Here is a 114,894-nt window from a genome sequence, read left to right as displayed (position 1 = left end):
TGCCAACCACGTGCCCAAGGGCGTGGAAGTGTGGCTGCAATCCGAAAACGGCCTGTTGGGCATCGGCCCGTTTCCCACCGATGACGAAGTCGACGCCGACCTGATCAACGCCGGCAAGCAGACGGTAACGACGTTGCCGGGCTCGTCGATCTTTTCGTCGGCCGATTCGTTCGCGATGATCCGCGGCGGCAAGATCAACCTGGCCATCCTGGGCGCGATGCAGGTGTCCGAAAAGGGCGACCTGGCCAACTGGATGATTCCGGGCAAGATGGTCAAGGGCATGGGCGGCGCGATGGACCTGGTGGCCGGCGTAGGCCGCGTCGTGGTCCTGATGGAGCACGTGGCCAAGAAGAAAGACGGCACCGAAGACATCAAGCTGCTGCCCGAATGCAATTTGCCGCTGACGGGCGTGGGCGTGGTTGATCTGATCATTACCGACCTGGGCGTGATGGAAGTCACCGAAAACGGCCTGAAGCTGCTGGAAACGGCGCCCGGCGTGACGGTGGACGAAATCCAGTCCAAGACGCTGGCCAAGCTGGACGTGTCGTCGGTCAAGTAAACGACCCTTGTAGGCGCCCTTTGTTGGCGCCCCTTGTAGGCGACCCTTGTAGGCGACCCTTGATGCACCAATGAAAACGCCCCGCAAAGGGGCGTTTTCATTTCTGCGGTACGGGGCGCGTGGCGCGAGGCGCTACGCCGCCGCGTCCAGGCGCATCCCCACATGCGGGATGCCGTCTTCAATGTATTCCTCGGTGACCTGCACAAAGCCGTGCCCGCCGTAGTAGTTGCGCAGCCGCGCCTGCGCGCCCAGATACATGGCGCGGCCCGGCCAGCGTTGGCGCACTTCGGCCATGGCGTGGCGGATCAGCTCGTGGCCCAGGCCCTGGCCGCGCGTCCAGGGCGCGGTGATCACCCGGCCGACTTCAATCTGGCCGTCTTTCAGCGACGGGTCCAGGATGCGGCAATACGCGGCCAGCTGCCCGTCCTGCCATGCCATCAGGTGCGACGTCTGGCCCATCAGGTCCTTGCCGTCGATGTCCTGGAAAACGCAGTTTTGCTCAACGACGAACACTTCCGTGCGCAGCCGAAGAATCGCGTAGATCTCGGGCACGGTAAGTTCCTGGTGGGGTTTGCAGATCCAATCGGGCATTGCGGCAGTCCAAGTCAGCGGGTCGATAAGGGGGAAAAGCAGAGCGCCGATAGCGTACCTCAAAGCGGCCCCGTTTCTTTTTGGGTCTTTCCCGCTTCATTCCTGTTTCATTCGCACGGGCCGTCCCACGACAATCCGCCGTTGTTACATAATTTCACGGGTATACCCTTAGTATGAAAAGGAATTTTCTTATTTAAAATTTGCGTGTAAACAGATTTACACAATCGCCAGATAAGCCGAACCCCCCGCACACGATGAACAAGGCCGTACTTACGATCGCTGATCGGATCGCCCGGGCCCAGCCCGCGCTGAGCCGGACGCAGCACAAGATGGCCGAATACGTGTTGGCGCACCAGTTTCGCGTTGCCACCATGACCATCGACGAATTCGCGGCGGCAGTGGGCGTATCCGTGGCCACGGCCAATCGCTTTGCGCGTGCGCTGGACCTGCCGGGTTATCCGCAGTTTCGCGCCGAACTGGCGCGTGGCTTCGAAGCCGCGCTGGAACCCGTGGAAAAGCTGCGCACCGAACTGGCGCATTCCGCCAGCGCCGTGCAGATCTTTGCCGCCACGCTGGAAGAAGACATCCGCAACGCGCAGCGCAACTTGCAGTCGCTGGATTCCGCTGCCTGTGAGCAGGCGGTGCAGGCCATCCTGGCGGCCGAACGCGTCTTCATCATCGGCTTTGGCGCCAGCGGTTTCCTGGCCGGCCTGTTGCAGCGCGGCCTGTGCATGCACCTGCATTCCGTTGAATCGCTGGCGGGCCCCGGCGGCGTGTCGCACGCGGCGCGGCAGATGTCGCGCATGACGTCCAACGACCTGGTGATTGCAATCGGCTTTCCCCGCTATCTGGCCGACACGGTGACGCTGGCGGCCGCCGCCAAGCAGGCCGGCGTGCCGGTGCTGGTGCTGACCGACAAGCCCACGTCGCCGCTGGCGCCGACGGCCTCCGTTGTGCTGTACGCGTTTTCCGCGCGCCAGCTGATCCCCAATTCCGAAACCGCTGCGCTGGGCCTCATCGAAGCCTTGTCCGCAGCCGTGGCCTATCGGGCCAAGAATTCCGTTGCGGCAGCCGCTGGGGTGACCCAGTCCGTGATGCCGTGGCTTATCCATGGAGTAGGTAAACGATGATTCAACCCGTGATTGCCATTCACGGTGGCGCCGGCGCGATGTCCCGCGCGGCCATGTCGCCCGAGAAAGAACAGGAATACCTGGCCGCCCTGGAGTCCATCCTGACGGCCGGCCAAGCCGTGCTGGCACGTGGCGGCAGCGCCCTGGACGCCGTTACCGAAGCCGTGCGCCTGCTGGAAGATTGCCCGCTGTTCAACGCGGGCCACGGCGCCGTGTTCACCAGCGCCGCCACGCACGAGCTGGATGCCGCCATCATGGACGGCGCCACGCTGCGTTCCGGCGCGATTGCCAACGTCAATTGTGTGCGCAACCCCATTTTTGCCGCGCGCAAGGTCATGGAAAACAGCAAGCACGTGCTGTTCGTGGGCGAGGGCGCTGAAGCTTTCGCGAAGGCCGAAGGCCTGGAGATCGTGGACCCGTCCTATTTCTCTACCGACGCCCGCCGCGAACAACTGCTGCGCGTGCAGCGCGAGACGCCCGACGCCGCCGTGCTTGACCACGACGGCCAGGCCATGGTGGCGCGCGGCCAGCCCGCGCCGGCCGACCCGCTGGACGCCGACAAGAAGTTCGGCACCGTGGGCGCAGTGGCGGTCGACGCGCAAGGCAACGTGGCCGCGGCCACGTCGACCGGCGGCATCACCAACAAGCAGGTCGGCCGCGTGGGCGATGCGCCCTTGATCGGCGCCGGCACCTACGCCAGCAACAAGACCTGCGCGGTATCCACCACGGGCACCGGCGAGATGTTCATCCGCATGGTCGCCGCTTACGACGTGGCGGCACAGATGGAATACAGCGGCGCGTCGCTGCAAGAGGCGGCCGACCGCGTCGTGATGGAAAAACTGCCCACCATCGGCGGCAAGGGCGGCCTGGTGGCCGTTGACGCCCAGGGCAATGTGGCCTTGCCGTTCAACACGGAAGGCATGTATCGCGGTTACGCCCGCGTTGGCGAAAAGCCGGTCACCGCCATCTACCGATGAGCGTGACGGGTTCTGTTTTGATTTTGGGGATTAATAAAGATGGTTGATCGCGCAAACAGCCTGGCGCTGCCGGAAAACCGCGTGGTCCAGGTCGACGACCTGACGGTGCGCTTCGTGGGTTCCGAGCGCACGGTCGAAGCCGTGCGCAACCTGTCGTTCCATGTGGACCGGGGTGAAACCCTGGCCATCGTGGGCGAATCGGGTTCGGGCAAATCGGTGACGTCCCTGGCGCTCATGCGTCTGGTGGAACATGGCGGTGGGCGCATCGCCCAGGGCCGCATGGCGCTGCGCCGCCGCAACGGTGCCGTGATCGACCTGGCCAATTCCAGCCAGCGCGTCATGCGTAATGTGCGCGGCGCCGACATGGCCATGATTTTCCAGGAGCCGATGACGTCGCTGAACCCGGTGTTCACCGCCGGGGACCAGATCGCCGAATCGATCCGCCAGCACCAGGGCAAGGACGCCGCCGCCGCGCGCGCCGAAGCGCTGCGCATGCTGGAACAGGTGCGCATCCCGGAAGCCAAGTCCGTGCTGGACCGCTACCCGCATCAACTGTCGGGCGGCATGCGCCAACGCGTGATGATCGCCATGGCGCTGGCCTGCAAGCCCGCGCTGCTGATCGCCGATGAACCGACCACGGCGCTGGATGTCACCATCCAGGCGCAGATCCTGCAACTGATCCGTCAGCTTCAGGAAGAAATGCACATGGGCGTGGTGTTCATCACCCACGACATGGGCGTGGTGGCTGAAGTGGCCGACCGCGTGTTGGTCATGTACCGCGGCGACAAGGTTGAAGAAGGCCCGTCTGAACAAGTGTTCTCGGCGCCGCAGCACACCTACACCAAGGCGCTGCTGTCGGCCGTGCCCAAGCTGGGCGCCATGGAAGGCACCGATCTGCCCGCGCGCTTCCCGCTGCTGCAAGTGGAAGGCCAGGCCCAGCCCGTGGCCGAGCCCGGCATCAGCAGCACGCAGGAAGTGCCGGCCGCCAAGCGCGAACCGATTCTGTCGGTGCGCAACCTGGTGACCCGCTTTGACCTGCGCGGCGGCATTCTCAGCCGCGTGCAGCGCCGCGTGCATGCGGTGGAACAGGTCAGCTTCGACCTGTACCCTGGCGAAACGCTGTCGCTGGTGGGCGAGTCCGGTTGCGGCAAGTCCACGACCGGCCGTTCGCTGCTGCGCCTGGTCGATAGCCAGGCCGGCGAAATCAAGTTCGGCGGGCGTGACATCGTCAGCCTGAAGAACAACGAATTGCAGTCCCTGCGCCGCGACATCCAGTTTGTGTTCCAGGACCCGTTCGCCTCGCTGGACCCGCGCGTTACCGTGGGCTTCTCGATCATGGAGCCGCTGCTGGTGCACGGCGTGGCCAAGGGCAAGGAAGCCGAACGCCGCGTGTCGGAATTGCTGGAACGCGTGGGCCTGCCGCCTGAAATGGCGCAGCGCTATCCGCACGAATTCTCGGGCGGCCAACGCCAGCGCATCTGCATCGCGCGCGCGCTGGCCCTGAACCCCAAGGTCGTGATCGCGGACGAATCCGTGTCGGCGCTGGACGTCTCCATCCAGGCGCAAATCGTGAACCTGCTGATCGACCTGCAACGCGACATGGGCATTTCGTTCCTGTTCATCTCGCACGATATGGCCGTGGTGGAACGCGTCAGCCACCGCGTGGCGGTGATGTACCTGGGCCAGATCGTTGAGATCGGCCCGCGTCGCGCCATTTTTGAAAATCCGCAGCACCCGTACACCAAGAAGCTGATGTCGGCCGTGCCGATCGCCGATCCGGCGCGTCGCCACCTGAAGCGCACCTTGTTGTCCGATGAAATTCCCAGCCCGATCCGCAAGCTCGGCGACGAGCCGGTGGTGCAGCCGCTGGTGCAGGTTGGAACCGATCACTTTGTTGCCCGCCATCCGGTCGGCGGCGCGTATTGATTCCGTTGTCGTACCTATTTTTCTTCCACCAAACCCCCTAATTCCATTTTGGAACCAGGAGTTGCAATGATGAAAGTTCTGCGCCCCACCAAGTTGATGGCCGCCGCCGCGGTGGCCTTCGGCGTGCTCACTTCGCCGTTGGCGCATGCAGCCAAGGACGTGACGTTTGCCGTCTCCATCGCACTGGAAACGCTTGATCCGTACAACACCAACAGCACGCTGAACCAGGCTGCCGGCAAGGCCTACTACGAAGGCCTGTTCGAATTCGACAAGGACCTGAAGGTTCAGAAGGTGCTGGCCACCGACTACACCGTCAGCGAAGACGGCCTGGTCTACACGTTCAAGCTGCGTCCCGGCGTGAAGTTCCACGACGGCACCGACTTCAATGCCGAAGCGGTCAAGATCAACTTCGATCGTCCGGCCAACCCGGAAAACCGCCTGTCGCGCTACATCCAGTTCAGCGTCATCGACAAGACCGAAGTGGTTGACCCGATGACCATCAAGATCACGTTGAAGAAGCCGTTCTCGGCCTTCATCAACGCGCTGGCCCACCCGGCCGCCATGATGATCTCGCCGGCCGCGCTGGCCAAGTACGGCAAGGAAATCGGCTTCCACCCGGTGGGCACCGGCCCGTTCGAATTCGTCGAATGGAAGCCGGCCGAATACCTGAAGGTCAAGAAGTTCGACGGCTACTGGAAGAAGGGCTACCCCAAGGTCGACACGCTGACCTTCCGTACCGTGACCGACAACAACACCCGCGCCGCCGTGGTGCAGACGGGTGAAGCGCAGTTCGCCTTCCCGGTGCCGTTCGAACAAGCCGCCGTGCTCAAGAAGAACGACAAGCTGGACGTGGTCGATCACCAGAACTCGATCATGGCCCGCTACCTGTCGATGAACACGCAGCAAAAGCCGTTCGACAACGTCAAGGTGCGCGAAGCCATCAACTACGCCATCAACAAGGAAGCGCTGGCCAAGGTCGCCTTCTCGGGTTACGCCACCGTCGTGGACGGCGTGGTGCCCAAGGGCGTGGATTTTGCGCACAAGTCGGGCCCGTGGCCGTACGACATCAAGAAGGCCAAGGCCCTGCTGGCCGAAGCCGGCTACCCCAATGGCTTCGAAAGCCAGCTGTGGTCCGCCTATAACGACGGCACCTCGGTGAAGGTGGTTCAGTTCCTGCAACAGCAGCTGGCGCAAGTCGGCATCAAGGTGCAGGTTGAAGTGCTGGAATCGGGTCAGCGCGTGCAGCGCGTGCAACAGGTGCAGAAGCCGGAAGATGCCAAGGTCCGCATGTACTACGCCGGCTGGTCGTCCTCGACCGGTGAAGCCGACTGGGGTCTGCGTCCGCTGCTGACCACCGCTGCTTTCCCGCCGGTGCTGAACAACGTGTCGTACTACTCGAACAAGTCGGTGGACGACGGCGTTCAGGAAGCCTTGGCCACGACCGACCGCGCCAAGAAGACTGAAATCTACAAGGGCGTTCAGGAAACCATCTGGAAGGACGCCCCGTGGGCCTTCCTGGTGACCCAGAACAACCTGTACGTGAAGTCCAAGAACCTCTCGGGCGTGTACGTGGAACCGGACACCTCGTTCTGGTTCGGCGACATCGACCTGAAGCAGTAAACCTAGCAGTCACTCTTGGGGCCTTCGGGCCCTTGTAAGGCCACATACGGCGGGGGCGCGGTGTCCCCGCCGATGTTGCAGGAATTTCAATGCTGACCTACATCGTCAAACGTCTTCTGGGCATGATCCCCACGCTGCTGCTGGTAGCCGTGGTCGTGTTCCTGTTTGTGCACATGCTTCCGGGCGACCCGGCGCGACTGGCCGCGGGCCAGGAGGCCGACCAGCAAACCGTTGAGCTCGTGCGCAAGGAACTTGGGCTGGATCTGCCCCTGCCGCAGCAGTTCGTGCGCTACTTCAGCCACATGCTGCAAGGCGACCTGGGTACCTCGCTGCGTACCAAGCGCCCCGTCTCGACCGAGATTTCCGACCGTTTCATGCCCACGTTGTGGCTGACGCTTGCCAGCATGGTGTGGTCAGTGACCTTCGGCATGATCATCGGGATCGTGTCCGCGGTCTGGCGCAATCGCTGGCCCGACCGGCTTGGCATGACGCTGGCGGTGTCGGGCATTTCGTTCCCCGCGTTCGCGCTGGGCATGATGCTGATGCAGGTGTTCTCTGTGAACCTGGGTTGGCTGCCGACCGTGGGCGCCTCGACCTGGCAACACTACATCCTGCCGTCCATCACGCTGGGCGCCGCGGTAGCCGCCGTGATGGCGCGCTTTACCCGCGCATCGTTCGTGGAAGTGATCCAGGAAGACTTCGTGCGCACGGCCCGCGCCAAGGGCCTGACCGAGCGCCGCGTCGTCATCAAGCACGCGCTGCGCAACGCGCTGATTCCCGTGGTCACCATGATGGGCTTGCAGTTCGGCTTCTTGCTGGGCGGCTCGATCGTGGTGGAAACCGTCTTCAACTGGCCCGGCCTTGGCCGCCTGCTGGTTGATGCCGTGACCCAGCGCGACTATCCGGTGATTCAGGGCCTGGTGCTGCTGTTCTCGCTGGAATTCATTTTGATCAACCTGATTGTCGACGTGCTCTATGGCGTCATCAATCCCAGCATCCGTTACAAGTGAGGCGGCCATGAGCAATCCGACACCCGCCACGATGGTCGCCGCCGTTCCGAAGAACGACGTGCGCACGCCCGCCACCGAATTCTGGCGCAAATTCAAGAAGCAGAAGCTGGCCGTGGGCGCCGGCATGTTCGTGCTGTTGCTGGTTGTGGTCGCGGCGTTCGCGCCGTGGATCGTGCCCTTCGACCCCGAGAATTTCTTCGACTACGACGCGCTTAACGCCGGCCCGTCGCTGACCCACTGGCTGGGCGTGGATTCGCTGGGTCGCGACATCTTCAGCCGCATTGTCATGGGCGCCCGGATCTCGCTGGCCGCGGGCTTCCTGTCGGTGGCCATGGGCGCCATCGTCGGCACCTTCATGGGCTTGATGGCCGGTTACTACGAAGGCTGGTGGGAACGCATCACGATGCGTATCTCGGACGTGCTGCTGGCGTTTCCGGGCATGCTGCTGGCAATCGGCGTGGTGGCCATCCTGGGTTCCAGCATGGTCAACGTGATCGTGGCCGTGGCCGTGTTCAGCGTGCCGGCGTTTGCCCGCCTGGTGCGCGGCAACACGCTGTCGATCAAGCAGATGACGTATGTTGAAGCCGTCAAGAGCGTGGGCGCGTCCGACTGGACGATCATCATGCGCCACATCCTGCCCGGCACGATCTCGCCGATCGTGGTGTACGGCACGATGCGCATCGGCACGTCGATCATCACCGCCGCCAGCCTGTCGTTCCTGGGCATGGGTGCGTCGCCTCCCACGCCCGAGTGGGGCGCCATGCTGAACGAGGCGCGCGCCGACATGGTCATCGCCCCGCACGTGGCCATCTTCCCGGCGCTGGCGATCTTCCTGACGGTGTTGGCGTTCAACCTGCTGGGCGACGGCCTGCGCGACGCGCTCGATCCGAAGATCGACCGCAAGTGATACCTGCAAGTAAATAGGAAAGGCCCTGTCGCCGGGCCGCCCCAAGGCGGGGCAGCCCGCCCCAAAGGCGCGCGGCTTGGGGGCACTATCTGCGCCGTCGCCCCTTCCCGAAGGGCGGCGGCGTTTTGCATTAAGGAGCGTGGCAACACGCGGCAATCATGAACAAACAAGCGCTGGATCTGCCCCGCATCGGCGTGCTGCCGTCAGGGCCCCTGGATTCGATTTGCGACGTCGGCGACGTCACCGTCGGCCATTGCACGCTGGCCGACGGCGCGCAGCAGACGGGCGTCACCGTCGTGCGCCCGCACGCCGGCGACCCATTTCTGGACAAGGTTCCTGCCTCTGCCACCGTGCTGAACGGCTTTGGCAAAAGCACGGGCCTGGTCCAGGTGCAAGAGCTGGGCGTGCTGGAAACGCCTGTCGCGCTGACCAACACCTTTGGCGTGGGCACCGTCGCCAACGCGCAGATTCGCCAGGCCATCGCGGCCAACCCCGAGATCGGGCGCGGCATGGCCACCGTGAACCCGCTGGTGTTCGAATGCAATGACGGCTACTTGAACGACATCCAGGCGCTGGCCGTGCAGGAATCGCATTACGCCGAGGCCTACGCCCGCGCGGCCAAGGCGTTCGACCAGGGGGCGGTCGGGGCCGGGCGCGGCATGTCGTGCTTTTCGTTCAAGGGCGGTATTGGCTCGGCGTCCCGCGTGGCGTCCATCCAGCCCGGCCTGCGCTACACCGTTGGCGCGCTGGTGCTGGCCAACTTCGGCCGCTTGCCCAACCTGACCGTGGCGGGCCGCCCGTTTGGCCGCCGTCTGGCCGACCAGCTGGACCGGGGCTTGGCGCAGCAAGGCGAGAACGCCGCGATTGCGCCGGAGAAGGGCTCCATCATCTTGTTGCTGGCCACCGACGCGCCGCTGGACTCGCGCCAATTGCGCCGCCTGTCGCTGCGCGCGGGCGCGGGCCTGGCGCGCACGGGGTCCGTGTTCGGCCACGGCAGCGGTGACATCGCGCTGGCCTTTTCCACCGCGTACACCGTGCCGCAACTGGCCGAGCAGCCGATGCCCGCCGTGGCGATGCTGCACGAAACCCGTATCGACCCCTTGTTCGAAGCCGCTGCCGAAGCCTGCGAACAAGCCATCATCGCCGCGCTGTGGCACGCCGACGCCGTGACCGGGCGCAGCGGCCATCACCGCGCGGCCATCCGCGAGGCCGCGCCGCAGTGGCGCCGATGGCTGTCCGACACCGCATTCTGAATTCCTTGAAGGCTGACCCCATGAAGATCCTGATTTCCACCGATATCGAAGGCGTCGCCGGCGTCTTCCACGCCGAGCAAGTCCGCGCCGGCAACGGCGAATACGAGCGCGCCCGCGCCTGGATGACCGCCGAGGCCAACGCGGCCGTGCAAGGCGCCATTGCAGGCGGCGCCGAAGAAATCCTGGTCAACGATTCGCACGGCGGGTTTCGCAACCTGCTGCCCGACGGCCTGGACGAACGCGCGCGCCTGGTGCTGGGCAAGCCGCGCTACCTGGGCATGATGGGCGGCTTGGAAGAGGGCTGCGACGCCGTCTTCATGATCGGCTATCACTCGCGTTCGCAAGGGCGCGGCATTCTGGCGCACACGATCAACAGCTTTGCCTTCGCGCGTGTGCTGATCAACGGCATGGAGCTGGGCGAAGCGGGCCTGTATGGCGCGCTGGCCGGCGAAATGGGCGTGCCCGTGATCTTGGGTACGGGCGACGACGTGTTCATCGCCGAAACGCGCGACACGTTCCCCGGCGCTGAATGGGTGCAGACCAAAGTGGCCCATGGCCAGGGCAGCGGCGTGACCTTGTCGCCCGCCGCCGCGCGCCGCGCCATCGCCGCCGCCGCCGAGACCGCGGTGCGCAAGCTCAAGGGCAAGGCCACGTCCGCCGCCGATCCGAAACCCGTTCCTTTCCGCATTCCCGCCCCTATAGAATGCCGGTTGCAGACACAGAGCGCGGCGCTGGCCGACCTGTTCTGCATGTGGCCCACGCTGGAACGCGTGGACGGCGTGACCTTGCGATTCACCGTGGATAGCATGCAGTCGGCCGTCCGCACGTTGAACAGCCTGGCCGCCATGTCTTTCATGTTGCGCTAAGGATCCCATCCCCCATGTCTAGCACCGACGCCCGTATCGCCCAATTGCGGCAGGCCATGAGCCGCCGCGGCCTGTCCGCCTATATCGTCCCGTCTTCGGACCCGCACCTGTCCGAGTACCTGCCGGCGCGCTGGCAGGGGCGGCGCTGGCTGTCGGGCTTCACGGGGTCGGTCGGCACGCTGGTCGTCACGGCTGACTTTGCCGGGCTGTGGGTGGACAGCCGCTATTGGGTGCAGGCCGAGGCGCAACTGGCCGGTACCGGTGTGCAGTTGATGAAGATCGCGCTGGCGTCCACGCCGGGCCATGTCGACTGGCTGGCCGCCAACACCGGCGCGGGCGACGTTATCGGCGTTGACGGCCAGGTGCTGGGCCTGGGCGCATTCCGCGCCTTGTCGGCAGCGGCCGCCAAGTCTGGCGCCACGCTGGAAATCCGGGAAGACTTGCTGGACGACATCTGGACCGACCGCGCGGGCCTGCCCGACGCCGGGATCTATGAACACGTTGCGCCCGAAGCCTGCGTGACCCGCGCCGACAAGCTGGCGCAGGTGCGCGGCGCCATGCGCGCACATGGCGCCGATGTGCATTTCATCTGCACCGTGGACGACATCGCGTGGCTGCTGAACCTGCGCGGGGCCGACGTGGAGTACAACCCGGTGTTCGTCGGCCATGCGCTGATCGGCCTGGACCACGCCACGCTATTCGTGGCCGACGGCAAGATCGACGACACGCTGCGCGCCACGCTGGCTGCCGATGGCGTCGAAGTGGCAGGCTATGCGCAGGCCGCGGACGCCTTGGCCTCGCTGGAACGGGACCAGACGCTGCTGATCGACCCGGCGCGCGTGACCTGCGGCGTGTTCCACGCCATGGACCCCGCCGTGCCGCGCATTGAAGCGATCAACCCGTCCACCTTGTTCAAGTCGCGCAAGACGGATGCCGAACTGGCCCATGTGCGCCAGGCGATGGCCCAGGACGGCGCCGCGCTGTGTGAGTTCTTTTCCTGGTTCGAAGGCGCGCTGGGCAAGGAAACCATTACCGAACTGACCATCGATGAGCAGATCACCGCCGCCCGCGCCCGCCGCCCGGCCTACGTCTGCCCCAGCTTTGCCACCATCGCCGGATTCAACGCCAACGGCGCCATGCCGCATTACCGCGCCACGCCGGAATCGCACGCCACCATCGAAGGCGATGGCCTGTTGCTGATCGATTCGGGCGGCCAGTACCTGGGCGGCACTACCGACATCACCCGCGTGGTTGCGGTGGGCACGCCCAGCGCCGATCAGAAAGTGGACTTCACGCTGGTGCTCAAGGGCATGATCGCGTTGTCGCGCGCGTCGTTCCCGCGCGGCACGCCGTCGCCCATGCTGGACGCCATTGCGCGCGCGCCCATCTGGGAAGGCGGGGCGGAATACGGCCATGGCACCGGCCACGGCGTGGGCTATTTCCTGAACGTGCACGAAGGCCCGCAGGTGATTTCGTACCGCGCCATGCCGGGCCCGCACACCGCGATGGAGCCGGGCATGATCACGTCGAACGAACCCGGTATCTATCGCCCGGGCCGTTGGGGCGTGCGCATCGAAAACCTGGTCGCCAACCGCAGCTGGCTGACGTCGGAATTGGGCGAATTCCTGTGCTTTGAGACGCTGACGCTATGCCCGATCGACACGCGTTGCATCGAGGTGTCGCTGATGCGCGCGGACGAAATCGCGTGGCTGAACGACTATCACAAGACGGTGTTCGAGCGACTGTCTCCGCTGGTGCAAGGCGAGGCCCTGGCTTGGCTTGAACGCAGCACCGCGCCGATCAGCGCGTAGGACGGTCGCCAGGCGGGGCCGGCGACAACGCTCAGGCCGACTTCGCCGCCTGCCTGGCGCCCCAGTACAGCGCCAGGGCGCCGGCCATGCACCCCATCACCAGCAGCGCGGCGTAGATCGCCAGCACGGCAGCGCTTGCCGAATAAGACTGCGCGGCGCGCATCATCTGGCTCCATGTCATGGCCTTGACGGCCAGATAGGCCAGGCCGATGCCGGCCGCCTGGGCCAGCCAGAAGGCCAGGCTGCCATGGGCGACGGCACGCCCCAGGCGGGCGCGGCCGATGTGGCGCGGCAGTGCCTTCAGGCAGGTGACGACGCACAGCGCGAACAGCAACGCGGGCAGCGCGATATAGCCCAACACAAAGGCCGTCCAACCGGCATCCAGAACCATCATTTGCAAATAGCCGCCCGCGGCGATTGATACGGTCAACTGCCAGGCCAGCACGGTCAGCCCGGCGATCCAGGCCGCGTGCCGCCGACCGTAGGCGGGTGCGCCTGGCGCGCCCTTGCGTTGCACCGTCCAGGCGGCAATGCGCACGACCAGGCACATGCCGACGATTTCCAGCACGATGTTCACCACGCGGAAAAGCATGGCCATGGTCAGGAACTGGCCGGTCAGTTCAAGGCCGAACTGCTCGGTCAGCGCACCGCGGTTCTGCATGACGAAGCGCATGCCCACGTTGTGCAGGTAGGCGCTGGCCGCCGACACCATCAAGGTGTAGATCAGCTGCAAGGCGATAAAGGTGCCGAACAGCTTGCGCGGCTCGTCCACCGCCGTGGTGTTGTGGCGGCGCAGCCAGCCATGCATCGTGCCCCACACCGTCAAACCGACCATGACGGCGGATGCCAGGATGTTGGTCAGCAGCGGCATCAGGTATTGCGGCTGGCTGTACATTTCGCGCATTTGGTCGAATTGGGGCAGGGCCAGCATGGTGTAGCCCTGCACCAATGCGCCGTAAGCCAGGCGCACGATAACGGCGGTCAACGCCAGGCGCCAGGCGAGCGAGGCGGCGGCGGCCGAAGGAGCGGATGCCGGGGAAGGCGACGCTGATGCTGGAAACGTGGAAGGGGTCATCGACGGTGGCGGAAAGTTGAGAAAAAGCGGGGTCGAAAATTAGGGATCGAACATATCACGGCGTCTGGGGCCCGCGTGAATGCGGCGCGCCCAGGCCGGCATTTGAGTGCTGCCAAATGTTACGCGTCAGCGCTAGGGGAAAACCCAAATAACTTCCGCCTCCCGGCTATAATCCAAATTTCCCGCACGCGCCCGCTCGTCCCGGGTGCTCATTACGATGACCAAATACGTATTTGTCACCGGCGGAGTGGTGTCTTCCCTGGGCAAGGGCATCGCCGCTGCGTCGCTCGCCGCCATTCTCGAGTCGCGTGGTTTGCAGGTCACCATGCTGAAGCTCGATCCGTACATCAACGTCGATCCGGGCACGATGAGCCCCTTCCAGCACGGTGAAGTGTTCGTCACGGAAGACGGCGCCGAAACCGATCTGGACTTGGGCCACTACGAGCGTTTCATTTCCGCTCGCATGCACAAGGTGAACAACTTCACCACCGGCCAGATTTACGAATCGGTGCTGCGCAAGGAACGGCGTGGCGACTACCTGGGCAAAACCGTCCAGGTGATTCCGCACATCACCAACGAAATCCAGGACTTCATCGCCCGTGGCGCCGAAGCGGGCTGGAACGGCAACACGGATGTCGCCATCGTCGAAATCGGCGGCACCGTGGGCGACATCGAGTCCCTGCCTTTCCTGGAAGCCGCGCGCCAGATGAGCCTGCGCATGGGCCGCAACAACGCGGCCTTCGTGCACCTGACCCTGGTGCCGTTCATCGCTTCCGCCGGCGAACTCAAGACCAAGCCTACGCAGCATTCGGTCCAGAAGCTGCGCGAAATCGGTATCTATCCGAACGCGCTGCTGTGCCGCGCCGACCGTCCCATCCCGGACGACGAGCGCGCCAAGATCTCGATGTTCTCGAACGTGCCGCTGGACGCCGTCATCTCGGTCTGGGATGCCGATTCCATCTACAAGATTCCCGCCATGCTGCACAAGCAAGGCGTGGACAATATCGTCTGCGAAGCGTTGGGCCTGACCCCGCCGCCGGCCGATCTGTCCATGTGGGACAACCTGGTCGAAGCGCTGGAGCACCCGCAGCACCAGCTGACGATCGGCATGGTCGGCAAGTACGTCGACCTGACCGAATCGTACAAGTCGCTGACGGAAGCCCTGGTTCACGCCGGCATCCACACGCGCTCGAAGATCAACATCGAATACATCGATTCGGAAGACATCGAAACCCGCGGTACCGACCAACTGAAGCATCTTGACGCCATTCTGGTTCCGGGCGGCTTCGGCAAGCGCGGCACCGAAGGCAAGATCGCCGCGATCCGCTACGCCCGTGAAAACGGCGTGCCGTATCTGGGCATCTGCCTGGGCATGCAACTGGCCGTCATCGAGTTCGCGCGCCACGTCGCCGGCCTGGGCGGCGCCAACAGCACGGAATTCGACCCGTCGGCGCCCCATCCGGTGGTGGCACTGATCACCGAATGGATGGACCGCGAAGGCAAGGTCGAAAAGCGCGACAATTCGTCCGACCTGGGCGGCACCATGCGCAAGGGCGCGCAGCGCGTGCCGATCAAGCCGGGCACCCGCGCGCAGACCATCTACGGCGACGAAGTGAATGAGCGTCACCGTCACCGCTACGAGGTCAACAACGTCTACGTGCCGCGACTGGAAGAGTCCGGCATGGTGATCAGCGCCCGCACGCCGACCGAAAACCTGCCGGAAATGATGGAATTGCCCGACCACCCGTGGTTCGTGGGCGTGCAGTTCCACCCGGAGTTCACGTCGACCCCGCGTGATGGCCATCCGTTGTTCTCCAGCTATATCCGCGCCGCCATCGAGCAGAAGTCTCGCCGCGGTCAGGAGGCGTAATGCCGGTTCGCGGTCTCGAGTTCCGTAAGCGGATCCTCGGGGCCGCGGCCCATTTCTCCAGCGCCGCACTAGGCGGCGGCGCTTCTTTCGGATACAACCAATTAGCATCGGACAGGTGTCGCCAGGCCGCTTTGCGCGACACTGGCGGCTTTGCCGTATCCGGCGCCCACCCCCTTTCAACGCCACTGCTCTGAAGGAACCCCATGAGTGCTTACATCATCGCCGAAGTCACGGTGACCAAGCCCGCGCAATACGAAGACTACAAGCGTCTGTCCACGCTCGCCATGCGCGCGTACGATGCCAAGGTCCTGGTGCGGGGCGGTGAGACCAAGCACCTTGAGGGCCGTAAGCCCGGCCGCACCGTCGTCATGGAATTTCCGTCGATGACCGCCGCCCAGGCCTTCTACGACTCCTGGCAGTACCGCCGTGCCCGCAACGCCCGCGAGGGCGCGGCCGTCATGAATATGTTTATCGTTCAGGGAATGTAAAGTCATGAGTGCAATCGTCGACATCATCGGCCGCGAAATTCTGGATTCGCGCGGCAACCCCACCGTGGAATGCGATGTGCTGCTGGAATCCGGCGCCATGGGCCGCGCGGCCGTGCCGTCCGGCGCATCCACCGGCGCCCGCGAAGCCATCGAGCTGCGCGACGGGGACAAGAGCCGTTATCTGGGCAAGGGCGTTCTGCGCGCCGTTGAGAACCTGAATACGGAAATCTCCGAAGCATTGATGGGCCTGGATGCCCAGGAACAGACCTTCGTCGATCGCACCTTGATCGAGCTGGATGGCACCGAGTCCAAGGAACGCCTGGGCGCCAATGCGATCCTGGCGGCCAGTATGGCCGTGGCCCGCGCCGCCGCCGACGAATCCGGCCTGTCGCTGTACCGCTATTTCGGCGGCAGCGGCCCCATGAGCATGCCCGTGCCGATGATGAACGTCATCAACGGCGGCGCGCACGCCAACAACACGCTGGACCTGCAAGAACTGATGATTTTGCCGGTGGGCGCGGGCAGCTTCCGCGAGGCCCTGCGCTGGGGCGCTGAAGTCTTCCACATGCTGAAAAAGCTGATCCACGGCCAGGGCATGTCCACGGCCGTGGGCGATGAAGGCGGCTTTGCCCCCAACGTCCCCAGCCATGAAGCCGCCATCCAGCTGATCCTGAAGGCCATCACCGAAGCCGGTTACGAGCCGGGCACGCAGATCGCCCTGGGCCTGGATTGCGCCAGCTCGGAGTTCTACCGCGACGGCAAGTACACGCTGGCCGGCGAAGGCGGCATCTCGCTGTCCTCGCAGGAATTCACCAACCTGCTGGCCACCTGGTGCGACAAGTACCCCATCATCTCGATCGAAGACGGCATGGCCGAAAACGATTGGGACGGCTGGAAGCTGTTGACCGACCAGTTGGGCAAGAAGGTGCAATTGGTGGGCGACGACCTGTTCGTCACCAACACCAAGATCCTGCGTGAAGGCATCCAGAAGGGCGTCGCCAACTCGATCCTGATCAAGATCAACCAGATCGGCACGCTGACCGAAACCTTCGCCGCCATCGAAATGGCCAAGCGCGCCGGCTACACCGCCGTCGTGTCGCACCGTTCGGGCGAAACCGAAGATTCCACCATCGCCGACATCGCCGTGGCGACCAACGCCATGCAGATCAAGACGGGTTCGCTGTCCCGTTCGGATCGCATGTCCAAGTACAACCAGCTGCTGCGTATCGAAGAAGAGCTGGCTGAAGTGGCGTCGTATCCTGGCCTGGAAGCTTTCTACAACCTGCGTTGATGGGAAGCGCGATGGCGACGCCCCGCGCCGCCATCGCATCCGCGCCACGACTGCTCTGAGGGTTCTCGCGTATGCGCCTGTTGTTCCTGGTGCTGTTCGTGCTGGTAGGCTTGATCCAATACCCGCTTTGGTTGGGTAAAGGCGGCTGGTTCAAGGTCTGGGATTTGCAACGCCAAGTGGCCGAGCAGCGCGAGACCAATGAAGGCCTGCGCGCGCGTAATGCCGCGCTGGAAGCCGAAGTGCGAGACCTTGAAGGCGGCTCTGGCGCCATTGAAGAGCGCGCCCGCGGCGAGTTGGGCATGATGCGCGACGGTGAAGTGTTCGTTCACATCCTGCCGCAGAATGCGCAACCGCCCGCCGGCGGCGCGACCCTGGCGACCGATGCGGCCACCAAGCCCGCCACGCCGGCTCGCACCAGCGCCCCGGCAGCCAAGCCGCCCGCCGCTCGTGCTACACCCGCCGCCGCACCCAAGCCGGCCAACAGCACGCGTCAGTAAGCTTGCGGCGGCCGGCTTGCTTGCTGGTCGCTGACAGCTGATAGCCGATAACTCATAGCCGGTAACTCATAGCCGGTAACTCATAGCCGGTAACTCATAGCCGATGCCCGGCGTCAATCGCAGAGGGCATCGCGGCATGCCCCCACCACGATTTCCGCCGGCCCTGGCCGCGCGCCCGTCCAATCGACCGGGTGCGTGTGCATCTCCATTTCCAGTTCAACCTGAATCGGCAGCAACCCATGCCTGCGAGCCACGCCCGCGTAGCTGGCGTCGTTGCGCCCCAGCGCGGTGAGCGCCGCTCGTACGGGGAACAGCCAAGGCTTGTGCAGATAAGTCAGCCGCAGCTTCAGGGTGTTGGCGTCGAAGATGGTGGCAGCGCCGGGGCGCGGCGGTCGCCTGGCGTGCTGCAAGTCCTGGTAGTCGTTGTCGATGGCGCGTCGGCCCGGCGCGGCCAGGACGGCCAGGTCCTTGCGGCCATGGTCGCGGAACATCCTGGCATCGGGCTGCAAGACTTCGATTCGCCACGCGCCAAGGCCCGTGCCCGCCGAGGCGTCGGCATGTGCGCGCGCCAGCCTGCGCCTCGCACCGGCTTCGCCGTCGGCGCCGGCATGCAGGGGCAGCAAGCCTTGAATGAATGCATCGCGCATGGGAGCCGGTTGCACATGGGCCGTGGCGCCGGCGCGCGCGGCTTCCATCAGCGCCACGTGCGCCATTTGGCGCACGGCTTGCCAGCGTGCTGCTTCGATGCCCAGCAGGCCCATCAGCAACACCATGGCGCCCGCCACGGCGAATTCAATGGCGGCGGCGCCCCGCTGGCGCGAGGCGGCAAAGAAAAAGGCGGTCATGGCTGCGCAGTGTGGCGCGGGCATGACCGCCTGTCGATACGGACAATCCGAGGTGATGGAAATGTCCCGCAGGGCGGGACGCGGCGCGATCAGTGCACCGTGGGCGGCGCGTCGTCGGCGGCAGGCTGGTTTGGCGAGAACAACGTGGCGCAATCCACGGCGTCGAACTTATAGGGCTTGCCGCAGAAGTCGCATGACACATCCACTTGGCCGCGCTCGGCCAGGACGCTGTTGACCTCTTCTTCGCCCAGCGAACGCAGCATGCTGGCGACGCGCTCGCGCGTGCAAGGGCAATGCCAGCGCACGGGCGCCGGGTCGAACGCCAGCAAGGTGTCTTCCCAGAACAGGCGATGGATCAAGGTGTCGATATCGGCTTCCAGCACTTCGTCGCGCTTGAGTGTGCTGGCCAGGGCGACCACACGGTCCCAGGTTTCGGCGGCGGCTTGCTCAGTCAACAGCGGGGCGTCGGTGCCACCATGGAACGGCAGGCGTTGCACCAGCATGCCCGCGGCGTTGTCGGCATCGGCGGCCAGCCACAAGCGCGTGTCCAGCTGTTCGGACGCCTTCATGTAGTGTTGCAGCGCTTCGGCCACCGTGTCGCCTTCCAGCGGCACGATGCCCTGGTAGGTCTGCTGGCCCGGCAGCTTGCGTTGCGGGTCCAGCACGACGATGAAGCGCCCGTTGCCCCCGGGGTTCAGCAGGCTTTGCATGGTGCCATCGGACGGCACTTCATGACCTTCGCGCACTTTGACGGTGGCGCGCAGGCTAAGGTCCGAACGGCATTCCACCACCAGCAGGGCGATGGGGCCGTCGCCCTGGATCTGAAGCACCAGCGAGCCATCGAATTTGATGTTGGCGGCAAGCAGGGTAGAGGCCGCTACCAATTCGCCCAGCAGGTGGGTGATGGCGGGCGGGTAGTCGTGGTTGGCCTGAACGGCCTTCCAGGTCGCGTCCAGGCGGACGGCCTGGATGCGGACGCTGCGGTCTTCGGTAAGGTATTTTTTGAGCTGATCGGTCATGGGGGAATGTTAGCCGATCAGGCCACCCAATTCCCCCTGCTGCCAGCAGGGCTACGGCAACTGCCCCGGGCGCTCAGGCCAGGCGCTTGAGGGCCGTCTTGTAGTGTTGGCCGCGCGCCACGTAATGGGCGGTGTTCTTGTGCAGATTGGCGATTTCTTCTTCGGACAGTTCGCGCACGATCTTGCCGATGCCGATCACCAATGAGTTGTCGGGAATGACGCGGTCTTCCGGAATGATGGCGCCGGCGCCGATCAGGCAATTGCGCCCGATCACCGCGTTGTTCAGCACGATGGCCTGCATGCCCACCAGCGCGCCTTCGTGGATCGTACAGCCGTGCAACATGGCTTGATGGCCCACGGTGACATTCGGGCCGATGGTCATGGGACAGCCGCTGTCCACGTGCAGGACGCTGGATTCCTGAATATTGGTGCCATGGCGGATCAGGATGGCGTCGTTGTCACCCCGGATCGATACGTGCGACCAAATGCTGACGCCGGCTTCCAGCGTGACATTGCCGATGATGTCGGCGCTGTCGGCGACATAGGCTGCGGGGTCGATGCGTGGGATCAGGTCGTCAAGCTGGTAGATGGGCATTGCCTAGGTTTCCGATCATTTTTCAGGGCCCTCAGGGGCAGGCGCGACGTTCTCGGCCGGTGCGGCGGCGTCGGCGAGGCCGGGCGTGGCGGCGGGCGAGGGTGACGTCGATTTCGGCACGGCGGCGGACGTGGCGGGCGCGGACACCTTGGGTGTATCGGCGGGTGCGGACGGCTTGGGCGCTGGCGGCGCGGCGGTGGGCGCTGGCGGCGTGGACGCCTTCGGTGCCACGGTTGCCGCTTGCGTCGCGACCGTCGCAGGTGCCCCGGTTGCCACAGGCGCCGCCGCGGGTGCCGTCGCCACGATGTGCGCGCGCTCTTGCTCACGTTGGCGCAGGATGCGGCGTTGGATTTTCCCGGTCGTGGTCATCGGAAGTTCGTCGACGAACTCGATCTCTTTCGGGTATTCGTACGGCGCCAGGCGCTCACGAACATGTTCCTGCAGGTTCTCGATGATCTCGCCGCGGTCGCGGTGGGCGAATTCGGGCGTCAGCACGACATACGCCTTGACCAAAGCGCCCCGTTCGGCGTCCGGCTTGGGCACCACGGCGGCGTTGGCCACGGCGGGGTGGCCGACCAGGCAGCTTTCGATTTCGCCGGGGCCGATGCGGTAACCGGCCGACTTGAACACGTCATCGGCACGCCCGGCGTACCAAAGGTAGCCGTCCGCGTCGACGGTGGCCAAGTCACCCGTCAGGCACCAATCGCCCTTGAATTTGGCCTGAGTGGCGGCTTCGTTGCGCCAATAGCCCAGGAACATTACGGGGTCGGGAAAGCCGTGGATGTCCAGCCGGTTGACGGCAATTTCGCCGGTCTCACCGGGCGCCACCGGCCGCCCTTCGTCGTTCAAAACCGCCACCTGGTGGCCGGGATACGGGCGGCCCATGCTGCCCGCGCGGGCGGGCCAGCGCTTCTGGCTATTGCCCACCACGTAGTTCATTTCGGTTTGGCCGAACATCTCGTTGGGCGTCACGCGCAGCGCCGACTGGCACCATTCAAAGACCGTTTCCCCCACACTTTCGCCCGCGCTCATGATGGAACGCAGCGCCAGCTGGTAATGGTTGCGAGGCTCGGGCACGGCCTTCATCATCATTTTCAGGGCCGTGGGAAACAGGAAGGTATTGGTGACCTGGTAGCGCTCCATGAGCTCGAACGCGCGCTCGGGCGAAAAGCGGCCGCGCGTGCCCACGATGGGATGGCCGAAATACAGGGTTGGCAACAGCGCGTCCATCATGCCGCCCGTCCAGGCCCAGTCGGCCGGCGACCAGAACACATCGCCCGGCTTGGGGAACCAGTCTTGCGAGGCCACGAAGCCCGGCAGGTTGCCGATCAATACACTGTGGGGCAGCAGCGCGCCCTTGGGCGCGCCGGTGGTGCCTGACGTGTAAAGCAGAATGGCCGGGTCCGATGAACGCGTCGGCACGGCCTTGAATTCGTTGGGCTGTCGGGCAAGCAGGCTGCGCCATGGCAGCACGCGTTCGTCAGCGAAGCCGATGCCGATGATCTGTTGCAGGTTGGGGCAGTTGTCGCTGACGGCCAGCAGGTTGGCGCTGGAAGCGTGGTCCACGATGGCGACCCGCGTTTCGGAGTCGCGCAGACGGGCTTCCAGTGCCTCGGGGCCGAACAGCGCCGACAGGGGCAAGACGACGCCGCCGACGGTGTAGATGGCCATATGGGCCACGACCGTTTCAGGCCGTTGCCCCAGCACCACACCGACCCGGTCGCCCCGGCCCACGCCCATCTTCACCAGGCCGTTGGCCAGCTGATTGACGGCTTCGGCCAGGCGCGCATAGGTCCAGACTTCGCGGTTGCCCGACTCGTCTTCGTAGTAGATGGCGATGCGCCGCGCATCCGGACTACTGGATGCCCAGCGGTGGCAGCACGCTTCCGCGATGTTGAACTGGGTGGGAACCAGCCAGCGGAATGTTTGGTAGAGCGCCTGATATTGGTCGTTCATGGCCCTATGTTGTAAGCATGTTGCAGCTGCGTGAACGGGCCGGCTCGCCCGTTGCCTCAGATGCAAGCATGACCTAGAGGGCCGTGAACTGCAATATCCCCGTTGCGTAATGGGGACGCATACGGGTTATCACGGGTGTTTGCTTTGGCGTCGAAGCGCTGACGGCAGGGCGGGCAGCGACAGCGATCGCGGGGGGCGGGCGGTGGGCTCGGCCTGCCGCTCGGACTGGATGGCGGCCCAGTCCAGCAGCTGCAACTGGCCGTCGTGGGTTTCTGCCAGGGCCGACAGGCTTTCCACCCAGTCGCCGTCATTGCAGTAGAGGATGCCACCAACGTCGCGCAATTCCGCCTTGTGAATGTGGCCGCACACTACGCCGTCCAGGCCCCGCCGGCGCGCTTCGCCCGCCAGCGCCTCTTCGAAATCGGTAATGAACGACACCGCGTTCTTGACCTTGTGCTTCAGATATTGCGACAGCGACCAGTAGTGCAGCCCCAGGCGATGCCGCAGCCGGTTGAAGTGGTGGTTGATCCACAAGGCCAATTGATAGAGCCCGTCGCCCAGATGGGCCAGCCAACGGCTGTGCTGGATGACGCCGTCGAATTGATCGCCGTGCAGCACCAGCAGCCGCAAGCCTTTGGCGGTGACATGCACGTCTTCATCCAGGATCTCAATGTCGCCGAATGCGTAGCCCGCGAATTCCCGCGCGAATTCGTCGTGGTTGCCGGGGATGAACACCACCCGCGTGCCGTTGCGTGCCTTGCGCAGAATGCGTTGAATGACGTCGTTGTGCGCGCGCGGCCAGTGCCAGTGCTTGCGCAGTTGCCAGCCGTCGACAATGTCGCCCACCAGATACAAGGTGTCCGAGTCGTTGTGGTCCAGGAAATCAAGCAGGAAATCCGCCTTGCACCCGGCTGTGCCCAGGTGAATATCGGAAATCCAAAGGGCACGCCAGTGCGCGGGGCGGATTTCGTTCACGGTCGCTTCCATGTGGGCTGTCGTCATGCCTTGGAATCAAATCATCCGGCGATGACGGGCGTGTGAAGCTATCGTGACGCTGTTGTGACCGGCGCGGCCCCGGCGCGGGGTGTTAGCGGGATTTCTGACGTTGCGGCGCGTTGCGCAGGCGCGTGCCAAGCAGGCGGTCGTGCAGGAACTGGCCGTCCGGGTCGAACCAGGACCAAATAAAGATCGTGAACGGCGCGGCCACGATGAACATATCCATCGACGCCCAGCCCGTCAGGCTGGCGGCGCCCCAGACTACGGCCGCGCCGGCCAGCACCAGCGGCCAGACAAGCACATAGCGCAAGATCAGGCGGCCCGTTGCCGGCGTGTTGCCGTCACGGTCCACCAGCCGGATATTCCAGGTTTTCATGGGCAGGGTCTGGCCGCGCCGGCGCCAGCACAGCACGAAATACGCGCCAATTGCCACAAACAGCCAGGCCTGGCGCGCCGCGCGCAGTTCCAGCGCGTTCTTGCTCTGGGTTAGCGTGTCCAGCAGATAGCCGGCCAGGAAGACGACGCCGAACAGCAATACGGCCTCGTACATCATGCAGGCAAAGCGGCGCAGCCGATTGGGGGTCTGGTCTAGGAAGGCGTCGGTCGTCATGGGTCGGCATTATCCGACAAAAAAAAACCCGCCGGTAAGGGCGGGTCTATAAAAGGGGCTATGCAGCCCCCAAGGGGAAAATCGTTCGGGCCGCGACGTCAGGCCCGGTCAGGCTTCAGGCGGCGGAGTGCGCGTTCTTGGCGCTCGTCTTGCCAACCAGGGCCTTCACGCCGTGAGCCAGCTTACGCAGGCCTGCGGCCAACGCCCGCATCGGGTGCGGACGGAATTGTTCTTCAATTGCCTGGAGCATCAGTTGGCGCTCGAGTTCGTCGGTCAGGCGGATGGTGTTGTTCGGGTTGATCACAATAGCCTCCACGGGCTTGCTCAGTTGTTTAGCTACTAGGGATAACCCGAATTATAGGGGTTTACCCTCAAACTGTGCAAGAGGCAGATGCAAGCTGGTGCAACATGGCAACACCTTGGTGCTGATGATGCCCCAAAACCGGGCGGCGGGGCACCATAAGCAAAGATACGGCCGGCATGTTGCGGCGCTTTTACAACGTGGCGGGAACGCGGGGAATGGGGGGCGGCCCGGGCGAGAACCGCCCGGGCAAGGCGGCGATCAGGCGTCGCGGTAGCCGGCGGCAACCAGTTCGAAACCGAACAGGCGGCAGTCCAGCGCGCCGTTGTGCAACGGCACGCGGCGCTTGGGCTTCAGGCGCATCTGGTTGGGCAGCGTCATGTCGCTGGTGATGACGTGCAACTGCCAACCGGCAAAATTGCGCTTCAGGCAGGTGGCCCAGTCACGCCACAGGTCGGCGTCCTGTTCGGTCAGCATGCGCTCGCCGTAGGGCGGGTTGGTGACGATCCAGCCGTGGTCGGCGGGTGCCGTTATTTCGCGCGCGTCGCCGATTTCGAAGCGGATCGAGTCGGCGGTGAGCCAGGCGCGTTCCGCATTGTTCTGAGCGAATTCAATGGCTTGCGGGTCCAGGTCGTAACCGACCAAGGGCGCGTCCAGCTGAGGGAGGATGCGCGAGCGCGCGTCGTCCTTCAGGTCGCGCCAGCGGTAGGCGTCGTGGTCGCGCAGGCGTTCAAAGCCAAAGGGGCGCGAAATGCCCGGGGGCACGCCCAGGGCGATCCAGGCCGCTTCGATCAGGATGGTGCCCGAGCCGCAGAAGGGGTCCAGCAGCGGGGCAGCGGGGTCCCACCCGGCCAGGGCCAGCATGCCGGCGGCCAGGTTTTCGCGCAGCGGGGCCTCGCCCTTGTCCAGGCGCCAGCCACGCTTGAACAGCGATTCGCCGGACGTATCCAGGTACAGCGTGGCTGTGTGGCCCGTCAAGAACAGGTGGACGCGGGCGTCCGGGCGCACGGTGTCGATGCTGGGGCGTTCGCCTTCCAGTTCGCGCAGGCGGTCGCAGATGCCGTCCTTGGCGCGCAGATTGCAGTACTGCAAGCTTTGCACCGGGCTCTTGATGGCCGAGGTGTCCACGCGCAGCGTTTGTTCGGCGCCGAACCAGCGTTCCCAGGGGGTGTCGCGGGCCAGGTCCAGGATGTCGTCTTCGTGCGAGATTTCGGCATGGGCGACTTGCACCAGGATGCGGGTCGCCAGGCGCGAATACAGGTTGGCGCGCTGCACGCCCGACCAGTCGGCGGTGAACGAGCAGCCCGCGCGGCCGGCCTGGGCGTCTTCATAGCCCAGCGCCTGCATTTCGGCCGTCAGGGCCTCTTCCAGGCCTTGAGGGCAGGGCGCGAACACGGTGAACACTTCCGCCTGGCGGGTCTCGCGCGGGCGGCGGCTGCGGGTTTCGACGCGGGGCGCGCGATCCTGGTGGTCGGCGTGCGCGTCGTCCTGGTAATCGTCGTGCACGTCGGGGTAATCCGGTTGCGATGCCTCTACGGGCGGTTCGGCCTGGAAGTCGGGCGCGGGGCCGTCATCTTCAAACGGATCGTAGAAGCGGCCTGCCGGGGTGGCCGGGGCGATGTACTGGTCATCGCGCAGGCGCGGAGCGCGTTGCGGCGGGCGGCCGGAACGGGCGCTGGGTGCGGCGTCGCGACGCGTATCGTCGGAGCGGTCGCGGGAAGGCTGGTTGCGATCGTATCTGCCGCGCTCGGACGTGCCGCGCTCAGACGCGCCACGGCCTGCCGGGCCGCGCCCTTCACCCCGGCTGGGCTGGCCGCGATCGTATTGACCGCGTTCCGCGCCGCCACGGGGCGACTGGCCACGCGTACCGGCACCGGGCTTGCGGCGCGCCTCTTCTTCCTGGCGGCGTTGATAGCCTTCAGGGTCTTTCTGGCGTTCGACGTTTTCCTTGGTGCGCGAGATCTGCGCGACCAGCTTGGCGCGAGCGCCCGTGCGGGTGCGCTTGGGCGCCTCGACGGCGTGGGCGTCACGCGCCGTTTTTTTGATCGTCAGCGTCTTGCGCGGGCGGTCCTGTTCATCAGAGGACATACGAATCCTGGCGAATGTGCAAAGGTAGGGGGAATCAGAAGGGTTTGACGACGACCAGCGCCACCACCACCAAGAGCAGCAAGACGGGAACTTCGTTGAACCAGCGATAGAACTTATGCGAACGGGTGTTTTTGCCCTGTTCGAATTTACGCAGCATCAAGCCACAGGCGTGATGGTAGCCGATGACGAGCAGGACGAAAAAGAGTTTGGCGTGCATCCAGCCATTGCCCGGGCCCACGCCGATGCGGTAACCCAGGTACAGCCACATGCCGAAAACAATGGCCACCACGGCCAGAATGGTGGTGAAACGGTACAGCCGGCGCGCCATGCCCAGCAGCGTCACCTGGACGGACGCGTCCGACTGCTGCGCCAGGTTCACGAAAATGCGCGGCAGGTAGAACAACCCGGCAAACCAGGAAGCGATGAAGACGATGTGAAAGGTCTTGACCCAAAGCATGGCCATGGCGGCATCCAATCTAGGAAAGCCGCATTGTAAGGCCGCCGGATGGTCCCGCCGCCCTGCTGCTAGATCACATACAGGTCCACGTATTCGTGCACCGGCATGGCCTCCAGCGCCTGCTGGTCCAGCGACACGTCCAGAATGCGGCGCTGCTGCCTGGCCGGGAACATGCGCGCCAGATTGGTGCGGAACTTGGCCTCCAGCAAGGGGATGCCGTCGGCGCGGCGGCGCTTGTGGCCGATGGGGTATTCGCAGACGATTTCGTCCAGCTTGGATCCGTCCACGAATTCCACCGTCAGCGCGTTGGCGATCGAGCGCTTGTCCGGGTCGTGGTAATCGCGGGTGAAGGCGGGGTCTTCCACGCACACTATCTTGTCGCGCAAGGCGTCGATGCGCGGGTCGCTCGCCACATCGTCCTCGTAGTCGGCCGCCGTCAAGCGGCCAAACAGCACGGGCACCGCCACCATGTACTGGATGCAATGGTCGCGGTCGGCCGGGTTGTTAAGCGGACCCTTCTTGTCGATGATGCGAATGCACGCCTCGTGCGTGCGGATGGTGATGGCCTTGATGTCTTCCGCGCGCTTGCCCAGCGCACCGAGCTTCACATGTAGCTCCATGGCGCATTCCACGGCGGTCTGCGAATGGAACTCGGCCGGGTACGAAATCTTGAACAGCACGTTTTCCATCACGTAGCTGCCATACGGCCGCTGGAACTTGAACGGCTGGCCCTTGAAGAGCACGTCGTAAAAGCCCCAGGTCTTGGCGGTGAGCACGGACGGGTAGCCCATCTCGCCGGTTTTCGCGATCAGCGCCAGGCGCACGGCGCGGCTGGTGGCGTCACCCGCCGCCCAGCTTTTCCGGCTGCCGGTGTTGGGGGCGTGTCGATACGTGCGCAGGCTTTGGCCGTCGACCCAGGCCAACGACACGGCGTTGATGACCTCATCGCGGTCCAGCCCCAGCATCTGCGCCACCACGGCGGTGGACGCCACCTTGACCAACACCACGTGGTCCAGCCCGACCTTGTTGAACGAATTTTCCAGCGCGATGCAGCCCTGGATCTCGTGCGCCTTGATCATGCCGGTCAGCACGTCGCGCATCGTCAAGGGCGCTTTGCCGGCGGCGACCGCGGTGCGGGACAACCAATCCGCCGTGGCCAGGATGCCGCCAAGATTGTCCGAGGGGTGGCCCCATTCGGCGGCCAGCCACGTGTCGTTGAAATCCAGCCAACGGATGAGGGTGCCGATGTTGAACGCGGCCTGCACCGGGTCAAGTTGAAACGACGTGCCGGGCACCTTGGCGCCATGGGGCACCACCGTGCCCGGCACAATCGGCCCCAGCAGTTTCTTGCAGGCCGGGTATTCCAGCGCTTCCAGGCCGCAGCCCAGCGTGTCGATCAGGCAGTTGCGGGCGGTCTCATACGCCAGGCTGCTCTTGATCTCGTAGTTAAGAACGTAGTCCGCGATATCGACCAGGACTTGATCGGGATCGGGACGTACGTTTGAGATTGGGGCGGACATTGCGAACCCTCCTTAGCAAAGAAGTGAATACAGGTGGCCATGCCGCGCCTTGTTCTCGTTATGGTTGCGGCCGCCTTACTTGCGCTTGTCCAGCGGCACGAACTTCTGGTCTTCCGGGCCCACGTAGTTGGCGGTGGGGCGGATGATCTTGTTGTCGATGCGCTGTTCGATGATGTGGGCCGACCAGCCCGCCGTGCGCGCAATGACGAACAGCGGGGTGAACATGGACGTGGGCACGCCCATCATGTGGTAGCTGACTGCCGAGAACCAGTCCAGGTTGGGGAACATCTTCTTGATGTCCCACATGACCGTTTCCAGCCGCTCGGCGATGTCGAACATCTTGGTGCTGCCGGCCTTTTTGGACAGCTTCTTGGCCACGTCCTTGATGACCTTGTTGCGCGGGTCGGACACGGTATAGACGGGGTGGCCAAAGCCGATGATGACTTCCTTGGCCTCGACGCGGCGGCGGATGTCGGCTTCGGCTTCGTCGGGCGAGTCATAGCGCTTTTGCACATCGAACGCCACTTCGTTGGCGCCGCCGTGCTTGGGGCCGCGCAGCGCGCCGATGGCGCCGGCAATCGACGAGAACATGTCCGAGCCCGTGCCGGCGATAACGCGCGCGGTAAAGGTCGATGCGTTGAACTCGTGCTCGGCGTACAGGTTCAAGGAGATGTGCATCGCCTTGACCCATTCGTCGCTGGGCTTTTCGCCGTGCAGCAAATGCAGGAAGTGGCCGCCGATGCTGTCGTCGTCGGTTTGCACGTCGATCATGTGGCCGTTGTGGCTGTAGTGATACCAGTACAACAGGGCGGAACCCAGGTTGGCCATCAGGCGGTCGGCGATGTCGCGCGCGCCCGGGGTGTTGTGGTCGTCTTTTTCAGGCAGCACGCAGCCCAGCACCGACACGGCGGTGCGCATCACGTCCATGGGGTGGCTGGATGCCGGCAGCGCTTCCAGCGCTACTTGCAACTGGGCGGGCAGGCCGCGCAGGCTCTTCAGCTTTTGCTTGTAGGCGGCCAGTTCCGCCTTGTTCGGCAGCTTGCCGTGAACCAGCAGGTGGGCGATTTCCTCGAACTCGCTGGTGTGGGCGATGTCCAGGATGTCGTAGCCGCGGTAGTGCAAGTCGTTGCCGCTGCGGCCGACGGTGCACAGCGCGGTGTTACCCGCCACCACGCCCGACAGGGCGACGGACTTCTTGGGTTTAAAACCGGCTTTTTCTTCCGGCTTGGCGTCCGGCTTGGCTTCTTGCTTTTTGGGAGCCGTGCTCATGTCTCTACTCCTTCACTTTCGCTGTGGTCGATGCAATGGGGGACTGGCGTGGCGGGATTACGCTTTGCCCTTTTGAAACAGAGCGTCCAGCCGGGATTCAAATTCGTGATAGCCGATGCGGTCGTATAGCTCTTCGCGCGTCTGCATCAGGTCCACCACGTTTTTCTGGTGGCCGTCGCGACGAATAGCGGTGTAGACGGCTTCGGCGGCCTTGTTCATGGCGCGGAAGGCGGACAGCGGATACAACACCATGCCCACGCCCACGCTCTTCAGTTCTTCAACGGTGAACAGCGGCGTCTTGCCGAATTCAGTGATGTTGGCCAGCACCGGCACCTTGACGGCCTTGACGAAGCGGTCGTAGGTGGGCAGGTCATAGGCGGCTTCGGCGAAGATTGCGTCGGCGCCGGCTTCCACGCACGCCAGCGCGCGCTCGATCGCGGCGTCCACGCCGTGCGAGGCGATGGCGTCGGTGCGGGCGATCAGGTAGAAGTCGCTGTCGGTGCGCGCGTCGGCAGCCGCCTTGACACGATCGGCCATTTCTTCGGTGGTGACGATTTCCTTGCCCGGGCGATGGCCGCAGCGCTTGGCGCCGACCTGGTCTTCGATGTGGCAGGCGGCCGCGCCGAACTTGATCAGGCTCTTGACGGTGCGGGCGATGTTGAACGCCGACGGGCCGAAGCCGGTATCGATGTCCACCACCAGCGGCACGTCGCACACGTCGGTGATGCGGCGCACGTCGGTCAGCACGTCGTCCATGGTGTTGATGCCCAGGTCCGGCAGCCCCAGCGACCCGGCCGCCACGCCGCCACCCGACAGGTAGATGGCGCGGTAGCCGGCGCGCTTGGCCAGCAAGGCGTGGTTGGCGTTGATGGCGCCAATGATCTGTAGGGGGCTTTCTTCGACAAGGGCGCGGCGGAAGAGGGCGCCGGGCGATTCGGGTCTGGACATGGAAGTCTCCGTTCTTATGGCTAGCCCACGACCTTATCGCGGGTCCGGAATATAAATCTGTCCCCTACGCGACAATCCCGGCGCGGCCGGGCCAAGAGACAGGTGTATGTTTCGGCATGATGGCGGTACAGAAGAATTGGGCCCGCATGAACGGGCCCAATTCTGATTCAAGCGCTGCTTACTTCAGCAGGTCCTTGACGCCGTCGCGCTCTTCCAGCAGCTCTTTCAGCGTGAAGTCCAGGCGTTCGCGCGAGAAGGCGTCGATTTCCAGGCCTTCGACACGCTTGTATTCGCCGTTTTCGGTCGTGACCGGAACGCCGTAGATGATGCCTTCCGGAATGCCATACGAGCCATCCGACGGAACGCCCATCGTGACCCACTTGCCGTTGCTGCCCAGGACCCAGTCACGCACGTGGTCGATGGCGGCGTTGGCGGCCGAAGCGGCCGAGGACAGGCCACGGGCTTCGATGATGGCGGCGCCACGCTTGCCCACGGTGGGGATGAACGTGTCGCGGTTCCAGGCGTCATCGTTGATGAGCTTGGTCAGCGATTCGCCGCCGACGGTGGCGAAACGGAAGTCGGGGTACATCGTGGGCGAGTGGTTGCCCCAGACGATCAGGTTTTCGATGTCGGCAACCGGCTTGCCCGACTTGGCCGACAACTGCGACAGGGCGCGGTTGTGGTCCAGGCGCAGCATGGCGGTGAAGTTCTTTGCCGGCAGGTCCGGCGCCGACTTCATGGCAATGTAGGCGTTGGTGTTGGCCGGGTTGCCGACCACCAGGACCTTGACGTTGCGGCTGGCCACATCGTTCAGGGCCTTGCCTTGCGCCGTGAAGATCTGGGCGTTGACCGAGAGCAGGTCCTTGCGTTCCATGCCAGGGCCGCGCGGACGGGCGCCAACCAGCAGGGCCACGTCGGCATCCTTGAAGGCGGTGCGCGGATCGCTGTGGGCGGTCACTTCCTGCAGCAGCGGGAAGGCGCAGTCATCCAATTCCATGATGACGCCCTTCAGGGCCTTTTGCGCTTTCTCGTCGGGGATTTCCAGCAGTTGCAGGATGACGGGTTGATCTTTACCCAGCATTTCGCCGGAGGCGATGCGGAATAGCAGTGCGTAACCGATTTGGCCGGCGGCGCCGGTGACGGCGACACGCAAGGCAGGCTTGGACATGGACGTTCTCCGTAATGGTTTGGCGAGAAAAATCTCACCAATCAGTGTAATCGTTGGGGCATCAAAAACGGCGCGCACGAACCTGCCGGCGCGGGGCCCTGACAGCCGTGAATCCTAGAACGATTTCAGGGGTCCGTCAAACGCTCTTCTATCTTATATAAGACATAAGACGTTGGACAGCGTCCGGGCCGATATGCCACAATAGAGCGTTTATTCGAATGCGCTACAGGCCGTTTCTTCATACCCCTGGCAGCGCATTTTTGGATGTGGGTCCGCACCCGTTTTGCGCCGCCCTCCCATCATCCGGATGAACATGACACTTTCAAGAAGATCCATGGCAGAGCCCCGGCCCGAAACCTCCTTACGCAATCGCGCCGCCCGTTCAACGGGCGAGGGGGCCGCTTTCAGTCCGCTCTATCGCCAGATCAAGGATCTGCTTGTCCAAAGCCTTGAACGCGGCGAATGGAAGCCCGGCGAACTCATCCCCAGCGAAATCGATCTGGCTGCCCGTTTTCAGGTCAGCCAGGGCACGGTGCGCAAGGCGGTTGACGAGTTGGCCGCCGAGCACATGCTGCTGCGCCGCCAGGGCAAGGGCACCTTTGTTGCCACCCACCATGAAGCCCGCGTGCGCTATCGCTTCCTGCGGCTGGCCGCCGACGATGAAAGCGAAGCCGGCCGCGCCGAAAGCCGCATCCTGGAATGCCGCCGCGTGCGCGCGCCCGCCGAAGTCGCCCGTGCGCTGGACTTGCGCGCCGGCGAAACCGTTGTGATGATCCGCCGCCTGCTGTCCATGGGGCAGACGCCGACCGTCGTGGACGACATCTGGCTGCCCGGCTCCATTTTTCGTGGCCTTACCCTAGAGCTCTTGACTGCCAACAGGGCGCCGCTCTATGGCCTGTTCGAATCCGAATTCGGCGTCAGCATGGTGCGCGCGGACGAAAAGCTGCGCGCGGTCATTGCGCCGGCCGAAGTCTGTCCCCTGCTTAATGTTCCGGCCGGCACGCCGTTGTTGCAGGTAGACCGGGTGTCTTACACCTATGGTGACCGCCCCATGGAAATTCGCCGGGGTTTGTACTTGACCGATCGATACCACTACCGCAATAGTCTGAATTGATGAGCTTTTACACTACGATTTGATACCGACCCTATCTCTGGGCGAAAATAGCGTGTTTGCCCGAAAGGGCCACGGCAATTTCGCCGTCACGATTCCCTAGTTCCGAAACACCGAGGCCGTCATGTCCGACACCGCTGCCAAGCCACGTCCGCAGTTTCGCAATATTGGGCTTGCCCAAGTTGCGTTCTCCTATCGCCTGCCCCTGGCCGGCAAGCTGTCCATCCTGCACCGCATCAGCGGCATTTTGCTGTTCCTCTGTTTGCCCTTGGTCATCGTGCCGCTGTTCGCAGCTAGCGTGGCCGCACCGCAATCGTTTGCCTGGATCGCCTCCATTGCGACCAACCCGATCGTCAAGCTTGTCTTCCTGGTTCTCGTCTGGGGCTACCTGCACCACTTCTGTGCCGGCATCCGCTACCTGCTGCTGGACCTGCACATCGGTATCGACAAGCTGTCGGCCAAGAAAAGCGCCGGCGTGGTCTTCGGTGTCAGCCTGGCGCTGACGCTGGTGTTCGGTCTCAAACTGTTCGGAGTGCTGTAAATGGCCGCCGCTAAAAACTACGGACCCAAGCGCCTGGTCGTCGGCGCGCACTATGGCGTCATGGATTTCATCATCCAGCGCATCACCGCCGTCATCATGGCCGTGTATACGCTGGTGCTGCTCGTCGGCATCTTGATGATGCCTGCCTTCACGTATGAACACTGGGTCAAGCTGTTCAACTTCTACGTGGGCTTCATTCCGGTTGGCCAGATCCTGGCCTCCCTTGCATTCATTGCGTTGGCCTGGCATGCCTGGATTGGCGTGCGCGACATCTGGATGGACTACGTCAAGCCGGTGGGCTTGCGCTTGCTGCTGCAAGTGCTGACGATCCTCTGGCTGATCGGTACGGTCGTTTACTTCGCGCAAATCCTCTGGAGCATTTAAGCCGTGGTCTCTGTCATGAAATCCTTGCCGCGCCGCCAGTTTGATGTGGTGGTCGTTGGCGCCGGTGGAGCCGGCATGCGTTGTTCGCTGCAACTGTCCCAAGCGGGGCTGTCCGTTGCAGTGCTGTCCAAAGTGTTCCCCACGCGTTCGCACACCGTTGCCGCACAAGGCGGCGTGAGCGCCTCGCTGGGCAACATGAGCGAAGACAACTGGTACTGGCACATGTACGACACCGTCAAGGGGTCGGATTGGCTGGGCGACCAGGACGCCATCGAATTCATGTGCCGTGAAGCGCCGAACGCCGTGTACGAGCTCGAGCACTTCGGCATGCCGTTCGACCGCAACCCCGACGGCACGATCTACCAGCGTCCGTTCGGCGGCCACACCGCCAACTTCGGTGAAAAGCCGGTGCAGCGCGCCTGTGCCGCCGCCGACCGCACCGGCCACGCGCTGTTGCACACCCTCTACCAGCGCAACGTTGCCGCGCGCACCCAGTTCTTCGTCGAATGGATGGCGCTGGACCTGCTGCGCAACGAAGCCGGTGACGTCGTGGGCGTGACCGCCCTGGAAATGGAAACGGGCGAAATCTACATCCTCGAAGCCAAGACCACGGTGCTGGCCACCGGCGGCGCCGGCCGTATCTGGGCTGCTTCCACCAACGCCTTCATCAACACCGGTGACGGCCTGGGCATGGCAGCGCGCGCGGGCATCCCGCTGCAAGACATGGAATTCTGGCAGTTTCACCCCACCGGCGTGGCCGGCGCGGGCGTGCTGATCACGGAAGGCGTGCGTGGCGAAGGCGGCATCCTGTTGAACAAGGATGGCGAACGCTTCATGGAGCGCTATGCGCCCACGCTGAAAGACTTGGCCCCGCGCGACTTCGTGTCGCGCTCGATGGACCAGGAAATCAAGGAAGGCCGCGGTTGCGGTCCGGACGGCAGCTACGTCGTCCTGAAGCTTGACCACCTGGGCGCCGACGTCATCAACAAGCGCCTGCCCTCGATCCGCGAAATTGCCATCAAGTTCGGCAACGTCGACCCGATCAAGGAACCGATCCCCGTCGTCCCGACCATCCACTACCAGATGGGCGGCATTCCGGCCAACTACCACGGCCAGGTGCTGTCGCGCGAAAACGGCGAGAACAAGGTCGTCAACGGCCTGTACGCCATCGGCGAATGCGCCGCGGTGTCCGTGCATGGCGCCAACCGCCTGGGCACGAACTCGCTGCTGGACCTGATCGTTTTCGGTCGCGCCACCGGCAACCACATCGTCAATTCGCATCCCGAGCGCCAGCGCGCGCACCAGGATCTGCCGAAGGAAGCCGTGGACTTCTCGCTGGACCGCGTGAACAAGCTGGAATCGCGTACGTCGGGCGAAAAGACGCAAGACATCGGCAACGCCATCCGCTTCTCGATGCAGCGCCACTGCGGCGTGTTCCGCACGCTGGAACTGCTGAACGAAGGCGTGACCCAGATCGAAGATCTGGCCAAGCAAGCCGACAGCATCTACTTCAAGGACAAGTCCAAGGTGTTCAACACCGCGCGCGTCGAAGCGCTGGAACTGGCCAACATGACCGAAGTGGCCCGCGCCACGATCAAGTCGGCTGCTGCCCGTACGGAAAGCCGTGGCGCTCACGCGCTGGACGACCACCCGACGCGCGACGACGAGAACTGGCTGAAGCACACGCTGTGGTATTCCGAAGGCAGCCGCCTGGATTACAAGCCCGTGCAGATGAAGCCGCTCACCGTTGAGTCCTTCCCGCCCAAGGCGCGTACCTTCTAAGTCCGGATAGAGCCCATTATGAGCACCAAGAGAATCGTCAAGTTCGAAATCTACCGCTACGATCCGGACAAGGACGAGCGCCCCTACATGCAAAAGCTGGACGTTGAACTCCAGCCCACCGACAAGATGCTGCTTGATGCGCTGGTGCGCATCAAGAACGACGTCGATGACAGCCTGGCCCTGCGCCGCTCGTGCCGTGAAGGCGTGTGCGGTTCGGACGCCATGAACATCAACGGCAAGAACGGCCTGGCCTGCACGACGAACCTGCGTGAATTGAAGGAACCCATCGTTCTGCGTCCGCTGCCGGGCTTGCCCGTCATCCGCGACCTGATCGTGGACATGACGCACTTCTTCAACCAGTACCACTCGATTCGTCCGTACCTCATCAACGATGCGCCGCCGCCCGAAAAAGAGCGCCTGCAATCGCCCGAGGCACGCGAAGAACTGGACGGCCTGTACGAGTGCATTCTGTGCGCGTGCTGTTCCACATCCTGCCCGTCGTTCTGGTGGAACCCGGACAAGTTCGTCGGCCCGGCCGGCCTGCTGCAAGCCTACCGTTTCATCGCGGACAGCCGCGACGAAGCCACCGGCGAGCGTCTGGACAACCTGGAAGATCCGTACCGCTTGTTCCGTTGCCACACCATCATGAACTGCGTCGACGTCTGTCCCAAGGGGCTGAACCCGACCAAGGCAATCGGCAAGATCAAGGAACTGATGGTCCGCCGTACGGTCTAGTGTCTATCTAGCGTGAAGACTTTTGTTTTTATGGTGTAAAGATGAGCAGGCTAACTGAACTGGAGCGGGCGCGTCTGCGTTGGCGGGCGCGCCGCGGCCTGCTCGAAAACGACTTGATCATCACTCGGTATCTTGACGCTTACGAGGCTGAACTTACCGATGATGATGTGGCCGCATTGACCCAGCTGTTCGAGATGGGAGACAACGATCTTCTCGACCTGCTGCTGGCCCGCAAGGAACTCGAAGGTGAACTGGATACCCCCAGGCTTCGGGGCATTATTGGCCAGATGCGCGCACTCTGATTAATGTGAGAGGAATAAACATGAACCTGTCTGACAAAAAAGCCACTCTATCCTTCTCGGATGGCAGCGCACCCATTGAGTTCCCTGTCTACAAGGGCACGGTCGGTCCGGATGTGATCGACATCCGCAAGCTGTATGGCCAGACGGGCATGTTCACGTTTGACCCCGGCTTCATGTCCACCGCGGCTTGCGAATCGGGTATCACGTACATCGACGGCGACAAGGGCGAACTGCTGTATCGCGGCTACCCCATCGAGCAATTGGCCGTCAATTGCGACTTCATGGACATCTGCTACCTGATTCTGAACGGCGAACTGCCGAACCAGGAACAGAAGGCGGACTTTGATTCGCAAGTGACCCATCACACGATGGTCAACGAACAGCTGCACTTCTTCCTGCGTGGCTTCCGCCGCGACGCCCACCCGATGGCCGTCCTGACGGGCCTGGTTGGCGCGCTGTCCGCGTTCTACCACGACTCCACCGACATCACGAACCCGCAGCACCGTCACATCTCGGCCATCCGCCTGATCGCCAAGATGCCGACGCTGGTCGCGATGGCGTACAAGTACTCGCAAGGCCAACCGTTCATCTATCCGCAGAACGACCTGTCCTACACGGGCAACTTCCTGCGCATGATGTTCGCCACGCCGTGCGAAGACTACAAGGTCAACGAAGTTGTTGAGCGCGCGCTGGATCGCATCTTCATCCTGCACGCCGACCACGAGCAAAACGCGTCGACCTCGACCGTGCGCCTGTGCGGTTCGTCGGGCACCAACCCGTTCGCGGCGATCTCGGCCGGCGTGGCTTGCCTGTGGGGCCCGGCTCACGGCGGCGCCAACGAAGCTTGCCTGCAAATGCTGGAAGAGCTGCAAGCCAACGGCGGCATCGACAAGGTCGGTGAGTTCATGGAGAAGGTCAAGGACAAGAACTCGGGCGTGCGCCTGATGGGCTTTGGCCACCGCGTCTACAAGAACTACGACCCGCGCGCCAAGCTGATGCAGGAAACCTGCAAGGAAGTGCTCTCGGCCCTAGGCCTGGAAAACGACCCGCTGTTCAAGCTGGCCATGGAACTGGAACGCATCGCCCTGTCGGATCCGTACTTCGTCCAGCGCAAGCTGTACCCGAACGTGGACTTCTACTCGGGTATCGTCCAGCGCGCCATCGGCATCCCGACCTCGCTGTTCACGGCCATCTTCGCGCTGGCCCGCACGGTGGGCTGGATTGCCCAGTGGAACGAAATGCTGTCGGATCCCGATTACAAGATCGGCCGTCCGCGCCAGCTGTTCACGGGTTCGGTGACCCGCGACGTGCCCCCGATGGACAAGCGTTAATCCGCTTTCCGTTTCGGCAAGTCTGTGACAAGAAACCGCCTTCGGGCGGTTTTTTGTTGCCCGCGTGGCAGCGGCCAGGGCGCGGTGATATCCGGATATCATGCTGGCCATGATTCCCGTCTCATTGCCATCGGCCAATTTCTACCTGCTGCTGTTGTTCGGCATGCTTGCCGGCGTCGTGCTGGGCGGTTGGGCCCTGGTGCTGGCCATCAGCGCCGGCCATCGCCGCACCGTCCGCAAATACTGGAAGACATCGGCCATCCTGTTCGTGGTGTTGGCGGTGCCCTTTGCCTTTTTCGTCTGGGTGCAAGTCATCGTCGGCCAGATCGAACGCGAAAGCGAACGGGCCGAGGCGGCGCGCAATGTCACGCTGGAACAAGCTGCCACCGTCGGCGGCGTGGCCATTCCCGCCGGCACCCGCTTGAAGCTGCAGGACGAAGGGCAGTTGGAAACGTACGTGGCGGCCGAATTTCCCGTGCCCACCCCGATCTTCGGGGTGCAAGCCACACTGGCGCGCCGTTATCTGGACGCCGAATACGAAAAAGAAACGTACGCGCTGATCCGCCGGTATCCCCGCAGCATCATCCTGAAAGGCCAGGGCGATCAGACCGTGCTGGGATGGCGCTGCGACAGTACGCACGACATCGAATTCGATACCCAGCCCGACGGCACGATGAAGGCCTTGGACCAATGCCGCTTGGGTGCCGGCAACAACGTCGACGGCATGGCCATTCACGCGGGCTCGGTGCTGTATGGCTCGAACGGCACGGTGTACGTGGATGGCTCGACCGACCCTGACCGCTGGCGCATTGAAGTCAAGGATCCCGTGGCGGTCAGGGTATTCGGGCTGATGTTGAGTGAGCCCAGGATCTATCTGGATGCCGACCGCCATCTGCTGCGCGTCAGCGATTCGGAGCTTGCCTGCCGGGCACGGTTCGGCGGCTTTGACTACGCCGAGGGCACGCAGGTCAAGACCATCAGGCGTGTGGTCGATGGGCAGCGGGAAGCCTTTCCCGGCGTGCTGGTGTTCAGCCCGGCTGCCGGGCAAGTCGCAAAGAAGGAAGGCCAGGCCGACGTGCCGCAGGGCATGTCGGTCATGCAGGCCTTTGATGGAACCTTGGTGGGCATCGTCACGAACGACGAAGTCGGCGTCTTCAAGTTTGCAACCTTCAGCGTTGGCGACGAAGCCCCGGCGGCACCGGCGCGGGCGCGCTGCCCGCAGTAGCGGCGCGGCGCCTGGCACATGCGCCGCACCCGGCCCGCCTACACGCTGATATGACGCGCCATCAGCACCGCGAACAGCGGCAGGAAGATAAAGAGGTGTGATTCGATCATCACCCAGCGACGCACGCGCTTGATCTCGGGCAGGGTGGGCACGAAGCCCGCCTGTTGGCGCGACTGTTTTGCCCAGCGGAAAATCGCCAGCGTGGGCGGGATCGAACAGAGGGCGATGATGACGAACAGCGTGATCTTCGCGTGAAACCAGGGGCTGCTCAGGTAGAACGCCGCGCCCTTCACGCCTTGCGTCAGGCGCAGCAGGCCGGTGATCAGCACCAGGACGGCGCTGACGCCGTAAAGGCGGTCGTAGATCACCAGGCGCTTGAGGTTGGCGGCGGTCAGATCGGGGCGCAGCAACACGGCTTCGGCGGTCAGCACGACCACCAGTACAAATATCGCAAGGTAATGGAACCAGGCGTATAGCGCATCGGCCAGCATGTTGTCTCCAGGGTAGGGGTGAAGCATGGTTTTACCATTGGCCGGTGGCGGGGCGCGGTGCGGCGGATATAAAAAAACGCATCGCGGCGATCAGCCGGCGCCGCCGCCAACACGCCATGAAAAAAGGCGCCCCGAAGGGCGCCTTTGACGTCAGGACTCGCGCGCGATCAACGGCGCTTCTTGGCGGCGTCGGCGGCTTCCTGCTGTGCGTCCACAACGGCCAGGGCCGTCATGTTGACGATGCGGCGCACGGTGGCGCTGGTCGTCAGGATGTGCACCGGGCGTGCGGCGCCCAGCAGGATCGGACCCATCGCGACGCCATTGCTGCCCGTCATCTTCAGCATGTTGTACGTGATGTTGCCGGTGTCCAGGTTCGGCATGACCAGCAGGTTGGCGCGACCCTTGAGCGTGCTGTCCGGGTAGGCCAGCACACGGATCTTTTCCGACAAGGCGGCGTCGGCGTGCATTTCGCCGTCCACTTCCAGATCGGGTGCGCGGTCTTGCACCAGCTTGCTGGCGGCGGCCATCTTCTTGGACGATTCCGTGACGCGGCTGCCAAAGTTCGAATGCGACAGCAGCGCAATCTTCGGCACCACGCCAAAGCGCAGCATTTCGTCCGCGGCCTGGATGGTGATGTTGGCCACTTCTTCCGCCGTCGGGTTTTCGTTGACGTGGGTGTCGGTGACGAACAGCGTCTGGTCGGGCAGCATCAGCACGTTCAGCGCGGCGTACGTCTGGCCTTCTTTCTTGCCGATGATTTCGTCGACGTACTTGAGCTGGTTGTCGTACTTGCTGGCCACGCCGCACAGCAGCGCGTCGGCGTCGCCACGACGCAGCAGCATCGCGCCGATCAGCGTGTTGTGCTTGCGGATCATCGCCTTGGCGATGGCCGGCGTCACGCCTTCACGGCCCTTGAGCTGGTAGTACGCATTCCAGGTTTCGTTGAATCGGTTGTCGTCTTCGGGGTCGACGATTTCGAAGTCCTCGCCCGCCACCAGACGCAGGCCGGCCTTGGTGATGCGCATTTCGATGACCGACGGACGGCCGATCAGGATCGGGCGGGCCAGCTTTTCGTCAACCACGGTCTGCACGGCGCGCAGGACGCGTTCGTCTTCGCCGTCGGCATAGATGACGCGCTTGGGCGCCTTCTTGGCCTGGGCGAACAGCGGACGCATCAGCTGGCCCGAGTGGTACACAAAGCCCATCAGCTTCTGGCGATAGGCTTCGATGTCTTCGATGGGGCGGGCGGCCACGCCGGAATCGGCGGCGGCTTGGGCCACGGCCGGCGCAATCTGGAAGATCAGGCGCGGGTCGAAGGGCTTGGGGATGATGTAGTCGGGGCCGAACGACAGTTCCTGGCCGGCGTAGGCGCGGGCCACTTCATCGTTCTGCTCGGCTTGTGCCAGCTCGGCAATGGCTTTCACGCAAGCCAGCTTCATTTCTTCCGTGATGCGCGAGGCGCCGGCGTCCATGGCACCGCGGAAGATGAACGGGAAGCACAGCACGTTGTTGACCTGGTTCGGGTAGTCCGAACGGCCGGTGGCGATGATGCAATCCGGGCGGGCGGCCTTGGCCACTTCCGGGCGGATTTCCGGTTCGGGGTTGGCCAGCGCCAGGATCAGGGGACGGTCGGCCATGGTCTTGACCATGTCGCCCGTCAGCACGCCGGACGTCGAGCAGCCCAGGAAGACGTCGGCGCCGTTGACCACGTCGGCCAGCGTGCGCGCGTCGGTCTTTTGCGCGTAGCGCTTCTTGTTGGCTTCCATGTTTTCATCGCGGCCATCCCAGATGACGCCGCGCGAATCCACCACATAGATGTTCTCGCGCTTGACGCCCAGGTGCACCAGCAGGTCCAGGCAGGCGATGGCGGCAGCGCCCGCGCCCGAGCAAGCCAGCTTGACCGCGCCGATGTCCTTGCCCACGACCTTCAGGCCGTTCAGGATGGCGGCCGACGAAATGATGGCGGTGCCGTGCTGATCGTCATGGAAGACGGGAATCTTCATGCGCTCGCGCAGCTTCTTCTCGATGTAGAAGCACTCGGGCGCCTTGATGTCTTCCAGGTTGACGCCGCCCAGCGTGGGCTCCAGCGCCGCGATGATGTCGACCAGCTTGTCCGGATCGTTCTCGGCCAGTTCGATGTCGAACACGTCGATGCCGGCAAACTTCTTGAACAGGCAGCCCTTGCCTTCCATGACGGGCTTGGCGGCCAGCGGACCGATGTTGCCCAGGCCCAGCACGGCGGTGCCGTTGGTGATCACGCCCACCAGGTTGCCGCGCGAGGTGTACTTGGACGCCGCGTCTTCACCCTGGTCGAAGATGGCCATGCAAGCTGCCGCCACGCCGGGCGAGTAGGCCAGGGACAAGTCGTCCTGGTTGGCCAGCGTCTTGGTCGGCACGACCGAGATTTTGCCGGGGGTGGGATAGGCGTGGTAATCCAACGCCAGTTTGGTAAGAGTTTCGTCCATGGGATCGGGGCCTCTGAGGCACTAACTGAGAAAGAAAACGGGATGAAAAGCGAAGATGACAAACGGCGGGCTCGGGGCCCGCCGGTTTCTTTGCGAAATGCTTAGGGAACACCCGTATTTCACCAGAAAGCGCGGGCGCTTGGTTGTTGCAGTGCAGCGATCCGACGGGTTTGGTCAAAAACCCGTCGGATTTACTCGAGGCCGACGACAGCCGCTTTCAGCTTCTATAACTCCCAGGGCGGCGTCTGGCGCGAACCCGCGTTCAGGCGCCGGCGCAAGGCGTCGGCGTCTTTCTGCCGGCCCAGGCTGTCCAGCGCGTACAGCACGATCCAGTCGGCGCTGACTTCAAAAAAGTCGCGCAGTTGTGCGCGGGTGTCGCTACGGCCGAAGCCGTCGGTGCCCAGCGTGCGGTATGGGGCGGGCACCCAGGCGCGGATCTGTTCGGGCACGGCACGCACGTAGTCGGTGGCGGCAACCACCGGCGCGTCGCTGGCGCCCAGGCAGGTGCGGACCCAGTCCGCGTCGGCGGCGGCTTCCAGGCCCAGCACGCGGGCGCGTTCGGCTTGGCGGCCATCGCGCGCCAATTCCGAAAAGCTGGTCACGCTCCAGACCTCGGCATCCACGCCGTAGTCCGCGTGCAGCCGGTCGGCGGCCATCTCGGCTTCGCGCAGCATGGGCCCGGCGCCAAGCAGCCTGACCTGTGCCTGCCGGCGCGCGGCGCGCAGCCGGTACATGCCGCGCAGGATGCCGACGCGCACGGCGGGGTCGGCGGGCATGTCGGGCTGCGCCAGGTTTTCGTTGGTGACGGTCAGGTAGAAGAATTCGTCGTGCTGCTCATCCAGCATGCGGCGCATGCCGTGTTCGACGATAACGGCCACTTCAAACGCATACGCGGGATCGTAGGCGCGGCAGTTGGGCACGGCGGCGGCCATGATGTGGCTGGAGCCGTCCTGGTGCTGCAAGCCTTCGCCGCCCAGCGTAGTGCGGCCCGACGTGGCGCCGATCAAAAAACCGCGCGTGCGCTGGTCGGCGGCGGCCCAGATCAGGTCGCCGATGCGCTGGAAGCCGAACATCGAGTAATAGATATAGAAGGGCAACATCGGCAAGCCATTGACCGAATAGCTGGTGCCGGCCGCCGTCCACGACGAAATCGCGCCGGCTTCGGTAATGCCTTCCTCAAGGATTTGCCCATCGCGCGCTTCGCGGTAATACAGCACCGAGCCGATGTCCTCGGGTTCGTACAACTGGCCTTGTGCTGAATAGATGCCGATCTGCCGGAACAGGTTGGCCATGCCGAATGTGCGGGCCTCGTCTGCCACGATGGGCACAATGCGCGAGCCCACCGTGGCGTCCTTCAGCAGCCCGGTCAGCATGCGCACGATGGCCATGGTGGACGACATTTCCTTGCCGTCGGCGGCCAGTGCGAAGCGGGCCCACTGTTCGACCGCCGGCGGCGCCAGGCGCGGCGCTTCGGTGCGGCGGCGGGGGATGTGGCCACCCAGCGCGGCGCGGCGGGCTTGCAGGTGGCGCAGTTCGGCACTGTCTTGGGCCGGGCGGTAGAACTTCAGGGCCAGGCAGTCGGCATCTGAAATGGGCAGGGCAAAGCGGTCGCGGAATGCCAGCAGTGCCTCGTCGTCCAGTTTTTTTTGCTGATGCGTCGTCATCTTGCCCTGGCCGGCGGCGCCCATGCCGAAGCCTTTTTTGGTCTGCGCCAGTATCACCGTGGGCTGTCCGCGATGCTGCGCGGCGCGGTGGTAGGCCGCGTGGATCTTCACCATGTCGTGGCCACCGCGATGCAGGCGGTCGATGGCTTCGTCGGTCCAGTCGGCCACCAGCGCTGCCAGTTCGGGGCTTTGGTTGAAGAAGTGGGCGCGGTTGAAGGCGCCGTCATTGGCCGCAAAGGTCTGGAACTGCCCGTCGACCGTGTTGGCAAAGGCTCGCGCCAGCGCGCCGTTGGTGTCGCGGCGCAGCAGGGCGTCCCAGTCGCTGCCCCACACCAGCTTGATGACGTTCCAGCCGGCGCCGGCGTACAAGGTTTCAAGTTCGTCGATGATGCGGCCGTTGCCGCGCACCGGGCCGTCCAGCCGTTGCAGGTTGCAGTTGACGACGAACACCAGGTTGTCGAGCTTTTCGCGCGCGGCAAGCGTCAACGCGGCGATGGATTCGGGTTCGTCCATTTCGCCGTCGCCAAAAATGCCCCACACCTTGCGGTCGCTGGCGGGCACCAGCGAGCGGTGCTCCAGGTAGCGCATGAAGCGCGCCTGGTAAATGGCGTTGATGGGTCCGATGCCCATCGACCCCGTCGGAAACTGCCAGAAGTCCGGCATCAACCAAGGGTGCGGGTAGGACGACAAGCCGCGCAGGCCCCGCGCGGTGGCGGTGATTTCCTGGCGGAAATGCGCCAGGTCGTCTTCACCCAGAAAGCCTTCAAGGAACGCGCGGGCGTACACCCCGGGCGCGGAGTGTGGCTGCATGTAAACCAGGTCGCCAGGGCCTTCAGCCGTTTGCGCGCGGAAGAAGTGGTTGAAGCCCACTTCGAACAAGTCGGCGGCCGATGCATAGCTGGCAATGTGGCCGCCAAGTTCGCCGTGCGCCTGGTTGGCGCGCACCACCATGGCCAGCGCGTTCCAGCGGTTGATGCGCGCGATGCGTTCTTCAACGGCCAGGTTGCCGGGAAAAGGCGGCTCCTGGTCGGCCGGTATCGTATTCAGGTAGGCGGTGCGCGTCTGGCTGTTGGCGCGCAGGCCCAGGGACGCGGCATGTCCCAGCAGGCTGTCCAGCACGTAGCCCGCGCGGCTTGCTCCGTCCGCGTCGACCAGTGATTGCAGGGCATCGCGCCATTCGGCGGTTTCAGCCGGGTCGGCATCGGTGGGCTGTTCGTGTCCCGGGGCGGGTTGGCTCGCGTCACGCATGGGGTGTTGTCTCCTGTTATCGCTCCATCCTAGACCTGTGTGAATGGCATGAGTCATCAAATTGCGGGGAAGACGCACAGGATTTCAGCATAATCTTTGGTGGATATTTCGAACGACGGCAGCTTCTGCGGTGCAGGCGCGCTTACTCGTGGTGACCACGGGGTGGACGCCAAAGCGCTAGAATGCGCGCTTTATTCGCATTCATAACGGGAGACTTCAATGACCCAACCCGTCAGCGTCCCGGCAAACGTCACGCTTCCCGAACTTACGTTCCGGGGCATTTTGCTGGGCGCCCTGATCACCGTGATCTTTACGGCGTCAAACGTCTTCCTGGGGCTGAAGGTCGGCCTGACGTTTTCGTCCGCGATTCCGGCGGCCGTCATTTCGATGTCGGTGTTGCGCCTGTTCAAGGACGCCAACATCCTGGAAAACAACATGGTGCAGACGCAGGCTTCGGCCGCCGGCACCTTGTCTTCCATCATTTTCATCCTGCCCGCGCTGGTCATGATGGGCCACTGGCAAGGCTTTCCCTTCTGGCAGACCCTGGGCATCTGCGCCGCCGGCGGCATGTTGGGCGTGATGTTCACCATTCCGCTGCGCCACGTGATGGTGGTGCAAAGCAATCTGCCGTATCCGGAAGGCGTGGCGGCGGCCGAAATCCTGCGCGTGGGCAGTGCCGAACGTGCACAGGACGCGGCCGACGATGCCTTGGCAACGTCAGACCGACCGGTGGCGAAAGCCGCGGCCAAGCCCGTGGCGACCGGCATGGGCGACATCGTCGCCGGGGGCGTGGTGGCGGCGGCGGTCAGCTTTGCGGCAAGCGGCTTGCGGGTGCTGGGCGATAGCGTCAGCGGGTGGTTCGCGCTGGGCGGCGCGGTATTCCGGTTGCCCATGGGCTTTTCGCTGGCCTTGCTGGGCGCGGGCTACCTGATCGGCATCGTCGCGGGCCTGGCCATGTTGACGGGGTTGATCATTTCGTGGGGCATCGCCGTGCCGGTGTTGACCGCGATGGGCGACATGCCGGCGGGGCAATCGCTAGCCCAATACGCCACCGGCCTGTGGTCCTCGCAAGTGCGCTTCATTGGCGCGGGCGTGATTGGCGTGGGCGCCATCTGGACGTTGGCAACCCTGTTCATGCCGATGGCGCGTGGCGTCAAGGCCTCGTTCTCGGCGCTGACCAGCGCGGGCGCGGCCCGTGCCGGGCAAGCGCCGCGCACCGAACGCGACTTGTCGGCCGGCTGGATTTCAATAGTGACGCTGGTGCTGGTGGCGGTGTTGGTGGTGACCTTCCAGGTGTTCCTGTCTGGCGCGCCCGTGTCGGCCGCCGCCGTCTGGAAATTGGTGGCCTACGCCGTGCTGTTCGCCTTTGTGTTCGGCTTTCTGGTGGCGGCGGCCTGCGGGTATATGGCGGGTTTGGTGGGTTCGTCGACCAGCCCGATTTCGGGCGTGGGCATCGTCGCCATCGTGCTGGTGTCGTTGCTGATGCTGACGTTGGGCGGCGAATTACTTCAGGCGCAGAACGGCGTGCAGATGGCGATTGCGTTGTCCATCTTCAGCACCTCGGCGGTGGTGGCGGTGGCGTCCATTTCGAACGACAACCTGCAAGACCTGAAGACGGGCTGGCTGGTTGGCGCCACGCCATGGCGCCAACAGGTGGCCTTGCTGATCGGTTGCGTGGTGGGCGCGGCGGTGATTTCACCGGTGCTGGAACTGCTTTACAACGCCTACGGTTTTGCGGACGCGATGCCACGCGCGGGCATGGACCCGGCGCAAGCCTTGTCGGCGCCGCAGGCCACGCTGATGTTGGCGATTACGCGCGGCATCTTCACGCACCAATTGAACTGGACGATGATCCTGATCGGCATGGCGGTGGGCGTGGCGCTGATCGTGGTGGACGAAATCCTGAAGCGCACTTGCCGCGTGGCACGTATTCCGGTGTTGGCCGTGGGCATCGGCATCTACCTGCCGCCGACGGTGGCTGCGCCGATCGTGGCCGGCGCGGTGCTGGCGTGGCTGCTTGAACGCGCGCTGCGTCGTCGCGCCGCGTCTGCCGGCAAGCCTTATGAGCAATTCGCCGATGCCGCGAACCGGCGCGGCGTGTTGATTGCGTCGGGGTTGATCGTGGGCGAAAGCCTGGTAGGCGTGTTGATGGCCGGCATCATCGGCGCGGCGGGTACGGATGCGCCGCTGGCCATCGCGGGCGAGGGCTTCGCGGTCACGGCGTCGTACCTGGGGCTGGCCGTGTTTGTGTTGGTGGCGGTGCTGTTCTGGCGGCGTGTGATGCGGCTGGCGTAAGCCGCGTGTAGGGCGCGGTGGCGAGCGCGTTGTGACGTGCCCGCCGCCGCCCGCCGTCAGATCAATGCTCGTCGGCTTGCAGCGCCGCCGAGATGATGGCGCGGCGGTCATGTGTGGCACCGTTCAGAAACAGGTTCAGCAACACGGCCGATAGCGAGGCCAGCAAAATGCCCGACTCGATCAGCGTGTGCAGCGAATGCGGCATCCATTGTTTGAAGTCGGGGGCAATCAGCGGCACCATGCCGATGCCGATCGAGACGGCAACAATCATGGCGTTGTGGCGGTTGCCCTTGAAATCCACGCCCGACAGAATGCGGATGCCCGTGGCCGTCACCATGCCGAACATGACGATGCCCGCGCCGCCCAACACCACGGTGGGCAGCGATTCCACCAGCGCGGCCATCTTGGGCAGCAGGCCAAGCACCAGCAAGATGATGCCCCCCGCCACGCACACGAAGCGGCTCTTCACGCCGGTTACCGCAACCAGGCCCACGTTCTGCGAAAAGCTGGTGTACGGAAACGTGTTGAAGATGCCTCCGATCAAAGTCCCCAAGCCGTCGGTACGCAGGCCGCGCGCCATGCCCTGCTGGCTGATTTCGCGGTCGGTCATTTCGCCCAGCGCCAGGAACATGCCCGCGGATTCGATCATCACGACCACCATGATCAGCGCCATGCTCAAAATCAACATGGGGTCGAAGCGCGGCATGCCGAAATGGAAGGGCAGCACGATGTCGAACCAATCCGCCTGGCCGATTTTCTCGAACGTCATGATGCCCGTGGCCGATGCCACGATGGCGCCGATGACGATGCCCAGCAGCACCGAAATGTTGGCGATGAAGCCCTTGGTGAATTTCACGATCAGCAGGATCGAGGCCAGTACCAGCACGGCGATGCCAAAGCCGGTCAGGTCGGCATAGCGCGGGTTGGGCATCGACGGCATGATGGCAAAGCCCTGCGGCACGGGCGGGATGGCGCTGCCCGGCGACGTGACGTCCGCCAGCCATTTGGCATAGATGGGGTCGACGATGACGGGGGCGGTGGGGCCCGACGGGTTGCCGAACACCCAATTGATGCCGACTCGCATCAACGTAATGCCGATGACGGTGATGATGGTGCCCGTGACCACGGGCGGGAAGAACCGCAGCATGCGGCTGATGACCGGGGCGATCAAAATCGAAATGATGCCGGCCCCGATGATGGTGCCGAACAGTAGCTGCGCGCCGCCCGGCCCCGGGTTGGCGTTGGCCATTGCGACCATCGGCGCCACCGCCGCGAACGTGACACCCATCATGACGGGCAGCTTGATGCCGAACCACTGCGTGGCGCCCAGCGTCTGGATCAGCGTGACCAGCCCGCAACAGAACAGGTCGGCCGAGATCAGCATGGCGACTTCGTCGGGCGTCAGGTTCAGCGCCCGGCCGACGATCAAGGGCACGGCTACCGCGCCGGCATACATCACCAACACGTGTTGCAGGCCCAATGCCGCGAGTTTGCCGGTAGGCAGGCGCTGGTCGACGGGATGGAGGTCTTGAGACGCGCGGGACGGCGCGGGGGATGCAGCCTGCATGGGAGTGTCTCCTGGCGGAGTGGGATGTCGGTCGGAAAATCCTGAAAAGCGGTCTTGTGTACGAGGAATGTATACAGGTATGGGCGGTCCTCGAAATGGAGGAAAACCCGCATCATATAAACACGTTTAGTTACGTTATGTAGGAATTGTCGCGGGAAGTGTGCGCGATGGGGCCCTGGGCCGCGCGGCTCCGGCCCCTGTCCGGCGCGATCAGGCCGGTGCCAGCAGGTCGGCCAACGTGCGCGCGATCACCTTGGTGGCGCGGCGCAGGTCTTCCAACACGACGCGTTCGTCGTTGCGCTTGGCGTGGGATTCCAGCACGGTGCGGGGCCCGGCGCCGTAGATGACACCGGGGATGCCGGCTTCGCCGTACAGGCGCACGTCGGTGTACAGCGGCGTTCCCATGGCCGGGATCGGTTCGCCGAACAGCACTTCGCCATGCTTCTGGATGGCATCGACCAGCGGCTGGTTGCCCGGCAGCGGACGCATCGAATTGGCCAACAGCAGGCGCTTGATGTCGATGGTGATGCCGGGGGTGGCGGCAGCGGCTTCCTGGATGATCCGGCGGATGTCTGCTTCCACTTCAACGGCGTTTTCTTCGGGGATCATGCGGCGGTCCAGCTTGAAGCTGACCTTGCCGGGCACCACGTTGGTGTTGGTGCCGCCTTCAATGCGTCCGACGTTCAGGTACGGGTGACTGATGCCGGGCACCTCGGACCTGATGTTCTGGTACAGCGCGTTCTGTGCATACAGCGCATTCAGGATCTTGACCGCGCCCTGCAGCGCGTCCACGCCCGTGGTGGGAATGGCGGCGTGCGCCATTTTGCCGTGCACCGTCACTTCCATTTGCAGGCAGCCGTTGTGCGCCGTGACCACCTCGTAGCTGAAGCCGGCGGCAATCATCAGGTCGGGCTTGGTCAAGCCTTGCGACAGCAGCCAGCCGGGCCCCAGCAAGCCGCCGAATTCTTCGTCATAGGTGAAATGCAGTTCGACCGCGCCGTGGGTCGGCTTGGCCACCGCTTCCAGCGCGCGGACCGCATAGGTGAAGCTGGCGAAATCGCTCTTGCTGACCGCGGCGGCGCGGCCGTACAGGCTGCCATTTTCAATTTCGGCGCCGTAGGGGTCGTGTTGCCAGCCATCGCCCGGGGGCACGACGTCGCCGTGCGCATTCAGCGCGATGCGGCGGCCGGGCCCGTATTCGCGCCGCACGATCAGGTTGGTGATGGATTGCATGCCGTAGTCCTGCACCGCTTGCGCGGGCACGGCGTGCGCTTCGGCCACAAGGCCCATTTCCTTGAGCAGTTCGGCGGTGCGGACGGCGTGCGGCGCGTTATTGCCGGGCGGTGTGTCGGTGGGCACGCGCACCAGCGATTGCAGGAAGCTCACCTGCTCGTCGAAGTGGGCATCGACCCAGGCGTCTAGTCGGGCGTAGTCGGTCATGGCGTTAGCGTTTGATGTCGTTGGCAAGGTCGTCCAGCAGGCACTGCATGGCATGCGCGGCCAGCTGGATGTCGTCGCGGGTGGTGGATTCGCGGGGGTTGTGGCTGATGCCGTGGTTCTGGCCGCGCACGAAGAGCATGGCCTGAGGCATGACTTCGTGCAGCTTCATGGCGTCGTGCCCGGCGCCGCTGGGCATGCGGTGCAGCGGCACGCCCAGCGCGTCGACGGCGCGTTCCCAACGCTGTTGCCAGGCAGGGTCGCTGGGTGCGGCGGCGGCGCGCATGGTTTCTTCAAGCGCATAGCGCAAGCCTCGGCGTGTGCAGATGGCGTCAAGTTCGGCCAATACGTCGTTCACCAGCGCGTCGCGTTGCGCATCGCTGGGTGCGCGCAGGTCCAGGCTGAAGCGGCATTCGCCCGGTACGACGTTGATGGATCCGCTGGGCACTTCCAGCATGCCCATGGTGCCTACCGAATCGCCATCGCGCGCGGCGCGTTGTTCGACATACAGGGCCAGTTCGGCGGCGGCGGTGGCGGCATCGCGGCGGCGGTTCATCGGCGTGGTGCCGGCATGGCAGGCCATGCCGAAGATCTGCGCCTGATATCTCACGCTGCCGTTGATGGACGTGACGATGCCCAGGGGCAGGCCCATTTCGTACAGCACCGGGCCCTGCTCGATATGGACTTCGACAAAGCCCAGATAGCGCGAGGGATCGCGGCGCAGCTTCGGAATATCGTCAATGCACAGGCCGGCGTGCAGCATGGCGTCGCGCATGGTGACGCCGTGCGCGTCCTTTTGGTCCAGCCATTCAGGCTTGAAGTCGCCGATCAACGCGCCCGATCCCAGGAAGGTGGCGCGGTAGCGCTGGCCTTCTTCTTCGGCAAAGCCGATGACTTCCAGGTGGTAGGGCAGGCGGCGACCTTGTCGATGCAGTTCGCGCACGCAGGCCATGGGCACGAAAATTCCCAGGCGGCCGTCGTATTTGCCGCCGTTGCGCACGGTGTCGTAGTGGCTGCCGGTCATCAGGGTGGGCGCATCGGGCTGCTGGGCGCGGTAGCGGCCCACCACGTTGCCGACGGCGTCGATCTCAACTTCGTCGAAGCCGCAATCTCGCATCCAGTGCGAGATACGCTGCGCGCAGGCGCGGTGCGCTTCGGTCAGGTACGTGACGGTCAGCTGGCCTTTTTCGGCGTAACCGGGATCGCTGTGGATACTGAGCCGTTCCTGCCAGTCCCAGATGTCGTTGCCCAACGTCAGGTCGCGTCCAAACTTGTCGGCCATGCGAATTTCGACGATGCGGTGGATGTTGCGCAGCGCCTCGCGGACTTCAACGTCGGGCGGGTTATCCAGCCGCCGCGCAAATTCGTCAATGATCTGCTGGCGCGACAGGCCCGTGCCGCGCGCGCCGCGCACGGCCAGGATGAACGGAAAGCCGAAGCGAGCGTTGTAGTCGTTGTTCAGTTGTTGCAGCCGCGCCAGTTCATCGGGCGAGCAATGCGTAAGCCCGGCCTGGTCCTGTTCGTGGGTGGACTCGGCGGTCAGGCTGTTTTGCTGCATGGCGCGCCCCGCCAATTCAGGGTGCGCGCGGATCAACGCCAGCTGCGCGTCGATATCCGCTTGATCCAGCACGTGCCGCAACTGATCCTGCAAATGCGCCAGTGACCGAAAAGGCCGGGCGGCTAGCGCCTGCCGCGCGATCCACGGCGAATGTTCGTACAGGCCGTCCAGCATGGCCAGCGCCGAGTCGGGCGTGGCGGCATTGAGTTGTTCCAGCGTGTGGGGCATGGTCGGTGCGCTCAACGGTTGGGAATATAGGGATGCGTGGCCTTCCAGTGCCGGGCAATATCCAGGCGACGGCATACCCAGACGCGGTCGTGGCTGGCAATGTGGTCCAGAAAGCGCTGTAGCGCAGTGATGCGCCCGGGGCGGCCCAGCAGCCGGCAATGCATGCCGATGCTGAGCATCTTGGGCGCTTCGTCGCCTTCGGCGTAAAGCACGTCGAAGCTGTCCTTCAAGTACTGAAAGAATGGGTCGGCGTGCGAATAGCCCTGCGGCAGCGCGAAGCGCATGTCGTTGCAGTCCAGCGTATAGGGCACGATCAGTTGCGGCACGACCGCGCCGTCGCTTTTTTGTACCTGCATCCAGAAGGGCAGGTCGTCGCCGTAGTAATCGCTGTCGTACTCGAAGCCGCCGTAATCGGCCACCAGCCGGCGCGTGCGCGGGCTGTCGCGTCCGGTGTACCAGCCCAGCGGGCGGCTGCCGGTCAGCTGCGTGATGGCGTCCATGCCCAGGCGCATATGTTCGCGTTCGGTGGCTTCGTCCACATTCTGGTAATGCACCCAGCGCCAGCCATGGCAGGCGATTTCGTGGCCCAGTTCAGTGAGCGCCGCCGTCAATTCGGGGTGGCGCTGCAGGGCCATGCCTACGCCGAACACGGTCAGGGGCAGCTGCCGCTTTTCAAACTCGCGCAGAAGGCGCCACACACCGGTGCGCGACCCGTATTCGTAGATGCCTTCCATGCTGAGATGGCGGTCGGGGTAGCTGGCCGGGTTGAACATTTCCGACAGGAATTGCTCAGAACCCGCGTCTCCATGCAGCACGCTGTTTTCACCGCCTTCTTCGTAGTTCAAAACGAATTGAACGGCAATGCGAGCCTGGCCGGGCCATTGCGCGTGGGGCGGGTTGCGGCCGTAGCCGATCAGGTCGCGGGGATACGGAAGCGTCGAGTCGTAGGTGTTCATGAATAGCGGGGCATGGAGCCAAGAGGCGCGGGCAGCGGTGACGAAGTCAGGCCGGCCATGCGCGGATGAACGGACGGTTTCATGATGGGCTAAACAATAGCTGGAAAGCAATTAGCTGTATACAATTTATGTACATCATTAAGGATAACCATGAGACCGCCCGGCAACCTGCGGGGCACACAGGAGACAACATGGAATTGACCACGCACGTACTCGACACCATGCACGGCTGCCCGGCCCAAGGCATGGCCGCGGCGCTGTACGCAACACGCGGCGACTCCGCCACCCTGATCCAGCAGTTCACGCTGAACCACGATGGCCGTAGCGCCCGGCCGCTTTTTGCCGACGCGGACTTGCAAGTCGGCACCTACCGGCTGGTGTTCGAGGTGGCCGCCTACTTCAAGGCGCGCGGCGTTGTCTTGCCCGAGCCCAACTTCCTGAATCGGGTCAGCCTGGATTTCGGCGTGGCGCACGCGGACCAGCACTATCACGTGCCGTTGTTGGTCAGCCCCTGGAGCTATTCCACGTATCGGGGCTCGTAAGCGGCAGGGGCGTGGGCTGCCGGTCTGCGGGCAGCCGGCCCCGCGTCTCAGGGTATTCCTGATGCCAGAAAGGTCGAGCACGCATAGCCTTGTGAACAAAACCTGCATACAATTTCGTCCATTCTGGTCGCAGCGGTGCGGGGCATTCAAGCCTTGTGCGCGATCCATCTTCTGCTTACAGCGCCCGCGGTGGTAGGCAGTGCGGCGGAGCCTACAAGGCCCGCCCACTGCGGGGGCGTGGATGGAAAGCTACTACCTGGATTGGGTCAACCTGTTGCTGCGTTGGGCCCACATCATCACCGGCATCGCATGGATCGGCACGTCGTTCTATTTCGTGATGCTGGACAACAGTCTGGAAAAACCGCAAGACCCTGAATCGCTTGCCAAGGGCGTGGGCGGCGAGCAATGGGCCGTGCACGGCGGCGGTTTCTACAACATGCAGAAGTACGCGGTGCAGCCCAAAAAGCTGCCTGAACACCTGCATTGGTCGTTCTGGGAAAGCTACAGCACCTGGCTGACGGGCTTTGCGCTGTTCACCATGTCGTACCTCTGGAACGCCAGCACCTACCTGATAGACCGGTCAAAAATGGACTGGCAGCCCAGCACCGCCGTGGCCGTCGCGCTGGCGTTTTTCGTGGTGTTCTGGATCGTCTACGACGGCATCTGCCGCCTGTTCGGGCGCGGCAAGCACGGTGACACGATCGTCGGGGTGCTGGTGGCAGTGTTCATCGCCCTGGCGTCCTGGCTGGCCTGCCATTGGTTCGCGGGCCGCGCGGCGTTCCTGCTGGTGGGCGCGATGATGGCCACGACCATGAGCGGCAACGTGTTTTTCTGGATCATCCCCGGCCAGCGCAAGAACGTGGCGGCGATGCGGGCGGGCAAGCCCGTCGACCCCGTCCATGGCCAGCGCGGCAAGCAGCGCAGCGTGCACAACACGTATTTCACGCTGCCCGTGGTGTTCACCATGATGAGCAACCACTACAGCTTTACCTATACCCATCAGTACAACTGGATCGTGCTGCTGCTGATCATGCTGGGCGGCGCGGCAATCCGGCAGTTCTTCGTGGTGCGGCACCGCTTCAAGCTGGGCAATGCGCGCAACCCGCTGCCCTACGTGTTGTTGGGGGTGGCGGTGCTGGGCTTGACCATCGTGTGGATGCGGCCCGCCCCCGTCGCCGCGTCAGCGCCGTCCGCGGCCGCGCCCGCCGACGTGGCGTTTGCCCAGGTGCGCCATGTGTTTGACCAGCGGTGCCTGCTGTGCCACGGCGCACAGGTCCAGATGAAGAACGTGCGCCTGGATTCGGTTGAGCAGATCGCCACGCACGCGCAGGCCGTGTACCAACAAGTCGTTGTGTCGAAAATCATGCCGATGGCCAATTCCACCGGCATGACCGACGACGAACGCGCGCTGATCGGCGCCTGGTTCCAGGCGGGCGCCAAGACGCAATAGCGGGCAGGGCGCTTCAGCGCAGATCGCCGGCGGGCCAGCCCATTGATCCGAAGCCGGTGGGCGGCTGGCCAGCTTCAGCCGTTGCGGTACAGAAAGCTGTAGGCGTTGATCGCCGGCACCCCTCCCAGGTGCGCATACAAAACCTTGGAGCCCGCAGGGATCTCGCCTCGTCGTATCAGGTCCATCATGCCTTGCATGGATTTGCCCTCGTACACCGGGTCGGTCATCATGCCCTCCAGCCGCGCGCAGGTGCGGATGGCGTCGTTGGTTTCCGCCGATGGCAAGCCGTAGGCGGGATAGGCGTAACGCGTATCCAGCACCACATCGCTGTCCGCGATGCCGGACTCCAGCCCGACCATATCGGCGGTGCGCCGCGCGATGCGCAGGATTTGCGCGCGCGTCTGCTCCGGCGTGGCGGACGCGTCGATGCCAATGACGCGGTTGGCGCGGCCGTCCGCCGCAAAGCCCACCACCATGCCCGCTTGCGTGCTGCCCGTCACCGCGCAGACCACGATGTAGTCGAACTTGAATCCCAGGTCGGCTTCCTGGCGGCGCACTTCTTCGGCAAAGCCCACATAGCCCAGGCCGCCCAATTCGTGGTCGGACGCGCCGGCCGGAATGGCGTACGGCTTGCCGCCGCGTTTGCGCACGTCTTCCAGCGCCTCTTCCCAGCTGCGCCGAAAGCCGATGTCAAAGCCCTGGTCCACCAGCCGCACGTCGGCGCCCATCAGGCGGCTCATCATGATGTTGCCGACGCGGTCGTAGACGGCGTCGGAATAGTCCACCCAGTTTTCCTGTACCAGCACGCAGGACAGCCCCAGCTTGGCGGCCACGGCGGCCACCATGCGCGTGTGGTTGGACTGGATGCCGCCGATGGTGACAAGCGTGTCGCAGCCTTGCTCCAGCGCTTGCGGAATCAGGTATTCCAGCTTGCGCAGCTTGTTGCCGCCAAACGCCAGGCCGCTGTTGCAGTCTTCGCGCTTGGCATAGACGTGGACCTTGCCGCCCAAATGCGCGGACAAGCGTTCCAGCTTTTCGATGGGGGTGTCGCCGAAGGTCAGACGGTGTCTGGGAAAGCGTTGCAGATCCATGCGGGCTCCTGTGTTGGGATTCCGGCCGGCAAGTGAGGCTCGGGTGTAAAAATCATAGGAATCGCAGGCAGCAGCGGTCAATTGCGTATTTTGTTGCGACTACGATATTAAAAACAGCGAAGCTCAGTAATTTAGATTTAATATTTTTGGAATAAAAAGAAACACGAGATAATATTTTTCAGGGACACATGCAATGAGCGTGCTTGCCGGATTGGATCGTATCGACCGCCACATCCTTCGTCTTTTGCAGGACGATGCCCAGATCACCAATCTGGATCTAAGCGCGCGTGTGCACCTGAGCCCGGCCGCCTGCTTGCGTCGGGTAGAAAAGCTGAAGGCCGAAGGCATCATCAAAAAGACGGTGGCGCTACTGGAGCCCGCCGACGTCGACATGGCCACGCTGGTCATCGTGGGCGTGGTGCTGGACCGTTCCACGCCCGACTCCTTCACCGATTTCGAGGAAGCGGCGCGCGGCATCAGCGGCTGCCTGGAATGCCATCTGGTGGCGGGCGAATTCGACTACTTCCTGATGCTGCGCATACGCGACCTGGAGCGCTTCAACAAGCTGCATGCGGGCGAGATCATCAAGCTGCCCGGCGTACGTCAGATTCGCACCTTTTTTGTGTTGAAAGAGATCTTGTCGACGACTGCCTTGCCGGTGTGACGCGGCTAATGCACAACACTCACGCATTGAAGTGCTCGGCAATGACGCACTGCGGCATTTTGGAATGGCGGAAATTGATGGCGCGTAGACGTCGCAATGTCAGGGGTTGGCCGGACATTCCACGGCCGCATGCAGGCATTCCGAAAGGGCTTTTGCGCCACAAAAATGTCTCAAGACGCCCGTAAACTCAAAGGGTTATACTGCTCGGCATACGGCTTTCAAGGCTTGTACGCGCCTTCTGCCCCCTGCGATCCGCTAAACGGGAAGCCCGTGTCGCGGAAGGTTTTTCCTGCATCGTGTCGAGTGAAGCACTCGTAAAGGTGAAGCGATATGTCTTCGGAAATAGAATCTCTATCCACGTCTTATCTCTTTGGGGGTAACGCCCCATATGTTGAGGAGCTTTACGAAGCCTACCTCGACAATCCCGGTTCGGTTCCTGATAACTGGCGCGAATATTTCGACCAGTTGCAGCACGCTCCCGCAACCGACGGCCAGGAATCCACTCGCGACCAGGCCCACGCTCCCATCGTCGAATCGTTCGCCCAGCGCGCCAAGGCCAATGCCTTTGTGCAACGCTCCGCCGAACCCGACCTGAGCGTGGCCAGCAAGCAAGTGTCGGTGCAATCGCTGATTGCCGCCTACCGCTCGCTGGGTTCGCGCTGGGCCGATCTGGACCCCCTCAAGCGCCAGGAACGTCCGCAGATCCCGGAACTCGATCCCGCCTTCTACGGCCTGACCGAATCCGATCTGGACCAGACCTACTCGGCCACCAACACCTACTTCACGACCGCCAGCACCATGACGCTGCGCGACATCCTGAAGGCGCTGCGCGACACGTATTGCCGCAGCATCGGTGCTGAATTCACGCACATCTCCGACCCCGCCGCCAAGCGCTGGATCCAGGAACGCCTGGAAACCACGCTGGGTGCGCCGGCCTACTCGGTCGAAGAAAAGCGCCACATCCTGCAGCAGCTGACCGAGTCCGAAGGGCTTGAGCGCTTCCTGCACACCAAGTACGTCGGCCAGAAGCGCTTCTCGCTGGAAGGCGGCGAAAGCTTCATCGCCTCGATGGACGAAGTGGTGAACCACGCCGGCGAAAACGGCGTCCAGGAAATCGTGGTCGGCATGGCCCACCGCGGCCGCCTGAACCTGCTCGTGAACATCATGGGCAAGATGCCCGGCGACTTGTTCGCCGAGTTCGAAGGCAAGCACGCCGAAGGCCTGACCGACGGCGACGTGAAGTACCACAACGGCTTCTCTTCCGACCTGTCCACCCGTGGCGGTCCGGTCCACCTGTCGTTGGCCTTCAACCCGTCCCACCTTGAAATCGTGAACCCCGTCGTCGAAGGCAGCGCACGCGCTCGCCAGGAACGCCGCGGCGACGCCGAAGGCAAGACCGTGCTGCCGGTGCTGGTGCACGGCGACGCGGCTTTTGCCGGTCAAGGCGTGGTCATGGAAACGCTGAACCTTGCCCAGACGCGCGGCTACGGTACGGGCGGCACGCTGCACATCGTCATCAACAACCAAATCGGTTTCACCACGTCCGACCCGCGTGACTCGCGTTCGACGCTGTATTGCACCGACGTGGTCAAGATGATCGAAGCCCCGGTGTTCCACGTCAACGGCGACGACCCCGAAGCCGTGGTGTTCGTCACCAAGCTGGCCCTGGACTACCGCCTGCAATTCCGTCATGACATCGTCGTGGACATCGTTTGCTTCCGCAAGCTGGGCCACAACGAACAAGACACCCCGTCGCTGACGCAGCCGCTGATGTACAAGCGCATCGGCCATCACCCCGGCACGCGCAAGCTGTACGCCGACAAGCTGACCACGCAAGGCGTGCTGGCTGAAGGCGAAGCCGATCAACTGGTCAAGGACTACCGTCAGCTGATGGAAGACGGCCAGCGCACGATTGAACCCGTGCTGACCGACTACAAGAGCAAGTACGCCATCGACTGGTCCCCGTTCCTGGGCGCCAAGTGGACGGACCAGGCCGACACGGCTGTGCCGCTGGCCGAACTCAAGCGCATCGGCGAACGCATCACGACGGTTCCGGAAGGCTTCACGGTGCACCCGCTGGTTGCCAAGCTGCTGAACGACCGCCGCACGATGGCCAAGGGCGAGATGAACCTGGACTGGGGCATGGGCGAACACCTCGCCTTCGCCACCCTGGTTTCCTCGGGCTACGCCATCCGCATCACCGGTCAGGACTCGGGCCGTGGCACGTTCACGCACCGCCACGCCGTGCTGCACGACCAGAACCGCGAACGCTGGAACGACGGCACCTACATTCCGCTGCAGAACGTCTCGGAAGGCCAGGCTCCGTTCACCGTCATCGACTCCGTGCTGTCCGAAGAGGCGGTGCTGGGCTTCGAATACGGTTACTCCAGCGCTGAACCGAACACGCTGACCATCTGGGAAGGCCAGTTTGGCGACTTCGTCAACGGCGCGCAGGTCGTGATCGACCAGTTCATCAGCTCCGGCGAAGCCAAGTGGGGCCGCCAGTCGGGCCTGACCCTGATGCTGCCGCACGGCTACGAAGGCCAAGGCCCCGAGCACTCGTCAGGCCGCATCGAGCGCTTCCTGCAACTGTGCGCCGACAACAACATGCAAGTGGTCCAGCCGACCTCTGCCTCGCAGATCTTCCACGTTCTGCGCCGCCAGATGATCCGCCCGTTCCGCAAGCCGCTGGTGCTGTTCACGCCGAAGTCGCTGCTGCGTAACAAGGACGCGGGTTCGCCCCTGACCGATCTGGCCGGCGGCAGCTTCCGCCCGGTGATCGGCGAAGTGGACGACACCATCGACGCCAGCAAGGTCAAGCGCGTGCTGGCTTGCTCGGGCAAGGTGTACTACGACCTGGTCAACGCGCGCCGCGAGCGTGGCGCCGACAACGTCGCCATCGTCCGCGTCGAGCAGCTGTACCCGTTTGCGCACAAGTCGTTCGAAACGGAACTGCGCAAGTACCCGAAGGCCACCGAAGTGATCTGGGTTCAGGACGAACCGCAGAACCAAGGCGCCTGGTTCTACGTTCAGCATCACGTGTACGAGAACATGGTGGAAGGCCAGAAGCTGGGCTACGCCGGCCGCGCCGCGTCGGCATCGCCGGCCGTGGGCTACCTGGCCAAGCACCAGGAGCAGCAGAAGGCCCTGATCGAGACGGCTTTCGCGCCCAAGTTCAAGGTCATGTTGACGAAGTAACCCTGACTTGATGCACGCGCCGCGCGCGGCAAGCGTTTTGGAACCTGGTTTCGAACCTTGCCGCGCCGCGTGACCAGAACACACACTTTACGGAACAAACAAAATGGCTATTACCGACGTCGTCGTCCCCCAACTTTCCGAATCCGTCTCCGAAGCGACCCTGCTGACCTGGAAGAAGCAGCCGGGCGCTGCCGTTGAAGCGGACGAAATCCTGATCGAAGTCGAAACCGACAAGGTCGTGCTGGAAGTGCCGGCTCCCGCCTCGGGCGTGCTGGCTGAAATCGTCAAGGGCGATGGCAGCACCGTGACCTCGGGCGAAGTGCTGGCCCGCATCGACACCGCCGCCAAGGCCGCCGCCGCCGCGACCGCGCCGGCCGAAGCCCCCAAGGCTGCTGAACAAGCCGCTGCCGCCCCGGCCCCCGCCGCCGCGCCGGCTTCGTCGGCTGCTGCCGGCGTGGCATCGCCCGCCGCCGCCAAGATCCTGGCCGAGAAGGGCGTTGACGCCGCTTCCGTATCGGGCACCGGCCGCGACGGCCGCGTGACCAAGGGCGACGCCATGGCTGCCGGCGCTCCCGCCGCCAAGGCCGCTCCGGCCAAGGCTCCGGCCGCTCCCGCCCCGACCACGCTGTCGCTGGACGGCCGTCCGGAACAGCGCGTGCCGATGAGCCGCCTGCGCGCCCGCATCGCCGAGCGCCTGCTGCAATCGCAGCAAGAAAACGCAATCCTGACCACGTTCAACGAAGTGAACATGCAAGCGGTCATCGATCTGCGCAGCAAGTACAAGGACAAGTTCGAAAAAGAACACGGCATCAAGCTGGGCTTCATGTCGTTCTTCGTCAAGGCCGCCGTGGCAGCCCTGAAGAAGTACCCGCTGATCAACGCGTCGATCGACGGCAAGGACATCATCTATCACGGCTACTTCGACATCGGTATCGCTGTCGGCAGCCCGCGTGGCCTGGTGGTGCCGATCCTGCGCAACGCCGACCAGCTGTCCATCGCTGAAATCGAAAAGACCATCGCCGACTTCGGCCGCCGCGCCGCCGACGGCAAGCTGGGCATTGAAGAAATGACCGGCGGTACGTTCTCGATCTCCAACGGTGGCGTGTTCGGTTCGATGCTGTCGACCCCGATCATCAACCCGCCGCAATCGGCCATCCTGGGCGTGCACGCCACCAAGGATCGCGCTGTTGTCGAAAACGGCCAGATCGTCATCCGTCCGATGAACTACTTGGCCCTGTCCTATGACCACCGCATCATTGACGGCCGCGAAGCCGTGCTGGGTCTGGTCGCCATGAAGGACGCCCTGGAAGATCCGCAGCGCCTGTTGCTGGACCTGTAATCTCGACGCCCCGCGCGGCGCCGCACCGGGCCTTCGGATCGCGGCGCCCCGGCCGGCCCACGGCTGGCCTCCGGCTCGCAAACACCGGGCGGGGCGTGTTCCACCCCACACTCAATCGCGAGAACACTATGTCCAAACAATTTGACGTCGTCGTGATCGGCGCAGGCCCTGGCGGCTACATCGCCGCCATTCGCGCAGCCCAACTGGGCATGTCGGTCGCTTGCATCGACGCCTGGCAAAACGGCCAAGGCGGCCCGGCTCCCGGCGGCACCTGCACCAACGTCGGCTGCATTCCGTCCAAGGCGCTGCTGCAATCGTCCGAGCACTTTGAACAAGCCAACCACCACTTCGCCGAGCACGGCATCGAAGTCAAGGGCGTCAGCCTGAAGCTCGACACGCTGATCGGCCGCAAGAACACGGTGGTCAAGCAAAACAACGACGGCATCCTGTACCTGTTCAAGAAGAACAAGGTCACGTTCTTCCACGGCAAGGGCCAGTTCAGCGGCCAAGTGGAAGGCGGCTGGGCCATCAAGGTCACCGGCACCGCCGAAGAAGACCTGATCGCCAAGCACGTCGTGGTGGCCACGGGTTCGTCGGCGCGTGAACTGCCCGGCCTGCCGTTCGACGAAAAGGTCGTGCTGTCCAACGACGGCGCACTGAACATCGGCGCCGTGCCGAAGACCTTGGGCGTGATCGGTGCCGGCGTGATCGGCCTGGAAATGGGCAGCGTGTGGCGCCGCCTGGGTTCGGAAGTGACCATCCTGGAAGCGATGCCGGAATTCCTGGCCGCCGCTGACGGCCAAGTGGCCAAGGAAGCGCTGAAGGCGTTCACCAAGCAAGGCCTGAACATCCAGATGGGTGTGAAGATCGGCGAGATCAAGGCCACCGCCAAGTCGGTGACCGTGCCCTACGTCGACGCCAAGGGCGCCGAGCAAAAGCTGGTGGTCGACAAGCTGATCGTCTCGATCGGCCGCGTGCCTTACACCGGCGGCCTGAACGCCGACGCGGTGGGCCTGAAGCTGGACGAACGCGGCTTTGTGGCCGTGGACGGCGACTGCAAGACGAACCTGCAAAACGTCTGGGCAGTGGGTGACGTGGTGCGAGGCCCGATGCTGGCGCACAAGGCCGAAGAAGAAGGCGTGGCGGTTGCCGAGCGCATCGCCGGCCAGCATGGCCACGTCAACTTCGACACCGTGCCGTGGGTGATCTACACGTCGCCGGAAATTGCCTGGGTCGGCAAGACCGAACAGCAGCTCAAGGCCGAAGGTCGCGAGTACAAGGCCGGCAGCTTCCCGTTCCTGGCCAACGGCCGCGCCCGCGCGCTGGGTGACACCACCGGTTTTGCCAAGGTGATCGCCGATGCCAAGACCGACGAAGTCCTGGGCGTGCACATCGTGGGCCCGATGGCCTCGGAACTGATCTCGGAAGCCGTGACCATCATGGAATTCCGCGGCGCCGCCGAAGACATCGCCCGCATCTGCCACGCGCACCCGACCTTGTCGGAAGCGGTGAAGGAAGCCGCTCTGGCCGTGGACAAGCGCGCGCTGAATTTCTAAGCGTCCTTGACCTGAGCTAGACGGGGGGCGGGTTCAAGGACCCGCCCTTTTTTCATTTTGGTTGCTTGAGCTTAACCCCATGAACGTTCTCGAATACTACGAACACGCCTTGGCCGAACGCGGCTACAAGCCCGATGCCGCGCAAAAGCTGGCCATCGACCGCTTGCAGCGCTATTACGACGAATGGGTCAAGTTCAAGTCGATGCGCTCGAATGCCCTGAAAAAGCTGCTGAACCGGCCCGACGTGCCGCGCGGCGTGTATCTGTGGGGCGGGGTAGGGCGCGGCAAGAGCTTCCTGATGGACGCCTTCTACGCGACCGTGCCCGTGGTGCGGAAGACGCGCCTGCACTTTCACGAGTTCATGCGTGGCGTGCACCGCGAGCTGGAAGAAGTAAAGGGCATGCAAGACCCGCTGGATGAAGTGGCCAAGCGCGTCGCCAAACGCTACCGCCTGATCTGCTTTGACGAATTCCACGTGTCGGACGTGGCTGACGCGATGATCCTGCATCGGCTGCTGCTCAAGTTGTTTGAATACGGCACGTCGTTCATCATGACGTCCAACTACGAACCGTCCACGCTGTATACGGACGGCCTGCACCGCGACCGGGTGCTGCCCGCCATCGCCCTGATCCAGTCGCGCATGGACGTGATGAACGTGGACGCGGGCGTGGACTATCGCCGCCGTTCGCTGGAGCAGGTGCAGTGTTATCACACGCCGCTGGACGACCACGCGCAGGCCGCGCTGCAAAAGGCGTTCGACAGCCTTGCCGATACGCCGCCGCAGGAACCCTTGCTGCACATCGAGCACCGCGAAATCCGCGCCGTGGCGCTGGCCGGTTCGGTGGTGTGGTTTGATTTCGCCACGCTTTGCGGCGGGCCACGTTCGCAGAACGACTACCTGGAACTGGCCAACCGATTCCACGCCGTGATCCTGTCGGGCGTACCCAAGATGGGCCCGCGCCAGGCCTCCGAGGCGCGCCGCTTCACCTGGTTGATCGACGTGTTCTACGACCACCGCGTCAAGCTGATCATGTCGGCCGAGTGCGAACCCGAAGAGATCTACACGGAAGGGGCATTGGCCAACGAATTCCATCGCACCGTGTCGCGCATTCTTGAAATGCAATCGCGCGAATATCTGGAATCCGAGCGCCGCCTGACGGCGACGTTGTAGTAATGCCGCAAGCGGCCCGTCTCGGTCGAGCCGCTTGTACATAGCATTGGTAATGCAAGTCATTATCACTTAAGATTTTGACACTTCAGGTTCCGCACCGCGGTCTCAATTGTGTCTTCCTCTTTGTTTTCCCCACCGGCTTCGTGCGCAGACGCCGCGATCGCGCCCATTGACGGGCTGTATCGCGAGCACCGGCCATGGCTGTTCGGATGGCTGCGCCGCAAGCTGGGTTGCGAGCATCGCGCCGAAGATCTGGCGCAGGACGTTTTTGTGCGGGTGATCCAGGGCCGCAAGGCGGTGCGCGCGACCGATGCGCGCGCCTTGCTGACTACGATCGCCAAGGGGTTGGTCGTGGACCATCAGCGCCATGCCGCGCTGGAATACGCCTATCTGAACTATCTGGCCACGCTTGAGCAGGCGTACGCCCCGTCGCCCGAGACGCAGGCCGAACAGCTGCAAGCGCTGGTGCGTCTGGACCGCCTGCTTGACGGCTTGCCGCCCAAGGCACGTTCCGCATTTCTGATGTCACAGCTGGATGGGCTGACCTATCCCGACATCGCGCAGCGTCTGGGCGTATCGCTCAGTTCCGTTCAGCAGTACATGGTGCGCGCGATGGCCGCCTGCTATGCCGCGTTTTATGAATAACGCGGCACGAACCACCCCGCCCGACGCCGTGGTGCGCCAGGCTATCGCCTGGTGGGCGCGGATGCAAAGTGGCGTGGCAAATTCCCGGGACCACGAGTCCTGCCGCGCGTGGCTGGACGCCGATGCCGCTCATCGACAAGCCTGGGAACGCCTGGAAGCCATCGGCCGCGATGCACGCCGCGTGCCGGCGGCGTTGGCCCACGCCGCACTGAATTCGCCAAGATCCCAAGGCCGTCGCAACGCATTGCGCGGCTTGCTGAGCCTGACGGGCGTGGCCGCCATCGGATGGGCAGGCTACCGGCACACGCCCTGGCAACGCCTGGCGGCTGACCTTAGCACCCGCGTGGGCGAACGCCGTACCGTGGCGCTGGCCGACGGCCTGAGCATCACGCTGAACAGCGATAGCGCCGTGCGCCTGCATCTGTCGGGCGGCGCGCGCGGCATCGACCTGCTGCGTGGCGAGATGCTGGTGAATACAGAACCGCGCGCGGGCGTGGATGCGCTGCACGTGATCGCGGGCCATGGCGAACTGCGTGCCGAGCGCGCGCGGTTCGATCTTCATCGCACCGACGCAAGCTTGCGGCTGGGCGTGTACGAAGGCAGCGTGGAACTGCTGCGCCAGGGCGCCTGGACGCATGCCGCCGCCGGCGAGCGGCTGGCCTACATCGACGCCGACGAACTCGTGCGCAGCGCCGTCGACCCCGACCGGCTGGCCTGGGTGGACGGCATGGTGGTGGCCAAGGAGTGGCGGCTGGACGCCTTTGCGCGCTATCTGGCGCGCCAGCGCGTAGGTGTGATTCGCGTGGACCCCGCCGTGGCCGCCCTGAAGCTATCGGGCGTGTTCCCGCTGGACGATGCGGAACGCGCGTTGAAGGCGCTGGAGCCCGCACTGCCCATCAAGGTCACGCGGCACACGCAGTATTGGTTGCAGGTCGATCCTCGGCAAATTTGAGCGTTACAACTTTTTTATCCGGATGTCTTGCAGGTTTTTGCCTCCCGTACGGAATGGCAGGGATAGATCACCGTACAGGGAGAGTTTCGTGTCTGCTTCATCTCAATCGCGCCTGCGCGCCACACTGACGGCCGGCCGCAAGGCCGTGCTGACCGCCTCTTGCGCGGGCGTGCTTGCCGCCGGCATGCCCGCTGCGTGGGCACAGTCCGCGCCCGCTGCCGCCAACGCGCAGCGCAGCTACCAGATTCCCGCCGGTGCGCTGGCCGATGTGCTGACGCAGTTCGCCCGCACGGCGGGCGTGGTGCTGTCATTCGATCCGGCTTTGGTGCGCGGCCAGCGATCCGATGGTTTGAATGGCGGCTATTCCGTCGGCGCCGGCTTTGCGCGGATCTTGTCGGGCAGCGGCCTGCAAGCGCGTGCGCAGTCGGGCAACACCTGGACGCTGGCGCCCGCGCCTGCCTCGCCGTCGGGTGACGCGCATGTGCTGGCGCCGGTGACGGTGTCCGGCATGGCGGAAAGCGCGCTGGTGCCCACGGTGGGCTATGTGGCCAGCGCCAGCGTCAGCGCCACCAAGACCGACACGCCGCTGATTGAAACGCCGCAGTCCGTGTCGGTCATCACGCGCGAACAGATCACGGAGCAGGGCGCGCAGACGCTTAATCAGGTGCTGCGATACACCGCCGGCGTCGCGACCGAATCGCGCGGCGCTACCGCCACGCGGCTGGACCAGTTCAATGTGCGGGGCTTTTCCGCATCGTCTTATCTGGATGGCCTGCGCGTATTCGGTGGCCGCGATGCGCTGCCGCAAGTCGATGCCTATCGCCTTGAACGGGTGGACGTGCTGAAGGGGCCGGCCTCGGTCATGTACGGCCAGGGCGGCCCGGGCGGCGTGGTGAACCAGGTCAGCAAGCGGCCGCTGGAAGAGACGCTGCGCGAAGTGGAGGTGCAGGTCGGCAACTACGACTATGGCCGCGCCAACTTCGACTTTGGCGGGCCGGTGGACGAAGACGGCAAGTTCTTGTATCGCCTGGTCGGCGCCGGCTATATGTCCGACGGCCAGGTGAAGGACACCAAAGAGCGCCGCTACTTTGTGTCGCCGGCCTTCACGTGGAAGCCCAGTGGCGATACCTCGCTGACCGTGCTGACCAATTTCCAGCGCGATCCCGACATGGGTTCGTACGGCAGCGTGTCGTCCATGCGTACGCTGTTGTCGGCGCCGGACGGCATCCGCCTGCCGGCGGATTACTACGACGGCGACGCCAATTTCGAAAAGAGCGACCGCAAGAGCTATTCATTGGGCTACGTGCTGGACCACCGGTTCAACGACACGTTCAAAGCCACGCAAAGCCTGCGCTGGACCCGTTCAGAAGCCAAGTACCGCAGCGTCTACGGCGCCATGACGAACAACTACGGCTATACGGACCGAACCTATCTGTACCAGCAGCGCGCGGCGATTGCCACGGACGTGGATGTGGGCGCACTGACCATCGACAACAATGTGCAGGCCCGCTTCAACACCGGCAGCTTTGGTCACACCGCGTTGCTGGGCTTTGATTACCAGCACGTGAAGACGGACACGTTGTCGGGATCCGGCAGCGCGCCGCCGCTGTACGTGCTGAACCCGGATAACCGACAGCACATCGCCACCCCGGCATTTTCGTCGGATGCCACGTCCAAGCAGTACCAGGCCGGCTTGTACTTCCAGGACCAGATCAAGATCGACCGCCTGTCGGTATTGCTGGGCGGGCGCTATGACTGGGCTCGCACCGTCGGCGAAACCACGGCAATTCCCAGCGGCCGCGTCACCCCGTCGTCGCTGACCGCCGAGAAGTTCACGGGCCGCGCGGGCGTGATCTACAACTTCGATAATGGCGTGGCGCCGTACTTCAGCTACTCGGAATCATTCGAGCCGCAGTCGGGCACGGGTTGGCAGAACGTGCCGTTCAAGCCCATCGAGGGCAAGCAATACGAAGTCGGCATCAAGTATCAGCCGCCCGGCAGCGCAACGTTGCTGACCTTCGCCGCGTTCGATATCCGCCGCGAGAACATGACGACAACCGATCCGGACCCCACCCACGTGTGCGGCACGGCCGGCGGGCGCTGCTCGATCCAGGCGGGCGAACTGCGTACGCAGGGGATCGAGCTGGAAGCCAAGAGCGAGCCGCTGCGCGGCCTGACGCTGGTGGCGGCGTATTCGCTGATGGACAACGAATATTCCAAGGCCAATCCGAACCTGGCGGGCTTGAACCTGAAGGGCAAATCGCCGGCCGGCGTGCCGTCGCAACAGGCGTCCGCATGGGCGCGCTATCAGCTGCAAGGGGGGCCGCTGGCGGGCATGGGCGTGGGCGGCGGCGTCCGTTATATCGGCTCGTCGTTCGTTGACGAAGCCAATACCTACAAGGTGCCTTCCGTCACGCTGTTCGACTTGATGCTGGACTATGACCTGGGCCGCGTGTCGCCTTCGTTGAAGGGTATGCAGGTGGCGTTGAACGTGCAGAACCTGTTCGACAAGGAGTATGTCGCGTCGTGCCTTGGTGAGTCCTGGTGCTGGTACGGTTACCAGCGTTCGGTGAAGGCCAGCTTGCGTTATCGCTGGTAAGCCGGCAGTACGGATCGCGGCGGGTTACGCCGTAGCGGGCGGACCGATGGCCCGCCCGCTACGCTTCAATGGTTGCGCTTCAAGCACCGTGCCTCAGGCGCTGCGCGCCTCTGCGACAAACGCGCGCCAGCGTGCAAGAAAGGCCTCGCGACCGGCGGAGGCTTCGGCTTCATCGACCGGCACGATGTTGATGTCGGCAAGCGGCGGCATGTCCAGGTGCTTGCTGACGTCGATGTCGTCCCGGCTGGGGCGGCGATAGGCGTTTTGCAGCAATGCCAATTGCATCTCGCGCGACAGCAGCAGGTCGTACATGCGCTGGGCGGCCTGCGGGTTGGGCGAGTTCTTCACCATGGCCATGTTGTCGGCCACGGTGAAGGTGCCGTCCGACGGGTACATGATGCCGATTTCCTTCTGGCCGCCCGCCACATAGGGATACGCCGTTGATTCGAAAGTGATGCCCACGGCGTACTCGCCCTGACCCACGCTGCGCACCACATGCGAGGCCGCGCTGGAGACACTGACGTTACGCGCCAGCGCTCGCAAGCCGTCGGTACCCAGCACGCGCTCGATGCCCCACAACGCGGTAAAGGCTGTTGAACTGTTGCCCGGGTCGCCGATGATGACCTTGCCTTTAAAGCGGCGGTCGGTCAGGTCGGCCCACGACGTCGGGGCGGGGCCGGACAACTGCCGCGCATTGACCATGCCAACCACGACGTGCAGGTTGGCGGCCATCCAGAGGTCGTCGGGGCCATGCAGGTGCTCGGGAATCGCGGCGATGTGCTTCGAGCGGTAAGGCTTGAACAAGGCGCGGTAGCCGTGCATGACGTTGGCGCTGGACGTCCAGAAAAGATCGCCCTTGGGCTGGCCCGCTTCGGCTTCGATCCGTTTCAGCAACTGGCTGCTGCCGCCCGCCACCGTGCTGGGCTTGATATGGGGCAGCAGGTCGCGCGCGAGATCGCTGGCGGTCTCGACGGACTGGGCGTTCAACGTGGTGTACAGGACGACTTTTTCGGCCCGCTGGGCCAGCGCCTGAGCGGGCAGGGCGCCGATGCCTCCGGTGACGGCCAGCAGCTTGAGCACCTGGCGGCGGTTGAAAGAGGGAAGCTGAATCATGGCGGTTCCTTGAAGGGTGGGGTGAAAAAGGCGGGCTCAGGCAAATAGCCGGATATTGAAGACACGGGTCGCCAGCAGCACCGGCGCCAGAATCACGGCGATCAGCACCAGGCCATAGGCCGATGCCTGCGCCATCAGGCCACTGTCGATCAGTCGGAAAATCTGGATGGGCAGCGTTTCATGGCCTGGCGAATACACGATGACCGACGCGCTCAGTTCAGAGACGGTGGTGGTCCAGGTCAGGACGGCGGCGGCGGCGATCGCGGGCGCCATCAAGGGCAGCACCACCTTCAGGAAGGACGCCAGTGGCGGCACCCCCAGGCTGATGGAGGCCTCTTCGATGGAGTCGGGCAGGTTGAACAGCGTGGACGACGCGTTGCGCACGCCAAAGGGCAGTCGGCGCACGATGTAGGCCAGCACGATCAATGACGCGGTGCCGGACAAATCGAACGCGCCATGGCCGAAGGTCATCAATAGACCGATGCCGATTACCGTGCCGGAAAGTGCTAGTGGAATGGAGCTTAGGTAATCCAGCCAGGGCGTCAACAAGTTGCGCTTCTTGACGATCAGGTAGCTGGCCAGCGTGCTGAAGGCAATGGCGATCAGCGTGGCGGCTCCGGCGAACAAGACGGAGTTCAGCACCGGGCCGGGGGCATTGATCAGCACGCGTTCCAGATGCGCAAGCGTCCATTCACCCCAACGCATGACCGGGCCATGCGCGCGTGTGAAGGCTCCCACGGCCAGCGTGCCCAGGGGCAACATGGACAGCGCCATCACGGCCAGCGCCGCACCCGCCATCGCCAGCGCGCCGGGCCCGCGTATCGGCGTCTCGGGCGCGGCGCGCCCTTGCGTGATTTCATAGCGGCCCCGCGACACGATCCAGCGTTGCAGGAACAGGGCCAGCATCACCAGGGCAATGGATGTGGTGGCCAGCGTGCTTTGCATGACCGGGTCGCTGCCGGTTTCGGATACGGACGCCTGATACGTCAATACCGACAGCAGTTCGACGCGGTGCCCAAGAATCATCGACGTGGCGAAATTGCCCACCACCATGGTGAAGACGAGCAGCGCACTTGCCAGCACGGCGGGCAGCACTACCGGCGCCATCACCTTCAGGCGCGATATCGGGGGCGACGTGCCCAGGCTTTGCGCGGCCTCTTCAAGCTGCGCATCAAAGCCGCGAATGGCGGCCAGCGTGCCAATGTAGATGTACGCGTAATACGTGAACGTCATCACGGTCAGCAAGCCCGGCCAGCCATAGAACGACGGCGGGTCCAGTCCCAGGCCGTCACGCAGGGCGCGTGTCAGCACGCCGTTGTTGCCCAGGATCATCAGCCAGGTCTGCGCGCCGATCACTTCGGGAATGATGAGCGTGATCAAGGGCAGGATCGACACCAAGGCCTTGCCGGGATAGCGGTGGCGCGCGGTCAGGTAGGCAAGCGGCACGCCGATGGCCGCGGCCAGCAGCGTGACGCCCGCGCCCAGCAGCAAGGTGTTGCCGATGGCGCGCGGATATCGCGGATCCGCCAGCATGATTTGCCAGCCGGACAGGCCTTCGTCGTTGCGGGCCAGCATGCTGGCCGACAGGATGTTCAGCACAGGCCAGACCAGGAATACCAGCAACACGGCCAGCACCGCCAGCGACAACCACGTCCAGGGCGACCGCAGGATGGGAACCAGGCGCTTCATGATGCCAACACCAGGGTTTTTTGCGGGTTGAAAACCAGGTCCACCTTGGCTCCTCGTGCCAGCGCCGCGATCGGGTCGCCGTGCACGTCCACGTTCATATGGCGGCCACTGGGCAGTTCGACGCGGTAGTTCGTCTTGATGCCCAGGTACTGCTGCGTCAGGATCCGTGCGGGCACGCCGGCGCCCGCGGTGGTGGACAGCAGGATGTCTTCGGGGCGCGCAACCAGAACGGCCTGGCCTGTCACGGGCACAGGGGCATGCGCGGCCACGGGGTGCCCGTCGAGCTGCAAGCGGACCGGCCCGATTTCACGCGCGTGGCATTGCACGGGCAGCAGGTTGGCCGCACCGATAAAGTCCGCCACGTAGCCGCTGGCCGGCTGGCTGTAGATATCGCGCGGCGTGCCCAACTGCGCCACGCGGCCCTTCTGCATGACGGCGATCTGGTCGGATAGCGCCAGCGCTTCTTCCTGGTCGTGCGTGACAAAGACGGTGGTGATGCCGGCCTCGCGCTGGAGTTCGGCGATGGTCTGGCGCACCTGGATGCGCAGCTTCGCATCCAGGTTGGACAGCGGTTCATCCATCAGCAGCACCTGCGGCTGGATGACCAGCGCGCGTGCAAGCGCGACGCGCTGCCGCTGCCCGCCGGACAATTCGGCAGGCAGTCTTGCCGCGTATTGCCCCAGGCCCACCCGTTCCAATGCCGCCGTAACCCGCTGCTGGATCTGGGCGGACGCCACCTTTCGTGCGCGCAGCCCGTACGCCGCGTTGTCGAACACGCTGCGGTTGGGAAACAGCGCATAGTCCTGGAACACCATGCCGATGTTGCGTTGGTGCGCGGGCAGCCGGGTCACGTCCTTGCCGCCAAAAAGCAGTTGGCCGGAAGCAACGGCCGTGAATCCCGCGATGGCGCGCAGCAGGGTGGTCTTGCCGCAGCCGCTAGGGCCCAGCAAGGTAAAGAAGGCGCCGGGAGGAATATCCAGGCTCAGGCCGTCGATGACGCGCTGATCGCCGTACGAGATGCAGAGTTTTTCAATGCGGATGTCCATGCCCGGGGGCTCCTGATGCGTGCAAGGTGTGTGGGGGGAAGGATCAATCCATTGCCTGGCGCACCAGCTGCAAAGCCTGCCGATGGCGTCGCGGGTCCCCCGCGGCGAGGATGCGCGACGCCGGGTTGCCGAGCCCGAGCGCCTGTCCGTTCCAGTCCGTGATGACGCCCCCGGCGCCCTGGATGACGGGGATGAAGGGCGCGTAGTCATACAGCGCCAGGCGGGCGTCGATGGCGATGTCGGTGCGGCCGGCGGCCAGCAGCCCATACGCCAGGCAGCATCCACCGTAGATGCGCCAGCGGGTACGTTCGCGCAGCGCCTGCAAGGCGGGAAGTTCGTCGGGCGCGTAGAAGTCCGGGTTGCTGGTGCTGAGCATCGCATCGCCCAACTGGTCGCAGGCACGTGTGTGGCAGGGCACGCCGTGATGCAGGGTAGGGCGTCCGGCAGCGCCGACCCAGCGATCACCGGTGGCGGGAAAATCCATGATGCCCAGCACCGGCGTGCCGCGCTGCATAAGCGCGATCAAGGTGCCGAAGACGGGCACGCCGGCAAGAAAGGGCGCCGTACCGTCGATGGGGTCAAGCACCCAGACATGCTCGGCGTCCAGTCGCACGATGCCGCCTTCTTCTCCGTAGATGCCGTGCTTCGGGTACGCGTCTTCGATACGTGCGCGCAGGTGCGCTTCGATGGCTTGGTCCAGCGCGGTGACCAGGCTGCGGTCCGGCTTGATATCGGTGCGCGGCAGGCGGGGCCTGGCGGCGTGGGCTGCGGCGTTGGCATTGTTGTCGGCATCAAGCTCAACGGTGTGGTTCAGGTAAGGCGCGTACATTTTTCGCGCCTCGTCAGCCAGGCTTTGCGCGAACGCGATGTGGGCGTCCAGGGTGTTCGTCATGAGGGGTTCCTTAGTCGAGCGAGTTGCCGGATGAGGACGCGATGGCCGCCAGCGTGTCGATGCGGGCGGGCGCCAGCAGATGTCGGGGGGGCAAGGGCTGCCAGCCATAGAGGGCTTGGGCGGCGGCGCCGCAGATGCGGCCCTGGCAGGCGCCCATGCCGCAACGCGTGTGCAGCTTGGCGTCGGTCCAGTCTTGATGCGCCGCCAACGCGGATTGCGGCACGTCTTCGCAACGGCAAATCAGGGTGTCCGGGCGTGCCAGGGACAACAGCGGCGCGCGTAGCGCGAAGGGGCCGCGTAGCGCGTCGGCAAATTCCTGCCAACGCGCAAGATCGTTCGACAGGCGCGCGGCCTGGGTCAGTTCGCCCACCGCCGCATGGCCGGCGCGCGTGCCCTGCACCCGGGCGCGTTCGTTGCCGCCGATGCCCGTGCATTCGCCTGCCGCGAAGATGCCGGGCACGGTGGTTTGCTGCACGTCATCCACGTGCAGGCCACCGTGCGCGTCCAGTTCGCAGCCCAGCATCTGTCCCAGCTTGATGTTGGGCACCAGGCCAAACCCGCAGGCCAACCGATGGCAGGCGATGGTTTCTTCGCCGTCCGCGCGGCGTAGCCGCACCTGTTGCACGCGCCCATCGCCGGTGGCTTCCAGCACGTGGCTGGCAGTACGGTAGTGCGGATTGAACAGCGCGACGGCTTGCGCGGCCTTGGCGGGCCAGCGGTGCAAGCGATAGGCGAAGCGCAGCAATGCCCGCCAATCCGCTTGTTCGGCAATGCGCACGACGCGCGCGCCCGCCCGATGTGCGGCATGCGCCGCGGCAAGCAGCAAGGGGCCCGTGCCGGCGATGACGAGGCGCTTGCCGCGCAGCGGTACGCCCGCTTTCACCAAGGCTTGCAGGCCGCCCGCGCCGGTCACGCCGGGCAAAGTCCAACCGGGAAATGGCAGCAGAAGCTCACGAGCGCCCGTGCACAGGATCAGCGCGCCATAGTGCTGCGCCCAACCTTCGCGCGCATTCTCCAGCATCAGCGCCCGTTGCCCGGGCAAGCCGGCCATGCCGACGACACGGGTGTCGCAAAGCAGCGTGATATTCGAATATTGCGTCAGTTGTTCGCGCAGGCGCCGGGCAGGGGCGGGTATGGACGCGCCCGGGCCATCGCGCCAGATCTGGCCACCCGGTGCGGCGTTGTCGTCCACCAGCACAATGGCGCGTCCGCTTGGCGCGGCGGCCAGCGCGGCTGACATTCCAGCAGGGCCGGCGCCGATGATCAGCAGGTCGCAGGCATTTGCGGCAGCGTCATGTCGCGGGGCTACGCCAGGCGGGGTGCTGTGTTCCAGTACCGTATCCACGCGCATGCCTTCCTGGCAGCGCGTTTGGCATGCCAGGCGCAGGCGGCCATCGATCAGGACCCGGCATTCGTGGCACACACCCATGCCGCAAAATGCCGCGCGTTTTTCGCCGGACACCGATACGCGCGAATTGCCGGGTGACCTGGCGGCCAGCGCGGCGGCGACGCTGCTGCCGGGTTCCACGCGCATCGGCCGGCCGTCAAGCTGGATGCGCGGGCGGGCGGAATATCGCGGACGCGTCATGGCGTTACCTCGTCAAATGAGCGGGATGGTGCAAAGGGCGCGGCAGCCAGCGGCGGCGTTGCGTTCGTCATGAGAGCGGTCAGCAAGGCGGCGGTGGCGGGTGCGGTGGTGACGCCCAGGCCTTCATGGCCCAATGCCAGCCAGAGCCCGGGGCGGCTGGGGTGCGGTCCAATCAGCGGCAGACCGTCCGGCGTGGCGGCCCGGATGCCGGTCCAGGTGCGGATGAGGTTCATGCCCGACAGACCTGGCAGGAAGTCGATGGCCTGCTTGAGCATGCGCGACAGCACCATGGGATCGATGTCGGAATCGGCTTGCCCGATCTGGCGTGACGAACCGATCAGTAGCTGGCCCGTGGGCCGGGGCTGCACGTTGAATGCCACGGAGGCGCCGTCGCGTTGCTGGGTGCTGGCCATGTAGGCAAGCTCGACCAGTTGGTGGCGAATGCCGGTCGGGTAGCGGTCCGTGATGGCCAGATGGCCTTTTTTGGGAACAAGAGGCAAATCGTTGCAAAGGTGGGTGGCCAACATGCCCGCCGCCAGCACGACGGCCTTGGCAGGGCGCCGCGAGCCATCGGCCAGGACAGCGCCGCGCTCGTCAATCTTGTCCACGCGGGCGGCCTCGAATGACACGCCCGGTGGCGCGTGCGTCAACAGCCAGCGCGCCGCGTTGGGGGCATACACCAGGCCGTCGCCGGGTACGTGCAGCGCGCCGGCCAGGCCGGGGCGCAAGAAGGGTTCGGCGTCGGCCAGTTGCCGCGCGCTAAGCAGCGTGGCCGCTATTCCGTGGTGGACAAGACGCGCGTGCTTGCGTTCGGCTTCGGCCATGTCGTCGGGATTGGCTGCGACCCACAGCGTGCCGCATTCGGTGTAGGCGCATGCGGGGTCTGCTGCGTTCATGCGCGGGCCCCACTGCCGCCATGTGTCGATCGAAAGGCTGCTCAGCGCGAGTTCGTCGGGGTCGCCGTCCATGACGACCAGATGGCCCATGCCGGCCTGCGTGGCGCCTTTCAGGCCGGCGTCCAGCACATGCACTGACAGCCCGGCGGCCGCCAGGTGGCGCGCACAGGCGGCGCCGATAATGCCCGCGCCGACGATCAGCACGTCTTTCGTGGGGTGTGGCATGCGTAGGCTTCCGTGGCAATTAGCGATTAGCGAATAGCGGTCAGCAAATAACGGTCAGCAATAACGGCCGGCGATCAAAGCCGGATGCCCCAACCGAAGGGGTCGTCCGGCTGGATCAGCAATGTGGATTCGGCGCAGATGTGGGCGCGCCCGCGTATGGTGGGAATGATCTGCCCGTCCGCCAATTCATAGCTGGCCTGAAAGGTGCTGCCGATGACACTGGCCTGCCGCCAGATTTGCCCCGGGGCCAGCTTGCCGTCCGCGGCAAGGCAGGCCAGCTTGGCGCTGGTGCCGGTGCCGCACGGCGAGCGGTCATAGGCTTTGCCCGGGCACAGCACGAAGTTGCGGCTGTCGGCGTTGGGGTCGGGGGAGAACAGTTCAATGTGGTCGATTTCCGCGCCATCGCGGCCGCTGATGCCCGACGCTTGTAACGCCTGGCGGATGGCCCAGGCGTACTGGGTCAGCGCGTCAAGGTTGTCTGGCGCAACGCGCTGCGCGTGCTGGCTGACCAGGAAGAACCAGTTGCCGCCCCAGGCGATGTCGCCGACGACCTTGCCGTATTCGGGTACATCGACGCATACGGCCTGGCGTAAGCGGTAGGCGGGCACGTTGCGCACGCTGACGGATCCGTCTTCGTGCAAGGTGGCGCGGATCGTGCCGACCGGCGTTTCGATACCGTGTGTGCCGGGTTTGATACGGCGCAGGTAAGCCAGGGTGGCGACCAGCCCGATAGTGCCGTGGCCGCACATGCCCAAATACCCGGCATTGTTGAAGAAGATGACGCCGGCGGCATTGGCCGGGTTTTGCGGGGGGCACAGCAAGGCCCCCACCAGGACGTCGCTGCCTCGGGGTTCAAGGACGGTTGCCGCGCGCCATGCGTCGTGCTTGTCGGCAAGGCGGCGTTGCCTTTCCGCCATGTCCGCGGCGCCCAGATCAGGAAAACCGGAGACAACAAGCCGGGTGGGTTCACCGCCGGTGTGGGAGTCGATGACACGGATCTGATTCATTGACGCGCCTTGTGCAGAAGTTGTAGACGTGCAGCGAAAAAGCGGCCCGGCAATCAGTGCTTGCCGGCGGACGAACAAGAAGAAATCGAACAAGCGAACGGGCTAGTCTAGGCAATTAAACGCGTGGCGTCGTGTCGTAGAGACCGCAACGCCACGCATTTTCCTCACCGCGCGATTCAGCGATAACGCCATGGCATTGCTGGAAATTCCTGGAAGTCATCGGCCGGATCATCGTCGGGCGGAAAGGGCGGTCAGGGCAGCGACTGGTACTGCGCGGGGCGCGTTGCCAAGGCCTGCGCCACAACGCGTTCGATCAATGCGCGTTCTTCGCCAATGACCGGCAGACGGGGTCGGCGCACGTGTTCGGTGCCTACGCCAACCAGCGCGTCGATCAGCTTCAGGTTCTGAACCAGCTTGGTGGATACGTCCAGATGCAGCAACGGCGTCATCCATTGATAGAGCGACAACGCCTCGGCGTACTTGCCCGCCTTCATCAGGTCGTAAAGCGCGACGGTTTCACGGGGAAACGCGCAGCCCACGCCGGCCAGCAGGCCATCGCAACCCAGCGCCAGGCCTTCGTAGGCCAGATCGTCCACGCCCAGGAAGATCTGGTAGCGGTCCCCCACGGTGTTGCGCAGGTCGGTCACGCGGCGGGTGTCGCCCGAGCTGTCCTTGACGGCGGCGATCCATTTGCAGTCGGCCAGCTCGGCCATGTGGGCGGGCGTCAGGTCCACGCGATAGGCCAGCGGGTTGTTGTAGACCATGATGGGTTGCTGCGCGGCATTGGCCATGGTGCGCACATTGAGCATGGCCTCGCGCGCGTCCGCCACGTAGATCAGCGACGGCATGACCATGAAGCCCGCCACGCCCAGCTTGTTGGCGCCTTCGATGTATCGCAGCGCTTCGCGCGTGCTGGTCTCGGACACGTTGGCCAGCACGGGCACGCGGCCGCCGGACGCCTCCAGTGCGATCTTGGTGACCTGTAGCTTTTCTTCCAGCGTCAAGGTGCTGGCCTCGCCAAGCGAGCCGCAGGTGACCATGCCATGGATGCCGTTGCGAATCTGGAAATCGATGTGCTTGGCGGTGCCTTCGGCGTCGATCTGTTCATCGGCGTGGAACTTGGTGGTGATGGCGGGAAAGATGCCTGTCCAGCGAGGGTGCGTCATGAGGAACTCCAGGGTTCACGTGCGGTGGGTGGCTTCAGATATATGGCTAATATATTTAATTCACGGGTTAAAGGAATGGGGGTTAACCAGCGCCTGGCCTTCCGGCACAAATTTCGATGGATGCGGTAGTGAGAATGGTTATAATTCAGGCCGATAAAAAACAGGCATCGGCCGCGGGGCTTGTCTGTTGTCTTTATCAGACTAAAAAACCAGAGGAACCAGAATGAACTTTGCAAGGACTTTGGCCGCTATCGCGCTCATGGGATGCGCGGGCGCTGCGCAGGCGCACTTTGTTTGGCTGGAACGGGGGGGCGAAGGCCCGGCCAAGGCGTACTTCGGCGAATGGGCCGACGACGTGCGCGAAAAGCAGGACGGCTTGCTGGGCAAGATTCTGGTGGCGCCCGTCGTGACCGCCGCTGACGGCACCGTGCTGAAGGCCTCGGGCAAGGGCGCGGACTTTGTGGAATACGCGGTGTCCGGAAAGGGCGACGTGCGCCTGGCCCAGCCGATGCAGTTCAAGGAAACGCTGGTCAAGTACGGCGCCAAGGCCGGACGCACCGATACGCAGGCCAAGCTGGACCTGGAACTGGTGCCCACCGCCGCCGGCGCCAACGCTTTTGTCCTGAACTTCGAAGGCAAGCCGCTGGCCAAGACCGAAGTGACCGTTTTCGGTCCCCCTAAGTGGGAAAAGCGCTTCTGGACCGACGAGAACGGTCGTATCGAAATCACGACGCCGTGGCCGGGCCAGTACGTGCTGGAAGCGGCGCACATGCAAGAGAAGGCGGGCGAGGCCGACGGCAAGACCTACGCCAAGATCCGCTACGTTTCCACCCTGACCTTCAATGTGAATCCGTGAAAGCTCCCGCAGCCGGCGCAGGCATGATGCGCTACCGCATGGCCGTTTTTTCCAGGGCGGCTGCCGCCATTCTGGGCGGCTATGTCCTTGCCTCGGCGGCTGCGGCGTGCCTGGCCGCCTGGCTGCCCATGGGGCGGGCGGACGCCGTCACCACGGCCCTGATGGTGTCGTTCGTCGTCTACACATGCGGCGTGATCTGGGTGTTTGCCACGCGTAGCGCGTGGCGCGCCTGGGTCGGTATTTTGCTGCCCGCCGCATTGTTGGGCGGCTTGTTCCTGGCCGGCCGCGCGATGGGGATGGCATGACGGCACGAAAGCCCAAAGCGCAGGGCGAAGAGGGCCTGCGCCAATCGATGTCGTGGCTGCACACCTGGGCCGGATTGATATTCGGCTGGGTGTTGTTCGCGATGTTCCTGACCGGGTCGCTGGCGTTCTTCCGGCCCGAGATCACGCGCTGGATGCAGCCCGAGATCCAGGTGCAGTCGGCGCCCGCCGTGCAGTCGGTCGAGATGGCGCAGCGCTACCTGAACGAACATGCCCCGGACGCCAAGCGCTGGTTCATCACGCCGCCGTCCGATCGCGAGCCGCTGATTCTGTTGCTGTACCAACTGTCCAAGCCCAAGCCGGGCGAACGCGGCTTTGTGCGCGTGAAGCTGGACCCCGCCACCGGGCAGGCGGTCCAGGGGCGCGAAACACGCGGCGGCGATTTCTTTTACCGCTTCCATTTCGAACTTGAGACCGCGTTCCCGTGGGGGCGCTGGCTGGCCAGCATCGCGGGCATGTTCATGCTGGTGGCGATCATCAGCGGCATCATTACCCACAAGAAGATCTTTGCCGATTTCTTTACCTTCCGTCCTGGAAAGGGCGGACAACGCGCCTGGATGGATGGCCACAATGCCCTGTCGGTGCTGGGGCTGCCTTTTCATCTGATGATCACCTTCAGCGGCCTGGTGCTGTTCATGGTGATGCTGATGCCCGCCGGCATCAAGGCCGTCTACGAAAATCCGCGCCAGTACACGGACGACGTTTTCAAGTCATTCAAAGTCACGCCGCCGCTGAATCAACCCGCGCCGCTGGTGCGGATTGCGCCGCTGGTCGAGCAGGCACAGCAGCAGTGGCAAGGTCGACTGGGCCGCGTCACGGTAAACAACCCGGGCGATGCGGGCGCCACCGTGACGTTGACGCAGGCCGCCGCTGACGGCGTGTCGTTCGGTCTGATGGCGCCGTGGATGCGGTTTGACGGGGTGACCGGCAAGCCAACGGAAGGGCAGGGCGAGTTGGGCGCCACCGCCAGAACCGCCGGCACGATCACCGGCCTGCACCTGGGCTTGTTTGCCGAGCCCTTGCTGCGCTGGTTCTATTTCCTGGTCAGCCTGGCCGGCACCGGCATGGTGGCCACGGGGCTGGTGCTGTGGATTGCCAAGCGTCGCCAGAAGGCGCGGCCCCAGGATGCGCGCGAAGCGTTTTCGCTGCGGTTGGTGGACGGCTTGAATGCCGGCACCATCGCCGGCGTGGTGCTGGGCGTTGCCGTGTTCTTCCTTGCCAACCGCCTGCTGCCGGCCGACCTGCCGGGGCGTCAGTTGTGGGAGTCCCGTAGCTTCTTCGCGGCGTGGGCCGTGTCGCTGATCTATGCATTTCTGTTCCAGCGCCGCAAATGGCAGGACCTGCTGGGTGTTGCCGCCGCCGCGCTGGCCCTGGTGCCGGTGGTCAACGCGTTGACGACATCGCGCCACCTGGGCGTGTCGCTGCCGCAAGGCGATTGGGTCATGGCCGGATTCGATCTGACCTGCCTGGCCAGCGCCGTGTTGTTCGCCTGGATGTCGCTCAAGGCGGCGCGAGCGCGTCGCGCGCCGGCCAAGGGGGCTGCGCGGGGGCGGGCCAATGCGGCGGCATCAACGGCCACTACGGCCACTACGGCCTCTACGGCCTCTACGGCCTCTACGGCCTCTACGGGCTCTACGGCCTCTACGGCCTCTCGGGCCTCAACGGCATCAACGGCATTAACGGCATCAACGTCCCCCGCGACCGCCGCCGTCGTCTACGAACCGCGAGGTGATACGCCATGACGCTTGCAGCTTTCTGCCTGGCCTACGCCGGTTTTTCCGCGCTGTGCCTGGGAATGGACCGCCACTACGAAGACCTGTTCGACCGCGCCATCCCGCGCCGCCACCGCGTGCCGTTGCGCATCTTCGGCTGGATCGCGCTGGCCTTGTCGCTGTACGCATCGGCCACGGTCTGGGGCTGGAGCTACGGCACGGTGGAATGGATCGGCATCCTCAGCATCGCCGGCTTGCTGCTGATCTGGTTCCTGACGTTCCGTCCGCGCGCGGCGTTGACCACGGGCGGAATCTGCGCGTTGGCCGCGCCGGTATTCGCGGTTCTGTAGGCGGCCGTTCGCGCAGCCCGCGTACATGGCGTGATGGCGATTTGCGCGGCGCTGGTCGGGCGCCCGCCGTCGCAGTCGGGCAAGGCGCCGATGCGCTGGCACGTTACACTGCTTGTTTCCCCCTAGCACACGCCTCTTCGCCTTATGAATACCCGCGTCCTTACCGGCATTACCACCACTGGCACCCCCCACCTTGGCAATTACGCGGGGGCCATCCGGCCCGCCGTGCAGGCCAGCACCCAGCCTGGCGTGGACGCGTTCTTCTTCCTGGCGGACTATCACGCGCTGATCAAGTGCGATGACCCGGCGCGTGTGGCGCGTTCCCGCCTTGAAATCGCCGCCACCTGGCTGGCGGTGGGCCTGGACCACGAACGCGTGACGTTCTACCGGCAATCCGACATTCCCGAAATTCCGGAGCTCAGCTGGCTGCTGACCTGCGTCACGGCCAAGGGCATGATGAACCGCGCGCACGCCTACAAGGCGTCCGTGGATCAGAACGTGGCCAAGGGCGTGGACCCGGACGACGGCATCACGATGGGTTTGTTTTCGTACCCGGTGCTGATGGCCGCCGACATCCTGATGTTCAACGCCAACCGCGTGCCGGTGGGCCGCGACCAGATTCAGCATCTGGAAATGGCGCGTGATATCGCGCAGCGCTTCAATCATCTTTATGGCCGCGACTACTTCACGCTGCCCGAAGTGGCCATTGAAGAAGACGTGGCGACCTTGCCCGGCCTGGATGGCCGCAAGATGTCCAAGAGCTACAACAACACCATCCCGTTGTTCGAAGGCGGCGCCAAGGCGCTGCGTGCGTCGGTGATGCGTATCGTGACGGATTCCCGCGCGCCCGGCGAAGCCAAGGACGCGGAAAATTCGCACCTGTACACGCTGTATCGTGCATTCGCCACGCAGGCGGAATCGGCGGCGTTCCGCAAGCAGCTGGAAGACGGCATGGGCTGGGGCGACGCCAAGCAGGCGCTGTACGAGCACCTGGAAAACCTGCTGGCGCCGATGCGCGAAAAATACGTGGACCTGATCGCCAACCCGGGCCGCATTGAAGACATACTTCAAGCCGGCGCCGACAAGGCGCGCAAGCAGGCCTTGCCGCTGATGCAGGAACTGCGCGTGGCCGTCGGCTTGCGCAACCTGAATGCGGGCGCGGCGACGGCCAAGTCGCAGGGCAAGAAAGACAAGGACAAGGGCGCGCGCTTCGTCAGCTTCCGCGATGAAACGGGCGGCTTCCGCTTCCGCTTTCTGGCGGCGGATGGCGAAGAACTGCTGTTGTCGCAACGCTTCGCGGACCCGAAGCAGGCGGGCGCCTTGATGCGCCGTCTGCAAGAGGAATCGCCTGACACCGTGCTGCAAGCGTCCGGCGAAAGCTATGCCGCGGTCATTGATGGTGAGACGGTTGCTGAAGCCCCGGCCGGCGCGCAAGGCGATGCAGCGTCGCGCCTGACGCGCACGCGTGACGCGCTGGCGTCGCTGGCGAAAGAATAAGCGGCCGGGCGGCGCGCTACCGCCTGCTGCCCGCCTCCGTCTGCTGCCCGTGCGCCGTTACGCCGTACGGGCGCCCGCCACGATGCGCCCATCGCGCACCTGGAACCGCTGCGCGCTGCCTTGCCCGGCGATTTCCAGCAGGTCGCCTTCCGAATAGCCCGTCACGTTCGGGCAATCCAGCCATTCCGGGTTGATGAACGGAAAGTACTTCAGTGCGCCGCTGCCCTGGCTTGCGAAATCGAACGTCGTGTTGGCCACCACTTCCGGGTCCCATTGACTGGCGTCGAAAGTCAGCGCGCAGCCCACGCCGATCCGGTACACGATGCTGGCGCCCATGCTGGCAAAGCCCAGCGCGCCCACTTGTAGCTGCGCGCCGTTGCGCAACTCGATCACGCGGCTGCCCAGGCGTTCCAGCGTGATGTGCTTGAAGGCGACTTCGGCGCCGTCAACGACCAGATGCGAGTATTGGCCCAGCGTGACTTCGGCGTAGGTGCCGCTGTGGCCGGCTTCTTTTTCGGTGATCGTTGCCGCTTCATTGGCGGCAAGCGTGATGGTCGTGCGCATGTTCAATGGCTCTCCGGGGCTCTCGGGGTAGGGCGCTTTTTCTTTTACTTCTTGCCTGATAGACGGTTCGCGCCGCGGTTCGCCTGATCATGGGTGTTTGTGTCTGCCGTGTTCCCCAACGCCACCAGCTTTTATTATTTGGACACAATTCGATATTTTCCCTTATTTTTAGAATTCTTGATTGAGCGAGCGCAAGGAAAACGCCCAATCTACGGGAAAGTCCTAGGGTAAAGGTGGGCAAAGAAAAAGCCAGGGCATCAGCCCTGGCCTTGTTTTGGCGACGCGCGAAAAAGATCAGCGCTTCAGCTTGGCGAAGGCGTCCGCCATGGCGCTGTTCATGCCACCGGCACCGCCTGCCGCGTTGCCACGGCCGCCGTCACCTTGCGGGCGGCGCGGGCGGTCGCCGCCCTTGGGGGCATCGCCGCCGCGGCGCGCGGGCGCCGCAGTGTCGTTCAGGCGCATGGTCAGCGCAACGCGCTTGCGGGCGGCGTCCACTTCCAGCACTTTCACGCTGACCGTCTGGCCGACACGAACCACATCGCGCGGGTCTTTCACAAACTTTTCGGCCAGGGCCGAAATGTGGACCAAGCCGTCCTGGTGCACGCCGATGTCCACGAACGCGCCAAAGTTGGCCACGTTGGTCACAACGCCTTCCAGCACCATGCCGGGATACAGGTCGTTCAGCGTTTCAACGCCTTCCTTGAACTGCGCCGTCTTGAACTCAGGGCGCGGATCGCGGCCGGGCTTTTCAAGTTCGGCGAAGATGTCGCGCACCGTGGGCAGGCCGAATCGTTCATCCGTGAAGTCGGACGGCGACACACCCTTCAAGGCGTCGCGCTGGCCGATGATCTGTTTGACCTCGGCCTTGATCTTGGCAACGATGCGTTCGACGACGGGATAGGCTTCCGGGTGCACCGACGAGGCGTCCAGCGGGTTGTCGCCGTTGGGAATACGCAAAAAGCCTGCGGCTTGTTCGAACGCCTTTTCGCCAAAGCGCGGCACTTTGCGCAGCACTTCGCGGGTCGGGAACGCGCCGTTTTCATCGCGCCAGGACACGATGTTCTTGGCCAGCAGCGAGTTCAAGCCCGACACGCGGGCCAGCAACGCGGCCGACGCCGTGTTCACGTCCACGCCCACGGCGTTCACGCAATCCTCGACCACGGCGTCCAGCGAACGGGCCAGCTCGCGCTGGTTGACGTCGTGCTGGTATTGGCCCACGCCGATGGCCTTGGGATCAATCTTGACCAGTTCGGCCAGGGGGTCTTGCAAACGGCGGGCGATGGACACGGCGCCGCGCAGCGTCACGTCCAGATCGGGGAATTCCAGCGCCGCCATTTCCGAGGCCGAATACACGGATGCGCCCGCTTCCGAGACCACCACGCGGGTGACCTTCAGGTCGGGGAAGCGTTCCATCATGTCGCCCACCAGCTTTTCGCTTTCGCGCGAAGCGGTGCCGTTGCCGATGGCGATCAGGTCGACCTTGTGGCGCGCCACCAGCGCGGCCAGCGTGTTGATCGTGCCGTCGCGGTCGCGGCGCGGTTCAAACGGGTAGACGGTGGTGGTGTCCACGACCTTGCCGGTCTGGTCGATGACGGCGATCTTGCAGCCCGTGCGGATGCCGGGGTCCAGGCCCAACACGGCCTTGGGACCGGCCGGTGCGGCCAGCAGCAGGTCTTTCAGGTTGGCGGCGAACACGCGGATGGCTTCGGCTTCACCGCTTTCGCGCAGGCGGCCGATCAGTTCGCTTTCAAACGCCGTCAGCAGCTTCACGCGCCAGGTCCAGCGGCACACTTCGCCCAACCAGCGGGCGCGCGGCGTCGCGTCCAGCGCGAACAGGCCATTGCCCAGCTTCAGGAAGTTGGCGATGCGCGCGACGCACGGGTGCGGCACCTGCGCTTCAAGTTCGGCTTCCAGCCCCAGGCGCAATTCCAGCACGCCTTGCTGGCGGCCGCGCAGCAGCGCCAGGATGCGGTGCGAGGGCAGGGTGCGCAGCGGCTCGTTGAAGTCGAACCAGTCGCGGAAGTTGGCCCCTTCGGTTTCCTTGCCGTCGATCATCTTGGAATAGATCAGGCCGGTGGACCACAGGTGCTCGCGCATGTCGGCCAGCAGGTCCGCGTTTTCCGCGTAGCGTTCGGCCAGGATGTCGCGCGCGCCGTCCAGCGCCGCCTTGGCATCATTGATGGACGCCTCGGGGTTCAGGTACTGCTCGGCCAGCGCGGCGGGGTCGCAGGCGGTGTCGGCCAGGATGGCGTCCGCCAGGGGTTCCAGGCCGGCCTCGCGGGCGATCTGGGCACGCGTGCGGCGCTTGGGCTTGTACGGCGCGTACAAGTCTTCCAGGCGCTGCTTGGTGTCGGCCGTGGCAATTTCTTGCTGCAACGCGGACGTCAGCTTGCCCTGCTGCGAGATGGACTCAAGGATGGCGCCACGGCGCTCTTCGAGTTCGCGCAGGTAGCCCAGCCGCACTTCCAGGTTGCGCAGCACGGTATCGTCCAGGCCGCCAGTGGCTTCCTTGCGATAGCGCGAGATGAACGGCACGGTGGCGCCGTCATCCAGCAGTTCCACCGCCGAAGCGATTTGGGAGGTGCGCGCACCCAGCTCGGTGGCAAGCTGCGCGATGATGCGGGCGTTGTCGACGCCGGCGGCGACGTACGTGATAGCGGAAGTTTCAGACATCTCTATACGACGGCAAAAAGGAAAAACAAGGGGCGGATTGTGCCATAAGCGGCTATTACAAAACGTGCCAGGGGGGACCCATCTGTCCCTTGGTCAGCCGGAAAGGCGGCGTGGCAAGGGGTATCATTTGGTCCTTTCCCACATCAGTGTCTGGCGCCCGAACCGTTACCGGTACCGGTTCACCATAGACTCCGACCGACACTAGGCTGCCGTAATGCTGGACCTGGATATTTCCGAATTCTTCGACGAGGACGGGCCGTTGGCCACGGCCATGCCCGGCTACAAGCCTCGCCCTTCGCAAGTGGAGCTGTCGCAGGCCATCGGCGACGCCATCCAGGACCGCGCCACGCTGGTGGCCGAAGCGGGCACCGGCATCGGCAAAACCTGGGCCTACCTTGTACCCGCCTTCATCCAGGGCGGCAAGGTGCTGATTTCCACAGGCACGCGCACGCTGCAAGACCAGCTGTTCGCGCGCGACTTGCCGCGCGTACGCGCCGCGCTGGCCGCGCCCGTCACCGCCGCGCTGCTCAAGGGGCGCGGCAACTATGTCTGCCACTACCACCTTGAGCGCTTGCAGGGCGATGAGCGCGCGTTGAAATCGCGCACCGAAATCCAGCAGCTGCGCCAGATCCAGGTGTTCGCGGGCATTACCAAGACGGGTGACCGCGGCGATCTGGCGCAAGTGCCCGAAGACGCCGACATCTGGCAGCGTGTGACCTCGACCCGCGAGAACTGCCTGGGCCAGGAATGCCCCCGCATCCGCGACTGCTTCGTCGTCAAGGCGCGCCGCCAAGCCCAGGAGGCCGATGTCGTCGTGGTCAACCACGCGCTGTTCATGGCCGACCTGGTGCTGCGCGAAGAAGGCGTTACCGACCTGCTGCCCGAAGCCGATACCGTCATCTTCGACGAAGCCCACCAGTTGCCCGACACCGCCACGCGGTTCCTGGGCAGCAGCGTGTCCACGCACCAATTGATGGACTTTGGCCGCGCGCTGGAAGTGGCCGGGCTGGCGTATGCGCGCGAGGCCGCCAAATGGAGCGACGTCAGCCGCCACCTGGAAACGGCCGCGCGCGAACTGCGCCTGGCCTGTGCGCCGCTGGACAAGATGCCGGGCCGCAAGGCCACGTTCGAGGCCATCCCCAACCCCGAGGAATTCGACGAGGCGCTTGCCGCCTTGCGCGAGGCCGTGGACACGGCAACCAAGGCATTGGGGGTGGTGGCTGAAAAGCACCCCGACCTGATGGCGGCCGCGCGCAGCGGCGCCGAAATATCGGTGCGACTGAAACGCTGGGCAACGCCGGGCCGCGCGGGCGCCCACACGGATGATGAAGGCTGGGGCCGTGATGACCAGGCGCCCGAGCCCGCCGCCGACATCGCGCTGGCCGATGGGCCGTCCACACCCGCCGCCATTCTGGAAGGCGTGGCGGCCGCGCAGCAATGGACCGGCCCGGCCGTGCGCTGGGTCGAACACGGCCTGCACCATGTGCGGCTGCATTCCGCGCCGCTGTCCGTTGCGCAGGCGTTTTCCAAATACCGCAAGCCGGGGCAGGCCTGGATCATGACGTCGGCCACGCTGTCGGTGAATGGCGAATTCACGCACTTCACCAGCCAGCTTGGCCTGGAGCAAGCGCGTACGGGCAAGTGGGAATCGCCGTTCAACTATCCCGAACAGGCGCTGCTGTTTGTGCCGCGCGGCATGCCCGAGCCGCAATCGCCGCAGTTCCTGGATCGCTTTGTCGACACGCTGATGCCGTTGCTGGAGGCCAGTCCGGGCGGCACGCTGGTGCTGTGCACGACGCTGCGCGCCGTGGAAAAAGTGGCTACATTGCTGGCCGACGCGTTTGACGACGCAGGCCACGACTGGCCGCTGTTGAAGCAGGGCGAGGGCACGCGCCGCGATCTTCTGGACCGCTTCTGCAAGCTCAAGCACCCGGTGCTGGTGGGCAGTGCCAGCTTCTGGGAAGGCATTGACCTGCCGGGCGACGTGCTGACCCTGGTAGCCATCGACAAGCTGCCGTTTGCCCCGCCTGATGACCCGGTCATCGAAGCGCGCCTGCGCGCGTGCCGGGCGCAGGGCGGCAACCCGTTTTCGGAATACCAATTGCCCGAAGCCGCCATTTCGCTCAAGCAGGGCGCGGGCCGTTTGATCCGCACGGAATCGGACTGGGGCGTCTTGATGGTGGGCGATGCCCGCCTGGTCGAAAAGCCCTACGGCAAGCGCCTGTGGCGCGGCCTGCCGCCGTTTGCCCGCACGCGGGAACTGGAAGAGGTGCTGGCGTTCTACCGGCGCAAACAGGGCGGCGACGACGTGGCGGCCTAGCGCGGATGCGTTGCCGCCGGCGTTGCGGCAAGACGTTCTTTTTCGGCAACGCCGCCAACGCCTAACCACCAGGCCCAAATAAAAAGCCCCTCGGATCCACGATCCGAGGGGCTTTTTCCCATGCGGGCAAATCCGCTGAACAATCAGTCAAACCAATCAGTCAAACGGATTCCACCAGCTGCGGTCGGCCTTCAGGCCCTTGGTCTTGAATTCGCTGTTGGGGAAGTTCTTGTCGTAGACGCGTTGCGCGTCGTTCTTCAAGTCGGTCATGCCCAGCTTGTCGTAGGACTCGACCATCAGGTAAAGCGCTTCTTCGGTGGCGGGGGCGCCTTCGAAATCGGTGATGACGGTTTGCGCGCGGTTGGCGGCGGCCACGTAGGCGCCGCGTTCGTAGTAATAGCGCGCCACATAGACTTCGTTCATGGCGATGGTGTTGACCAGCCACGCGATGCGCTTTTCGGCGTCAACCGAATACTTGCTTTCCGGGTAGCGCTTGATCAGTTCGTTGAACGCGTCGTAGGACGCGCGCAGGCCCTTGGGGTCGCGCTCGGCGGGGTCCTGGCCCGTGATGTTGGTCATGAACGCGCTGGCGGGCGTGAAGTTGATCAGGCCTTTCAGGTACAGCGCGTAGTCGGTGCCCGGGTGGTTCGGGTAAAGCTGTTGAAAGCGATCGATGGCGGCCAGGGCCTGTTCGTTTTCGCCGTCTTTCCAGTTGACGTAGGCCAGTTCAAGCAGGGCCTGCTGGGCGTACACACCGAAGGGGTAGCGGCTTTCGATGGCGGTCAGGCGCTCGCGCGCTTCCTTCCAGCCGCCGGAAGACATTTCCGACTTGGCGTCGGCGTAGAGCTGTTCGGCGCTCCAGTTGGTGGTCTTGTCATATTTGCTGTTGGTCGAGCCGCAACCGGCGATGACGATGACGGCAAATAGCGCGATAACCACGCGCAAAACCGGCCCGCTTCGGGATGCGGGGTTCGAGGGAGCTGCGGGGTGGTGAATCACGAGAATCGTATCCTTGGTGTTAGCATGGCAGGCTGATTATATGATTTGTCTCCATGTCCGATACAGCCGCCGGCACAGATCTCGTTTCCGACGACGAACTCCTGGGCCTTCCTGACGAAAACTCCGACGAAATCACCGAGGCAAACCCCGCCGAAAACCGGGGGGAACCGCAACGTGTAACCGTGCCTTCCAGCACCCGCGCCGACCGGCTGGACAAGGTGCTGGCCGGCTTGCTGCCCGACCATTCCCGCAGCCGCTTGCAAGGCTGGATCGAATCCGGCAACGTGCACGTGAACGGCGCGCCCGGCAAGACCCGCCAGACGGTGGGCCCGGGCGACGAGCTGCTGGTATGGGCCCAGCCCGCCCCTGACGCGCGCGCCTTCACCCCCGAACCCGTTGAATTCACCGTCGTGGACGAAAGCCCCGACTGGATCGTCGTGAACAAGCCCGCGGGCCTGGTGACGCATCCGGGCGCCGGCAACTGGAGCGGCACGCTGCTGAACGGCCTGCTGTACCGCTACCCGGAATTGGCGGCCGTGGCGCGTGCCGGCATCGTTCACAGGCTGGACAAAGACACCTCCGGGCTCATGGTCGTGGCCCGCAATGAAAAGGCCCAGACGCATCTGGTGCGCCAATTGCAGGCGCGCAGCATGGGCCGCGAATATGTCGCCCTGGCTCATGGTTGGATGGCGGCGGCCGGCCGGGTGGATCGCGCGATCGGCCGCGATGCCCGCGTGCCGGTGCGCATGAGCGTCGAACGCCCCGTTGCGCCCAAACCCGCCATTACCAATTACGCGCCGGTCCGGCGCGGCCAGGTGGACCCCGGCGGGCGCGTGACGGAAGTGGTGTGTCGCCTGGAAACCGGCCGCACCCACCAGATCCGCGTCCACATGGCCAGCCTGGGGCACCCGCTGCTGGCCGATACCATCTATGGCGGCAAGAACATTGCCGGGGCCACGCGGCAGATGCTGCATGCGCGGGCGTTGCATTTCGATGATCCCGGCGGCAACGGCGAGGTGCAATTCGCCGCTGACGTTCCGGCCGACATGACGCTAGTTCAGGAAACCGTTGCATGGACCGCGTGATCGCCAGCTTGCCCGTTGTGACCGGCCCGTCGTGGCCGGGCGTGTCGTACTTCTGCACGACCCGCGCCGGGGGCGTGGGCGTGGCGCCGCATGATTCCCTGAACCTGGGCCGGCGTGCCGGCGACCAGCCCGACACCGTCACTGAAAACCGCCGCCGCGTGCGCGCCGCCGTCCCGGGCGAGCCCTTGTGGCTGCGCCAGGTGCATGGCAGCGAGGTGGTCGATGCCGATGCGCCTGAGCTGCCCGACGAACCGGCGGTCGACGCCAGCGTCACGGCGCAACCCGGGCGCGTGCTGGCCATCATGGTGGCCGACTGCCTGCCCGTTGTCATTGCCGACGCGCAAGGCCAGGTGCTGGGCGCGGCGCATGCCGGCTGGCGCGGCCTGGCGGGCGGGGTGCTGGAACACACGCTGGCGGCCATGCAAGCCAAGGTGCCCGACGCCGGTGGTTGGCGCGCCTGGGTCGGCCCCGGCATCGGTCCGACCGAATTCGAAGTGGGGCAAGACGTGCTGGACGCTTTTACGGCGGACGATCCGGCCACGCTGCGGTTCTTCACGCCGCGTCCCGGTCTATCGGGAAAGTGGCTGGCCGACCTCGCCGGACTGGCCGATTTCCGCCTGCGCCGCGCCGGGGTACAAGAAGTGGCCCTGAGCGGCATGTGCACGGTATCGGACCCGCGGCGCTTCTTTTCATACCGCCGCGATACCGAAACCGGACGCATGGCGTTGCTGGCCTGGCTCGACCCGGTTTGATCTGGCGCAAGGCCGCCGCACAGGGCGCAAAACCGTGCGGCGAAACTCCTTGTATACCCGCATTGACAGTGATGGACCCGGAATGCAACATCAATCGAGCAGTGTCGATAACAAGGTGTGGAAGTGAACGCCAATCTCTCCGCAGGACCCATTCCGGTGAGCGTGGCACCGGAAATCCTGGCCGAAATTCAGGCCGAATTCTCTCGCGAGTGGCAGCGCCTTTGTGACGACGCCCGGCGCGGCGCGCTTGTGCCTCCCGCCGACCGCCGCTTTGCCGGCGACGCCTGGGCCGCCAATGGCTCGCATCTGCTGCTGGCCCACACGTATCTGCTGTCCGCGCGCGCCATGCAGCGCATGGTCGACGCCGCCCAGGTCAGCGAACCCATGCGCGAGCGCCTGCGTTTTTCCATCATGCAGTGGGTGGACGCGCTGTCGCCGTCCAACTTCCTGGCATTGAATCCGGACGCCCAGCAATCCATCGTCGAAAGCGCCGGCCGCGCGCTGAACGAGGGCCTGGCCAACCTGCTGGGTGACGTCAAGAAAGGCCGCATCACCCAAACCGATGAATCGCAGTTCGAGATCGGTCGCAACGTGGCCGTGTCGCCCGGCGAAGTGGTGTTCGAGAACAAGCTGTTCCAGCTGATCCAGTACGCGCCCTCGACCGCCACGGTCTACGAGCGCCCGCTGGTCATCGTGCCGCCGAACATCAACAAGTTCTACATCCTGGACTTGCAGCCCGAAAATTCCTTCGTGCGCCACGCAGTGGGGCAGGGCTACACGGTGTTCCTGGTTTCCTGGCGCAACCCGTTGGCCAGCGACACCGATGGCGTGGACCGCGCCACCTGGACCGACTACCTGGATGACGCCGTGCTGCAATCGCTGCGCGTGGCCAGCGACATCACCAAGCAGCCCAAGGTCAACGCGCTGGGTTTCTGCGTGGGCGGCACGATGCTGGCCGCGGCGTTGGCGCTGGCCGAGGCGCGCGGCGAACAGCCGGTAGCGTCGCTGACGCTGCTGACTTCGCTGCTGGATTTTCACGACACCGGCGTGCTGAAAGTCTTTGTCGACGAAGCCCACGCGCTGCTGCGCGACCAACAACTGGGCAACGGCGGCTTGATGCCCGGCCGTGACCTGGCCACCACGTTCTCGTTCCTGCGGCCCAACGAGCTGGTCTGGAACTACGTAGTCGGCAACTACCTGAAGGGCCAGAAGCCGCCCCCGTTTGACCTGCTGTTCTGGAATGGCGACAGCACCAATCTGCCCGGGCCGTTCTTTTCCTGGTACTTCCGCAATACCTACCTGGAAAACAACCTGAAGGTGCCGGGTCGCGCGCAAGCGGCCGGCACCCCGCTGGACCTGACGCGCCTGACGATGCCGGCGTACATCTTTGGTTCGCGCGAAGACCATATCGTGCCCTGGGTGTCCGCCTATGCCTCCACGCAGGTCCTGCGCGGGCCGCAGCGTTTCGTGTTGGGCGCCTCGGGCCACATCGCCGGCGTGGTGAACCCGCCCGCCAAGAAGCGCCGCAGCTATTGGGTGGCGGACAAGCTGGGCAAGAAGGGCCATGACATGCCGGGCGACCCGAATGCCTGGTTCGCGCAAAGCACCGAACACGCGGGCAGCTGGTGGCCGGACTGGACGGCCTGGCTGGCCGACCATTCGGGCAAGCAGATCAAGGCGCGCACAAAATTAGGCAATGCCAAGTACCAGCCGATCGAGCCGGCGCCTGGCAGGTATGTGAAGGTCCGGGCAGCCTGAAACCGCACGACGCGGTTTACCCCGGACTAATAAGAAGTTAATCAACGAGGCGTCCGTCGCACACAGGAGGAAGTCCAATGAGCGGAAAACTGGCTTACGTAACAGGCGGGATGGGCGGTATCGGCACCTCTATTTGCCAGCGCTTGGCCAAGGATGGCTTTCGCGTCGTGGCAGGTTGCGGCCCCAGCCGCAACTACCAGCAATGGCTGGATGAGCAGGCTGCGCAGGGCTACACGTTCCACGCGTCTGTGGGCAACGTGTCCGACTGGGAATCCACCGTGAAGGCCTTTGAAAAGGTCACGGCGGAGCTGGGCGGGGTCGACGTGCTGGTCAATAACGCGGGCATCACCCGCGATGGCTTGTTCCGCAAGATGAGCGCCGACGATTGGCGCGCGGTGATCGACACCAACCTGAACAGTCTGTTCAACGTGACCAAGCAGGTCATCGAGGGCATGGTTGAACGGCAGTGGGGCCGCATCATCAACATCAGCTCGGTGAACGGTCAGAAGGGCCAGTTCGGCCAGACCAATTACTCCACGGCCAAGGCCGGCATCCATGGCTTCACCATGGCGCTGGCTCAGGAAGTGGCCAGTAAGGGTGTCACCGTCAATACGATTTCGCCGGGCTACATCGGCACGGACATGGTTCGCGCCATCCGCCCCGAAGTGCTTGAAAAAATCGTGGCGACCATTCCGGTGCGACGCTTGGGCACGCCCGAGGAAATCGCCTCCATGACGTCGTGGTTGGCGTCGGACGAATCCGGTTTTTCAACCGGCGCGGACTTCTCGCTGAACGGCGGCCTGCACATGGGCTGATGAAGGCTAGCGGGCCGCCCCCCGGCGGCTCAAGGCGCTGGAAGGCCTCGGGGAGAGGGCCTTCCGGCATTACACTCCACCCTATTCGAAGTCTTAGAGATCGCCCGATCCGGGGACACACATGACGCAAGCACAAACCGGCGCCAGCCTGCGCCTGATTAAAAAATACCCCAACCGTCGCCTATACGACACCCGGACCAGCACCTACATCACTCTGGCAGATGTCAAGCAACTGGTCCTGGCCAATGAAGAATTCCAGGTGGTCGACGCCAAGAGCGGCGAAGACCTGACCCGCAGCATCCTCTTGCAGATCATTCTGGAAGAGGAAAGCGGCGGCATGCCCATGTTCTCGTCGAACATGCTGTCGCAGATCATCCGTTTCTACGGGCACGCCATGCAGGGCATCATGGGTTCTTATCTTGAAAAGAACATCCAGGCCTTCATGGAAATCCAGACCCGCATGGCGGAACAGTCCAAGGGGCTGTACGGTAGCCAGTTCGGGCCCGAAGCCTGGACGCAGTTCATGAATGTGCAGACGCCCATGTTGCAAAACATGATGAACAACTACATCGACCAGAGCAAAAACCTGTTCGTGCAGATGCAGGATCAAATGCAGGACCAGACGCGCGCGATGTTCTCGACGTTCCCGTTCACGCCGGGCAGCACGCCGGGCCAGGGTCGCAAATAGCGCCAAGCGGCAAAGGCGCATCCGCGCTTTTTGCCCTGCCAGCAGCCGGTGCGGCACTGCCTCGCCGGCTTTTTTGTGGCCGCTTTTCCCTTTGAGATAACGCAACGAACTGACGCATCCCGGGCCTTTTGGTTCAGGGATATGTCAGTTTTTTTCGTTACATTAATGCAAACGGTTCTTGTTTATGTTTTTAGAGCCGATACCTAATTCGAGTTTCACAGGATGATGCACATGATCAAGAAAGCCTTGGCGCTGGCCATTGTCGCAATGAGCGTGTCGGCCGCCAACGCGGCCGAATACCCCATCGGCAAGCCGGTTGAGAAGGGCGGCATGGAAATCGGCGCGGTGTATTTGCAGCCGATCGAAATGGACCCGCCCGGGATGATGCGCCCCGCCAAGGATTCCGATGTGCACCTTGAGGCCGATATCCACGCCACGGCCGGCAACAAAACCGGCTTCCCGGAAGGCGAATGGGTGCCTTACCTGGTCGTGAATTTTGAAATCCAGAAGGTCGGCAGCCAGAACGTGCAGAAAGGTACCTTCATGCCGATGGTCGCCAACGACGGGCCGCACTATGGCGACAACGTCAAGCTGGAAGGCCCGGGCAAGTACAAGCTGAAGTATTCGATCCTGCCGCCGTCCGAAAACAAGATGGCCCACTTCGGCCGCCACGTCGACAAGGAAACCGGCGTGGGCCCGTGGTTCGAGCCCTTTGAACTGGAATACGAATTCGTCTACGCCGGCACCGGCAAGAAGGGCGGATATTGATCGTGCGCCGCCTGCTTCGCGTTGTTGCCGCCGTGCTGATCGGCCTGGCCGGCCTTGCCGGCATGGCGCCCGCGCAGGCGGACGAATTGCCGACGTTCACGCTCAGGTTCAAGCCGGACGGCACGTTTGAGCCGGCAACCCTGGAAGTGCCCGCCGGCCGTTTCAAGATTGAACTCATCAACGAAAGCAACGAGCCGGTGGAATTTGAGAGCATTCCGCTGCGCAAGGAAAAAGTGTTGGGGCCGGGGGTGAAATCCTTCGTCGTCATCACCATTTCCCGCCCCGGCGAGTACCCCTTCTTTGATGACTTTCACCAAAGCGTGAAAGGCACCCTGGTCGTCAAGCCCAAGGAATAAGCGGTAGCCATACATGGAACAGGTCCTTTTTATCGTCTGGCGTGAAAGCGTCGAAGCCCTGCTGGTGGTGGGTATTTTGTACACCTGGCTACGCGCCACGCCGGAAGGCAAGCGCGGGCTGAATTACCTGTGGGGCGGCGTGGCGGCGGGCCTGGGGCTGGCCGTGGCGCTGGCCCTGGTGTTGCTGGGCGTGTCGTCCTGGCTTAGCGACGAAGGGCAGGAATGGTTTCAGGCCATCATGTCGTTAGCCGCTTGCGCGCTGGTCGTGCAGATGGTTGTGTGGATGAAAAAGCACGGCCGCACGCTGAAAGGCGAACTGGAAAGCGGCGCGCGTAGTTCCGTCGCCAATGACAACTGGTGGGGCCTGTTCGTGCTGGTGGCCATTGCCGTGGCGCGTGAGGGCAGCGAGACCGTGGTGTTTCTGTACGGCACCGTGTCGGCGGGCGAGGGCGGTGGCGACATGGCCAAGCTGGCGCTGGCCGGCGTGGCCGGTTTTGCCGTGGCCTTGCTGACGTTCTGGCTGTTGCAGTTGGGCGGCAAGATGATTACGTGGCGCCGCTTCTTCCGCGTAACCGAAATCCTGTTGCTGCTGTTGGCCGGTTCGCTGCTGGTCGGCGGCCTGGACCACCTGATTTCGCTGGACGTGTTGCCCACCATCATCGACCCCGTCTGGGATAGCTCGTGGCTCTTGAGCGACAGCACCGGCGTGGGCAAGGTCCTGGCCGACTTCGCCGGCTACCGCGCGTTGCCCGCCCTGATCTCGGTGTTGTTGTGGGTGGCTTACTGGATCGTGGTGTGGGCGCTGTTGCGCTGGGTGGGCGGCAAGCCGGCCCGCGCGCCGGTGCCAGCGCGCAACGTCTCTTGATTCCGACGTGATGCCGGACTGAACATTGAAGGTTTGACCATGGCTGCTGTACTCGGGAGGGTGACTTCCCGGATCGCCGATTTTCTCCGTGACCATGCCCCGCTGTTGCGCAAGCTTCAGTGGGGCATTGTTGCGTTGTACGCGTTCCTGTTGATCGTGCCCGCAATCATGCCCTTGCCCGACAACGCGGCATCGGTGTTCAACAACCTGACCATCGTTGCGCAGTTTGCCTTCTGGGGAGTCTGGTGGCCATTCGTGCTGATCTCGATGCCGATCCTGGGCCGCGCCTGGTGCGGCTGGCTTTGCCCAGAAGGCATGCTGACGGAATGGGCCAGCGAGCGCGGGCAGGGCCGCGCCATCCCGAAGTGGATGCGCTGGGGCGGCTGGCCGTTTGTGGCGTTTGCGTTGACGACGGTGTACGGCCAACTGATCAGCGTGTATCAATACCCGCTGGCGGTGCTGGCCGTGCTGGGCGGTTCCACCGTGGCGGCCATGATCGTCGGCTGGCGGTATGGCCGCAGCAAGCGCGTCTGGTGCAAATACCTGTGCCCGGTCAACGGCGTGTTCAACCTGCTGGCCAAGCTGGCGCCGTGGCACTTCAAGGTCGATGAAGAAAAGTGGCGCCACCCGGTTATCCGCATCGAGCCCATCAACTGCGCGCCGCTGGTGCCGCTGCGCCACATGAAGGGCGCGGGCGATTGCCACATGTGCGGCCGGTGCAGCGACTATCGCGGCGCCATTGCCCTGACACCGCGTTCGCCTGAAGAAGAAATCGTGCACGTGGCGGATGGCGATGCCTGGCAGACCGCCTTGCTGTGCTTCGGCCTGATGGGTATCGCCATCGGCGCGTTCCTCTGGAGCGCCAGCCCCTGGTACGTGACGGCCAAGCAGTGGGCCGCGACCTGGCTGGTCGAGCACGACATCATGTGGCCGCTGATGGACAACGCGCCCTGGTTCATCCTGACGCATTACCCCGACGTCAACGACAGCTTCTCGTGGCTGGACGGCGCGGGCATCCTGATGTTCGTCATCGGCGCCACGGTGATTGTGGGCGGCGCCAGTTTCCTGTCGTTGTGGCTGGCGGACCGCCTGGCGCCCGCCGCGCCGTCGGTCGATGCCGCCGCAACGCGCTGGATCCGTCCCGGCGTGCACAAGCTGGCGCAGGCGCTGATCCCGTCGGCCGGCATCGGCGTGTTCCTGGGGCTGTCGGCCACCACCGTCAACCTGCTCAAGCACGAAGGGGTGCAAGCGGGCTGGGCCGGCCCGGTGCGCTTCACGTTGTTGACACTTGCCGTGCTGTGGACCTTGCGCCTGTTTGCCCGCCTGTTGGCGCCGCGCCCCGTCACGGCCACGCGCAAGGTGGCGGCGTGGGTGGTGCTGGTTGCGGGCCTGACGCCGTTCTGCATGGCTTGGGTGTTTTTCTTTGCAATCTGGTAAGCGATGCGTGATGGATCGCGGCGGGGCGCTGCGATAAAGTGGAAAGCCTTGCCGGGTGCGCCGGCGCTTTTCCTGCGTGATTCCCTTCATGACTTCCTACGCTTTCCGCCTGCTAAACGTCTTTGCCTCGTCCACCTTCGGAGGTAACCAGCTTTGCGTGTTTGAAGACGCGCGGGGCATGGACGACGCCACGATGCTGAACCTGGCCGCGCAATTCAATCTGTCGGAAACCACGTTCATCCTGCCGTCCGACAAGGCTGATGCGCGCGTGCGCATCTTCACGCCGGGCTACGAGATGAAGTTTGCCGGCCACCCCACCCTCGGCACGTCGCAAGTGGTGCGCGACATTCGCGGCACCGGCGATGCGTTGACGCTGGAATTCGCCGCGGGCGTGGTGCCGGTGCAGGCGCAAGGCGACGCCTGGACCTTCACCGCGCCGTGCCCCAACGGCGTGCAAACGGCGCCGCCCCAGCAAGATCGCGCGGCAATCGCATCGCTGGTCGGATTGTCGGCCGATGACCTGGCAAGCGATCCAATTTGGGTGGATACCGGCGCCGATCAGCTGCTGGTGCCGTTGGCCAGCGTGGACGCGGTGCGCCGCGCGGCGCCCGATTCCGCCAAGCTAAGCCGCTGGCAGGCCAGCAGCCTGGGCCGCAAGACGATGTACCTGTTCGCGTTCGACGAAGGCAATGTGCGCGATGCACGCCAGGTAGTCGTGGCGCGCTACTTCTTTGCCAAGGCGGGCGGCGGTGTGGACGAGGACGCCGGCACCGGATCGGCCTGCGCCAACCTGGGGGGCTGGTTGATTCACAAGCAGCGGCCTTTGCCCGCCAGCATCCTGGTCGAGCAGGGCGATCAAATGGGACGTCCGTGCCGCTTGCTGCTGGACGTGCATGCCGACGGCCGCATCCAGGTGGGCGGCCGTGCGCTGGAGATCGGCCGGGGCACCGTCACGATCTGACGGATCTGATCCGGGGCATCCCCCGGGGCAAGGCGGGCGCTGTGTGGAGGCCGCCCATAAAAAACGGCGCCTGTGTCTGCCACAGGCGCCGCCTCTCTCTCTAGGCCCCGGTATGGAACGCGGCCGTCCTTACAAACCTGCCTTACTTCTTGTTCTTGGCCGGGTCGACCTTGATGTTGTTCTTCACCTGCTTCACCCCTTCAACGCCACGGGTGACGGTAGCAGCGTGGTCGGCTTCAGCCGCCGTGCCTACGGTACCGGTCAGCGTCGCGACGCCATTGTTGGTTTCCACGGCGATGTCCAACGCGCTCAGTTGCTTGTCGGCAACGAAAGCGGCCTTGACCTTGGTCGTTACGGTCGCATCGGAGGCATATTCGCCCACGGATTGCTTGGGCTTGCCATCATCCGCCGCGAAAGCCATGGAAGTGAAGACAGCGCCAGTTCCCAGTGCGGCGGCGGCGATCAGCTTGCGAAATTCCATAGTCGTGCTCCTTATTAGTATGGGTCTGCGGCGTTAAGCGTCGGCGCGGCAGACAGTCAGATTTTCAACTTTCAACTTCGAGGGGTATGCGTGCTATCGGCGTGTTCTATTTTTTTCGAAGCGCGCCGCTCAGGATGGACAAGAGCGCCAGCACCAGGAATACGAAGAACAGGATCTTGGCGATACCCGCGGCCCCGGCGGCAATACCGCCAAAGCCGAGAACCGCCGCGATGATCGCGATGACGAAGAAAACTACGGCGTAATGCAACATGTCAGCTTCTCCAGTGAGTTCGACCGATCAAGGCGGTGGGAGGATTCAGGGATTGCGGTCGAAGAAATCCCGGACTTCCTTTTGCGCTTCATCCTTGGTCTTGCCATAACGCTCTTGAATCAGGCCAGCCAGGCGTTCGGCGTTGCCTTCCGTGCGGGTCAGTTCGTCGTCGGTGAGCTCACCCCAGGCGGCTTTGGCCTTGCCAGTCATTTGCTTCCACTTGCCGGCGATGATGTCGTTATTCATGGTGACCTCTCTTCTTATCTTCGTGCGACGCAGGGCTTATGGCCTATAAGTTCCTGCTGTCGCGGTTGACTTGAACGCTGATCAGCTAGCCCCTAACTTACGAGTGGCCAAAGGGGCTGTCAAACGCGGCTGTGGGTATATGTAACAGCGCCGGAAGGCTTGGCGGACGCGATTTTCCGAGGGAAAAATCCCGGGCGAAAGGGTCGCGCAGGAGTTACATTCCGGCAATGTCTTGTCCCCTTTTGAGCGGGGCTGGTAACGGAAGATGCGTCGGTTCCCCCCTGTGGCGGGCTAAAACGGCCACTGCGGCGCTGGTGGCGGCAAGGCCCGGCCGGTATAGTCGTGCCCAACCCTTGGGCTTTTCATCAACGAAAAAGGAAGGCACGCATGACGCAACGACTTTGCAGCGCTCTCTTGCTGACGCTGGCCGCGCTGGCGGCGGTGGGATGCACGCACGTGACGGACAAGTACCAGGCCACCGGCCCCGCGCCGGAAGCGGCAACGCCCAGCACCTGAGCGCGTGGGGTTACACGTTGCACCCGGCGCCGTGCATGGTGGTTGACATCATGGCGGTCGACGTCATGGCGGTTGACATCATGGCGGGTGAAATGCAAACGGGGCGCACTGCGCCCCGTTTGCGTTTTCGGCGTACCCGCCGCGCCGCCCGCCTCAGGGCTGGGCGATGCGGTGAGCGATGTGCGCCAGCGCTTCTTCCACCTGGTCCACCAGGATCAGGCACAGATCCCCGGCTTGCAGGCGCCCCAGCGCCGTATCGATAGCCAGGAATTCGCCATGGATTTCCTCGATGTGCATCGTGCGCGGCGCGTCCACCAGGCCCTCTTGCAGCAGCGCCAGCACCTCGCCGTCGGCGCGGCCCCGTTGGCATTGATCCTGGTACAGCAGCACGTCATCAAAGGCGGCGCCCAGGATTTCGGTCTGCATGCGGATGTCTTCATCACGGCGGTCGCCCGCCCCGCTGATGACCACCGAGCGGCGCTTGGCCGGCATGGCGTCCACCGCGCGCACCAGCGCCAGAATGGCGTCGGGGTTGTGGCCGTAGTCGGCGATGACCGTTGCGCCCCGGTAGTCGAACACATTGAAGCGGCCAGGGGCCGTTTGCGCATCGTTCACAAACGTGGCCAGGCCACGGCGCACAACGTCCCAATCCAGGTTCAACGCCCACGCCGCGGCAATTGACGCCATGGCGTTTTCGACCTGGAAGGTGATCGTGCCATTGCGCGTCAGCGGAATGTCGGCCAGCGGGAAGCGGGTTTCTTCGGCGCCTTGCGCCGCCACGATCGCGTCGCCGTCGCGGTACACCGACCGCAGGCCCTGCGCGCGGTGTGTGGCCAGGACGGGATGGTTGCGGTCTTCGGCAAAGTAGGTGATTGACCCCGGGCAGCTGGCGGCCATCTCGGCCACGATCGGGTCGGCGGCATTTAGCACAGCGGTGCCTGACGGGTGCACGTGCTGCACGATCACGCGCTTGACCACGGCCAGGTCCTCAACGGTGCTGATGTAGCCCAGGCCCAGGTGGTCGCCCATGCCGATGTTGGTGACGATGGCCACGTTGCAACGGTCGAACGCCAGGCCTTCGCGCAAGATGCCGCCACGCGCGGTTTCGAACACGGCGGCGTCCACGTCCGGGTGCATCAGCACGCTGCGCGCGCTGCGCGGGCCGCTGCAATCGCCGGTGTCGATGCGCAGCTTATCGATATACACGCCGTCGGAATTGGTCATGCCGACGCGGTTGCCGGCCGCGCCCAGCAGGTGCGCGGTCAGGCGCACCGTGGTGGTCTTGCCGTTGGTGCCGGCCACGGCCACGACCGGAATACGCCCGTCGTCGCCGTCCGCGTACATGTTGGCGATGATGGCCTCGCCCACCGCGCGGCCCTTGCCGAACGACGGGTTCAGGTGCATGCGCAGGCCCGGCGCGGCGTTGACTTCGACCACGCCGCCATGCTGCTCTTCCAGCGGGTACAGCACGCTTTCGGCCACCACGTCCACGCCGCAGATGTCCAGCCCGATCATGCGCGCGGCGGAGACCGCGCGCGCCGCCATCTCGGGGTGCACTTCGTCGGTCACATCGGTGGCCGACCCGCCCGTGCTCAAATTGGCGTTGTTGCGAAGGAAGATGAGGGTGCCGGGGGGCGGCACGGAATCCGCGTCAAAGCCTTGCTTTTTCAGCGTGGCCAGCGCGATGTCGTCAAAGCGGATCTTGGTCAGCGAGGTGGCGTGCCCGTCGCCGCGCAATGGGTCCGCGTTGACCTGATCGACCAGTTCGCGAATGGTGTGCTGCCCGTCGCCGGTCACTTGCGGCGGGTCGCGGCGCGAGGCCGCAACCAGCGCGCCGCCCACCACCAGCAGACGGAAGTCGTGGCCGGGAATATAGCGTTCAACGATGACTTCCGAGCTGACTTCCTCGGCCACCTCGAACGCCTGGATCACGCGTTCCCGTGTTTCGATGTTGACCGCCACGCCCCGGCCCTGGCTGCCGTCGCGCGGCTTGACCACCACGGGGCCGCCCAGCTCTTGCGCGGCTTCCCATGCCTCTTCGGCGGTCGTCACCGAGCGGCCCATGGGTACCGGCACGCCGGCCGCGTCCAGCAGCATCTTGGTCAGGTCTTTGTCTTGCGCGATCGATTCCGAAATGGCGCTGGTCAGGTCGGTTTCGGCGGCCTGGATGCGGCGCTGCTTGCTGCCCCAGCCGAACTGCACCATGCTGCCCTGCGTCAGGCGGCGATAGGGAATGTTGCGGGCGACGGCGGCGTTCACGATGGAGCCGGTGCTGGGTCCCAGGCGCACGTCTTCGTCCAGATCGCGCAAGCGCTTGAGCGCATCGGGCAAGTCAAAGGGCGTGTCGTCCAGCGCCGCGCGCACCAGTTGCTGCGCCATTTCCATCGCCAGCAGGCCGACTTCTTCTTCGCTGTACTCGACAACCACCTGGAACACGCCGGGCTCCACGGTGGACGAGGTGCGCCCAAAGGTCACGGGGCAACCGGCGTGCGCCTGCATCGTCAACGCGACGATCTGCAACACGTGCGCGATCGACACCGCGCCTTGATGGCCTTCCGGCCGCATCAGCCCGGTTTGCGGCAAGCGCGCGCGCAGGCGGGCTTCGAACTCGGGCAGGTTATCAATGGAGCACTCGGCGTCGGCGCACGAAACGATGGCCTCGATCGCGGTGTTCTTGCTCCACAGATTGGGGCCGCGCAGGGCACGGATACGGGAAACTTCCATGGCAGGTATTCCTGTCAGTATTGTTGAATCCAGCGGCGGACCAGATCGATGGTGGGGCCCGAAAAGGCTTCGTCGGATTGCAGCAGGACGAAGTCGCCCGTTGCAATGCCGGTCAGCACGCTTTCGATGGCCTTGCCATGATCCGGCTCGTCCTGGATGTCTTTCACGCGGCTGCCTTGCGACAGCCCCTGGCGCAGCAGCGCGCGCGCCTGGCCTTCGGGGCGCTTGCTTTGCACGGTCATGTCGTCATAGAGCACGACGCGGTCAAAGGCATCGCCCAGCAGGCGGCCCTGTTCGATCAGGTCGGCGTCGCGACGGTCGGCGCCGGCGGAATACACCGCGGCGCGGCGCGTCGACGGAAACTGGTCGATGGCGGCGATCAGCGGGCGCAGGGCGGACGCGTTGTGCACGTCGTCCACCACCACCGTGCTGCCGTTGCGTTCAAACAGCGTGAACTGCCAGGGCGCATCAGCCTGGTCGATATCGAAGGTTTCGATACCGGCGCGGATCAGTTCCACGGGGATGTCCAGCGCCCAGGCGGCGCCCACGGCGGCCAGCACGTTTTCCACCTGGAAGGCCACGCGGCCACCATGCGTCAACGGGATGGCGGCCACATTGGCCAGCCGCTCTTCGCGGGCGCCTTGCGCCAGGATGATGCCGCCGTCGCGCACAAACACCGCGCGGCCGTCTTGCTGCAAATGCGCGGCGATGGCGGGCAGGGCGGGGTCGATGCCAAAGAAAATCACCGCGCCATCGCACAGCTCGGCCATTTCCACCACGCGGGGGTCGCGCGCGTTGAGCACGGCGGCGCCCGTCGGCAGCACCACGTCGACCTGCGTGCGGAACACATTGAACATGCGTTCCGTTTCGTTGATGTCGAAGTCGCCAAGATGGTCGGCGTCGTCGATATTGGTCACCACACCGACCTGGCAGCGGTCATAGGCCAGGCCCTGGCCCAGGATGACGCCGCTGTCGTTTTCGATGACGGCTGCGTCCACGTTGCGGTTCATCAGCAACCGGGTGCCGGACGCGAAATCGGCGCGGTCGCCCTTTTGCACCAGGCGGCGGTCCAGGTACAGCCCTTCGCTGCACGCCAGGCCGGTGCGCTTGCCGGACAGATGCAGCAAGCGCGCAACCAGGCGTGCCACCACGGTCTTGCCGTTGGTGCCGGTGACGCCCACGATGGGAATGCGGCCGGCGTCGCCGTCGGGGAACAGGTGGTCGACGATGGCGCGGCCCACCGGGCGAGGGGTGCCGTCGGCCGGCTTCAGGTGCATCAGCAAGCCCGGGCCGGCGTTCACTTCAACGATGGCTCCGCGCTGTTCCGCCAGCGGGCGGGTGATGTCTTCGGCCACCAGGTCCACGCCGGCTATGTCCAGGCCCACCACGCGGGCGGCCAGCGTGACGGTGGCGGCAATGCTGGGATGCACGCGGTCGGTCACGTCGAACGCCACGTTGCCGCTGCGCTGCACCAACACGCGCTGGCCGTCGGCCGGCACGCTGTCTTCCGACATGCCCTGGCGGGCAATTTCCAGCCGGGCGGCGGAGTCCAGGCGGACCAGGTTCAATGGATGGTTTTCGGTGCGACCGCGGCGCGGATCGATGTTGATCTGGCTGTCGATCAATTCGGTGATGGTGGACTTGCCGTCGCCCGTTACCCAGGCTGGTTCGCCGGCGGCGGCGGCCACCATGCGGTTGCCGACCACCAGCAAACGGTGTTCGTTGCCCAGCACAAAGCGTTCGACGATGACGCCGCTGCCTTCATCCACCGCCACGCGGTAGGCGGACACCACGTCTTCACGGGTCGTCAGATTGGTGAAGACGCCACGGCCGTGGTTGCCGTCATACGGCTTGACCACCACGGGCAGGCCGATGTCCTCGGCGGCTGCCCAGGCGTCGTCCTCGCTGCGCACCAGGCGGCCCTCGGGCACCGGCACGCCGCAGGTCGACAGCAGTTCCTTGGTCAGGTCCTTATCGCGCGAAATGCCTTCGGCGATAGCGCTGGTGCGGTCGGTTTCGGCTGTCCAGATGCGGCGCTGGGCCGAGCCGTAGCCGAATTGGACCAGGTTGCCTTCAAACAGGCGGATATACGGAATATCGCGGTCGTCGGCGGCATCCACGATGCAAGCGGTGCTGGGCCCCAGGCAGTGCTTGTCCACCAGGCTGCGCAGCTTGGCAATGGTGGCGGGCACGTCGAACGGACGGTCTTCAATGGCGGCCATGACCAGGTCGCGCGCTTCGTTCAGGGCGGTGCGGGTGACCTGTTCCTGCCAGGCGCGCACCACTACTTTGTAGACGCCGCGGGTGGACGTTTCGCGGGCTTTGCCGAAGCCGCCGCGCAATCCGGCCAGGTTCTGCAATTCCAGCGTGACATGTTCAAGAATGTGGCCGGGCCAGGTGCCTTCTTTCAGGCGGGCCAGGAATCCCCCGCGCACGCCGGGGCTGCATCGGTGTTCGATCAGCGTCGGCAGCCATTCGGACAAGCGCTCGTAAAACCCGGGAATGGTGTTGGACGGATAGTCTTCCAATTCACCAATATCCACCCATGCTTCAAGGACCGGGCGATACGTCCAAATGTTCGGGCCGCGCAAAGCCACGACATCGAGAAATTCAATGTCTTTCTTTTTCATGTTTTAATTTACTTGAGAAGCAGGTTGGCACGCGCGGACGCCCCTATGTAAGACCGCGAATTTATTGCGAATTTTTGGGGTTGCGCTGTAAGAATAATGCCAACGAGTGGGGGATCCCAGATATTCCTAATTAGAAAAATCGGCTGCTACTATACGACGCCTTCAAGGCGTGAACTCGTTGTGTTGTAAGGAAGGGACACGTTTGCCGCCGTAGGTGGTAAACCGGTTGCCGCCTAGTAGGGCAGAGTCCTGGCCCGGTATGCGTTCCAATGAAAAAACCACACCTGCTTTCCGGCCTTGCCGATGCCTTTCCTGCCCGCTGGCGGGATGAAATCCGCGCTGAATTAGCGGATGGCGAAACCTTGCTGGCCTGGGTTGAAATAGACCTGGACCAGCGGCTGAAGTTCCAGCCAGGGCTGGTCGCCGCGACGGATCGGCGCCTTCTAGCCCGAAATTCCGCCGATAACGGCTGGGATTCGTGGGCCTACGGGCCGCAATTAACGCTTAATCTGACGGACCACGCCGGCGCCGCCGTGCTGGAATTGCACGACAATACGGCGCGTCTGGCCATCTGGCGTTTCACGCTGGCCCGCAACCCGGCCGCGCTGCGCCTGTTGGCGCAGTTTGAATCGCAGCAGGCGATCCGGCTCTCGGGCCAAGCCGAAGAAGCGCCGCAGGAACGCAATTGCACCGTCTGTAATAACGTTATTCCCGCCGGCGAGGAAGAATGCCCCACCTGCAACCAGGAACAGGCGGCGCCGTCGTCCACGTGGGCGTTGTTGCGGCTTTGGCGCTTCGCGCGGCCGTATCGCGGCCACTTGCTGGTCGGTTTCGTGCTGACGTTGCTGGGCACGGCCGCCACCTTGGTGCCGCCTTACCTGACCATGCCGCTGATGGACGATGTGTTGATTCCGTTCCAGAACGGCGCGCCCATCGACTACAGCAAGGTGCGCCTGTATCTCAGCGGCTTGCTGGCATCCGCCTTTCTAGCCTGGGGGCTGGGATGGGCTCGCACCTACATCCTGGCCTGGGTCAGCGAGCGTATCGGCGCTGACCTGCGCACCACCACTTATGAACATTTGCAGCAGTTGTCGCTGGAGTACTTTGGCGGCAAGCGCACGGGCGACCTGATTTCACGCATCGGTAGCGAGACCGACCGCATTTGCGTGTTCCTGTCTTTGCACCTGCTGGACTTCGCCACCGACATCCTGATGATCGTGATGACGGCGGTGATCCTGGTGTCGATCAACCCGTGGCTGGCCTTGGTGACGCTGGTGCCGCTGCCGTTCATCATCTGGATGATTCACGCCGTGCGCGACCGCCTGCGCCACGGTTTTGAAAAGGTCGACCGCATCTGGTCCGAAATCACGAACGTGCTGGCCGACACCATTCCCGGCATTCGCGTGGTCAAGGCATTCGCACAGGAAAAGCGCGAAGTCGCGCGTTTTCGCGAAGCCAATAATCGCAACCTGGAAGTGAATGACCGCGTCAACACCACGTGGTCGCTGTTTTCACCCACCGTCACGCTGTTGACGGAAGTGGGGCTGCTGGTGGTGTGGATATTCGGTATCTGGCAGGTGTCGCAAAAGCAGATCACGGTAGGCGTGCTGGCTGCGTTCCTGGCGTATATCGGGCGCTTTTATCTGCGCCTGGATTCCATGAGCCGCATTGTGTCGGTGACGCAAAAGGCGGCTGCCGGCGCCAAGCGCATTTTTGACGTGCTGGACCATGTGTCCAGCGTGCCCGAACCGCAAAAGCCGGCCACGCTGCCGCACATCAACGGCCGCATCGAATTGCGCGACGTGGGCTTCCGCTACGGCAACCGCCAGGTGATACGCGGGCTGAACCTGACCATCGCCCCGGGCGAAATGATTGGGCTGGTCGGTCACAGCGGCTCGGGCAAGAGCACGTTGATCAACCTGATCTGCCGTTTCTACGACGTGTCCGAAGGCGCGGTGCTGGTGGACGGCATCGACATCCGCTCGGTGCGCGTGACCGACTATCGGCGCAACATCGGGTTGGTGCTGCAAGAGCCCTTCCTGTTCTTCGGCACCATTGCCGAGAATATTGCCTACGGCAAGCCTGACGCCACCCGCGACGAAATCGTCGCAGCCGCTCGTGCGGCCCATGCGCATGAATTCATCCTGCGCCTGCCGCACGGCTATGACTCGCTGGTGGGCGAGCGGGGCCAGGCCCTGTCGGGCGGTGAACGCCAGCGCATCTCGATTGCGCGCGCGTTGCTCATCGATCCGCGCATCCTGATCCTGGACGAAGCCACGTCGTCGGTGGACACCACCACCGAAAAGGAAATCCAGAAGGCATTGGACAACCTGGTGCGTGGTCGCACCACGATTGCCATCGCGCACCGGTTGAGCACGCTGCGCAAAGCCGACCGGCTGGTCGTGCTGGACCGTGGCCAGATCGTCGAGCAAGGCCCGCACGAAGAATTGATGGCCCGCGAGGGCGCCTACTATCGCCTCTACCAGGCGCAAGCGCGCCAGGCCGAAGCCGACGCGCAGGCGTCGGGCAGCGAAGACATGGCCGCCGTGGCCTGACGCCGAACCGGGATTATCTTCATGACGTTGCCGACCTTTCAGCTGCGCCGCAATGCCTTTGGGCGTCTGGAATATCAATCCGCCGACGGCGAGACGCACGAAGGCGTCATCCCCGTGCGCGCCTTCCCCATCAGCGAAGCGGGACGCGGCCTGTCGCTGGTGACCAGCGACGGCCACGAACTGCTGTGGATCGAACACCTGTCCGACGTGCCGGCCCCGCAACGGGCGCTGATTGAAGAAGAGCTTGCCGGGCGTGAATTCATGCCCGAAATCCGCAAGCTGGCCAGCGTGTCGACGTTTGCCACGCCCAGTACCTGGAATGTTGAAACGGATCGCGGCCCCACCTCTTTCACGCTGCGCGGCGAGGAAGACATCCGCCGGCTCAGCCCGCAGACGCTGCTGATTGCCGACAGCCACGGCATCTTCTATCTGGTGCGCGACATCCTGGCGCTGGACAAGCACAGCCGCAAGCTGCTGGACCGGTTTCTGTAGGGACGCCGCACAGCGCGGCTACCGCTGGGCGCTGCCCTTGAACGGCGTGTGCGATTCCAGCTCGCCCAGATAGTCGGTGACCGCCGAGGTTTCCTCGTCCAGGAAATTCTGGATCGCCTCGGCAAAGCCCGGGTGCGCCACCCAGTGCGCCGACCATGTCGGCGTCGGCAACAAGCCGCGCGCCATCTTGTGTTCGCCTTGCGCGCCGCCTTCGAAACGGCGGATGCCATGCGCAATGCAATACGCAATCGACTGCATATAGCAGGTCTCGAAATGCAGGCCCGGCACGTATTCAGTGGCGCCCCAATAGCGCCCATACAGCACGTCGCCGCCCACCAGATTCAGCGCTGCCGCCACCCGCACGCCATCGCGTTCGGCCAGGATCAATACAAACGCTTCCGGCTGTTCCCGATGCGCGCGTTCAAAGAAATCCCGGTTCAGATAGGGCGGATTGCCATGGTTGAAATACGTGCGGCAATAACAGTCGTAGAAAAAACCGAGGTCGGCGGGGGTAATGTCGCCGCCGCGCAACCAGCGGAAAGACAAGCCGGCGGCGGCGACCTTCTTGCGGTCCTGGCGGATCTTCTTGCGCTTGTCGTGGCTCATCAGCGCCAGGAACGCGTCAAAATCCGCGTAACCCGGGTTGGTCCAATGAAACTGCACGCTTTCCCGGATCATGAAGCCGGCCTCGCGCAGCACGTGCATGTCGGCGTCCGCCGGAAACAGCAGGTGTAGCGACGACACCTTGATTTCCTCGGCAAAGGCGACCAGCCCGCGCACCAGCGTGGCCCGGTCTTCGTCATTGGTGGCCAAGAGGCGCGGCCCCGTGACAGGCGTGAACGGAATGGCAGACAGCAGCTTCGGGTAATAGCGCATGCCGTGGCGTTGGAAGGCGTCGGCCCAGGCGTAGTCGAACACGTATTCGCCACGCGAGTGCGACTTCAGGTAAAGCGGCGTGGCGGCGGCCAGCGCTCCGTCGCGCCACAGCGCCAGATAATGCGGCGCCCAGCCCGAGGCCGGCGCCGCGCATCCCGTTTCATGCAGCGCGCACAGAAACGCGTGCCGCAGAAAGGGTTGATCACCGGCCAGCGCATCCCAGGCATGGGCGTCGATGCGGGACAGGTCGGTTTCAATGGTCAAGCGCAGGGAATCCATTCGTGAATGATAAAGTCTTCGCCAGCGCGCGGGTTTGAAACCGTGGGCTTTTTCAGGGATTGCGGCGGCACGGGCCGCCTGGGATTGGAAACACCATGGACAGCAACACCATCGCCGCGGCAGATGCCGCGCCGATCGCGCAATGCTTGCGGGGGCAGGCCTTGGCCGCGCTCGCCGCCAAGACATGGCCGGAAAAACTGGCGGCCGTGCGCAATATCGCCGATCGCGCGCCGCTGGACCGCACCCGCGTATTCGTCGCGCCGCACGGCTTGCCCGGCCGGCCGGAACACCCCGAATTGGTGCCGCCCGCGCAGGTCAAGCATCGGTCCATGGCCACGGTCGAGGGCCGCGCCGCGCTGCTGCACGCACTGGCTCATATTGAATTCAACGCCGTCAATCTGGCGCTGGATATTCTGTGGCGTTTTGCCGGCATGCCCGAAGCGTTCTATCGCGATTGGCTGCGCGTAGCGCGCGAAGAGGCCTATCACTTCGATCTGTTGCGTCAGCGGTTGGCGGCGCTGGGTTACGCCTATGGCGACTTCCCCGCGCACAACGGCCTGTGGGACATGGCCGAGCGCACGCGGGGCGACCTGCTTGCGCGCCTGGCGCTGGTGCCGCGCACGCTGGAGGCGCGCGGGCTGGACGCCTCGCCCATGATCCGCAACAAGCTGGCCGGGGCAGGAGACGCGCCCAGCGCGGCCATCGTCGACATCATCCTGCGCGACGAGATCGGCCATGTCGCCATTGGCAACCATTGGTTCAAGCAGCTATGCGCACAATCGGGCCAGGAACCCGTGGCCTGCTACGCCGACCTGGCGCAGCGTTATGACGCCCCCAGGTTGCGCGGCCCGTTCAACCTGGAAGCGCGCCGCGCGGCGGGGTTCGACGACGCCGAGCTGGCCGCGTTGCAGGCCAACCAGCCGGTACCGAACACCCAATGAAACCGATAAGCATTGATGCGTTGCTGACCGGCACCGTGCGTCCGCTGGGCGATTCCGGCCGCGATAGCGGTATCGACAAACACCCCGTTTCCCAGCGCCTGTGGGTGGGCGCCGAAGGCCTGCGCGGCGACGAACAAGCCGACCGCCGTTTTCATGGCGGCCCGGAAAAGGCGCTGCATCATTACGCCCGCGAGCACTATCCCGCCTGGCAGGCCGAGCTGGGCGAACGCGCGGTATTGCAGGCGCCGGGCGCATTCGGCGAGAACATATCCACCCACGGCATGACCGAAGCCGACGTCTGCGTGGGCGATGTGTTTCGCGCCGGCACCGCCTTGATCCAGGTATCGCAAGCACGCCAGCCGTGCTGGAAACTGGATCACCGATTTGCCCGGCGCGGCATGGCAGCCCGCGTGCAGGCCAGCGGCATGACGGGCTGGTATTACCGCGTGCTGCAAGAGGGCTGGCTGTGCGCGGGCGACACGCTGACGCTATCCGAACGCCCGCATGCACAATGGACGCTTGCCCGCGTGCAAGACGTGCTGAACCGGCGCGTGCTGGACGCGGACGTGCTGCACGCCCTGGTCGCGCTGCCCGAACTGTCGCCGAACTGGCGGGCGCTGTTCGAAAAGCGCGCCCAGGCCGGACAGGTGGAAGATTGGACCCGCCGCCTGCAAGGCGATGCGCAGGCCCCGACATCGCAGGAACGTTGAACATGAAAATGCCCCTATCGACAAGACCGGCCCTGGCCCGGGCGCTTTGCTGCGCGGCGCTTGCACTGCCTGCTTTCGGCGCCCACGCGGCCGACCCTTACGCCGCCTGCCTGTCGCAGCTGCGCGGCCCCGCGCAGAAAGCGGGCGTGTCCGCCGCCACCTTCGACACCCATACGAAAGGCTTGTCGCCCGACATGGCCGTCATTGAGCTGCTGGACGCGCAGCCCGAATTCAAGACGCCCATCTGGGACTACATGGCGGGCCTGGTCGATGACGAGCGCGTGGCGGACGGGCAGGCGGGCATGGCGCGCTGGCAGGCCGACCTGGCCCGCGCGGCGGTGCGCTACCAGGTCGACCCGGCCACGATTGCCGCCGTGTGGGGCGTGGAAAGCAACTTTGGGCGCACCCTGGGCGGCCGGCCGCTATTGACGTCCCTGTCGACGCTGTCCTGCTTCGGCCGGCGGCAAGCCTACTTCCGAGGCGAATTTTTTTCGACGCTGAAAATCATTCAGGACGAACACATCGCGCCAGAGCGGCTGGTGGGTTCGTGGGCCGGCGCCTTTGGCCAAACGCAGTTCATGCCCTCCACCTATCTGCGGTTGGCGGTGGATTTTGATGGCGATGGCCGCCGCGACCTGGTCGACAGCGTGCCCGACGCACTGGCCTCAACCGCCAACTTCCTGAAACGCGCCGGCTGGAATCCGGAATTGGTCTGGGGTTATGAAGTCCGTCTGCCCGCCGCGCTGGACGCGGCCGGGGCGGGGCGCAAGAACAAGCGCGCGATGTCCGCTTGGGCTAAACAAGGTGTGACCCGCGCGGACGGGCAGGCGCTGCCTCCGGGCGATACGCCGGTCGGCCTGCTGCTGCCCGCGGGCAGGAAAGGCCCCGCGTTTCTGGTGACTCGCAATTTCGATGCGCTGTATTCGTACAACGCGGCGGAAAGCTATGCCCTGGCCATCGCCCACCTGTCGGACCGCCTGCGCGGCGGCGGCCCGCTGATACAAGCCTGGCCCACCGACGACCCGGGCCTGTCGCGGGCGGAACGCCGCGAATTGCAACGCTTGCTGATCGCCAAAGGCTATGACGTGGGCGAACCCGATGGGATGGTGGGCACGCGCACGCGCCAAGCCTTGCAAGCCGCCCAGCGCGAACTGGGTCTGCCCGCCGACGGGCGTGCGGGCCTGAAGGCGCTGCGGGCGCTGCGGGCATCCCAGGCATCCCAGGCGCCCACCCCGCCGCGTTGAAGCCACCCAGGGCCGGATAAGCGGCCGCATTCCGCGGCCAGATTTACAAGTTTTGCAAAGAACCGACCCTGGGTAACCGCCTTGACATGCCGGGTGCCGGTCGCGGCCCTATACTGGTTTTCCCACTTTTCAGGAGCACTGCGATGAGCTTGTTGGATACCTTGGCCTCGATGGCCGGCGGCGGTCAGCAAGGAGGCTCGGCATCGCTGCTGCCGGCGCTGATCGAACAACTGAACAAATACCCGGGCGGTCTTACCGGCCTGATCGCCAGCTTTCAGAAGGGCGGCTTGAGCGAAATCGTGGCGTCTTGGGTAGGCACGGGGCAGAACCTGCCCGTCAGTCCCGACCAGCTGGGCGCCGTGCTGGACCCGGGTGTCGTCAACGAACTGGCCGCCAAGACCGGGCAGGACACCGATTCGGTGCTGGGCTCGCTGTCGTCGCTGTTGCCGCAACTGGTGGACAAGGCCACGCCGCAAGGCGAGGTCCAGCCTGGCCAGGATTTCAACCCGACCGATCTGCTGGCCTCGTTGTCCGGCATGTTCGGCAATCGGGGCTGACCCGGCGGGACGGGCTTACCCCTGATACGTCAACCGCTTTCCTCTCCCACCCGCCGGCGCCTGTTGCAGGCGCTGGCCGTGGGCGCGCTGGCGCCCTTGGCTGCCTGTGCACCGCCCCTGTCCTTGAACGCCACGTTTTTGCAACTGTGGCGCAGCCATCTGGATTTGACGCCTGAAGACTGGCGCGTGCGCCTCTCGGCCTATCGGCGCCTGGGATGCCGCGAGATCTTCCTGCAATGGGTCGGCCTGGAAGGCGGACGCCCTGACGACTGGATGGCGTCCGATGCCACGCTGCGCATGATCTTCGACGAGGCCGAGCACCAGGGTCTGGGCGTGCATGTGGGGCTGCCTTACGACCAACGCTGGTGGGAGATGCTGGGCAACGCCAACCCGCGGGCATTGGCAGCTTACTTGGACCACACCCGCACGCGCGGCGTGGCGTACATGCAGGCCGCGCCCTGGCCCAAGCGCAAGTCGTTTCGTGGGTGGTACCTGCCCTACGAGCTGGAACAATACAACTGGGCCTCTGCCGCGCGGCAAGCGTTGCTGATGCCGTGGCTGGATGCCTTGTCGCGCGCGGCGCAGGACACCAGCCGGGGGCGCCCGCCCTGTATTTCCACCTATCATTCCCGCCTGCCCACCGACGGTTCCTTGATGAACCTGTGGAGCGCCATCCTGGACCAGGTGGCGATTCATCCCATGATCCAGGACGGCGTGGGCGTGTCTGGCCTGGCCAACTACCAGGCGCTGGCGCCGCTGCACGACATGCTGCTGGCGCGCCGCGCATCGTTCGACCTGGTTCTGGAGTTGTTTGAAGAACTGCCCTCGGGCAGTACCGATGGCTCGACCTTCAAGGCGCGCTCGGCCGACTTCGATCGCGTCAAGCAACAGTGGGAAGTCGCGCGCGGCTATGGCGCCAAGCGGGTGGTGGCGTTTGCGATTGACCCCTGGGTCATCGACAACACGCCCGAGGCGCGGGCGCTGATGCGCGCGTGGCTGGACGCGCGCGTCTAGTACGACAGCGTCAGGTTGATGAACAGCCCGCGCGCCCGGTCGGCCGCGCCGCCGCCGATGTTGAAACGGTACTGCGTGGTCAGGTCCAGATAGGATCGCGGCGCGTTGTAATGGTCTTCACGGAACCAGTAACGCACGTTGAAGCCGGGGCCCGCGCCTAGCGACCATGACGAGCCATTGCCTTGTTGATCCACGGAAAACGACTCGCCTTGGAGGTTGAAGGAGGCGCGGTTCTTGTTCCACAGCCAGTCGGCGCCCACCACGGCATACGGAAAGAACACCAGCCGGTCGCTGAGGGCATCCATCCGATAGCTGCGACCCACGCGCAATTCACCGGCGCCAAACGCCTGGTCGCGTTTCATGCGGCCCGAGACCTTGTCGCTGTCTTTCCCCGTGGCGTTGTCGCGCAGCCAGTATTTTGCGGGCATGTCCTGCCAGGAATAGCCGCCCTGCAAATAGCCTTCCATCGTGAACCAGTCGGGGCGGTCGATGCGCAGGTTCGTGCCTTCGTACAAGCCATAGGTGATGTACGCCAGCCACGCGCCGTTGTCCGCCGTGGTCTGGTAGTGGGGCGATTGATTCGTCTGATTCAGCGCGCAGCGCAGGGCGGCCGGCGCGGGGCTGAACGTGCCCTGGCGCGTGGCGGTGCCCAGGTTGAACTGGCGTTCGATGCCGAACGTCAGGCCTACCTCGGTGGACGGCGTGAAGCGCATGCCCAGCGACCCGACCGTCGTGGGCAAGCCCGCGATGCCTTCGTTGCGGGTCTCCGCGACATCGATGCTGCCTC

97 protein-coding genes and 1 pseudogene (2 of these 98 cut by a window edge) are annotated in these 114,894 nt (G+C 64.4%); 57 read left to right on the top strand and 41 right to left on the bottom strand.

Features of this window, described 5'->3' with window-relative positions:
* Window positions 1-559: the 3' portion of a CoA transferase subunit B gene (locus tag V6F88_RS15760; RefSeq protein ID WP_046802634.1), read on the top strand. 95 nt of this gene lie to the left of the window's left edge; 559 of the gene's 654 nt are visible here — the last part of the coding sequence; the start codon falls outside the window, past its left edge; the stop codon is at window positions 557-559.
* A 132-nt stretch (window positions 560-691) separates the two neighbouring features.
* Here V6F88_RS15760 and V6F88_RS15755 read toward each other — a convergent pair whose 3' ends face one another.
* The gene (locus V6F88_RS15755; RefSeq protein ID WP_046802635.1) at window positions 692-1,150 is read right to left on the bottom strand and encodes a GNAT family N-acetyltransferase; all 459 of its coding nucleotides are present in this window, start codon (window positions 1,148-1,150) and stop codon (window positions 692-694) included.
* Between the two features lie 254 nt (window positions 1,151-1,404).
* On the opposite strand from V6F88_RS15755, the gene V6F88_RS15750 reads away from it, so the two are divergent.
* From V6F88_RS15750 to V6F88_RS15710, 9 genes are all read left to right on the top strand, one after another.
* Window positions 1,405-2,280, top strand: coding sequence for a MurR/RpiR family transcriptional regulator (locus V6F88_RS15750; RefSeq protein WP_046802636.1), 876 nt, complete (start codon window positions 1,405-1,407; stop codon window positions 2,278-2,280).
* Window positions 2,277-3,257 (top strand): isoaspartyl peptidase/L-asparaginase family protein, encoded by a 981-nt coding sequence (locus tag V6F88_RS15745; protein ID WP_046802637.1) that lies wholly within the window; start codon window positions 2,277-2,279, stop codon window positions 3,255-3,257. The genes V6F88_RS15750 and V6F88_RS15745 overlap by 4 nt, the downstream gene beginning before the upstream one ends.
* Window positions 3,258-3,296: 39 nt before the next feature.
* A complete protein-coding gene (locus V6F88_RS15740; RefSeq protein WP_332610619.1) occupies window positions 3,297-5,183 on the top strand; it encodes a dipeptide ABC transporter ATP-binding protein in 1,887 nt (628 codons plus the stop codon).
* A 66-nt stretch (window positions 5,184-5,249) separates the two neighbouring features.
* Window positions 5,250-6,803, top strand: a complete 1,554-nt coding sequence (gene gsiB / locus V6F88_RS15735) for a glutathione ABC transporter substrate-binding protein GsiB (protein ID WP_332610618.1) — start codon at window positions 5,250-5,252, stop codon at window positions 6,801-6,803.
* An 89-nt stretch (window positions 6,804-6,892) separates the two neighbouring features.
* Window positions 6,893-7,813, top strand: coding sequence for a glutathione ABC transporter permease GsiC (gsiC, locus tag V6F88_RS15730; protein WP_046802640.1), 921 nt, complete (start codon window positions 6,893-6,895; stop codon window positions 7,811-7,813).
* Window positions 7,814-7,820: 7 nt separating this feature from the next.
* Window positions 7,821-8,720 (top strand): glutathione ABC transporter permease GsiD, encoded by a 900-nt coding sequence (gene gsiD, locus V6F88_RS15725; protein WP_046802641.1) that lies wholly within the window; start codon window positions 7,821-7,823, stop codon window positions 8,718-8,720.
* A gap of 158 nt (window positions 8,721-8,878) precedes the next feature.
* Window positions 8,879-9,973, top strand: a complete 1,095-nt coding sequence (locus V6F88_RS15720; RefSeq protein ID WP_332610617.1) for a DmpA family aminopeptidase — start codon at window positions 8,879-8,881, stop codon at window positions 9,971-9,973.
* 20 nt (window positions 9,974-9,993) lie between these two features.
* On the top strand, window positions 9,994-10,839 hold the full coding sequence (locus V6F88_RS15715; RefSeq protein ID WP_332610616.1) for a M55 family metallopeptidase: 846 nt from the start codon (window positions 9,994-9,996) through the stop codon (window positions 10,837-10,839).
* 14 nt (window positions 10,840-10,853) lie between these two features.
* Window positions 10,854-12,650, top strand: a complete 1,797-nt coding sequence (locus tag V6F88_RS15710) for an aminopeptidase P family protein (protein WP_332610614.1) — start codon at window positions 10,854-10,856, stop codon at window positions 12,648-12,650.
* 31 nt (window positions 12,651-12,681) lie between these two features.
* On the opposite strand, the gene V6F88_RS15705 is transcribed toward V6F88_RS15710, so the two are convergent.
* A complete protein-coding gene (locus V6F88_RS15705; RefSeq protein ID WP_332610613.1) occupies window positions 12,682-13,635 on the bottom strand; it encodes a hypothetical protein in 954 nt (317 codons plus the stop codon).
* 307 nt (window positions 13,636-13,942) lie between these two features.
* Between V6F88_RS15705 and V6F88_RS15700 the strand changes: the two genes are divergently transcribed.
* The 4 genes from V6F88_RS15700 (at window position 13,943) to ftsB (ending at window position 17,871) form a co-directional block, all read left to right on the top strand.
* A complete protein-coding gene (locus V6F88_RS15700) occupies window positions 13,943-15,595 on the top strand; it encodes a CTP synthase (RefSeq protein ID WP_046802645.1) in 1,653 nt (550 codons plus the stop codon).
* A gap of 203 nt (window positions 15,596-15,798) precedes the next feature.
* Window positions 15,799-16,083: a DUF1330 domain-containing protein gene (locus V6F88_RS15695; protein WP_046802646.1), complete on the top strand. Its 285-nt coding sequence runs from the start codon at window positions 15,799-15,801 to the stop codon at window positions 16,081-16,083.
* Window positions 16,084-16,087: 4 nt separating this feature from the next.
* Window positions 16,088-17,374, top strand: coding sequence for a phosphopyruvate hydratase (eno, locus tag V6F88_RS15690; protein ID WP_046802647.1), 1,287 nt, complete (start codon window positions 16,088-16,090; stop codon window positions 17,372-17,374).
* 71 nt (window positions 17,375-17,445) lie between these two features.
* Window positions 17,446-17,871: a cell division protein FtsB gene (gene ftsB / locus V6F88_RS15685; protein WP_046802648.1), complete on the top strand. Its 426-nt coding sequence runs from the start codon at window positions 17,446-17,448 to the stop codon at window positions 17,869-17,871.
* Between the two features lie 113 nt (window positions 17,872-17,984).
* Here the strand turns inward: ftsB and V6F88_RS15680 are convergent, their stop codons facing one another.
* From V6F88_RS15680 to V6F88_RS15620, 13 genes and pseudogenes are all read right to left on the bottom strand, one after another.
* Window positions 17,985-18,716: a TadE/TadG family type IV pilus assembly protein gene (locus V6F88_RS15680; protein WP_332610611.1), complete on the bottom strand. Its 732-nt coding sequence runs from the start codon at window positions 18,714-18,716 to the stop codon at window positions 17,985-17,987.
* An 89-nt stretch (window positions 18,717-18,805) separates the two neighbouring features.
* Entirely contained in the window at window positions 18,806-19,735 is a 930-nt protein-coding gene (gene hslO / locus V6F88_RS15675) for an Hsp33 family molecular chaperone HslO (protein ID WP_046802650.1), read from the bottom strand.
* Between the two features lie 73 nt (window positions 19,736-19,808).
* Complete coding sequence (locus V6F88_RS15670) at window positions 19,809-20,330, bottom strand: gamma carbonic anhydrase family protein (RefSeq protein WP_006218111.1); 522 nt, start codon at window positions 20,328-20,330, stop codon at window positions 19,809-19,811.
* A gap of 309 nt (window positions 20,331-20,639) precedes the next feature.
* A pseudogene (locus V6F88_RS15665) lies at window positions 20,640-22,286 on the bottom strand (acyl-CoA synthetase); the annotation flags it as partial.
* 129 nt (window positions 22,287-22,415) lie between these two features.
* Complete coding sequence (locus V6F88_RS15660; RefSeq protein ID WP_332610610.1) at window positions 22,416-23,288, bottom strand: UDP-2,3-diacylglucosamine diphosphatase; 873 nt, start codon at window positions 23,286-23,288, stop codon at window positions 22,416-22,418.
* 85 nt (window positions 23,289-23,373) lie between these two features.
* Window positions 23,374-23,892: an RDD family protein gene (locus V6F88_RS15655; RefSeq protein WP_120154335.1), complete on the bottom strand. Its 519-nt coding sequence runs from the start codon at window positions 23,890-23,892 to the stop codon at window positions 23,374-23,376.
* Window positions 23,893-24,007: 115 nt separating this feature from the next.
* Window positions 24,008-24,196 (bottom strand): hypothetical protein, encoded by a 189-nt coding sequence (locus tag V6F88_RS15650; protein ID WP_046802652.1) that lies wholly within the window; start codon window positions 24,194-24,196, stop codon window positions 24,008-24,010.
* Window positions 24,197-24,454: 258 nt separating this feature from the next.
* Window positions 24,455-25,813 (bottom strand): THUMP domain-containing class I SAM-dependent RNA methyltransferase, encoded by a 1,359-nt coding sequence (locus tag V6F88_RS15645; RefSeq protein WP_442880326.1) that lies wholly within the window; start codon window positions 25,811-25,813, stop codon window positions 24,455-24,457.
* Window positions 25,814-26,315: 502 nt separating this feature from the next.
* The gene (locus V6F88_RS15640) at window positions 26,316-26,744 is read right to left on the bottom strand and encodes a CopD family protein (protein ID WP_185975319.1); all 429 of its coding nucleotides are present in this window, start codon (window positions 26,742-26,744) and stop codon (window positions 26,316-26,318) included.
* A 62-nt stretch (window positions 26,745-26,806) separates the two neighbouring features.
* Window positions 26,807-28,258 carry a bifunctional 2-methylcitrate dehydratase/aconitate hydratase gene (locus V6F88_RS15635; RefSeq protein ID WP_332610605.1) on the bottom strand — a complete coding sequence of 484 codons (1,452 nt, stop codon included), beginning with the start codon at window positions 28,256-28,258 and terminating at the stop codon, window positions 26,807-26,809.
* A 75-nt stretch (window positions 28,259-28,333) separates the two neighbouring features.
* The gene (prpC, locus tag V6F88_RS15630; protein ID WP_104143074.1) at window positions 28,334-29,527 is read right to left on the bottom strand and encodes a bifunctional 2-methylcitrate synthase/citrate synthase; all 1,194 of its coding nucleotides are present in this window, start codon (window positions 29,525-29,527) and stop codon (window positions 28,334-28,336) included.
* Window positions 29,528-29,584: 57 nt separating this feature from the next.
* Window positions 29,585-30,475, bottom strand: a complete 891-nt coding sequence (gene prpB / locus V6F88_RS15625) for a methylisocitrate lyase (RefSeq protein WP_332610603.1) — start codon at window positions 30,473-30,475, stop codon at window positions 29,585-29,587.
* A gap of 178 nt (window positions 30,476-30,653) precedes the next feature.
* Entirely contained in the window at window positions 30,654-31,643 is a 990-nt protein-coding gene (locus tag V6F88_RS15620) for a malate dehydrogenase (protein ID WP_006218122.1), read from the bottom strand.
* Between the two features lie 334 nt (window positions 31,644-31,977).
* Here V6F88_RS15620 and V6F88_RS15615 point away from each other — a divergent pair, with 334 nt between their 5' ends.
* The 8 genes from V6F88_RS15615 to V6F88_RS15580 all read left to right on the top strand — a co-directional run bounded on the left by V6F88_RS15615 (window position 31,978) and on the right by V6F88_RS15580 (window position 39,054).
* Window positions 31,978-32,757, top strand: a complete 780-nt coding sequence (locus V6F88_RS15615; RefSeq protein WP_332610600.1) for a GntR family transcriptional regulator — start codon at window positions 31,978-31,980, stop codon at window positions 32,755-32,757.
* Window positions 32,758-32,878: 121 nt separating this feature from the next.
* A complete protein-coding gene (gene sdhC, locus V6F88_RS15610; protein WP_046802658.1) occupies window positions 32,879-33,295 on the top strand; it encodes a succinate dehydrogenase, cytochrome b556 subunit in 417 nt (138 codons plus the stop codon).
* On the top strand, window positions 33,296-33,679 hold the full coding sequence (sdhD, locus tag V6F88_RS15605; protein ID WP_100857262.1) for a succinate dehydrogenase, hydrophobic membrane anchor protein: 384 nt from the start codon (window positions 33,296-33,298) through the stop codon (window positions 33,677-33,679).
* Between the two features lie 3 nt (window positions 33,680-33,682).
* Window positions 33,683-35,461, top strand: a complete 1,779-nt coding sequence (gene sdhA / locus V6F88_RS15600) for a succinate dehydrogenase flavoprotein subunit (protein ID WP_046802660.1) — start codon at window positions 33,683-33,685, stop codon at window positions 35,459-35,461.
* Window positions 35,462-35,479: 18 nt separating this feature from the next.
* The gene (locus tag V6F88_RS15595; protein WP_006218127.1) at window positions 35,480-36,196 is read left to right on the top strand and encodes a succinate dehydrogenase iron-sulfur subunit; all 717 of its coding nucleotides are present in this window, start codon (window positions 35,480-35,482) and stop codon (window positions 36,194-36,196) included.
* A 41-nt stretch (window positions 36,197-36,237) separates the two neighbouring features.
* A complete protein-coding gene (locus V6F88_RS15590) occupies window positions 36,238-36,498 on the top strand; it encodes a succinate dehydrogenase assembly factor 2 (protein ID WP_046802661.1) in 261 nt (86 codons plus the stop codon).
* A gap of 20 nt (window positions 36,499-36,518) precedes the next feature.
* The gene (locus V6F88_RS15585; protein WP_006218129.1) at window positions 36,519-37,829 is read left to right on the top strand and encodes a citrate synthase; all 1,311 of its coding nucleotides are present in this window, start codon (window positions 36,519-36,521) and stop codon (window positions 37,827-37,829) included.
* Window positions 37,830-37,938: 109 nt separating this feature from the next.
* Window positions 37,939-39,054: a hypothetical protein gene (locus V6F88_RS15580; protein ID WP_332610598.1), complete on the top strand. Its 1,116-nt coding sequence runs from the start codon at window positions 37,939-37,941 to the stop codon at window positions 39,052-39,054.
* Between the two features lie 38 nt (window positions 39,055-39,092).
* Here V6F88_RS15580 and V6F88_RS15575 read toward each other — a convergent pair whose 3' ends face one another.
* From V6F88_RS15575 to mdeB, 3 genes are all read right to left on the bottom strand, one after another.
* On the bottom strand, window positions 39,093-39,545 hold the full coding sequence (locus V6F88_RS15575) for a DUF2214 family protein (RefSeq protein ID WP_332610863.1): 453 nt from the start codon (window positions 39,543-39,545) through the stop codon (window positions 39,093-39,095).
* 167 nt (window positions 39,546-39,712) lie between these two features.
* Complete coding sequence (locus tag V6F88_RS15570) at window positions 39,713-42,010, bottom strand: NADP-dependent malic enzyme (RefSeq protein ID WP_332610596.1); 2,298 nt, start codon at window positions 42,008-42,010, stop codon at window positions 39,713-39,715.
* A 224-nt stretch (window positions 42,011-42,234) separates the two neighbouring features.
* Window positions 42,235-44,922 (bottom strand): alpha-ketoglutarate dehydrogenase, encoded by a 2,688-nt coding sequence (gene mdeB, locus V6F88_RS15565; protein WP_332610594.1) that lies wholly within the window; start codon window positions 44,920-44,922, stop codon window positions 42,235-42,237.
* 219 nt (window positions 44,923-45,141) lie between these two features.
* Between mdeB and V6F88_RS15560 the strand changes: the two genes are divergently transcribed.
* Window positions 45,142-47,217 carry an OPT family oligopeptide transporter gene (locus tag V6F88_RS15560; protein ID WP_332610592.1) on the top strand — a complete coding sequence of 692 codons (2,076 nt, stop codon included), beginning with the start codon at window positions 45,142-45,144 and terminating at the stop codon, window positions 47,215-47,217.
* 61 nt (window positions 47,218-47,278) lie between these two features.
* Here the strand turns inward: V6F88_RS15560 and V6F88_RS15555 are convergent, their stop codons facing one another.
* The 4 genes from V6F88_RS15555 to puuE form a co-directional block, all read right to left on the bottom strand.
* On the bottom strand, window positions 47,279-48,784 hold the full coding sequence (locus V6F88_RS15555) for a nucleobase:cation symporter-2 family protein (RefSeq protein ID WP_332610590.1): 1,506 nt from the start codon (window positions 48,782-48,784) through the stop codon (window positions 47,279-47,281).
* 210 nt (window positions 48,785-48,994) lie between these two features.
* The gene (locus V6F88_RS15550; protein WP_332610588.1) at window positions 48,995-50,224 is read right to left on the bottom strand and encodes a M20 family metallopeptidase; all 1,230 of its coding nucleotides are present in this window, start codon (window positions 50,222-50,224) and stop codon (window positions 48,995-48,997) included.
* 4 nt (window positions 50,225-50,228) lie between these two features.
* A complete protein-coding gene (gene uraD / locus V6F88_RS15545; RefSeq protein WP_332610587.1) occupies window positions 50,229-52,007 on the bottom strand; it encodes a 2-oxo-4-hydroxy-4-carboxy-5-ureidoimidazoline decarboxylase in 1,779 nt (592 codons plus the stop codon).
* An 11-nt stretch (window positions 52,008-52,018) separates the two neighbouring features.
* The gene (gene puuE / locus V6F88_RS15540; RefSeq protein WP_332610586.1) at window positions 52,019-52,963 is read right to left on the bottom strand and encodes an allantoinase PuuE; all 945 of its coding nucleotides are present in this window, start codon (window positions 52,961-52,963) and stop codon (window positions 52,019-52,021) included.
* Window positions 52,964-53,154: 191 nt separating this feature from the next.
* Here puuE and uraH point away from each other — a divergent pair, with 191 nt between their 5' ends.
* Window positions 53,155-53,505, top strand: coding sequence for a hydroxyisourate hydrolase (uraH, locus tag V6F88_RS15535; RefSeq protein ID WP_332610585.1), 351 nt, complete (start codon window positions 53,155-53,157; stop codon window positions 53,503-53,505).
* Window positions 53,506-53,746: 241 nt separating this feature from the next.
* Window positions 53,747-54,955, top strand: a complete 1,209-nt coding sequence (locus V6F88_RS15530; RefSeq protein WP_332610584.1) for a urate hydroxylase PuuD — start codon at window positions 53,747-53,749, stop codon at window positions 54,953-54,955.
* 74 nt (window positions 54,956-55,029) lie between these two features.
* On the opposite strand, the gene V6F88_RS15525 is transcribed toward V6F88_RS15530, so the two are convergent.
* Complete coding sequence (locus tag V6F88_RS15525; protein WP_332610581.1) at window positions 55,030-56,046, bottom strand: 1-aminocyclopropane-1-carboxylate deaminase; 1,017 nt, start codon at window positions 56,044-56,046, stop codon at window positions 55,030-55,032.
* Window positions 56,047-56,239: 193 nt separating this feature from the next.
* Between V6F88_RS15525 and V6F88_RS15520 the strand changes: the two genes are divergently transcribed.
* The 8 genes from V6F88_RS15520 to V6F88_RS15485 all read left to right on the top strand — a co-directional run bounded on the left by V6F88_RS15520 (window position 56,240) and on the right by V6F88_RS15485 (window position 68,170).
* Entirely contained in the window at window positions 56,240-56,710 is a 471-nt protein-coding gene (locus tag V6F88_RS15520) for an Lrp/AsnC family transcriptional regulator (protein WP_332610579.1), read from the top strand.
* Window positions 56,711-57,040: 330 nt separating this feature from the next.
* The gene (locus V6F88_RS15515; RefSeq protein WP_332610577.1) at window positions 57,041-59,908 is read left to right on the top strand and encodes a 2-oxoglutarate dehydrogenase E1 component; all 2,868 of its coding nucleotides are present in this window, start codon (window positions 57,041-57,043) and stop codon (window positions 59,906-59,908) included.
* A gap of 103 nt (window positions 59,909-60,011) precedes the next feature.
* On the top strand, window positions 60,012-61,247 hold the full coding sequence (odhB, locus tag V6F88_RS15510; RefSeq protein WP_332610575.1) for a 2-oxoglutarate dehydrogenase complex dihydrolipoyllysine-residue succinyltransferase: 1,236 nt from the start codon (window positions 60,012-60,014) through the stop codon (window positions 61,245-61,247).
* Window positions 61,248-61,375: 128 nt separating this feature from the next.
* Complete coding sequence (lpdA, locus tag V6F88_RS15505) at window positions 61,376-62,803, top strand: dihydrolipoyl dehydrogenase (RefSeq protein ID WP_259251814.1); 1,428 nt, start codon at window positions 61,376-61,378, stop codon at window positions 62,801-62,803.
* A 79-nt stretch (window positions 62,804-62,882) separates the two neighbouring features.
* The gene (gene zapE / locus V6F88_RS15500; RefSeq protein ID WP_332610573.1) at window positions 62,883-63,974 is read left to right on the top strand and encodes a cell division protein ZapE; all 1,092 of its coding nucleotides are present in this window, start codon (window positions 62,883-62,885) and stop codon (window positions 63,972-63,974) included.
* Between the two features lie 111 nt (window positions 63,975-64,085).
* Complete coding sequence (locus tag V6F88_RS15495) at window positions 64,086-64,619, top strand: sigma-70 family RNA polymerase sigma factor (RefSeq protein WP_332610572.1); 534 nt, start codon at window positions 64,086-64,088, stop codon at window positions 64,617-64,619.
* The gene (locus V6F88_RS15490) at window positions 64,612-65,571 is read left to right on the top strand and encodes a FecR domain-containing protein (protein ID WP_332610570.1); all 960 of its coding nucleotides are present in this window, start codon (window positions 64,612-64,614) and stop codon (window positions 65,569-65,571) included. Before V6F88_RS15495 ends, V6F88_RS15490 begins: the two co-directional genes overlap by 8 nt.
* Before the next feature lie 184 nt (window positions 65,572-65,755).
* On the top strand, window positions 65,756-68,170 hold the full coding sequence (locus tag V6F88_RS15485) for a TonB-dependent siderophore receptor (RefSeq protein WP_332610861.1): 2,415 nt from the start codon (window positions 65,756-65,758) through the stop codon (window positions 68,168-68,170).
* A 93-nt stretch (window positions 68,171-68,263) separates the two neighbouring features.
* Here V6F88_RS15485 and V6F88_RS15480 read toward each other — a convergent pair whose 3' ends face one another.
* The 8 genes from V6F88_RS15480 to V6F88_RS15445 all read right to left on the bottom strand — a co-directional run bounded on the left by V6F88_RS15480 (window position 68,264) and on the right by V6F88_RS15445 (window position 77,792).
* Window positions 68,264-69,283: an extracellular solute-binding protein gene (locus tag V6F88_RS15480; protein ID WP_332610568.1), complete on the bottom strand. Its 1,020-nt coding sequence runs from the start codon at window positions 69,281-69,283 to the stop codon at window positions 68,264-68,266.
* Window positions 69,284-69,319: 36 nt separating this feature from the next.
* Entirely contained in the window at window positions 69,320-70,972 is a 1,653-nt protein-coding gene (locus V6F88_RS15475) for an ABC transporter permease (RefSeq protein ID WP_332610566.1), read from the bottom strand.
* Window positions 70,969-72,018: an ABC transporter ATP-binding protein gene (locus V6F88_RS15470; RefSeq protein ID WP_332610565.1), complete on the bottom strand. Its 1,050-nt coding sequence runs from the start codon at window positions 72,016-72,018 to the stop codon at window positions 70,969-70,971. The genes V6F88_RS15475 and V6F88_RS15470 overlap by 4 nt, the downstream gene beginning before the upstream one ends.
* A 43-nt stretch (window positions 72,019-72,061) precedes the next feature.
* Entirely contained in the window at window positions 72,062-72,910 is an 849-nt protein-coding gene (locus V6F88_RS15465; RefSeq protein ID WP_332610563.1) for an inositol monophosphatase family protein, read from the bottom strand.
* Window positions 72,911-72,920: 10 nt separating this feature from the next.
* Window positions 72,921-74,498, bottom strand: a complete 1,578-nt coding sequence (locus V6F88_RS15460; RefSeq protein WP_332610562.1) for an FAD-dependent oxidoreductase — start codon at window positions 74,496-74,498, stop codon at window positions 72,921-72,923.
* Complete coding sequence (locus V6F88_RS15455; RefSeq protein WP_332610561.1) at window positions 74,495-75,619, bottom strand: NAD(P)/FAD-dependent oxidoreductase; 1,125 nt, start codon at window positions 75,617-75,619, stop codon at window positions 74,495-74,497. Before V6F88_RS15455 ends, V6F88_RS15460 begins: the two co-directional genes overlap by 4 nt.
* Window positions 75,620-75,693: 74 nt before the next feature.
* Complete coding sequence (locus V6F88_RS15450) at window positions 75,694-76,626, bottom strand: 4-hydroxyproline epimerase (RefSeq protein WP_332610559.1); 933 nt, start codon at window positions 76,624-76,626, stop codon at window positions 75,694-75,696.
* A 251-nt stretch (window positions 76,627-76,877) separates the two neighbouring features.
* Window positions 76,878-77,792, bottom strand: coding sequence for a dihydrodipicolinate synthase family protein (locus V6F88_RS15445; protein ID WP_332610558.1), 915 nt, complete (start codon window positions 77,790-77,792; stop codon window positions 76,878-76,880).
* 223 nt (window positions 77,793-78,015) lie between these two features.
* Between V6F88_RS15445 and V6F88_RS15440 the strand changes: the two genes are divergently transcribed.
* From V6F88_RS15440 to V6F88_RS15420, 5 genes are all read left to right on the top strand, one after another.
* Entirely contained in the window at window positions 78,016-78,648 is a 633-nt protein-coding gene (locus V6F88_RS15440; RefSeq protein WP_332610556.1) for a DUF4198 domain-containing protein, read from the top strand.
* Window positions 78,649-78,671: 23 nt separating this feature from the next.
* On the top strand, window positions 78,672-78,953 hold the full coding sequence (locus V6F88_RS15435) for a DUF3649 domain-containing protein (RefSeq protein ID WP_332610860.1): 282 nt from the start codon (window positions 78,672-78,674) through the stop codon (window positions 78,951-78,953).
* Window positions 78,950-80,713, top strand: a complete 1,764-nt coding sequence (locus V6F88_RS15430; protein ID WP_332610555.1) for a PepSY-associated TM helix domain-containing protein — start codon at window positions 78,950-78,952, stop codon at window positions 80,711-80,713. Before V6F88_RS15435 ends, V6F88_RS15430 begins: the two co-directional genes overlap by 4 nt.
* On the top strand, window positions 80,710-81,033 hold the full coding sequence (locus V6F88_RS15425; protein ID WP_219991916.1) for a DUF3325 domain-containing protein: 324 nt from the start codon (window positions 80,710-80,712) through the stop codon (window positions 81,031-81,033). The genes V6F88_RS15430 and V6F88_RS15425 overlap by 4 nt, the downstream gene beginning before the upstream one ends.
* Window positions 81,034-81,177: 144 nt before the next feature.
* Window positions 81,178-82,530, top strand: coding sequence for a tryptophan--tRNA ligase (locus V6F88_RS15420; protein WP_332610553.1), 1,353 nt, complete (start codon window positions 81,178-81,180; stop codon window positions 82,528-82,530).
* Window positions 82,531-82,587: 57 nt separating this feature from the next.
* Here V6F88_RS15420 and V6F88_RS15415 read toward each other — a convergent pair whose 3' ends face one another.
* Window positions 82,588-83,094 carry a hypothetical protein gene (locus V6F88_RS15415; protein ID WP_332610552.1) on the bottom strand — a complete coding sequence of 169 codons (507 nt, stop codon included), beginning with the start codon at window positions 83,092-83,094 and terminating at the stop codon, window positions 82,588-82,590.
* 294 nt (window positions 83,095-83,388) lie between these two features.
* Window positions 83,389-85,767, bottom strand: coding sequence for an RNA-binding transcriptional accessory protein Tex (tex, locus tag V6F88_RS15410; RefSeq protein WP_332610550.1), 2,379 nt, complete (start codon window positions 85,765-85,767; stop codon window positions 83,389-83,391).
* A 214-nt stretch (window positions 85,768-85,981) separates the two neighbouring features.
* Here tex and V6F88_RS15405 point away from each other — a divergent pair, with 214 nt between their 5' ends.
* Window positions 85,982-88,087 carry an ATP-dependent DNA helicase gene (locus tag V6F88_RS15405; protein ID WP_332610548.1) on the top strand — a complete coding sequence of 702 codons (2,106 nt, stop codon included), beginning with the start codon at window positions 85,982-85,984 and terminating at the stop codon, window positions 88,085-88,087.
* A gap of 156 nt (window positions 88,088-88,243) precedes the next feature.
* On the opposite strand, the gene V6F88_RS15400 is transcribed toward V6F88_RS15405, so the two are convergent.
* Entirely contained in the window at window positions 88,244-89,032 is a 789-nt protein-coding gene (locus V6F88_RS15400) for an outer membrane protein assembly factor BamD (protein ID WP_046802694.1), read from the bottom strand.
* 107 nt (window positions 89,033-89,139) lie between these two features.
* Between V6F88_RS15400 and V6F88_RS15395 the strand changes: the two genes are divergently transcribed.
* From V6F88_RS15395 to V6F88_RS15350, 10 genes are all read left to right on the top strand, one after another.
* Window positions 89,140-90,171, top strand: a complete 1,032-nt coding sequence (locus V6F88_RS15395) for an RluA family pseudouridine synthase (RefSeq protein ID WP_332610546.1) — start codon at window positions 89,140-89,142, stop codon at window positions 90,169-90,171.
* Window positions 90,159-90,923 (top strand): peptidoglycan editing factor PgeF, encoded by a 765-nt coding sequence (pgeF, locus tag V6F88_RS15390; RefSeq protein WP_332610544.1) that lies wholly within the window; start codon window positions 90,159-90,161, stop codon window positions 90,921-90,923. Before V6F88_RS15395 ends, pgeF begins: the two co-directional genes overlap by 13 nt.
* Before the next feature lie 123 nt (window positions 90,924-91,046).
* Window positions 91,047-92,681 (top strand): PHA/PHB synthase family protein, encoded by a 1,635-nt coding sequence (locus V6F88_RS15385; RefSeq protein ID WP_332610543.1) that lies wholly within the window; start codon window positions 91,047-91,049, stop codon window positions 92,679-92,681.
* A gap of 77 nt (window positions 92,682-92,758) precedes the next feature.
* A complete protein-coding gene (phbB, locus tag V6F88_RS15380) occupies window positions 92,759-93,496 on the top strand; it encodes an acetoacetyl-CoA reductase (protein ID WP_050447831.1) in 738 nt (245 codons plus the stop codon).
* 121 nt (window positions 93,497-93,617) lie between these two features.
* The gene (phaR, locus tag V6F88_RS15375; protein ID WP_006218172.1) at window positions 93,618-94,184 is read left to right on the top strand and encodes a polyhydroxyalkanoate synthesis repressor PhaR; all 567 of its coding nucleotides are present in this window, start codon (window positions 93,618-93,620) and stop codon (window positions 94,182-94,184) included.
* Window positions 94,185-94,415: 231 nt separating this feature from the next.
* The gene (locus tag V6F88_RS15370; RefSeq protein WP_046802873.1) at window positions 94,416-94,952 is read left to right on the top strand and encodes an iron transporter; all 537 of its coding nucleotides are present in this window, start codon (window positions 94,416-94,418) and stop codon (window positions 94,950-94,952) included.
* 2 nt (window positions 94,953-94,954) lie between these two features.
* The gene (locus V6F88_RS15365; protein WP_332610541.1) at window positions 94,955-95,308 is read left to right on the top strand and encodes a cupredoxin domain-containing protein; all 354 of its coding nucleotides are present in this window, start codon (window positions 94,955-94,957) and stop codon (window positions 95,306-95,308) included.
* 13 nt (window positions 95,309-95,321) lie between these two features.
* Entirely contained in the window at window positions 95,322-96,173 is an 852-nt protein-coding gene (locus V6F88_RS15360; RefSeq protein WP_332610540.1) for an FTR1 family iron permease, read from the top strand.
* Window positions 96,174-96,212: 39 nt separating this feature from the next.
* Entirely contained in the window at window positions 96,213-97,610 is a 1,398-nt protein-coding gene (locus tag V6F88_RS15355) for a 4Fe-4S binding protein (RefSeq protein ID WP_332610539.1), read from the top strand.
* 88 nt (window positions 97,611-97,698) lie between these two features.
* A complete protein-coding gene (locus V6F88_RS15350) occupies window positions 97,699-98,571 on the top strand; it encodes a PhzF family phenazine biosynthesis protein (protein WP_332610538.1) in 873 nt (290 codons plus the stop codon).
* Between the two features lie 142 nt (window positions 98,572-98,713).
* Here the strand turns inward: V6F88_RS15350 and V6F88_RS15345 are convergent, their stop codons facing one another.
* The 3 genes from V6F88_RS15345 to V6F88_RS15335 all read right to left on the bottom strand — a co-directional run bounded on the left by V6F88_RS15345 (window position 98,714) and on the right by V6F88_RS15335 (window position 99,569).
* Window positions 98,714-99,052 (bottom strand): BON domain-containing protein, encoded by a 339-nt coding sequence (locus V6F88_RS15345; protein WP_046802700.1) that lies wholly within the window; start codon window positions 99,050-99,052, stop codon window positions 98,714-98,716.
* Window positions 99,053-99,158: 106 nt separating this feature from the next.
* On the bottom strand, window positions 99,159-99,323 hold the full coding sequence (locus V6F88_RS15340; RefSeq protein ID WP_006218179.1) for a DUF1328 domain-containing protein: 165 nt from the start codon (window positions 99,321-99,323) through the stop codon (window positions 99,159-99,161).
* A gap of 45 nt (window positions 99,324-99,368) precedes the next feature.
* The gene (locus tag V6F88_RS15335; protein WP_046802701.1) at window positions 99,369-99,569 is read right to left on the bottom strand and encodes a CsbD family protein; all 201 of its coding nucleotides are present in this window, start codon (window positions 99,567-99,569) and stop codon (window positions 99,369-99,371) included.
* Window positions 99,570-99,956: 387 nt separating this feature from the next.
* On the opposite strand from V6F88_RS15335, the gene V6F88_RS15330 reads away from it, so the two are divergent.
* On the top strand, window positions 99,957-100,085 hold the full coding sequence (locus V6F88_RS15330) for a hypothetical protein (protein ID WP_332610537.1): 129 nt from the start codon (window positions 99,957-99,959) through the stop codon (window positions 100,083-100,085).
* 153 nt (window positions 100,086-100,238) lie between these two features.
* Here V6F88_RS15330 and cphA (V6F88_RS15325) read toward each other — a convergent pair whose 3' ends face one another.
* Both cphA (V6F88_RS15325) and cphA (V6F88_RS15320) read right to left on the bottom strand, forming a co-directional pair.
* Window positions 100,239-102,809, bottom strand: a complete 2,571-nt coding sequence (cphA, locus tag V6F88_RS15325; RefSeq protein ID WP_332610536.1) for a cyanophycin synthetase — start codon at window positions 102,807-102,809, stop codon at window positions 100,239-100,241.
* A gap of 14 nt (window positions 102,810-102,823) precedes the next feature.
* On the bottom strand, window positions 102,824-105,439 hold the full coding sequence (cphA, locus tag V6F88_RS15320; protein WP_332610535.1) for a cyanophycin synthetase: 2,616 nt from the start codon (window positions 105,437-105,439) through the stop codon (window positions 102,824-102,826).
* Between the two features lie 269 nt (window positions 105,440-105,708).
* Here cphA (V6F88_RS15320) and V6F88_RS15315 point away from each other — a divergent pair, with 269 nt between their 5' ends.
* Window positions 105,709-107,994: a cyanophycin metabolism-associated ABC transporter gene (locus tag V6F88_RS15315; protein ID WP_332610534.1), complete on the top strand. Its 2,286-nt coding sequence runs from the start codon at window positions 105,709-105,711 to the stop codon at window positions 107,992-107,994.
* A gap of 21 nt (window positions 107,995-108,015) precedes the next feature.
* Window positions 108,016-108,486 carry a cyanophycin metabolism-associated DUF1854 family protein gene (locus tag V6F88_RS15310; RefSeq protein ID WP_332610533.1) on the top strand — a complete coding sequence of 157 codons (471 nt, stop codon included), beginning with the start codon at window positions 108,016-108,018 and terminating at the stop codon, window positions 108,484-108,486.
* An 18-nt stretch (window positions 108,487-108,504) separates the two neighbouring features.
* Here V6F88_RS15310 and V6F88_RS15305 read toward each other — a convergent pair whose 3' ends face one another.
* Window positions 108,505-109,641 carry a GNAT family N-acetyltransferase gene (locus V6F88_RS15305; protein ID WP_332610532.1) on the bottom strand — a complete coding sequence of 379 codons (1,137 nt, stop codon included), beginning with the start codon at window positions 109,639-109,641 and terminating at the stop codon, window positions 108,505-108,507.
* 95 nt (window positions 109,642-109,736) lie between these two features.
* On the opposite strand from V6F88_RS15305, the gene V6F88_RS15300 reads away from it, so the two are divergent.
* The 5 genes from V6F88_RS15300 (at window position 109,737) to V6F88_RS15280 (ending at window position 114,107) form a co-directional block, all read left to right on the top strand.
* Window positions 109,737-110,582: a ferritin-like domain-containing protein gene (locus V6F88_RS15300; RefSeq protein ID WP_332610531.1), complete on the top strand. Its 846-nt coding sequence runs from the start codon at window positions 109,737-109,739 to the stop codon at window positions 110,580-110,582.
* Window positions 110,579-111,292: an MOSC domain-containing protein gene (locus tag V6F88_RS15295; protein WP_332610529.1), complete on the top strand. Its 714-nt coding sequence runs from the start codon at window positions 110,579-110,581 to the stop codon at window positions 111,290-111,292. The genes V6F88_RS15300 and V6F88_RS15295 overlap by 4 nt, the downstream gene beginning before the upstream one ends.
* Before the next feature lie 2 nt (window positions 111,293-111,294).
* A complete protein-coding gene (locus V6F88_RS15290) occupies window positions 111,295-112,536 on the top strand; it encodes a lytic murein transglycosylase (protein ID WP_332610527.1) in 1,242 nt (413 codons plus the stop codon).
* A gap of 143 nt (window positions 112,537-112,679) precedes the next feature.
* Window positions 112,680-113,093 (top strand): YidB family protein, encoded by a 414-nt coding sequence (locus V6F88_RS15285; RefSeq protein ID WP_104143120.1) that lies wholly within the window; start codon window positions 112,680-112,682, stop codon window positions 113,091-113,093.
* A 63-nt stretch (window positions 113,094-113,156) separates the two neighbouring features.
* Window positions 113,157-114,107, top strand: a complete 951-nt coding sequence (locus V6F88_RS15280) for a DUF4434 domain-containing protein (RefSeq protein WP_332610526.1) — start codon at window positions 113,157-113,159, stop codon at window positions 114,105-114,107.
* On the opposite strand, the gene V6F88_RS15275 is transcribed toward V6F88_RS15280, so the two are convergent.
* Window positions 114,104-114,894: the end of an NfrA family protein gene (locus V6F88_RS15275; RefSeq protein WP_332610524.1), read on the bottom strand. Its footprint extends 2,137 nt past the window's final position; the window shows 791 of its 2,928 coding nt (coding positions 2,138-2,928); its start codon lies off the right edge, out of view — the gene reads right to left on this strand; the stop codon is at window positions 114,104-114,106. The two genes, V6F88_RS15280 and V6F88_RS15275, sit on opposite strands and share 4 nt — an antisense overlap.

This window comes from Achromobacter sp. ESBL13, assembly GCF_036668755.1.
Classification (GTDB): Bacteria; Pseudomonadota; Gammaproteobacteria; order Burkholderiales; family Burkholderiaceae_B; genus Achromobacter.
This window is presented reverse-complemented; position numbering and strand designations above follow the sequence as displayed.

What these genes read in the sequence shown, in the direction of transcription:
- V6F88_RS15420 (WP_332610553.1), top strand. Translation starts at nt 81,178, where the DNA reads ATGAATACCCGCGTCCTTACCGGCATTACCACCACTGGCACCCCCCAC.
- V6F88_RS15550 (WP_332610588.1), bottom strand. Translation starts at nt 50,224, where the DNA reads ATGACCGACTACGCCCGACTAGACGCCTGGGTCGATGCCCACTTCGAC.
- ftsB (WP_046802648.1), top strand. Translation starts at nt 17,446, where the DNA reads ATGCGCCTGTTGTTCCTGGTGCTGTTCGTGCTGGTAGGCTTGATCCAA.
- V6F88_RS15440 (WP_332610556.1), top strand. Translation starts at nt 78,016, where the DNA reads ATGAACTTTGCAAGGACTTTGGCCGCTATCGCGCTCATGGGATGCGCG.
- zapE (WP_332610573.1), top strand. Translation starts at nt 62,883, where the DNA reads ATGAACGTTCTCGAATACTACGAACACGCCTTGGCCGAACGCGGCTAC.
- V6F88_RS15640 (WP_185975319.1), bottom strand. Translation starts at nt 26,744, where the DNA reads ATGGCCATGCTTTGGGTCAAGACCTTTCACATCGTCTTCATCGCTTCC.
- V6F88_RS15445 (WP_332610558.1), bottom strand. Translation starts at nt 77,792, where the DNA reads ATGACGCACCCTCGCTGGACAGGCATCTTTCCCGCCATCACCACCAAG.
- V6F88_RS15515 (WP_332610577.1), top strand. Translation starts at nt 57,041, where the DNA reads ATGTCTTCGGAAATAGAATCTCTATCCACGTCTTATCTCTTTGGGGGT.
- V6F88_RS15590 (WP_046802661.1), top strand. Translation starts at nt 36,238, where the DNA reads ATGAGCAGGCTAACTGAACTGGAGCGGGCGCGTCTGCGTTGGCGGGCG.
- gsiB (WP_332610618.1), top strand. Translation starts at nt 5,250, where the DNA reads ATGATGAAAGTTCTGCGCCCCACCAAGTTGATGGCCGCCGCCGCGGTG.
- lpdA (WP_259251814.1), top strand. Translation starts at nt 61,376, where the DNA reads ATGTCCAAACAATTTGACGTCGTCGTGATCGGCGCAGGCCCTGGCGGC.
- V6F88_RS15660 (WP_332610610.1), bottom strand. Translation starts at nt 23,288, where the DNA reads ATGACGACAGCCCACATGGAAGCGACCGTGAACGAAATCCGCCCCGCG.
- V6F88_RS15485 (WP_332610861.1), top strand. Translation starts at nt 65,756, where the DNA reads ATGCCCGCTGCGTGGGCACAGTCCGCGCCCGCTGCCGCCAACGCGCAG.
- V6F88_RS15340 (WP_006218179.1), bottom strand. Translation starts at nt 99,323, where the DNA reads ATGTTGCATTACGCCGTAGTTTTCTTCGTCATCGCGATCATCGCGGCG.
- V6F88_RS15585 (WP_006218129.1), top strand. Translation starts at nt 36,519, where the DNA reads ATGAACCTGTCTGACAAAAAAGCCACTCTATCCTTCTCGGATGGCAGC.
- V6F88_RS15670 (WP_006218111.1), bottom strand. Translation starts at nt 20,330, where the DNA reads ATGCCCATCTACCAGCTTGACGACCTGATCCCACGCATCGACCCCGCA.
- V6F88_RS15345 (WP_046802700.1), bottom strand. Translation starts at nt 99,052, where the DNA reads ATGGAATTTCGCAAGCTGATCGCCGCCGCCGCACTGGGAACTGGCGCT.
- V6F88_RS15710 (WP_332610614.1), top strand. Translation starts at nt 10,854, where the DNA reads ATGTCTAGCACCGACGCCCGTATCGCCCAATTGCGGCAGGCCATGAGC.
- odhB (WP_332610575.1), top strand. Translation starts at nt 60,012, where the DNA reads ATGGCTATTACCGACGTCGTCGTCCCCCAACTTTCCGAATCCGTCTCC.
- cphA (WP_332610535.1), bottom strand. Translation starts at nt 105,439, where the DNA reads ATGAAAAAGAAAGACATTGAATTTCTCGATGTCGTGGCTTTGCGCGGC.
- V6F88_RS15395 (WP_332610546.1), top strand. Translation starts at nt 89,140, where the DNA reads ATGTCCGATACAGCCGCCGGCACAGATCTCGTTTCCGACGACGAACTC.
- V6F88_RS15490 (WP_332610570.1), top strand. Translation starts at nt 64,612, where the DNA reads ATGAATAACGCGGCACGAACCACCCCGCCCGACGCCGTGGTGCGCCAG.
- V6F88_RS15680 (WP_332610611.1), bottom strand. Translation starts at nt 18,716, where the DNA reads ATGACCGCCTTTTTCTTTGCCGCCTCGCGCCAGCGGGGCGCCGCCGCC.
- V6F88_RS15450 (WP_332610559.1), bottom strand. Translation starts at nt 76,626, where the DNA reads ATGAATCAGATCCGTGTCATCGACTCCCACACCGGCGGTGAACCCACC.
- V6F88_RS15475 (WP_332610566.1), bottom strand. Translation starts at nt 70,972, where the DNA reads ATGAAGCGCCTGGTTCCCATCCTGCGGTCGCCCTGGACGTGGTTGTCG.
- V6F88_RS15720 (WP_332610617.1), top strand. Translation starts at nt 8,879, where the DNA reads ATGAACAAACAAGCGCTGGATCTGCCCCGCATCGGCGTGCTGCCGTCA.
- gsiD (WP_046802641.1), top strand. Translation starts at nt 7,821, where the DNA reads ATGAGCAATCCGACACCCGCCACGATGGTCGCCGCCGTTCCGAAGAAC.
- V6F88_RS15570 (WP_332610596.1), bottom strand. Translation starts at nt 42,010, where the DNA reads ATGGACGAAACTCTTACCAAACTGGCGTTGGATTACCACGCCTATCCC.
- sdhD (WP_100857262.1), top strand. Translation starts at nt 33,296, where the DNA reads ATGGCCGCCGCTAAAAACTACGGACCCAAGCGCCTGGTCGTCGGCGCG.
- phaR (WP_006218172.1), top strand. Translation starts at nt 93,618, where the DNA reads ATGACGCAAGCACAAACCGGCGCCAGCCTGCGCCTGATTAAAAAATAC.
- mdeB (WP_332610594.1), bottom strand. Translation starts at nt 44,922, where the DNA reads ATGCGTGACGCGAGCCAACCCGCCCCGGGACACGAACAGCCCACCGAT.
- V6F88_RS15405 (WP_332610548.1), top strand. Translation starts at nt 85,982, where the DNA reads ATGCTGGACCTGGATATTTCCGAATTCTTCGACGAGGACGGGCCGTTG.
- V6F88_RS15335 (WP_046802701.1), bottom strand. Translation starts at nt 99,569, where the DNA reads ATGAATAACGACATCATCGCCGGCAAGTGGAAGCAAATGACTGGCAAG.
- V6F88_RS15750 (WP_046802636.1), top strand. Translation starts at nt 1,405, where the DNA reads ATGAACAAGGCCGTACTTACGATCGCTGATCGGATCGCCCGGGCCCAG.
- gsiC (WP_046802640.1), top strand. Translation starts at nt 6,893, where the DNA reads ATGCTGACCTACATCGTCAAACGTCTTCTGGGCATGATCCCCACGCTG.
- V6F88_RS15525 (WP_332610581.1), bottom strand. Translation starts at nt 56,046, where the DNA reads ATGGATCTGCAACGCTTTCCCAGACACCGTCTGACCTTCGGCGACACC.
- V6F88_RS15620 (WP_006218122.1), bottom strand. Translation starts at nt 31,643, where the DNA reads ATGTCCAAGCCTGCCTTGCGTGTCGCCGTCACCGGCGCCGCCGGCCAA.
- V6F88_RS15430 (WP_332610555.1), top strand. Translation starts at nt 78,950, where the DNA reads ATGACGGCACGAAAGCCCAAAGCGCAGGGCGAAGAGGGCCTGCGCCAA.
- V6F88_RS15555 (WP_332610590.1), bottom strand. Translation starts at nt 48,784, where the DNA reads ATGCAGGCTGCATCCCCCGCGCCGTCCCGCGCGTCTCAAGACCTCCAT.
- V6F88_RS15435 (WP_332610860.1), top strand. Translation starts at nt 78,672, where the DNA reads ATGATGCGCTACCGCATGGCCGTTTTTTCCAGGGCGGCTGCCGCCATT.
- V6F88_RS15575 (WP_332610863.1), bottom strand. Translation starts at nt 39,545, where the DNA reads ATGCTGGCCGATGCGCTATACGCCTGGTTCCATTACCTTGCGATATTT.
- phbB (WP_050447831.1), top strand. Translation starts at nt 92,759, where the DNA reads ATGAGCGGAAAACTGGCTTACGTAACAGGCGGGATGGGCGGTATCGGC.
- V6F88_RS15310 (WP_332610533.1), top strand. Translation starts at nt 108,016, where the DNA reads ATGACGTTGCCGACCTTTCAGCTGCGCCGCAATGCCTTTGGGCGTCTG.
- eno (WP_046802647.1), top strand. Translation starts at nt 16,088, where the DNA reads ATGAGTGCAATCGTCGACATCATCGGCCGCGAAATTCTGGATTCGCGC.
- tex (WP_332610550.1), bottom strand. Translation starts at nt 85,767, where the DNA reads ATGTCTGAAACTTCCGCTATCACGTACGTCGCCGCCGGCGTCGACAAC.
- V6F88_RS15530 (WP_332610584.1), top strand. Translation starts at nt 53,747, where the DNA reads ATGGAAAGCTACTACCTGGATTGGGTCAACCTGTTGCTGCGTTGGGCC.
- V6F88_RS15455 (WP_332610561.1), bottom strand. Translation starts at nt 75,619, where the DNA reads ATGCCACACCCCACGAAAGACGTGCTGATCGTCGGCGCGGGCATTATC.
- hslO (WP_046802650.1), bottom strand. Translation starts at nt 19,735, where the DNA reads ATGACCGATCAGCTCAAAAAATACCTTACCGAAGACCGCAGCGTCCGC.
- V6F88_RS15715 (WP_332610616.1), top strand. Translation starts at nt 9,994, where the DNA reads ATGAAGATCCTGATTTCCACCGATATCGAAGGCGTCGCCGGCGTCTTC.
- V6F88_RS15580 (WP_332610598.1), top strand. Translation starts at nt 37,939, where the DNA reads ATGATTCCCGTCTCATTGCCATCGGCCAATTTCTACCTGCTGCTGTTG.
- V6F88_RS15745 (WP_046802637.1), top strand. Translation starts at nt 2,277, where the DNA reads ATGATTCAACCCGTGATTGCCATTCACGGTGGCGCCGGCGCGATGTCC.
- V6F88_RS15615 (WP_332610600.1), top strand. Translation starts at nt 31,978, where the DNA reads ATGGCAGAGCCCCGGCCCGAAACCTCCTTACGCAATCGCGCCGCCCGT.
- V6F88_RS15415 (WP_332610552.1), bottom strand. Translation starts at nt 83,094, where the DNA reads ATGCGCACGACCATCACGCTTGCCGCCAATGAAGCGGCAACGATCACC.
- V6F88_RS15480 (WP_332610568.1), bottom strand. Translation starts at nt 69,283, where the DNA reads ATGATTCAGCTTCCCTCTTTCAACCGCCGCCAGGTGCTCAAGCTGCTG.
- V6F88_RS15360 (WP_332610540.1), top strand. Translation starts at nt 95,322, where the DNA reads ATGGAACAGGTCCTTTTTATCGTCTGGCGTGAAAGCGTCGAAGCCCTG.
- V6F88_RS15595 (WP_006218127.1), top strand. Translation starts at nt 35,480, where the DNA reads ATGAGCACCAAGAGAATCGTCAAGTTCGAAATCTACCGCTACGATCCG.
- V6F88_RS15330 (WP_332610537.1), top strand. Translation starts at nt 99,957, where the DNA reads ATGACGCAACGACTTTGCAGCGCTCTCTTGCTGACGCTGGCCGCGCTG.
- uraH (WP_332610585.1), top strand. Translation starts at nt 53,155, where the DNA reads ATGGAATTGACCACGCACGTACTCGACACCATGCACGGCTGCCCGGCC.
- prpB (WP_332610603.1), bottom strand. Translation starts at nt 30,475, where the DNA reads ATGTCCAGACCCGAATCGCCCGGCGCCCTCTTCCGCCGCGCCCTTGTC.
- V6F88_RS15300 (WP_332610531.1), top strand. Translation starts at nt 109,737, where the DNA reads ATGGACAGCAACACCATCGCCGCGGCAGATGCCGCGCCGATCGCGCAA.
- V6F88_RS15370 (WP_046802873.1), top strand. Translation starts at nt 94,416, where the DNA reads ATGATCAAGAAAGCCTTGGCGCTGGCCATTGTCGCAATGAGCGTGTCG.
- V6F88_RS15635 (WP_332610605.1), bottom strand. Translation starts at nt 28,258, where the DNA reads ATGTCCGCCCCAATCTCAAACGTACGTCCCGATCCCGATCAAGTCCTG.
- V6F88_RS15285 (WP_104143120.1), top strand. Translation starts at nt 112,680, where the DNA reads ATGAGCTTGTTGGATACCTTGGCCTCGATGGCCGGCGGCGGTCAGCAA.
- pgeF (WP_332610544.1), top strand. Translation starts at nt 90,159, where the DNA reads ATGGACCGCGTGATCGCCAGCTTGCCCGTTGTGACCGGCCCGTCGTGG.
- cphA (WP_332610536.1), bottom strand. Translation starts at nt 102,809, where the DNA reads ATGGAAGTTTCCCGTATCCGTGCCCTGCGCGGCCCCAATCTGTGGAGC.
- V6F88_RS15355 (WP_332610539.1), top strand. Translation starts at nt 96,213, where the DNA reads ATGGCTGCTGTACTCGGGAGGGTGACTTCCCGGATCGCCGATTTTCTC.
- puuE (WP_332610586.1), bottom strand. Translation starts at nt 52,963, where the DNA reads ATGAACACCTACGACTCGACGCTTCCGTATCCCCGCGACCTGATCGGC.
- V6F88_RS15295 (WP_332610529.1), top strand. Translation starts at nt 110,579, where the DNA reads ATGAAACCGATAAGCATTGATGCGTTGCTGACCGGCACCGTGCGTCCG.
- V6F88_RS15425 (WP_219991916.1), top strand. Translation starts at nt 80,710, where the DNA reads ATGACGCTTGCAGCTTTCTGCCTGGCCTACGCCGGTTTTTCCGCGCTG.
- V6F88_RS15520 (WP_332610579.1), top strand. Translation starts at nt 56,240, where the DNA reads ATGAGCGTGCTTGCCGGATTGGATCGTATCGACCGCCACATCCTTCGT.
- V6F88_RS15655 (WP_120154335.1), bottom strand. Translation starts at nt 23,892, where the DNA reads ATGACGACCGACGCCTTCCTAGACCAGACCCCCAATCGGCTGCGCCGC.
- uraD (WP_332610587.1), bottom strand. Translation starts at nt 52,007, where the DNA reads ATGCCCCACACGCTGGAACAACTCAATGCCGCCACGCCCGACTCGGCG.
- sdhC (WP_046802658.1), top strand. Translation starts at nt 32,879, where the DNA reads ATGTCCGACACCGCTGCCAAGCCACGTCCGCAGTTTCGCAATATTGGG.
- V6F88_RS15350 (WP_332610538.1), top strand. Translation starts at nt 97,699, where the DNA reads ATGACTTCCTACGCTTTCCGCCTGCTAAACGTCTTTGCCTCGTCCACC.
- V6F88_RS15315 (WP_332610534.1), top strand. Translation starts at nt 105,709, where the DNA reads ATGAAAAAACCACACCTGCTTTCCGGCCTTGCCGATGCCTTTCCTGCC.
- V6F88_RS15465 (WP_332610563.1), bottom strand. Translation starts at nt 72,910, where the DNA reads ATGACGAACACCCTGGACGCCCACATCGCGTTCGCGCAAAGCCTGGCT.
- V6F88_RS15290 (WP_332610527.1), top strand. Translation starts at nt 111,295, where the DNA reads ATGAAAATGCCCCTATCGACAAGACCGGCCCTGGCCCGGGCGCTTTGC.
- V6F88_RS15755 (WP_046802635.1), bottom strand. Translation starts at nt 1,150, where the DNA reads ATGCCCGATTGGATCTGCAAACCCCACCAGGAACTTACCGTGCCCGAG.
- V6F88_RS15740 (WP_332610619.1), top strand. Translation starts at nt 3,297, where the DNA reads ATGGTTGATCGCGCAAACAGCCTGGCGCTGCCGGAAAACCGCGTGGTC.
- V6F88_RS15700 (WP_046802645.1), top strand. Translation starts at nt 13,943, where the DNA reads ATGACCAAATACGTATTTGTCACCGGCGGAGTGGTGTCTTCCCTGGGC.
- V6F88_RS15460 (WP_332610562.1), bottom strand. Translation starts at nt 74,498, where the DNA reads ATGACGCGTCCGCGATATTCCGCCCGCCCGCGCATCCAGCTTGACGGC.
- V6F88_RS15470 (WP_332610565.1), bottom strand. Translation starts at nt 72,018, where the DNA reads ATGGACATCCGCATTGAAAAACTCTGCATCTCGTACGGCGATCAGCGC.
- V6F88_RS15305 (WP_332610532.1), bottom strand. Translation starts at nt 109,641, where the DNA reads ATGGATTCCCTGCGCTTGACCATTGAAACCGACCTGTCCCGCATCGAC.
- V6F88_RS15560 (WP_332610592.1), top strand. Translation starts at nt 45,142, where the DNA reads ATGACCCAACCCGTCAGCGTCCCGGCAAACGTCACGCTTCCCGAACTT.
- V6F88_RS15695 (WP_046802646.1), top strand. Translation starts at nt 15,799, where the DNA reads ATGAGTGCTTACATCATCGCCGAAGTCACGGTGACCAAGCCCGCGCAA.
- prpC (WP_104143074.1), bottom strand. Translation starts at nt 29,527, where the DNA reads ATGAGCACGGCTCCCAAAAAGCAAGAAGCCAAGCCGGACGCCAAGCCG.